This window comes from Bifidobacterium asteroides (assembly GCF_009683175.1).
Classification (GTDB): Bacteria; Actinomycetota; Actinomycetes; order Actinomycetales; family Bifidobacteriaceae; genus Bombiscardovia; species Bombiscardovia asteroides_H.
On the sequence record NZ_WKKW01000002.1, the window covers coordinates 115,344 to 230,686 of the forward strand.

Annotated in this window: 95 protein-coding genes and 4 tRNA genes (2 of these 99 cut by a window edge); 32 read left to right on the top strand and 67 right to left on the bottom strand. The window is 59.7% G+C overall.

Annotated features, from left to right (window positions below):
* The 3 genes from rplS to GKC41_RS04520 all read right to left on the bottom strand — a co-directional run.
* Positions 1-362, bottom strand: partial view of a 50S ribosomal protein L19 gene (gene rplS, locus GKC41_RS04510; RefSeq protein WP_024627419.1) — the 5' portion only. The gene continues 10 nt to the left of window position 1, outside the view; only the first 362 of its 372 coding nucleotides appear in the window; it begins with the start codon at positions 360-362; its stop codon lies off the left edge, out of view.
* A 222-nt stretch (positions 363-584) separates the two neighbouring features.
* A complete protein-coding gene (gene pgi, locus GKC41_RS04515) occupies positions 585-2,282 on the bottom strand; it encodes a glucose-6-phosphate isomerase (RefSeq protein ID WP_029677744.1) in 1,698 nt (565 codons plus the stop codon).
* Positions 2,283-2,411: 129 nt separating this feature from the next.
* Complete coding sequence (locus GKC41_RS04520; RefSeq protein WP_154313160.1) at positions 2,412-3,536, bottom strand: mannose-1-phosphate guanylyltransferase; 1,125 nt, start codon at positions 3,534-3,536, stop codon at positions 2,412-2,414.
* Between the two features lie 122 nt (positions 3,537-3,658).
* Between GKC41_RS04520 and GKC41_RS04525 the strand changes: the two genes are divergently transcribed.
* Both GKC41_RS04525 and GKC41_RS04530 read left to right on the top strand, forming a co-directional pair.
* Positions 3,659-3,731: transfer RNA gene (locus GKC41_RS04525), tRNA-Thr, on the top strand.
* Between the two features lie 40 nt (positions 3,732-3,771).
* Positions 3,772-3,852: transfer RNA gene (locus GKC41_RS04530), tRNA-Leu, on the top strand.
* Between the two features lie 53 nt (positions 3,853-3,905).
* Here the strand turns inward: GKC41_RS04530 and GKC41_RS08805 are convergent.
* The 9 genes from GKC41_RS08805 to GKC41_RS04570 form a co-directional block, all read right to left on the bottom strand.
* Complete coding sequence (locus tag GKC41_RS08805; RefSeq protein ID WP_229281625.1) at positions 3,906-5,744, bottom strand: hypothetical protein; 1,839 nt, start codon at positions 5,742-5,744, stop codon at positions 3,906-3,908.
* 1,091 nt (positions 5,745-6,835) lie between these two features.
* Entirely contained in the window at positions 6,836-6,964 is a 129-nt protein-coding gene (locus GKC41_RS08955; RefSeq protein ID WP_267872848.1) for a hypothetical protein, read from the bottom strand.
* A gap of 395 nt (positions 6,965-7,359) precedes the next feature.
* Positions 7,360-9,909, bottom strand: coding sequence for a hypothetical protein (locus GKC41_RS04540; RefSeq protein ID WP_229281626.1), 2,550 nt, complete (start codon positions 9,907-9,909; stop codon positions 7,360-7,362).
* A 561-nt stretch (positions 9,910-10,470) separates the two neighbouring features.
* Positions 10,471-13,332: a hypothetical protein gene (locus GKC41_RS04545; RefSeq protein WP_324612042.1), complete on the bottom strand. Its 2,862-nt coding sequence runs from the start codon at positions 13,330-13,332 to the stop codon at positions 10,471-10,473.
* 421 nt (positions 13,333-13,753) lie between these two features.
* Positions 13,754-16,615, bottom strand: coding sequence for a hypothetical protein (locus GKC41_RS04550; RefSeq protein WP_324612043.1), 2,862 nt, complete (start codon positions 16,613-16,615; stop codon positions 13,754-13,756).
* 432 nt (positions 16,616-17,047) lie between these two features.
* On the bottom strand, positions 17,048-20,008 hold the full coding sequence (locus GKC41_RS04555) for a hypothetical protein (protein ID WP_154313164.1): 2,961 nt from the start codon (positions 20,006-20,008) through the stop codon (positions 17,048-17,050).
* A gap of 173 nt (positions 20,009-20,181) precedes the next feature.
* Positions 20,182-20,868 (bottom strand): RdgB/HAM1 family non-canonical purine NTP pyrophosphatase, encoded by a 687-nt coding sequence (gene rdgB, locus GKC41_RS04560; RefSeq protein ID WP_154313165.1) that lies wholly within the window; start codon positions 20,866-20,868, stop codon positions 20,182-20,184.
* A gap of 35 nt (positions 20,869-20,903) precedes the next feature.
* Positions 20,904-21,668: a ribonuclease PH gene (gene rph / locus GKC41_RS04565; RefSeq protein WP_045935052.1), complete on the bottom strand. Its 765-nt coding sequence runs from the start codon at positions 21,666-21,668 to the stop codon at positions 20,904-20,906.
* Between the two features lie 66 nt (positions 21,669-21,734).
* The gene (locus GKC41_RS04570) at positions 21,735-22,373 is read right to left on the bottom strand and encodes a Pr6Pr family membrane protein (protein WP_195760166.1); all 639 of its coding nucleotides are present in this window, start codon (positions 22,371-22,373) and stop codon (positions 21,735-21,737) included.
* A 106-nt stretch (positions 22,374-22,479) separates the two neighbouring features.
* Here GKC41_RS04570 and GKC41_RS04575 point away from each other — a divergent pair, with 106 nt between their 5' ends.
* The gene (locus GKC41_RS04575; protein WP_154313167.1) at positions 22,480-23,826 is read left to right on the top strand and encodes a nicotinate phosphoribosyltransferase; all 1,347 of its coding nucleotides are present in this window, start codon (positions 22,480-22,482) and stop codon (positions 23,824-23,826) included.
* Positions 23,826-24,845, top strand: coding sequence for an aldo/keto reductase (locus GKC41_RS04580; RefSeq protein WP_154313168.1), 1,020 nt, complete (start codon positions 23,826-23,828; stop codon positions 24,843-24,845). The genes GKC41_RS04575 and GKC41_RS04580 overlap by 1 nt, the downstream gene beginning before the upstream one ends.
* 25 nt (positions 24,846-24,870) lie before the next feature.
* Here GKC41_RS04580 and GKC41_RS04585 read toward each other — a convergent pair whose 3' ends face one another.
* Positions 24,871-25,182 carry a DUF3039 domain-containing protein gene (locus tag GKC41_RS04585; RefSeq protein WP_229281627.1) on the bottom strand — a complete coding sequence of 104 codons (312 nt, stop codon included), beginning with the start codon at positions 25,180-25,182 and terminating at the stop codon, positions 24,871-24,873.
* A 62-nt stretch (positions 25,183-25,244) separates the two neighbouring features.
* Here GKC41_RS04585 and coaD point away from each other — a divergent pair, with 62 nt between their 5' ends.
* The 8 genes from coaD (at position 25,245) to GKC41_RS04625 (ending at position 32,940) form a co-directional block, all read left to right on the top strand.
* Entirely contained in the window at positions 25,245-25,757 is a 513-nt protein-coding gene (gene coaD, locus GKC41_RS04590) for a pantetheine-phosphate adenylyltransferase (protein ID WP_154313169.1), read from the top strand.
* Entirely contained in the window at positions 25,754-26,443 is a 690-nt protein-coding gene (locus GKC41_RS04595; protein WP_154313170.1) for a cell division protein, read from the top strand. The genes coaD and GKC41_RS04595 overlap by 4 nt, the downstream gene beginning before the upstream one ends.
* Complete coding sequence (locus GKC41_RS04600; RefSeq protein ID WP_154313171.1) at positions 26,440-27,060, top strand: YceD family protein; 621 nt, start codon at positions 26,440-26,442, stop codon at positions 27,058-27,060. The genes GKC41_RS04595 and GKC41_RS04600 overlap by 4 nt, the downstream gene beginning before the upstream one ends.
* A gap of 64 nt (positions 27,061-27,124) precedes the next feature.
* The gene (gene rpmF / locus GKC41_RS04605) at positions 27,125-27,319 is read left to right on the top strand and encodes a 50S ribosomal protein L32 (RefSeq protein WP_015021378.1); all 195 of its coding nucleotides are present in this window, start codon (positions 27,125-27,127) and stop codon (positions 27,317-27,319) included.
* Between the two features lie 142 nt (positions 27,320-27,461).
* Positions 27,462-28,223, top strand: coding sequence for a ribonuclease III (gene rnc, locus GKC41_RS04610; protein ID WP_154313294.1), 762 nt, complete (start codon positions 27,462-27,464; stop codon positions 28,221-28,223).
* A gap of 217 nt (positions 28,224-28,440) precedes the next feature.
* Entirely contained in the window at positions 28,441-30,381 is a 1,941-nt protein-coding gene (locus GKC41_RS04615; RefSeq protein WP_154313172.1) for an acetolactate synthase large subunit, read from the top strand.
* Between the two features lie 14 nt (positions 30,382-30,395).
* A complete protein-coding gene (gene ilvN, locus GKC41_RS04620; RefSeq protein ID WP_154313173.1) occupies positions 30,396-30,950 on the top strand; it encodes an acetolactate synthase small subunit in 555 nt (184 codons plus the stop codon).
* Positions 30,951-30,993: 43 nt separating this feature from the next.
* A complete protein-coding gene (locus GKC41_RS04625; RefSeq protein WP_154313174.1) occupies positions 30,994-32,940 on the top strand; it encodes an ABC-F family ATP-binding cassette domain-containing protein in 1,947 nt (648 codons plus the stop codon).
* A gap of 2 nt (positions 32,941-32,942) precedes the next feature.
* Here GKC41_RS04625 and GKC41_RS04630 read toward each other — a convergent pair whose 3' ends face one another.
* Positions 32,943-33,668, bottom strand: a complete 726-nt coding sequence (locus tag GKC41_RS04630; RefSeq protein WP_154313175.1) for a type 1 glutamine amidotransferase — start codon at positions 33,666-33,668, stop codon at positions 32,943-32,945.
* A 91-nt stretch (positions 33,669-33,759) separates the two neighbouring features.
* Between GKC41_RS04630 and cysS the strand changes: the two genes are divergently transcribed.
* Together cysS and GKC41_RS04640 are read left to right on the top strand one after the other, a co-directional pair.
* On the top strand, positions 33,760-35,337 hold the full coding sequence (gene cysS / locus GKC41_RS04635) for a cysteine--tRNA ligase (protein WP_154313176.1): 1,578 nt from the start codon (positions 33,760-33,762) through the stop codon (positions 35,335-35,337).
* Positions 35,338-35,341: 4 nt separating this feature from the next.
* Positions 35,342-36,352 carry a LacI family DNA-binding transcriptional regulator gene (locus GKC41_RS04640; protein ID WP_154313177.1) on the top strand — a complete coding sequence of 337 codons (1,011 nt, stop codon included), beginning with the start codon at positions 35,342-35,344 and terminating at the stop codon, positions 36,350-36,352.
* 2 nt (positions 36,353-36,354) lie between these two features.
* On the opposite strand, the gene GKC41_RS04645 is transcribed toward GKC41_RS04640, so the two are convergent.
* The 8 genes from GKC41_RS04645 to GKC41_RS04680 all read right to left on the bottom strand — a co-directional run bounded on the left by GKC41_RS04645 (position 36,355) and on the right by GKC41_RS04680 (position 44,649).
* A complete protein-coding gene (locus GKC41_RS04645) occupies positions 36,355-37,479 on the bottom strand; it encodes a glycoside hydrolase family 172 protein (RefSeq protein ID WP_229281628.1) in 1,125 nt (374 codons plus the stop codon).
* A gap of 99 nt (positions 37,480-37,578) precedes the next feature.
* Positions 37,579-38,460: a carbohydrate ABC transporter permease gene (locus GKC41_RS04650; protein WP_154313179.1), complete on the bottom strand. Its 882-nt coding sequence runs from the start codon at positions 38,458-38,460 to the stop codon at positions 37,579-37,581.
* Between the two features lie 20 nt (positions 38,461-38,480).
* Entirely contained in the window at positions 38,481-39,416 is a 936-nt protein-coding gene (locus GKC41_RS04655) for a carbohydrate ABC transporter permease (RefSeq protein ID WP_045935036.1), read from the bottom strand.
* Between the two features lie 31 nt (positions 39,417-39,447).
* On the bottom strand, positions 39,448-40,758 hold the full coding sequence (locus GKC41_RS04660) for an ABC transporter substrate-binding protein (RefSeq protein WP_154313180.1): 1,311 nt from the start codon (positions 40,756-40,758) through the stop codon (positions 39,448-39,450).
* Positions 40,759-41,045: 287 nt separating this feature from the next.
* Positions 41,046-41,501, bottom strand: a complete 456-nt coding sequence (locus GKC41_RS04665) for a hypothetical protein (RefSeq protein WP_154313181.1) — start codon at positions 41,499-41,501, stop codon at positions 41,046-41,048.
* 19 nt (positions 41,502-41,520) lie between these two features.
* Positions 41,521-42,465, bottom strand: coding sequence for a carbohydrate ABC transporter permease (locus tag GKC41_RS04670; RefSeq protein ID WP_229281629.1), 945 nt, complete (start codon positions 42,463-42,465; stop codon positions 41,521-41,523).
* A 1-nt stretch (position 42,466) separates the two neighbouring features.
* Complete coding sequence (locus GKC41_RS04675) at positions 42,467-43,393, bottom strand: carbohydrate ABC transporter permease (RefSeq protein WP_229281630.1); 927 nt, start codon at positions 43,391-43,393, stop codon at positions 42,467-42,469.
* Positions 43,390-44,649 carry an ABC transporter substrate-binding protein gene (locus GKC41_RS04680; RefSeq protein ID WP_154313182.1) on the bottom strand — a complete coding sequence of 420 codons (1,260 nt, stop codon included), beginning with the start codon at positions 44,647-44,649 and terminating at the stop codon, positions 43,390-43,392. Before GKC41_RS04680 ends, GKC41_RS04675 begins: the two co-directional genes overlap by 4 nt.
* Positions 44,650-44,961: 312 nt before the next feature.
* Here GKC41_RS04680 and ffh point away from each other — a divergent pair, with 312 nt between their 5' ends.
* The 5 genes from ffh (at position 44,962) to rimM (ending at position 49,053) form a co-directional block, all read left to right on the top strand.
* Positions 44,962-46,578: a signal recognition particle protein gene (gene ffh / locus GKC41_RS04685; RefSeq protein ID WP_154313183.1), complete on the top strand. Its 1,617-nt coding sequence runs from the start codon at positions 44,962-44,964 to the stop codon at positions 46,576-46,578.
* A gap of 29 nt (positions 46,579-46,607) precedes the next feature.
* Positions 46,608-47,591, top strand: a complete 984-nt coding sequence (locus GKC41_RS04690) for an endonuclease/exonuclease/phosphatase family protein (RefSeq protein WP_154313184.1) — start codon at positions 46,608-46,610, stop codon at positions 47,589-47,591.
* A 131-nt stretch (positions 47,592-47,722) separates the two neighbouring features.
* On the top strand, positions 47,723-48,181 hold the full coding sequence (gene rpsP / locus GKC41_RS04695) for a 30S ribosomal protein S16 (RefSeq protein ID WP_154313185.1): 459 nt from the start codon (positions 47,723-47,725) through the stop codon (positions 48,179-48,181).
* Between the two features lie 36 nt (positions 48,182-48,217).
* Entirely contained in the window at positions 48,218-48,451 is a 234-nt protein-coding gene (locus GKC41_RS04700) for an RNA-binding protein (RefSeq protein WP_015021362.1), read from the top strand.
* On the top strand, positions 48,448-49,053 hold the full coding sequence (rimM, locus tag GKC41_RS04705; RefSeq protein WP_324612044.1) for a ribosome maturation factor RimM: 606 nt from the start codon (positions 48,448-48,450) through the stop codon (positions 49,051-49,053). The genes GKC41_RS04700 and rimM overlap by 4 nt, the downstream gene beginning before the upstream one ends.
* A 106-nt stretch (positions 49,054-49,159) precedes the next feature.
* Here the strand turns inward: rimM and GKC41_RS04710 are convergent, their stop codons facing one another.
* The 3 genes from GKC41_RS04710 to GKC41_RS04720 are packed head-to-tail and all read right to left on the bottom strand — an operon-like array spanning position 49,160 to position 52,181.
* On the bottom strand, positions 49,160-49,864 hold the full coding sequence (locus GKC41_RS04710) for a LutC/YkgG family protein (RefSeq protein ID WP_154313186.1): 705 nt from the start codon (positions 49,862-49,864) through the stop codon (positions 49,160-49,162).
* Complete coding sequence (locus GKC41_RS04715) at positions 49,861-51,366, bottom strand: LutB/LldF family L-lactate oxidation iron-sulfur protein (protein WP_154313187.1); 1,506 nt, start codon at positions 51,364-51,366, stop codon at positions 49,861-49,863. The genes GKC41_RS04710 and GKC41_RS04715 overlap by 4 nt, the downstream gene beginning before the upstream one ends.
* Positions 51,363-52,181: a (Fe-S)-binding protein gene (locus tag GKC41_RS04720; RefSeq protein WP_154313188.1), complete on the bottom strand. Its 819-nt coding sequence runs from the start codon at positions 52,179-52,181 to the stop codon at positions 51,363-51,365. The genes GKC41_RS04715 and GKC41_RS04720 overlap by 4 nt, the downstream gene beginning before the upstream one ends.
* 359 nt (positions 52,182-52,540) lie before the next feature.
* Between GKC41_RS04720 and GKC41_RS04725 the strand changes: the two genes are divergently transcribed.
* Positions 52,541-53,557: a YdcF family protein gene (locus tag GKC41_RS04725; RefSeq protein ID WP_229281631.1), complete on the top strand. Its 1,017-nt coding sequence runs from the start codon at positions 52,541-52,543 to the stop codon at positions 53,555-53,557.
* A 31-nt stretch (positions 53,558-53,588) separates the two neighbouring features.
* Here the strand turns inward: GKC41_RS04725 and GKC41_RS04730 are convergent, their stop codons facing one another.
* From GKC41_RS04730 to GKC41_RS04740, 3 genes are all read right to left on the bottom strand, one after another.
* Positions 53,589-54,992: an MFS transporter gene (locus GKC41_RS04730; protein WP_154313190.1), complete on the bottom strand. Its 1,404-nt coding sequence runs from the start codon at positions 54,990-54,992 to the stop codon at positions 53,589-53,591.
* Positions 54,993-55,514: 522 nt separating this feature from the next.
* Positions 55,515-56,624 (bottom strand): helix-turn-helix domain-containing protein, encoded by a 1,110-nt coding sequence (locus GKC41_RS04735; RefSeq protein WP_154313191.1) that lies wholly within the window; start codon positions 56,622-56,624, stop codon positions 55,515-55,517.
* On the bottom strand, positions 56,621-57,244 hold the full coding sequence (locus GKC41_RS04740) for a hypothetical protein (protein ID WP_029677702.1): 624 nt from the start codon (positions 57,242-57,244) through the stop codon (positions 56,621-56,623). Before GKC41_RS04740 ends, GKC41_RS04735 begins: the two co-directional genes overlap by 4 nt.
* Before the next feature lie 350 nt (positions 57,245-57,594).
* Between GKC41_RS04740 and trmD the strand changes: the two genes are divergently transcribed.
* Positions 57,595-58,545: a tRNA (guanosine(37)-N1)-methyltransferase TrmD gene (gene trmD, locus GKC41_RS04745; protein ID WP_154313192.1), complete on the top strand. Its 951-nt coding sequence runs from the start codon at positions 57,595-57,597 to the stop codon at positions 58,543-58,545.
* 25 nt (positions 58,546-58,570) lie between these two features.
* Here trmD and rsmD read toward each other — a convergent pair whose 3' ends face one another.
* The 4 genes from rsmD to GKC41_RS04765 all read right to left on the bottom strand — a co-directional run bounded on the left by rsmD (position 58,571) and on the right by GKC41_RS04765 (position 63,112).
* Entirely contained in the window at positions 58,571-59,182 is a 612-nt protein-coding gene (rsmD, locus tag GKC41_RS04750; RefSeq protein ID WP_324612053.1) for a 16S rRNA (guanine(966)-N(2))-methyltransferase RsmD, read from the bottom strand.
* A gap of 4 nt (positions 59,183-59,186) precedes the next feature.
* Positions 59,187-61,664 (bottom strand): ATP-dependent DNA helicase RecG, encoded by a 2,478-nt coding sequence (locus GKC41_RS04755; RefSeq protein ID WP_154313194.1) that lies wholly within the window; start codon positions 61,662-61,664, stop codon positions 59,187-59,189.
* A gap of 100 nt (positions 61,665-61,764) precedes the next feature.
* Positions 61,765-61,959 carry a 50S ribosomal protein L28 gene (gene rpmB / locus GKC41_RS04760; protein WP_029677698.1) on the bottom strand — a complete coding sequence of 65 codons (195 nt, stop codon included), beginning with the start codon at positions 61,957-61,959 and terminating at the stop codon, positions 61,765-61,767.
* 124 nt (positions 61,960-62,083) lie between these two features.
* Positions 62,084-63,112, bottom strand: coding sequence for a helix-turn-helix transcriptional regulator (locus GKC41_RS04765; protein ID WP_154313195.1), 1,029 nt, complete (start codon positions 63,110-63,112; stop codon positions 62,084-62,086).
* Positions 63,113-63,519: 407 nt separating this feature from the next.
* On the opposite strand from GKC41_RS04765, the gene GKC41_RS04770 reads away from it, so the two are divergent.
* Positions 63,520-64,320, top strand: a complete 801-nt coding sequence (locus GKC41_RS04770) for an ABC transporter ATP-binding protein (protein WP_229281632.1) — start codon at positions 63,520-63,522, stop codon at positions 64,318-64,320.
* On the opposite strand, the gene GKC41_RS04775 is transcribed toward GKC41_RS04770, so the two are convergent.
* On the bottom strand, positions 64,280-64,951 hold the full coding sequence (locus GKC41_RS04775) for a sugar O-acetyltransferase (RefSeq protein ID WP_418904390.1): 672 nt from the start codon (positions 64,949-64,951) through the stop codon (positions 64,280-64,282). The two genes, GKC41_RS04770 and GKC41_RS04775, sit on opposite strands and share 41 nt — an antisense overlap.
* 201 nt (positions 64,952-65,152) lie before the next feature.
* Here GKC41_RS04775 and GKC41_RS04780 point away from each other — a divergent pair, with 201 nt between their 5' ends.
* Together GKC41_RS04780 and GKC41_RS04785 are read left to right on the top strand one after the other, a co-directional pair.
* On the top strand, positions 65,153-65,605 hold the full coding sequence (locus GKC41_RS04780) for a GNAT family N-acetyltransferase (protein ID WP_154313198.1): 453 nt from the start codon (positions 65,153-65,155) through the stop codon (positions 65,603-65,605).
* Positions 65,602-66,486, top strand: a complete 885-nt coding sequence (locus tag GKC41_RS04785; RefSeq protein WP_229281634.1) for a mechanosensitive ion channel family protein — start codon at positions 65,602-65,604, stop codon at positions 66,484-66,486. Before GKC41_RS04780 ends, GKC41_RS04785 begins: the two co-directional genes overlap by 4 nt.
* Positions 66,487-66,512: 26 nt before the next feature.
* Here GKC41_RS04785 and GKC41_RS04790 read toward each other — a convergent pair whose 3' ends face one another.
* The 10 genes from GKC41_RS04790 to leuC all read right to left on the bottom strand — a co-directional run bounded on the left by GKC41_RS04790 (position 66,513) and on the right by leuC (position 81,178).
* Positions 66,513-69,041 (bottom strand): DUF4268 domain-containing protein, encoded by a 2,529-nt coding sequence (locus GKC41_RS04790; RefSeq protein ID WP_154313199.1) that lies wholly within the window; start codon positions 69,039-69,041, stop codon positions 66,513-66,515.
* Positions 69,042-69,110: 69 nt separating this feature from the next.
* A complete protein-coding gene (locus tag GKC41_RS04795) occupies positions 69,111-70,259 on the bottom strand; it encodes a D-alanine--D-alanine ligase family protein (protein ID WP_195760167.1) in 1,149 nt (382 codons plus the stop codon).
* Between the two features lie 310 nt (positions 70,260-70,569).
* Positions 70,570-71,571: an NAD(P)H-dependent glycerol-3-phosphate dehydrogenase gene (locus tag GKC41_RS04800; protein ID WP_195760168.1), complete on the bottom strand. Its 1,002-nt coding sequence runs from the start codon at positions 71,569-71,571 to the stop codon at positions 70,570-70,572.
* A gap of 113 nt (positions 71,572-71,684) precedes the next feature.
* The gene (locus GKC41_RS04805) at positions 71,685-72,578 is read right to left on the bottom strand and encodes a lysophospholipid acyltransferase family protein (RefSeq protein WP_154313202.1); all 894 of its coding nucleotides are present in this window, start codon (positions 72,576-72,578) and stop codon (positions 71,685-71,687) included.
* A 14-nt stretch (positions 72,579-72,592) separates the two neighbouring features.
* Positions 72,593-73,924: a UDP-N-acetylglucosamine 1-carboxyvinyltransferase gene (gene murA, locus GKC41_RS04810; RefSeq protein ID WP_154313203.1), complete on the bottom strand. Its 1,332-nt coding sequence runs from the start codon at positions 73,922-73,924 to the stop codon at positions 72,593-72,595.
* A gap of 140 nt (positions 73,925-74,064) precedes the next feature.
* Positions 74,065-75,210 carry a CPBP family intramembrane glutamic endopeptidase gene (locus GKC41_RS04815; protein WP_154313204.1) on the bottom strand — a complete coding sequence of 382 codons (1,146 nt, stop codon included), beginning with the start codon at positions 75,208-75,210 and terminating at the stop codon, positions 74,065-74,067.
* 10 nt (positions 75,211-75,220) lie between these two features.
* On the bottom strand, positions 75,221-77,794 hold the full coding sequence (locus GKC41_RS04820) for a type II CAAX prenyl endopeptidase Rce1 family protein (RefSeq protein ID WP_195760169.1): 2,574 nt from the start codon (positions 77,792-77,794) through the stop codon (positions 75,221-75,223).
* Between the two features lie 167 nt (positions 77,795-77,961).
* A complete protein-coding gene (locus tag GKC41_RS04825; RefSeq protein ID WP_154313206.1) occupies positions 77,962-78,921 on the bottom strand; it encodes a CPBP family intramembrane glutamic endopeptidase in 960 nt (319 codons plus the stop codon).
* 114 nt (positions 78,922-79,035) lie between these two features.
* On the bottom strand, positions 79,036-79,722 hold the full coding sequence (leuD, locus tag GKC41_RS04830; RefSeq protein WP_154313207.1) for a 3-isopropylmalate dehydratase small subunit: 687 nt from the start codon (positions 79,720-79,722) through the stop codon (positions 79,036-79,038).
* A 52-nt stretch (positions 79,723-79,774) separates the two neighbouring features.
* The gene (leuC, locus tag GKC41_RS04835) at positions 79,775-81,178 is read right to left on the bottom strand and encodes a 3-isopropylmalate dehydratase large subunit (RefSeq protein ID WP_154313208.1); all 1,404 of its coding nucleotides are present in this window, start codon (positions 81,176-81,178) and stop codon (positions 79,775-79,777) included.
* Between the two features lie 151 nt (positions 81,179-81,329).
* Between leuC and GKC41_RS04840 the strand changes: the two genes are divergently transcribed.
* On the top strand, positions 81,330-82,118 hold the full coding sequence (locus GKC41_RS04840; RefSeq protein WP_324612054.1) for an IclR family transcriptional regulator: 789 nt from the start codon (positions 81,330-81,332) through the stop codon (positions 82,116-82,118).
* A gap of 10 nt (positions 82,119-82,128) precedes the next feature.
* Here the strand turns inward: GKC41_RS04840 and GKC41_RS04845 are convergent, their stop codons facing one another.
* Entirely contained in the window at positions 82,129-83,598 is a 1,470-nt protein-coding gene (locus GKC41_RS04845) for a serine/threonine protein phosphatase (protein ID WP_154313210.1), read from the bottom strand.
* Positions 83,599-83,804: 206 nt separating this feature from the next.
* On the opposite strand from GKC41_RS04845, the gene GKC41_RS04850 reads away from it, so the two are divergent.
* The gene (locus GKC41_RS04850; RefSeq protein WP_154313211.1) at positions 83,805-84,764 is read left to right on the top strand and encodes a polyprenyl synthetase family protein; all 960 of its coding nucleotides are present in this window, start codon (positions 83,805-83,807) and stop codon (positions 84,762-84,764) included.
* A gap of 249 nt (positions 84,765-85,013) precedes the next feature.
* Here the strand turns inward: GKC41_RS04850 and GKC41_RS04855 are convergent, their stop codons facing one another.
* From GKC41_RS04855 to GKC41_RS04905, 11 genes are all read right to left on the bottom strand, one after another.
* Positions 85,014-86,507: a cytochrome ubiquinol oxidase subunit I gene (locus GKC41_RS04855; RefSeq protein ID WP_154313212.1), complete on the bottom strand. Its 1,494-nt coding sequence runs from the start codon at positions 86,505-86,507 to the stop codon at positions 85,014-85,016.
* 261 nt (positions 86,508-86,768) lie between these two features.
* Positions 86,769-88,628 (bottom strand): thiol reductant ABC exporter subunit CydC, encoded by a 1,860-nt coding sequence (gene cydC, locus GKC41_RS04860; RefSeq protein ID WP_154313213.1) that lies wholly within the window; start codon positions 88,626-88,628, stop codon positions 86,769-86,771.
* A 19-nt stretch (positions 88,629-88,647) separates the two neighbouring features.
* Positions 88,648-90,591, bottom strand: a complete 1,944-nt coding sequence (locus GKC41_RS04865) for an ABC transporter ATP-binding protein/permease (RefSeq protein ID WP_229281636.1) — start codon at positions 90,589-90,591, stop codon at positions 88,648-88,650.
* Positions 90,592-90,652: 61 nt separating this feature from the next.
* Positions 90,653-91,705 (bottom strand): cytochrome d ubiquinol oxidase subunit II, encoded by a 1,053-nt coding sequence (cydB, locus tag GKC41_RS04870; protein WP_154313214.1) that lies wholly within the window; start codon positions 91,703-91,705, stop codon positions 90,653-90,655.
* A gap of 322 nt (positions 91,706-92,027) precedes the next feature.
* Positions 92,028-93,203 carry an NAD(P)/FAD-dependent oxidoreductase gene (locus GKC41_RS04875; RefSeq protein ID WP_154313215.1) on the bottom strand — a complete coding sequence of 392 codons (1,176 nt, stop codon included), beginning with the start codon at positions 93,201-93,203 and terminating at the stop codon, positions 92,028-92,030.
* Positions 93,204-93,518: 315 nt separating this feature from the next.
* Positions 93,519-93,590, bottom strand: a tRNA-Gln gene (locus tag GKC41_RS04880).
* Between the two features lie 41 nt (positions 93,591-93,631).
* Positions 93,632-93,704 (bottom strand) — tRNA-Glu (locus GKC41_RS04885).
* Positions 93,705-93,772: 68 nt separating this feature from the next.
* Positions 93,773-95,299, bottom strand: a complete 1,527-nt coding sequence (gltX, locus tag GKC41_RS04890; RefSeq protein ID WP_154313216.1) for a glutamate--tRNA ligase — start codon at positions 95,297-95,299, stop codon at positions 93,773-93,775.
* A 56-nt stretch (positions 95,300-95,355) separates the two neighbouring features.
* Entirely contained in the window at positions 95,356-96,078 is a 723-nt protein-coding gene (gene nrdG, locus GKC41_RS04895) for an anaerobic ribonucleoside-triphosphate reductase activating protein (protein ID WP_154313217.1), read from the bottom strand.
* 69 nt (positions 96,079-96,147) lie between these two features.
* Positions 96,148-98,544 carry an anaerobic ribonucleoside-triphosphate reductase gene (gene nrdD, locus GKC41_RS04900; RefSeq protein ID WP_154313218.1) on the bottom strand — a complete coding sequence of 799 codons (2,397 nt, stop codon included), beginning with the start codon at positions 98,542-98,544 and terminating at the stop codon, positions 96,148-96,150.
* Positions 98,545-98,893: 349 nt separating this feature from the next.
* Positions 98,894-99,898: a LacI family DNA-binding transcriptional regulator gene (locus GKC41_RS04905; protein ID WP_195760171.1), complete on the bottom strand. Its 1,005-nt coding sequence runs from the start codon at positions 99,896-99,898 to the stop codon at positions 98,894-98,896.
* Between the two features lie 320 nt (positions 99,899-100,218).
* Here GKC41_RS04905 and GKC41_RS04910 point away from each other — a divergent pair, with 320 nt between their 5' ends.
* The 3 genes from GKC41_RS04910 to GKC41_RS04920 all read left to right on the top strand — a co-directional run bounded on the left by GKC41_RS04910 (position 100,219) and on the right by GKC41_RS04920 (position 103,333).
* Positions 100,219-101,316, top strand: coding sequence for an ABC transporter substrate-binding protein (locus GKC41_RS04910; protein ID WP_195760172.1), 1,098 nt, complete (start codon positions 100,219-100,221; stop codon positions 101,314-101,316).
* Positions 101,313-102,101, top strand: coding sequence for an ABC transporter permease (locus GKC41_RS04915; RefSeq protein WP_154313221.1), 789 nt, complete (start codon positions 101,313-101,315; stop codon positions 102,099-102,101). Before GKC41_RS04910 ends, GKC41_RS04915 begins: the two co-directional genes overlap by 4 nt.
* Positions 102,102-102,280: 179 nt before the next feature.
* Positions 102,281-103,333, top strand: a complete 1,053-nt coding sequence (locus GKC41_RS04920) for a DUF805 domain-containing protein (RefSeq protein WP_195760173.1) — start codon at positions 102,281-102,283, stop codon at positions 103,331-103,333.
* Positions 103,334-103,384: 51 nt separating this feature from the next.
* On the opposite strand, the gene GKC41_RS04925 is transcribed toward GKC41_RS04920, so the two are convergent.
* Both GKC41_RS04925 and GKC41_RS04930 read right to left on the bottom strand, forming a co-directional pair.
* On the bottom strand, positions 103,385-104,245 hold the full coding sequence (locus GKC41_RS04925; protein ID WP_229281637.1) for a hypothetical protein: 861 nt from the start codon (positions 104,243-104,245) through the stop codon (positions 103,385-103,387).
* Positions 104,246-104,326: 81 nt separating this feature from the next.
* Entirely contained in the window at positions 104,327-104,983 is a 657-nt protein-coding gene (locus GKC41_RS04930; protein WP_198220077.1) for a histidine phosphatase family protein, read from the bottom strand.
* A gap of 214 nt (positions 104,984-105,197) precedes the next feature.
* Here GKC41_RS04930 and GKC41_RS04935 point away from each other — a divergent pair, with 214 nt between their 5' ends.
* From GKC41_RS04935 to GKC41_RS04945, 3 genes are all read left to right on the top strand, one after another.
* Positions 105,198-106,535 (top strand): MFS transporter, encoded by a 1,338-nt coding sequence (locus tag GKC41_RS04935; protein ID WP_154313224.1) that lies wholly within the window; start codon positions 105,198-105,200, stop codon positions 106,533-106,535.
* 78 nt (positions 106,536-106,613) lie between these two features.
* Positions 106,614-107,120: a GtrA family protein gene (locus GKC41_RS04940; protein ID WP_198206235.1), complete on the top strand. Its 507-nt coding sequence runs from the start codon at positions 106,614-106,616 to the stop codon at positions 107,118-107,120.
* Between the two features lie 109 nt (positions 107,121-107,229).
* A complete protein-coding gene (locus GKC41_RS04945) occupies positions 107,230-107,577 on the top strand; it encodes a phenylpyruvate tautomerase MIF-related protein (protein ID WP_154313226.1) in 348 nt (115 codons plus the stop codon).
* A 136-nt stretch (positions 107,578-107,713) separates the two neighbouring features.
* On the opposite strand, the gene rplI is transcribed toward GKC41_RS04945, so the two are convergent.
* From rplI to GKC41_RS04995, 10 genes are all read right to left on the bottom strand, one after another.
* Positions 107,714-108,163: a 50S ribosomal protein L9 gene (gene rplI, locus GKC41_RS04950; protein ID WP_154313227.1), complete on the bottom strand. Its 450-nt coding sequence runs from the start codon at positions 108,161-108,163 to the stop codon at positions 107,714-107,716.
* Positions 108,164-108,177: 14 nt separating this feature from the next.
* A complete protein-coding gene (gene rpsR, locus GKC41_RS04955; protein ID WP_015021310.1) occupies positions 108,178-108,426 on the bottom strand; it encodes a 30S ribosomal protein S18 in 249 nt (82 codons plus the stop codon).
* 36 nt (positions 108,427-108,462) lie between these two features.
* Entirely contained in the window at positions 108,463-109,080 is a 618-nt protein-coding gene (locus GKC41_RS04960; RefSeq protein ID WP_029677658.1) for a single-stranded DNA-binding protein, read from the bottom strand.
* 88 nt (positions 109,081-109,168) lie between these two features.
* Entirely contained in the window at positions 109,169-109,465 is a 297-nt protein-coding gene (gene rpsF / locus GKC41_RS04965) for a 30S ribosomal protein S6 (protein WP_015021308.1), read from the bottom strand.
* Positions 109,466-109,604: 139 nt separating this feature from the next.
* Positions 109,605-110,678, bottom strand: coding sequence for a dTDP-glucose 4,6-dehydratase (gene rfbB / locus GKC41_RS04970; protein WP_154313228.1), 1,074 nt, complete (start codon positions 110,676-110,678; stop codon positions 109,605-109,607).
* Positions 110,662-111,810 (bottom strand): LicD family protein, encoded by a 1,149-nt coding sequence (locus GKC41_RS04975; protein WP_195760174.1) that lies wholly within the window; start codon positions 111,808-111,810, stop codon positions 110,662-110,664. Before GKC41_RS04975 ends, rfbB begins: the two co-directional genes overlap by 17 nt.
* A complete protein-coding gene (locus tag GKC41_RS04980) occupies positions 111,803-112,933 on the bottom strand; it encodes an NAD-dependent epimerase/dehydratase family protein (protein WP_229281638.1) in 1,131 nt (376 codons plus the stop codon). Before GKC41_RS04980 ends, GKC41_RS04975 begins: the two co-directional genes overlap by 8 nt.
* Entirely contained in the window at positions 112,933-113,691 is a 759-nt protein-coding gene (locus GKC41_RS04985; protein WP_154313231.1) for an IspD/TarI family cytidylyltransferase, read from the bottom strand. Before GKC41_RS04985 ends, GKC41_RS04980 begins: the two co-directional genes overlap by 1 nt.
* Before the next feature lie 38 nt (positions 113,692-113,729).
* Positions 113,730-115,007, bottom strand: a complete 1,278-nt coding sequence (locus GKC41_RS04990; RefSeq protein ID WP_154313232.1) for an ABC transporter ATP-binding protein — start codon at positions 115,005-115,007, stop codon at positions 113,730-113,732.
* On the bottom strand, positions 115,007-115,343 hold the final stretch of the coding sequence (locus tag GKC41_RS04995; RefSeq protein WP_045934991.1) for an ABC transporter permease. 503 nt of this gene lie beyond the right edge of the window; 337 of the gene's 840 nt are visible here — the last part of the coding sequence; the start codon falls outside the window, past its right edge; the stop codon is at positions 115,007-115,009. The genes GKC41_RS04990 and GKC41_RS04995 overlap by 1 nt, the downstream gene beginning before the upstream one ends.

A 115,343-nucleotide genomic window follows, 5' to 3' on the forward strand; every position in this document is an offset into this window, starting at 1 on the left:
GACTCGGCCTTGTTGTCGCGACGCTCGACGATGCGGGCGGCCTTGCCGTGCAGACCACGCAGGTAGTAGAGCTTAGCGCGGCGGACACGACCGTGGCGCAGCACCTTGATGGAGTCAATCTGCGGGGAGTGCAGAGGGAAGCGGCGCTCGACACCCACGCCGAAGCTGACCTTGCGCACCAGGATGGTCTCGCGCACGCCGGAGCCCTGACGGGCGATCACCACGCCCGTGAAAGCCTGGATACGGGAGTTGTTGCCCTCGGTGATGTTGACGTTGACCTCGACGGTATCGCCGGGGCGGAAGTCGGGGATCTGCTCCGCAGGCTTCATGTGGCTGGCGTCGAATTCCTGAATCGCGTTCATGCTGTTCCTCCATGGCCGCCGCACATCGACCCATGACATGGACCGCAACCATCAAAGGATGCAATCCTGGACGGAACCCGACGGTCTACCGTCGGGGGTGCCGATCCGCCGGAGCATCCGGCTGGACCTGAAAGGAAGGGAGCCCATGCGGCAACTACCCTTCCGGCAAACAACTGTCCAATAATATACCACGAGCCGGACCTGCAAGGGCCCGGCCGGACATCAGCGGCGGTGGGCCCTGTAGAAGGCGATCAGGGATTTGGTGGACTGGTCCTGCTCGGCCAGCGCCTGGTCATCCCGGGAGATGGCCGGGGTGATTTCGCGGGCCAGCTTCTTACCCAGCTCAACACCCCACTGGTCAAAGGAATCAATGCCCCAGACCGTGCCCTCGGTCAGCGTGATGTGCTCATAGAGGGCGATCAGCTCGCCCAGGGCGGCCGGGGTCAGCGCATCACCGAAGATGGAAGTGGTGGGCCGGTTGCCGGTGAAGACCCGGGCAGGGACGATGGCCTCCGGAGTGCCCTCGGCTCGGACCTCATCGGCGGTCTTACCGAAGGCCAATGCCTTGGTCTGCGCCAGGAAGTTGGCCAGGAAGAGCTCGTGCACGTCCTGGTCGCCGTCCTTGGCCGGGTTGGGAGTGTTGGCGAAGGCGATGAAGTCGGCAGGGATCAGACGGGTGCCCTGGTGGATCAGCTGGTAGAAGGCGTGCTGGCCATTGGTGCCGGGCTCCCCCCAGAAGATTTCGCCGGTCAGACTGGTCACCGGGGTGCCATCCCAGCGCACGGACTTGCCGTTGGACTCCATGGTCAGCTGCTGCAGGTAGGCCGGGAAGCGGTGCAAATACTGGTCATAGGGCAGCACAGCGTGCGAGTGGGCGCCGAAGAAGTTGACATACCAGACGTTGAGCAGACCCATCAGGGCCACCACGTTCCGATCCAGAGGGGTGGCGCGGAAGTAGCGGTCGACGGTGTTGAAGCCCTTGAGGAACTCCTCGAAGCGGTCCGGGCCGATGGTGATGGCCAGGGAGGTGCCCACGGCGGAATCCACCGAGTACCGGCCACCGACCCAGTTCCAGAAGCCGAAGACGTTGTCCGGATCGATGCCGAAGTCGCGCACCTTGTCCAGGGCGGTCGAGACGGCGATGAAATGCCGGCGGATGGCCTCGGCCGAAAGGTCCTCGCCGTCCTTGGACAGCAGGCCACGCTCCCCCAGGCTCTTCAGGAGCCAGGCGCGGGCCTGACGGGCGTTGGTCAGGGTCTCCAGGGTGGTGAAGGTCTTGGAGACGATGATGAAGAGTGTGGTCTCCGGATCCAGATCACGCGTCTTCTCGGCCAGGTCGTTGGGGTCGATGTTGGAGATGTAGCGGGCGCTGATGCCGGCATCCGCATAAGGCTTCAGGGCCTCATAGGCCATGACCGGGCCAAGGTCGGAGCCGCCGATGCCGATGTTGACCACAGTGGTGATCCGCTTGCCGGTCAGACCGGTCCAGCTGCCCGAACGGACCTGGTCGGCAAAGGCGTAGATGCGCTTGAGTGTGTCGCGGACGTCACCCACCACATCCTGGCCGTCCACCATCAGCCGGCCGCGGTCCTCCTCCGGGCGGCGCAGCGCTGTGTGCAGGACGGCCCTGTCTTCGGTGTTGTTGATGTGCTCGCCGTTGAACATGGCCTCGATCCGCTCCTCAAGGCCGACCTCGCGGCCCAGCTGGGCCAGCAGGGACAGGGTCTCGGGCTGAATCAGGTTCTTGGACAGGTCAATATAGAGATCACCCAGCTCGAAGCTGAGCTTTTCGGTGCGCTGGGGGTCCTTGGCGAACCATGCGCGCAGATCGATCCCCTGGCGCTGCATGTCGTCGAAGTGCTGGTGCAAGGCCGCCCAGGCCTTGGTGCTGGTAGCGTCCACTGGAGGATTGATGGCCATGGTTGTTCGGGTCCTTTCATGAGGTGATGCCCGGTCTGACGAGCACCCGGTTCTGTAACCCAAACTACTCACAAAAGCAGACAGAAGACAACAAAATCGGTCAATCTTCTTAACCGATCCGGATTGCTCTCAGAGTATGTCGTCACAGCCGTACTGGGCCAGCTTGGCCACCATGTCCTTGACTTCCTGACTGCGGGCCCGGGGGGCCACCAGGAGCGCGTCGGGAGTGTCGACGACAATCATGTCATCCACACCGAGAAGGGCGACCGTGCGTTCGGAGCCTGGCACGACCATGTCTCCAGCGGAATCCAGATACATGACCCGGTCGGCATCCCCAAGAATCTTGATGTTGCGCCTGTTGGAGGACGGCAGCAGACCCGCCACTGAATTGAAGTCGCCGATGTCATCCCAATCGAAACCCCCGGGAACAACCGCCACGCCGCCGGCCGCCGATAGGGGCTCGGCCACGGCATAGTCAAAGGCAATCTTCTCGATGCCCGGCCAATGCTCCTCCATAGCCTGGCTACGGGCCTGCCCACCCTGATCCCAGACATGGGCGATGGCCATGACGGCGGCGTGGAGCTCCGGCTTGTAACGACGAAGGCAGTCCAGGAGCACCTGCGCCTGCATGACGAACATGCCGGCATTCCAGCGATACTCTCCTGTGGACAGGTAGGCCTGTGCCGTGGAGGCATCCGGTTTCTCGACGAATTCGCTGACCAGGCGGGCATCAGGAGCACCGGGAATGCGATCGGCCAGGGAGGGGCCTTGGTGGATGTAGCCGAAAGCTGTTGAAGGACGGGATGCTGCGATACCGATGGTGGTCACATACCCGGCTCGGGCCGCTGCCACCGCCTGCCCCACTGAGGCCGCAAACGCCTTGTCGTCTCGGATGACGTGGTCGGCGGCGAAGGAGCCCACGATGATTTCCCCGCCGTGCCGCTGTGCCAGCACAGCAGTAGCCAGGGCAATGGCCGCCGTGGAATCGCGAGGAACAGGCTCGGCGAAGAGCGCGTCCTCAGCCAGATCAGGAAGCTGCTGACGCACCTGATCCACATGCCGCTGGCCAGTGGAGACGACCACATGATCGGTCCCGCAGATGCCAGCCAGCCGGTCAAAGGTGCCCTGGATCATTGTTCTGCCTGATCCCAACAGATCGTAGAGGAACTTGGGCCGGTCCTGGCGGCTCAATGGCCAGAGCCGGGTACCCACGCCACCGGCCGGAATGACGGCATAGAAATCATTGAGATCCATGCCCTCCATTGTGTCAAGAAGCTTGTACACCCTTGGCCCGAAGCTCAAGGCGTTTTTATCGCGCGCATCCAGTATGATGTAGCATGTTGTCTTCTTCCGGCGGGTCCGGACGGGAGGCGAAGGCCACTTTAGCTCAGTTGGCAGAGCGTCTCACTCGTAATGAGAAGGTCGACAGTTCGATTCTGTCAAGTGGCTCTTTCTCCAGCTGCCTTTTCAACAGCAGGGCATGTCGTACGCGCGAGTGGCGTAATGGTAGCCGCGCAGGATTTAGGTTCCTGTGTCTTCGGACGTGTGGGTTCGAGTCCCATCTCGCGCACGGGAATTAAGAACAGGGCCTGCAAGAACAGGCCCTGTCTGATGCTGCCGTGGTCAGTGCCGGCTTTCCTGCTTGTTTCTCAGACAGGCCACAAAGCCGACCAGGCCCAACGCCATAAGCGACAGGATCCTGAGCACCGAAAGCGGCCATCCACCGGTCAAAGGCAAAGCCGAGTTGGAAGGACGGAACTCCAGCTCATGCGACACCGGGGCCGACTGGTTTCCGCCCTGGAACCTGCCTTGGGCATCAGGGCCCTCGGCATCGTCGGAAAGCACCTGAGCAGTAAACTCACCCTGGTTGACACCCTCGGGCGGAGTCGCCTGCCATGAACCCTGGTCCCCCACAATGACATCAGTGCTGTTGTTGCCACTTCCAGGCCAGGTTATCCGGACAGCGGTCCCCTTGGTCTCGGGAACCTTCCTGTCCCCGTCCACGTACTTGTAGGCTTTGCCAGCCACCTGGAAGACGTCGTACCGCTCCAAGACCAGTGTGGTGGACGTCATGTCGACCTTGCGCTCGATGGATGCCGGATTCGATCGGAGGTTCATCGGGTTGATCATCTCAACCTGGAAGGTATAGGTCTGCGTCTCGTCGCTGCCGTTGTAGCCAGCGAACTTGTCAGCAGGAATATCCAGCGACCAGGACCAGGTGGAATCCGCCGTCTTGGTCAAGCCCAGCATAAGACCTGTCGCGGAATCCGCGACGGAAGACACAGTGCTGACCGCCGCATCCCTCTGGAAGGTGTTGGCCGAGGTGGTCACCAGGGGCGTCCAGTCCGAGTCAGCATTCTGCTTCATGGAAACAGCCATCCTTGAATCCGTCATCCCCAGCCCTCCCGAGGACCAGGCCGTATACACGGGCGACACCTCACCCTTGAATGTGACCACCGAATCCGCCGGGAGACTCCCGTTTACCGTGTGGGGCACGGTGACCGAGAACTTGCTCGCATCCGGGACGTTCTCGCCTGAGACGAAATAAGCCGTGCCGATATTCGAGAAGAAGGAGGTCAGGCCGAACCCGGAGATAGACTCAGTTACCCAGGCATGATAACGTCTGTAGCCGCTGTACTTGTTGCCCGGATCCGGGGACGGATACAGCTTGTTCGTGTCGTGTATCCGCCAGGAACCCCCCTGCTTGCTACCGGTGTCGACCTCGCATGCGGTTTCGCCCAACCTGAATCCCCATGTGTCCGAGCTTTTCACCAGATCATCGCCATTCGTGCCCTGCCCCTCCGCAATAGGATTATTGGGATCCTCGCCGTAGAGAACGACCTTGTTGGGACGCGCAGGATCCTTGGAGGGCGTACACTCACCGCTGATTACCGGATCAAGCTTGGTCGTATACACGCTCCCCGAAGCATCCAAAGCGCTGTCGGCGTCATTTTCGATCTTGGTGATTGTCGGATCATCGGGGCGAGGCACATCATACTTATAGAAGGCACTGTTGATTGTCCAGCCCGCAGAAATATTCGTATCCTTCTCCACGGCGGACATACCATCGTTTATCCCTACAAGACCAGCGCTCTTGGGGTCGTACACTTCAGGACTTACGGTGCAAGCGCTGCCGTCCCGATTGGTGGTAACAGGCCAGGTGACCATCTTGAAATAGCCATCAAGATCCTGCTTCTCCTTGGCCACCTTGAAATCAATCCCGCCGTCAGCCTTCTGGGCAGGCATGGGATTGCCATCCTTGTCAGTGGCAAACAGCACGTTGGGGTTGTCGAGATATTGAGGATCCTTTGGACTCACGTTGAAAGCGGAATACTTGCTGACTTGGGCCGCCTTGCTGGTCGTGGTAGTCGCCGTATTGGGGGACGGCTGCTGGCCTGTCACCAGGACCGGCTCGGGGGTCAGCTCATCGACAGGCACCCACTCGCTATCCTTCAGAGCCACCCACTGGTAATAATACGAATTGGTCTCAGAACATATGCCATCAGGATTGTCATTTGTACTGCCACGCGGATTCAGCCAGTATACGAAGAAAGACCGTGCCGGTGCTGTGCCCGGAGCAGTACCGGCGATTGGCCCAGTAACATTGCTCTTATAATCAGGAAAACCGTAATCCGTCACCATGCCCCAATTAGCCTGATTGTTTTGGTAGAGATTTGGATTGTAGTCCCAACCGACCCAGGAATACGGGCCACTGCACTTCATATCCTCTTTGCTGTCCAAGCAGTAACCCATATAAACTTTCATCTGTTTATCCTGGGACATGCTCGCTGTGATATTTGAATATCTATCCTGAGCCTGTAAATCACTCATGGAAGCCGGATCAAAATTTTTACAGTTATCGGTAGTCCAGGACCAGGAAGAATTGCCGCAAGACAGGGCGGTATTCTGGTCACCAACGATGGCAAAGACATTCAAGGGCTCAGGGTGACCGCCAACCGCAAATTTTGCGGGATCTGGAGACTTATCCTTAATGTTCATATCACCCTCAATGGATATGGTCAGGTAGTCATACAAACCAGAATTGATGATCTTGTGAACGGTGAAGAACTCATCCTGATTCCTGGCCCAGGCTAGGGCGCCATCATAAGCGTTGGCATTTTTATTGCTGTCTACGTAATCATCCGGGGTAATAGTGTTCATATACCGTACGCGTCTGTAATAGTCAGGATTTTCAGAACCAACAAACTGATATATGAAAGACAAATTGCATTGTGACGGATTTTTGGTATCAGTCCCACCAACACCGACGCAATCCGGCTTAAATTCATTGTGCTTCACGCGCAGGATGAAGTCCATGCGCAGCTCATCCTGGTAGGCATCGATCCTGTCGTTGAAGGCCATCATCCTATAGAGCAGGGGTTTTCTGCTGGCCGTTTCGTCCTGTTTATCGACGGCATTGGCCCGATTGGCCGAAAGGGCGCTCAGCCCCAACGGAACAACCATGGCCACAGTCGCCAGAAGGGTTACCAGAACGGCGATGATCGGACGGCTCGCATGCTGCGGACCCTTGGCGATCCGTTCCTGTAATCGCTTCAATACAATACCCCCAAAATCAAGATACAATCATGCTTTAAAATGGCTAGATTTTGCTCTTTTAATCTGTCCCCAATTGCTTCGACTCTATCATAGAGATAAAAAAATAGCATCTTCGCTTTTTCCATACATGCTCCACGAGCACTGGAATTTCAACCATTAGCCGGGATTCCGATAGGGTGTGTCACGACCGGTATTGCGCAGCAGTTTATGGTCTTCATCTGGCTGGTCTGGGTTGGAGGTGGAGGCCACTTTGTCACGGAAAGGTCGACAGTTCGTTTCTGTCAAGCGACTCTTCCACCAGTGGGCTTCAGACGTATGGGCACGAGTCCAATCTCATTCACAGGAAACACAAGCAGGGCCTGCCCTCACCCCCAAATTCCTTGGAGATGAGCACAGGCCCTGCCTTATGCCCGACGGAGAATCAGTATCGGCTCTCCTGCCTGTTCCTCAGGCAGGCCACAAAGCCGGCCAGGCCCAGTATCAGCATCAACAGGATCTTGAGCACGGAAAGCGGCCATCCTCAAGCGAAGGGTAGGGCAGAATTAGACGGCCGGAATTCCAGTGCATGCGACACCGCTGTTGACTCGTTTCCTCCCTTGAAGTTGCCACTTTGAGGATCAGTGCTTTCGGCATCATCGGAGGCAACCTGAGCGGTGAATCGCCCCTGATTGATGCCCTCAGGCGGAGTCGCCTGCCATGAACCCTGGTCTCCCACGGCGACATCGGTGCTGCTATTGCCGGGCCAGGTTATATGGACCATGGTGCCTTTGGTCTCAGGAACCCTAGTGTTGCCGTTGACATACTTATAGGCCTTGCCCGCCACTTGGAAGACATCGTACCGCTGCAAGGCCAGAGTAGTTGGCGTCATGTCGACCGTCCGGTTGATGGAAGCCGGATCCGAAGGGACATTCAGAGGGTTGATCATCTTGACCTGGAAGGTATACTTCTCTGTCTCGTCATCACCGTTGTAGCCGGTGAACTTGTCAGCGGGTATGTTCAAGGTCCAGGACCAGGTGGAAGCCGTCGTCTTGACAATATTAAGCACAGAGCCCGATGTGGGGTTCGTGGCGGAAGACTTGGTGCCGACTGCTGCATCCCTCTGGAAGGTATTGGCCGGAGTGGTCAGCAAGGGCGTCCAATCCGAAGCAGTGTTCTGCTTCATGGAAACGGCCATCTTGGAATCAGTCATCCCCAGCCCTCCCGAGGACCAGGCTGTATATATAGGTGAAACAGTCCCCTTGACAGTGACGACCGAGTTCGCCGGCAGAATCCCGTTTTTCGTATGGGGGACTGTGACAGAGAGCTTGCCGTCCGGAGCATTTTCGTTGGAGACGAAATAGGCTGTGCCTATATTCGAGAAGAAGGAGGTCAAGCCGAACCCGGAGGCGGACTCAGTCACCCAGGCATGATAGCGCCTGTAACCGTTGTACTTGTTGCCGGGATCCGGCGACGGATACTGTTTATTGGTGTCCTGTATCTGCCAGGAACCCCCCTGCTTGCTCTTGGGATCGACCTTGCATACGGTCTCTCCCAGCTTGAACCCCCAGGAGTCCGAGCTTTTCACCAGATCGTCACTGCTCTTGCTCTGCCCCTCTTTGAAGGGATTGCCGGGATCCTCTCCGAACAAGGTAACCGTGTTGGGATGTGTGTCATCTTTGGAGGGAGTGCACTCACCGCTGACCACCGGATCAAGCTTGCCGGTATAGACGCTTCCTGAGGCATTCAAGGAGCCATCGGTGTCATTCTGAATGTTGGTGATGGTCGGATCATCGGGACGAGGCACATCATACTTATAGAAGGCAGTATCGATAGCCCATCCTGCATCCAGATTCGTGTTTTTCTGGGCTGTAGACATATCGTCTGTTATCCCAACAAGGCTATCCTGTTGAGGGTCATATATCTTAGTGGTGACTTCAGGAGTGCTTGCCGTCGGCTTGCACTGGGTGCCATCGGCATTAGTAGTGACAGGCCAAGTAACTAGTTTGAAATAACCGTCAAGATCCTGCTTCTCCTTGGCCTCTTTGAAATCAATCCCGCCATCAGCCTTCTGGGCAGGCATAGGCTGGCCATCCTTATCAGTCGCAAAAAGCACGTTGGTGGTATTCGCATACTTTGGGTCAGTCGGATCGACGTTGTAAGCCGTATTGTCATTGACCTGATATTGAAGACCCCAGGAATTGGTCAAGCCGTTTACTGCTGGCTTCTGACCAGTTACGAGCACCGGTTTAGGCGTCAGCGCATCGACAGGCACCCATTGGCTATTCTTCTGCGCCACCCATTGGTAGTAATAGGAGTTGGTCGTGGAACATATTCCACCAGCGCTGTTATTTCCACGCAAATTGAACCAGTATACAAAGAAGGACTTGGGGGGCGCTACTCCTGGAACCGGATTGGCTCCTATAGGAAATCCATAATCCGTTACCATGCCCCAATTGGCCTGGTGACCACCATAAAGAGGGGGATTACCATTCCAGCCAACCCAAGAAGCAGGTCCGCTGCACTGAGGGTGGGGACTGTTACCTAGGCAGTTGCCCATGTAAAGCTTGATGCCCTTACCCTGGTCTGCAGTGATATTGGCGACCCTGTCTTGGACGTTGCTGCCGATAGAGCTCGGATCGAAGGATGTGCAGTCATTCGTGGTGTAGTCCCATGGAGAACCTCCACACGAGAGCGTATTGTTTTGTTGACCAACAATTGCGAAGACGTTCAAAGGCTCCGGATAACCGCCAGTCACATAATATTTCGGATCCAAGGAGGTATCCATGTAGGACAAATCACCCTCTATGGATACAGCCAGGAAATCATATAAACCAGAGTTGATCACTTTATGAACCGTAAAGAACTGCTCCTCATTTTCCGCCCATTGCTCAGCACCGCCAGTGGGGTCGTTGGGATTTGTTGAAATAGTATTCAGGTACCGAATCCGGGTATAGTGGGACGGACTTTGCGCTCCTTCATATTGATATGCGAAAGACAGATTGCACTTTACTGAATCATAGGGAGAAGTATCACGCATCGGAACGCATTGCGGATTGAAATCGTTGTGCTTCACGCGCAGGATGAAGTCCATCCGCAGCTCATCCTGGTATGAATCAATCTTGTCGTTATAGGCCAGCATCTTATAGAGCAGAGGCTTCCTGCTGGCCGTCCCGCCCTGCCCATCGATGGCATTGGCCTGATTGGCCGAAAGCGCGCTCAGCCCTAGCGGAACAACCATGGCCAGCGTCGCCAAAAGGGTTATCAAAACAGCCACTATAGGGCGATCCACATGCCGTGGACCCTCATTGACCCCTTCTTGCAATCGGTTCAACACGCTACCCCCCACACCTCAATGCAACCATCTCCAGAATCAGATGGACTGCACGCTTGATTGGTCCCCGGTGCAGGCCACGAAACCCTGGAGCACAAGTACCGTATCCTCACTTATGGCATCTTCTTGTCCCCTTTACATGCTTTAAGAGTACCGAGACTGAAAGCGTGATCTGGGATTCAGAAAGGGTGTTTCGCGACCGTCCTTAGTCTTGACTAAGAACAGTCTGAGTTAGGGGTGCGGGTGACTGGCAACGGCAGGGCCCCACTCATCCTCTCAACTTCATGGGGCGGGGGCGGATCCTGTCTGATGCTGCCGGGGTCAGTGCCGGCTTTCCTGCCTGTTCCTCAGGCAGGCCACGAAGCCGGCCAGGCCGAGGGCTATCAGCAGCAGGATTTTGAGCACGGAAAGCGGCCATCCGCCAGTAAGAGGCAAAGCCGAGTTGGAAGGACGGAACTCCAACTCATGCGACACCGAGGCCGACTGGTTCCCGCCCTGGAACCGGCCCTGGGCGTCAGGGCTCTCGGCATCGTCGGAAAGCACCTGAGCAGAGAACTGCCCCTGGTTGATGCCCTCAGGAGGAACCGCCTGCCACGAACCCTGGTCCCCCACAACGACATCCGTACCACTGCCGCCGGGCCAGGTCACATGCACCAGGGTGCCTTTGGTCTCGGGAACCTTCCTGTCCCCGTCCACATACTTATAGGCTTTCCCCGCCACCTGGAAGACGTCGTACCGCTCCAAGACCAGTGTGGTGGACGTCATGTCGACCTTCCGCTCGATGGATGCCGGGTCCGAACGGATGTTCATCGGGTTGACCATTTCAATGCGGAAATCATACAGTTGTGTCTCGTCGCTGCCGTCGTAGCCGCTGAACCTGTCAGCAGGGATGTTCAGCGTCCAAGACCACGTGGAAGCCGCCGTCTTGGTCAAGCCCAGCGTAAGGCCCGTTGCGGAATCCGCGACGGAAGACGTGGTGCCGGCTGCTGCATCCCGCTGGAAGGTGTTGGCCGGAGTGGTCAGCAGACTGGTCCAATCAGAGGCAGTGTTCTGCTTCATGGAAACGACCATCCTCGAATCCGTCATCCCCAGCCCTCCCGAAGACCAGGCCGTATATATAGGCGACACCTCACCCTTGAACACGACGACCGAATCCGCCGGCAGGCTCCCGTTGACCGTATGAGGCACCGTGACCGAGAACTTGCTGGCATCCGGGACGTTCTCACTCGAAACGAAATAGGCCGTCCCGATGTTCGAGAAGTAGGAGGTCAAACCGAATCCGGAGATGGACTCGATCACCCAGGCATGATAACGCCTGTAGCCGCTGTACTTGTTGCCAGAATCCGGCGACGGATACAGCTTGTTCGTGTCCTGTATCCGCCAGGAACCCCCCTGCTTGCTCTTGGGATCGACCTGGCACTCAGCCTCGCCCAGCCTGAACCCCCACGTGTCCGTCCCTTTCACCAGGTCATCGCCATTCGTGCCCTGCCCCTCCACAATCGGATTGGCTGGGTCCTCGCCGTAGAGAACAACCTTGTTGGGACGCGCGGCATCCTTGGAAGGCGTACACTCACCACTGACCACCGGATCAAGCTTCGACGTATACACACTGCCCGAAGCATCCAAACCGGCATCAGCATCGTTTTCGATCTTCGTAATCGTCGGATCATCAGGACGAGGCACATCGTACTTATAGAAGGCACTATTGATCGTCCAGCCCGCTGAAATATTCCGTTCTATATCCGAGCTGTTCATGCCGTCACGTATACCGACGAGGCCCTTCTGATCAGGGTTGTACACTTCAGGGCTGACGGTACAAGCGCTGCCGTCCCGGTTCGTGGTGACAGGCCAGGTGACCATCTTGAAATAGCCGTCAAGATCCTGCTTCTCCTTGGCCTCCTTGAAATCAATCCCGCCATCAGCCTTCTGGGCAGGCATGGGCTGGCCGTTCTTGTCAGTGGCAAACATCTCATTGGGATTATCCGGCTGTTTGGGCAAGTTGAAAGCCGAATACCTACTAGCTTGGACTTCCGCGCCTACCGTGGTAGTCAACGTATTGGGGGACGGCTGCTGGCCTGTCACCAGGACCGGCTCAGGGGTCAGCTCATCAACTGGCACCCACTCGCTATCCTTCAGAGCCACCCACTGGTAATAGTAGGAATTGGTCTCAGAACATATGCCATCAGGGTTAGCTTTGGTACTGCCGCGCACATTGAGCCAGTACACGAAGAACGACCGTGCCGGAGCTGTGCCCGGATCAGTGCCGGCGATTGGCCCAGTAGCATTGCTCTTGTAGTCAGGAAAACCGTAATCCGTCACCATGCCCCAGTTAGCCTGATTGCCTCCATAAAGATTCGGGTTGCTGTTCCAACCAACCCAAGAATACGGGCCGCTGCACTGAAGATCAGCACCCGTGCCCAAGCATTCTTGCATATACAGGGTGAAGTTCTTGCCGTTGGCCGTTAAGGCTGACGTAATGTTGGATACCCTATCCGGCGCATTAATCATGGTGTCAGGTACAAAATTGCGACAATTATCGATTCCGGTGCTCCAGCTCCATGGACTACCGGGACGAAGGCAGGATAGGGCGTCGTCCTGTTTACCAACAACCGCGTAGATATTCACCGGCTCGCTGGCCCCACCAGGCTGGTAATATGACGCATCGGCAGAATTCTTAAGAGCCAGATCACCCTCAATGGAAACAGTCAGATAATCATACAAACCGGAATTGATTATCGTGTGCACAGTGAAGTACTCATCTTGGTTTTGCGCCCACTTGTAGGCTCCGGACCAGGGCTGATCCGAGGATGATGCTGAGGCTATGGTGTTCAGATACTTCATTCTGCGATAAAAGGAAGTGTCATCTGACCCCTTGTACTGATAGACAAAGGCCAGATTGCAATTGCCCTTGGTATCGGCACCAGAAGTGGCGTCGGCACAAGAAGGGTCAAACTCGTTGTGTTTTACCCGCAGGATGAAGTCCATGCGCAGCTCATCCTGATAGGAATCAAGCTTGTTGTTGTAGCCCAACATCCTATAGAGTTTGGGCTTTCTGCTGGCCGTTTCGTCCTGCCCATCAATGGCGTTGGCCTGATTGGCTGAAAGTGCGCTCAGCCCCAACGGAACAACCATGGCCAGCGTCGCCAGAAGGGTTACCAGAACGGCAATTATCGGACGGTTCACACCTTGTGAACCCTTAGCGCCCCGTTCTTGCAAACGCTTCAATACAATACCCCCCAAACCACAATGAAATCATGCTCCAGAACAAATCAAGTCTGCTTTTGACCTACCCCCAATTAAGGCAACTGCACATAGAGCACAACAATGCATATAAATTGTTCTTTGCCTTTTCAAGGCTACAGAAATGAAGGGCAAAATCTGGGATTCAAATCGGGTGTTTTGCGGCGGTTCAAGTTCTCGACCATGCAGGACCAGCACCCAGCTGGTAAGAAGCAATATGTTGTCTTCTTTCAGGCCGGTCCGGATTGGGGCGGATGCTGCTTTGGCAACGGCAACAGCGCGGGGATTTTTTAAAAAGCAGGGCCTGCCCTCATCTGCCAAATTGCTTGCAGGTGGGGACAGGCCCTGCCTTATGCTGCCGGGGTCAGTGGCGGCTTTCCTGCCTGTTCCTCAGGCAGGCCACGAAGCCGACCAGGCCCAACGCCATAAGCGACAGGATTTTGAGCACCGAAAGCGGCCATCCGCCGGTCAGCGGCAAAGCCGAGTTGGAAGGACGGAACTCCAACGCATGCGACACCGAAGCCGACTGATTGCCGCCTTGGAACCCGCCCTTGGGGTCAGCGCTCTCGGCATCATCGGAAAGCACCTGAGCAGTGAACTCCCCCTGATTGACGCCCTCAGGAGGAACCGCCTGCCACAAGCCCTGATCCCCAACAGTCACATCCGTGCCAGTATTGTCAGGCCAAGTCACATGCACCACGGTCCCCTTGGTCTCGGGGACCTTCGTGTCCCCGTCCACATACTTGTAGGCCTTGCCCGCCACCTGGAAGACGTCGTACCGCTCCAAGGTCAGCGTGGTTGGTGTGATGTCGACCTTCCGCTCGATGGACGCAGGGCCCGAACGAATGTTCATCGGGTTGATCATCTCAACCTGAAAGTCATACATCTGAGTCTCATCGCCGCCGTTGTAACCGCTGAATTTGTCGGCAGGGATGTTCAGCGACCACGACCAATTGGAATCCGCCGTCTTGGTCAAGCTAAGCGTCAGGCCCGTCGTGGAATCCGTGACAGCTGACGAAGTATTGACCGCCGCGTCCCTCTGGAAGGTGTTGGCCGGAGTAGTCAGCAGGCTGGTCCAGTCCGAGGCGGTGTTCTGCTTCATGGAAATGGCCATCTTCGAATCGGTCATCCCCAGCTTCCCCGACGACCAGGCCGTATACACAGGAGATGCCACACCCTTGAACGTGACCGCCGAACTCGCCGGCAGACTCCCGTTGACCGTATGAGGCACCGTCACCGAGAACTTGCTCGCATCCGGCACGTTCTCCCCCGAGACGAAATAGGCCGTCCCGACATTCGAGAAGAAGGAGGTCAGACCGAACCCAGAGGTTGTTTCAATCTCCCAGGCATGATAACGCCTGTAGCCGTCATACTTGTTGCCTGGATCCGGCGAAGGATACTGCTTGTTGGTGTCCTGTATCTGCCAGGACCCTCCCTGCTTGCTTTTGGGATCGACCTTGCACTCAACTTCACCAAGCTTGAACCCCCACGTGTCCGCGGTCTTCACCAGGTCCCCGCCGTTCTGGCTCTGCCCGTCACTGATGGGATTGGCGGGATCCTCCCCATAGAGAACAACCTTGTTGGGATGCGCGGCATCTTTGGAGGGCGTGCACTCACCACTGATCACCGGATCAAGCTTCGAGGTATACACGCTCCCCGAAGCATCCAAGCTGCCATCTGCATCATTCTCGATGTTGGTGATCGTCGGATCCTTAGGGCGAGGCACATCATACTTGTAAAAAGCACTATTAATCGTCCAACCAGCAGACAGGTTTCGTTCTATATCCGAACTGTTCATACCGTCACGTATGCCGACCAGACCTTTCCGCTCAGGGTTGTACACTTCAGGACTGACCGTACAAGCGCTGCCATCCCGGTTCGTGGTGACAGGCCAGGTGACCATCTTGAAATAGCCGTCAAGACCCTGCTTTGCCTTGGCCTCCTTGAAATTGATGGAGCCATCAGCCTTCTGGGCAGGCATGGGATTGCCATCCTTGTCAGTGGCAAACATCTCATTGGGATTATCCGGCTGTTTGGGCAAGTTGAAAGCCGAGTACCTACTAGCTTGGACTTCCGCGCCTACCGTGGTAGTCAACGAATTGGGAGACGGCTGCTGGCCTGTCACCAGTACCGGCTTGGGGGTCAGCTCATCAACTGGCACCCACTCGCTATCCTTCAGAGCCACCCACTGGTAATAATACGAATTGGTCTCAGAACAGATGCCATCAGGGTTATAGATAGTGCTGCCACGCACATTCAGCCAGTACGCGAAGAAAGAGCGGGGCGGAGCTACGCCCGGATCAGAACCCGGCATTTTCCCAAGAGTAAGGCTATTGTAATCAGGAAAACCGTAGTCGGTCACCATGCCCCAGTTGGACTGACTGCCTCCATAAAGTAAGGGATTGCCATCCCAGCCAACCCAGGAATACGGGCCGCTGCACTGAAGATCAGCACCCGTGCCCTGGCATGTCTGCATATACAGGGTGAAGTTCTTGCCATCTGCCGTTAAAGTTGAGGTAATGTTGGATACCCTGTCCGGCGCATTAATCATGGTGTCAGGGTTAAAAGTGGCACAGTCATTGATTCCTGCGACCCAATTCCATGAACTACCAGGAACAAGGCAGGATAGCGTCCCTTTCTGCTGTCCAACAACCGCATAGATATTCACCGGCTCGTTGGCACCACCAGGCTGATAATATGACGCATCGGCAGAATTCTTAAGAGCCAGATCACCCTCAATGGAAATGGTCAGATAATCATATAAACCGGAATTGATTATCGTGTGCACGGTGAAGTACTCATCACGGTTTTGTGCCCACTTGTAGGCTCCGGACCAGGGCTGATCCGAGGATGACGCTGAAGCTATGGTGTTCAGATACTTTATCCTGCGATAATATGCTGGATATTCTGAGCCCTTGTACTGATAGGCAAAGGCAAGATTACAACTGCCCCTGGTATCGGCACCACCGGTACTATTGGCGCAGGAAGGGTCGAACTCGTTGTGTTTTACCCGCAGGATGAAATCCATACGCAGCTCATCCTGATAGGAATCAAGCTTGTTGTTGTAGCCCAACATCCTATAGAGCAGCGGCTTCCTGCTGGCCGTCTCGTCCTGCCCATCGATGGCATTGGCCTGACCAGCCGAAAGCGCGCTCAGCCCCAACGGAACAACCATGGCCAGCGTCGCCAGAAGGGTTACCAGAACGGCAATTATCGGACGGCTCACGTGCTGTGAACCCTTGTTATTCTGTTCTTGCAAACGCCTCAATACAATACCCCCCAAACCACAATGAAATCATGCTCCAGACCAGGTAGAACAGATCAACTCCGCTTTTGACTTATCCCCAATTAAGACAACTGCACATAGAGCACAACAATGCATCTTCATTTTTCCATTACGACTTCAAAGCGTACAGAGGTAGAAGGCGTGATCCGGGATTAGGATAGGGTGTTTTGTGGCCGTCCACGGTCTTGGACCCGGCAGGCCCAGCAACCTAGCTGACGAGAAGCTCTACATTGTCTTTTGCCAGGCCAGTCTGAGTTATGGGCGGATGCTGCTTTGGCAGCGACGCAGGAATTTTTTTAAAAAAAACAGGGCCTGTCCTCATCTCCATGGAATTGGAAGGATGAGGGCAGGCCCTATCTAATGTTGCCGGGGTCAGTGCCTACTTTCCTGCCTGTTCCTCAGGCAGGCCACGAAGCCGACCAGGCCCAACGCTATAAGCGACAGGATTTTGAGCACCGAAAGCGGCCATCCACCGGTCAAAGGCAAAGCCGAGTTGGAAGGACGGAACTCCAGCTCATGCGACACCGGGGCCGACTGGTTTCCACCCTGGAACCTGCCTTGCGCGTCAGGGCCTTCAGCGTCATCTGAGAGCACCTGAGCAGAGAACTCACCCTGATTGATGCCCTCAGGAGGAACCGCCTGCCATGAACCATTGTCTCCAACAACGACATCCGCACTGCTATTGCCGGGCCAGGTTATATGGACCACGGTCCCCTTGGTCTCGGGAACCTTCGTATCCCCATTCACATACTTGTAGGCTTTGCCCGCTATCTGGAAGACGTCGTACCGCTCCAAAGTCAACGCCGTGGGCGTCATGTCGACCTTCCGATCTATGGACGCCGGGTCTGAATGAATGTTCATTGGATTGATCATCTCAACCCGGAAGGTATAAGTCTGCGTTTCGTCGTCGCCGTTGTAGCCGGTGAACCTGCCGGCAGGAATATCCAGCGACCAGGACCAGGTGGAAGCCGCCGTCTTGGTCAGGCTCAGCGCGAGACCTGTCGTGGAATCCGTGACGGAAGGCGTGGTGCCGACTGCCGCATCCCTCTGGAAGGTGTTGGCCGGAGTGGTCACCAGGGGCGTCCAACCCGAGGCAGCATTCTGCTTCATCGAAACGACCATCCTCGAATCAGTCATCCCCAACTTCCCCGAGGACCAGGCCGTATACACAGGCGACACCTCACCCTTGAACGTGACCACCGAACCTGCCGGCAGGCTCCCGTTGACCGTATGGGGCACCGCCACCGAGAACTTGGCCGCATCCGGCACGTTCTCGCCCGAGACGAAATAAGCCGTGCCAACATTCGAGAAGTAGGAGGTCAGGCCGAACCCTGACGTGGACTCAACCACCCAGGCGTGATAGCGCCTGTAGCTGTTGTACTTATTGCCGGGATCCGGCGACGGATACTGCTTATTGGTGTCCTGTATCCACCAGGACCCTCCCTGCTTGCTGCCAGTGTCGGTCTCGCAAACAGCTTCCCCCAGCCTGAACCCCCACGTGTCCGAGCTTTTCACCAGGTCATCGCCATTGGTGCCCTGCCCATCCGCAATCGGATTGGTGGGATCCTCTCCATACAGAACAACCGTATTAGGATGCTTGTCATCCTTGGAAGGCGTGCACTCACCACTGATTACCGGGTCAAGCTTGGTCGTATACACGCTCCCAGAAGCATCCAAGCCGGCATCCGCATCATTCTCGATCTTCGTGATCGTCGGATCATCAGGACGCGGCACATTATACTTATAAAAAGCAGTATCAATCGTCCAACCCGCAGAGAGATTCGTATCCTTTTGCGCGGCGGACATGTTATCGTCAATCCCCACAAGACCAGCGCTCTTGGGGCTATACACCTCAGGGCTGACGGCTGTACATTCCGTGCCATCAGAATTCCTGGTGTCAGGCCAGGTCACCAGCTTGAAATAGCCGTCAAGATCCTGCTTCTCCTTGGCCTCCTTGAAATCAATCCCGCCATCAGCCTTCTGAGCAGGCATAGGATTGCCATCCTTATCAGTCGCAAAAAGCACGTTGGTGGTATTCGCATACTTTGGGTCGGTCGGATTGACGTTATAAGCGCCATTGGTATTGACCATGCCCTGCAGTCCGTAGGTGGTAGTCAAAGTGTTGGGACTCGGCTGCTGGCCTGTCACCAGGACCGGCTCAGGAGTCAGTTCCTTAACAGGCACCCACTGGCTGTCCTTAAGAGCCACCCACTGATAGTAATAGGAACTGGTCTCAGAACATATGCCATTGGTTTTGTTGCCTGGACCACGCAAGTTCATCCAATACACGAAGAAAGACCGTGCCGGAGCCGTGCCCGGGGCTGTGGCATTTATTTTTCCAACCGTACCATCGCTATAAGCCGGAAAACCATAATCGGTCACCATACCCCAATTAGCCTGATGGTTTCGATAGAGATATGGGTTGCTGTCCCACCCAACCCAGGAATATGGGCCGCTGCATTTCAGGTCGTCTCCTCCGCTACCCAAGCAGTCACCCATATACACTTTCATCTGTTTATCCTTCGATAAACTCGCGGTGATATTTGAATATCTATCCTGAGCCTGTAAATCACTCATGGAGGCTGGATCGAAAGTTGAGCAGGTTTCGGTACCCCATGCCCACGAAGAACTACCGCAAGACAGGGCGGTATTCTGATCACCAACGATAGCAAAGACATTCAAGGGCTCAGGGTGACCACCAGCCACGAACTTTGCGGGATCTTTAGACTTATCCGCAATGTTCATGTCGCCTTCGATGGATATGGTCAAGTAGTCGTATAAACCCGAATTGATTACCTTATGAACAGTAAAGCGCTGCAGATGATTATCAGCCCACGCTGTAGCTCCATCATATGCATACCCAGTTTTGTTATTTTCAAGATAATCATCTGGAGTTATAGTGTTTATATACTTTACACGATGATAATCTGCAGGGTTATCAGAACCAACATACTGATATACAAAAGATAAATTGCAATTTGACTTACCACCGGTGTCTGCCTTACCAAGGTCGACACAATCCGGCTTGAACTCGTTGTGTTTTACCCGCAGGATGAAGTCCATGCGCAGCTCATCCTGATAGGTATCGATCCTGTCGTTGAAGGCCATCATCCTATAGAGCAGGGGCTTCCTGCTCGCCGTTTCATCCTGTTCATCGATGGCATTGGCCTGAGTGGCCGAAAGAGCGCTCAACCCAAGCGGAACAACCATGGCCAGCGTCGCCAGAAGGGTTATCAGAATGGCGATGATCGAACGGTTCATATGCAGTGATCCCTTATTGTTCCGTTCTTGCAATCGCTTCAATACGAAACCCCCAAATCCCGATGGAATCATCTGATAGAACAGATCGGCTCTGTTTTTAAGTTGTCCCCAATACCGCAGACTGTATCATAGAGATAAAAAAATCGCACCTTCGCGTTTCCTTGCATGCTCAAGTGCGACCGGCACTCAGAACATGATCGTTGATGTTTCGCGACCGTTCACCGTACGGAATCTATATGGATTTATCAGCCTTTAAGGTGGCCGCCGCCCAGCACCCAGTTGACGAGAATCGGCATGATGGCCGCCAGGGCCTTGCCCCTGTGCGAAATGGCGTTCTTTTCATCCGCGGTCATTTCCGCCGAAGTCAGCGGCTGCTGGCCGCTGGCGCGCCGAGGCTGATCAAGGGGCACGAAGATCGGGTCGTAGCCGAACCCGTTTTCCCCTCGTACCTGGCGGATGATGCTTCCGGGCATCTCGCCGACCCTGGTCACCTGAGACCCCCGGACGGCATACCCCGGCACATCCGGAACGACCAGGGCGGCAGCACAGACAAACCGCCCTCCTCTGTGATCGTCGGGAATGTCGTTCAGCTGGTTCAGCAAGAGCTCCAAGTTGGCCTGGTCATCACCGTGGCGGCCGCTCCACCGTGCCGAAAGGATTCCCGGGGCAGCGCCCATCACATCAACGACCAGCCCCGAGTCGTCCGCCAGCGCGGGCAGACCTGACTCCCGAGCGGCCTGCCCAGCCTTGAGAAGTGCATTCTCCTGAAAAGTGGTGCCCGTCTCTACCGGATCGGGCAGGCCCAACTGGCCGGCCGAAACCAGCTCGATCCTCTGACCCTCATCGGCCAGGAAACCGCCGAGGATGCGACGAAGCTCACTGAGTTTGCCCTCGTTGTGCGTGGCCACAACCACTTTTCTGGCCTGCCCCATACCGATCCTCCTCGCTGAAATTCCCGCTCCGGGCGTCAGTCAGATGCCAGAGCCTTGCGCTGAGCGGCCTGAAGCTCCTTGTTCCCCTTGGATGCCAGGTCCAGCAAGAGGCCGAGCTCCTGACGGCTGAAGGGGCGATGCTCCGCCGTCCCCTGTATCTCGATGAAATCGCCGGCTCCGGTCATCGACACGTTCATATCGGTCATGGCCCTGCTGTCCTCCAGATAAGGAAGGTCGAGCATGGGCTTGCCATCGATGATGCCCACCGAGACGGCCGAGACGCAATCCTTGGTCACCTTGTCGGCACTGCGGATGTGATGGTGGTCCTGGGCCCATCGGAGGGCATCGACCATGGCCACATAGGCGCCGGTGACCGAGGCCGTACGGGTGCCGCCGTCGGCCTGAAGCACATCGCAGTCAAGCTGGATCTGATTCTCGCCCAGGGCCTTCATATCCACCACACCGCGCAAGCAACGGCCTATCAGCCGGCTGATCTCCTGGGTGCGGCCACCGACCTTTCCCCGGACCGATTCTCGCGCAGTCCGGTCGCTGGTGGCCCTGGGAAGCATGGCGTACTCGGCAGTGACCCAGCCCAGGCCGGAGTCCTTGCGCCAACGAGGCAGCGTCGGCGTGAAGGAGGCCGTGCACATGACCCGGGTCTTGCCGCACTCGATCAGCACCGATCCCTCGGGGGCCTCCGTCCAATGCCTGGTGATGACGACCGGTCGCAACTCATCAGCCGCCCTGCCGTCAGGCCGCAGTACGGCACCCTCCTGGAGCATGTCCTTGATAGCAACCATCAGTGATGATCCTTTCCCGTTCCGCCCAGGCTCCCCTGGTCTGGTCCTTATTATTCCGTCAGCCGTCTACTGATCAATGGTCAGCGGTGTCTTGGCCGGCAGAATGCGATCGATCAGGAAGATGACCAGTGACAGGGCGAAGAAGACGACCAGGTACTCAGCCAGATTGACCACAAGCTGGGCCCAGCCCAGATGTCCGAGGTCCAAGAAGGCATAGGGATAAGGGTTGCCGTCCGGCTGCGGTCCCGAATGAGGCCAGATGGCGGCCCTGATCAGCACAAAGGCTACATAGAAGGGGAAATAGATCAGCCAAGTCAGCACATTGTGCCAGCGGAAGCGACGATGAGGGTCGAACAAGAGGAAGTCCACCGTTGCCATGATTGGGCTGATGACGTGAATCATCCATGTGGTCCTGATGCCCAGGACCAGTTTGTAGTCCGTGCTGTTCAGCCCCAGGACCAGGATGGCCACCAGCCCGGTGATGACGATGTAGAGCGTCAGGCAGCCCTTGAGCCAGGAGGGGGGCTGGATGCCCTTGAGCAGGGTGGCCGCTCCAGCCCATAGCATGACCAGACCCAGGGCGATATTGGTCTGGAAGGTAAAATAGACCCACTTATTGCCGATCCCAAGCAGCCAGGCTTCGAAGGTGCCGCCCAGGCAGAAAAAGGCGATCAGCAATCGGTAGATGCCCACGACGAATCTCATGCGGACCAGCTTAGCCCGACCTTGCGAGGACAGGGCGAGCCAGTAGGTCGGCAGAGGATTAGACTGGGGGCCAACCAAGGGCTTTTCCACCCACAAAGGGGAAGATATGAACGCCGAAAACAGTAGTAGGGTCACCGGAACCTCTACGGCTCTGATGACCGACATGTATGAATACACCATGCTGGATGCCGCCCTGCAGGACGGGACGGCCGGGCGACGATCCGTCTTCGAGGTCTACACCCGACACCTGCCGGCGGGGCGCCGCTACGGAGTGGTGGCCGGCACCGGACGGATTCTGGATGCGCTGGCGGATTTCCACCCCAGCGAGGATGAACTTCGCTTCCTGTCCGACCGCCACATCGTCAGCCCGACCACCATCGACTGGCTGGAGCACTTCCGCTTCACAGGAACCATCCGCGGCTACAGGGAGGGCGAGATATTCTTCCCCGACTCCCCCATCCTGCAGGTCGAAGGCGGCTTCGGCGAGTGCACCCTGCTGGAAACCCTGATCCTGTCCATACTCAACTACGACTCCGCCGTGGCCTCGGCCGCCTCCCGTATGGTCACCGCGGCCAAGGGCAGGCCCTGCATGGACATGGGTGCGCGCCGGGCCAACGAATATGCGGCCGTGGCGGCGGCCAGAGCGGCCATAGTCGGCGGATTCCAAGGGACCTCAAACCTACTGGCGGCCAAGCGATACGGCTTCAAGGCCATTGGAACCGCAGCCCACTCCTTCACCCTCCTGCATGACAACGAGCGCGAGGCCTTCCAGGGGCAGATCCAGGCCTTGGGCAAGGGGACCACCCTGCTGACCGACACCTACTCCATCGAGGAGGCCGTCAGGACGGCCGTCGAGGTGGCCGGACCTAAGCTGGGCGGGGTCCGCATCGACTCCGGAGACCTGGGCTCGCTGGCCCAGCAGGTCCGCGCCCAGCTGGACTCCCTGGGAGCCACCAAGGCCACCATCACCGTCACCAACGATCTGGATGAATACGCCATCGCCTCCCTGCAGGACGCCCCGGTGGACTCCTACGGGGTGGGCACCATGCTGGTCACCGGTTCGGGGGCCCCCACCTGCGCCATGGTCTACAAACTGACCGAGCGCGAGAACTCTTCCGGAGTCATGCAGGCCGTAGCCAAAAAGTCGGTGGGAAAGGCCTCGGTGCCGGGACGCAAGCTGGCCTACCGCTCCTACCACAACGGGGTGGCCGACGCCGAGCACGTCATCTCGGGTGCTGAGGATGCGCTGGCAGCCTTTACGCCTGAACAGGACTGGCGGGATCTGCTGGTCACCTATGTGGACCATGGCCAGAGCATGCCGGAGTTCCAGGGCGGGCAGGCGGTCCTGGATGCCCGGGAGCATCGGGCCAAGGCCCTTGAGGAGTTGCCCATCAACGCCCTGAGTCTGATGAAGGGTGAGCCGGTCCTGCCCACCCTGGTGAGGAGCATCTGATGAACACGCAGTCCGAAACCTACCAGCCCGACCCGAGCCGGTACGATGCCACAACCTACCGGCCCTGCGGCGACAGCGGCCTGAAACTGCCGCCCATCTGCCTGGGCTGCTGGCACAACTTCGGCGACACCACACCACTGGACCGTATGCAGGAGCTGTGCACGACGGCCTTCGACCACGGCATCACCCACTTTGACCTGGCCGACAACTACGGCCCTGAACCGGGCGCCGCCGAGCGCAACATGGGGATCATCCTGCGGCGATGCTTCAGCCACCATCGCCAGGAGCTGGTCATCTCCACCAAGGCCGGTTATGAAATGTGGCCCGGCCCTTACGGAAACCTCGGCTCACGCAAGCATCTGCTGTCCGGACTGGACCAGAGCCTGAAACGGCTGGGTCTTGACTATGTGGACATCTTCTATCACCACCGCCCCGACCCGGATACGCCTCTCGAAGAAACCATGGGCGCCCTGGCCCAGGCGGTCACCAGCGGCAAGGCCCTCTACCTGGGACTGTCCAACTACGACGGGCCGACCATGGCACGGGCTGCGGCCATCCTGACCGAGATGCACGTCCCCTTCGTCATCAACCAGAACCGCTATTCCATCTTCGACAGAACCATCGAGGACAACGGTCTCAAAGAGGCGGTGATGAAAGAGAAGAAAGGGCTGATCACCTTCAGCCCGCTGGCCCAGGGGCTGCTGACCGACCGCTACCTGCACGGGATTCCCGAGGACAGCCGGATTCGGGCCGACGGCCGCTTCCTCAAGGAGTCCGCGCTGACCCCCCAGCGGCTGAAGCAGATTCAGGATCTGAACGAGCTGGCCCGCCAACGCGGCCAGAGTCTGGCAGAAATGGCTCTGGCCTGGCTGCTCAGGGACCCTGCTGTCACCTCAGTGCTCATCGGCGCCTCCAAACCGGAGCAGATCCTGGACAATCTCAAGGCCGTCCAGTCGGCCGATTTCAGCCAGGAAGAGCTGGAGATGATCGACCGTATCGCCTTGGGCAAGCGGTCCTGAAGCAGCCTGGACCACTCAGTGGCGCTCAGTGGCCGCCGCCGGTCATCTGCTCGTAGATGCGCTTGCAGTCCGGGCAGACCGGGTATTGGGAGGGGTCATGCTTGGGCACCCAGACCTTGCCGCAGAGGGCCACAACAGGCCGGCCGGTCAGCTTGGACTCGGCGATGCGCTCACGGGAGACGTAGTGGGCGAACCGGTCGGCATCACCCTGGTCGTTCAGCCGGGTCTTCTCAGCGGTCTCGGTGTCCGGACGGTCCAGAACGGACGTGCCAGTGCCCTGGTCGGGGTTCTGCTCCCGCTCCGGATCCTCCATGCGAATGCTCTTGCTTGCAGTCATGACATCCATGGTACGGCGGTGAGCTACACGTTCGCTCCCTATGACGCGCTACGCTGAGAATCATGACTATCGCTGTATGCCCTGGCTCATACGATCCGGTCACCTCCGGCCACATGGATGTGATCGAACGCTGCGCCTGCTTCTTCGAGACGGTCCACGTGGTTGTGGCCGTCAACGCCGCCAAGACCCCCATGTTCAGCGAGCAGGAGCGGGTGGCCATGATCCGCCAGGCCCTGGACGAGGACGGGTACCCGAACATCACCGTAGCCTCCACCGATGGCCTGATCACCGACTACTGCCGTAAGGTAGGCGCATCGGTCATCGTCAAGGGACTGAGGCAGAACGGGGACTATGAGGCCGAGCTGGGCATGGCCCTGGTCAATCGCAAGCTGTCCGGGGTGGAGACGCTCTTCCTGCCAGCCGATCCGGTGAGGGAGCACATCTCCAGCACCATCGTCAAGGACGTGGCCAGACATGGCGGGGACATCACCGGCATGGTCCCCGACAGCGTCGTGGACGCACTGATAGGCACATTGCACAGGGACACACCGCACACGGAAAAGAGTCAAAGATGAACGAGCAGACCCAGGAAAGGGACGATGGCGAGCCTATCGACGACTCGACCAGAGCCAGCGCTCCCAAGCCCGCAGTCGACATGAAGGACCTGCCCGACCTGCAGGAGGATCGAAGCGAGAGCGGGAACCCCCGATCGGAATTCACCACCGTCTATGACATCATCGACCGGATCCAGGCCATGCTGGATGAGGCCAAGGCCCCGCTTTTCAGCCCGGGACTGGTCAAGGTGGACAGAGACGAGCTGGCCGACGACCTCAACGAGCTCAAGAAAATGCTGCCGGTGCAACTGGAGCGGGCCTCGGCGCTCATGAGGGAGGCGGAGCGTCGGCTGAACACGGCGCAGACCCAGGCCAACGCCACCGTATCCGACGCCCAGAGCCGGGCTGCAGACATCGTCAAGGAGGCCGGCGAGCAGGCCCGCTTCCTGGCCGGCCAGGAGAATGTAGTGGCCATAGCCCGACAGAAGGCCCAGACCATCATCGACACGGCCCAGGCCCAGGCAGACCGTCTGGTCCAGGGGGCCGATGGGTATGCCGCCCAGGTCATGGGCGAGCTTGACACCCAGCTGGGCAAGATGAGCCAGGATGTACGTGCCGGCCTGGAGGTTCTCCACCAGCGTGAGCAGGAGGCAGCGCGTAGCATGAACGCGTCAGTCTCGGACCAGGGAAAGGAGACGCAGGGATGAGCAGACCGGAGGATTCCCCCTGGGCGGTGTCAGTGGCCCAGGTGTCGACGCGGGCAGGACAGAGCACCCGGGTGGACCGCGATTTTCCAGCCCCGGAAGGCATTGGCGACCAGGTGGTAGGCATCCCGGCAGGAACACCCGTGCATGTGAAGGGCGACATCGACTCGCTGGTGGACGGACTTTTATTGCAGGCCCACATCAGCGTGCCCCTGAAGACCGAATGCACCCGCTGCCTCAGGCCTGTGGATACCAGCATCCAGGACGATCCGGTGGTCTTCTTCCCCTACAAGGAGCCCGAGCCGGAGCCGACCCATGGCAAGGAGGAGATCCTGGCCGAACAGGAAGAGGCCAGCGGCCAGACCTATCCTCTGGCCAGCGGGGGCGCCTTCATGGATCTGGAGGCCCTGTTGCGCGACACACTGGTGGAAGCCCTCCCCCTGCAGCCCCTGTGCCGACCCGACTGCCGGGGCCTGTGCCCCCAGTGTGGCATGGACCTGAATGACCATCCCGATCACCACCACGAGATAATGGACGACCGCTGGGCTGCCCTTGAGGGACTCAAGCAGCGTCTGGAGCAGGAGGAGAACCCCGGCAGCGACGGCCGAACTGGCGAATGACCGGAGGTTGCGGTAGACTGCTCTACGCTTAAGCTCGAAGTATTCGATCGAAACAGAGGACAATATGGCACTGCCAAAGTACAAGACCTCGCGCGCCAACACCCATTCGCGGCGCGCCAACTGGAAGACCCAGGCCGCCGCTACGGTGACCTGCCCCAACTGCGGAGCTCCTGCGTTGCCGCACATGGCATGCCCCAGCTGCGGCATGTACCGTGGGCGCGTCTACCGCGACGCCATTCGTTCGCAGTTCAGCAAGTGAGCCGATAAGCGTTCGACACGCAATGAGAGAACCCCGGCCATCGACGGGTGGCAGGGGTTTTTCCATATCATCGGACGGCAAAGCCGAGAAAGCGAGGTGGGCCATGCAGACAGGGCACTCCAGGAAGGATCAGGAAGACCATATGCGGCAGGAGGAACAGGGGCAGGCGGATCCCGGCAACCAGGCGGCTGAGGAGCTCTTCCAGGCCTTGGGCGGCAGAATCAGCCCGGAGCTGCTGGTACACGCCCTGACCCATCGCTCCTTCGCCCATGAGCACCCGGGCATGCCCAACAACGAACGGCTGGAGTTCCTGGGTGATGCGGTTCTGGAACTGGTAGCCACCGAGACCCTATACAAGGTTCATCCGGACATGACCGAGGGCCAGCTGGCCAAGATGCGTGCCAAGGCGGTCTCCGAGGAGGCCCTGTCGGCCATCGGCCGGCAAAAGCTGCACCTGGGGCAGTATATTCTTCTGGGGCGGGGAGAGAGCGAGAACGGCGGGGCCGACAAGGACTCCATACTCTGCGACACCGTCGAATCGCTGATCGGGTCGGTCTTCGTGGAGCACGGCATCGAGGGGGCCAGGACCACAGTCCATACCCTTCTTGACGATACCCTGGCCGAGGTGGCCACCGAGGGGCCGGCACTGGATTGGAAGACCTCGATCACCGTCAAGGCCCACAAGCTGGGCTTGGGCGAACCCCGGTACGCCATGGCGGTCTCCGGGCCGGAATACGCCCAGGTCTTCACCGCCGAGCTGCGCCTGGAGGACGGCGGGACCGTGATCGGCAAGGGCCGGGCCAGCAGCAAGCGGAAGGCCCAGCTGGCTGCTGCCGCCCAGGGGTGGAAGCGGCTGGACGACCAGGATCTGCTTGCGACCCTGCGCGCCGAGCAATCAGCCTGAAGTTCCTGTCGGAATTCCGGTATGCGGTACTGCGCCAACGCCCCGACCAGACCCCTGTTTAGACTATGGGCATAACCCGGAGACACGCCGTCACGAACGGCACAGGTGCCTCCTCCTGATCGGGATTCGTCCGCCCACCCCGCCGACGCTCCGACAGGTTCGTATTTCGACATGCACGGCCGCAGGTCGGCGCGCAGTCTGGAGGTCGAGAGGAAACATGAGTCTGCCGACACCTCTGCAAGCATTCAGCTCGGTACCCAAGAACTGGGACCACGACGACAAGGCTGTCCCCGCCCAAGGCGAGCCCATGACGGGAGCCCAGGCGCTGATTCGGTCCCTGGAGGATCTGGGGGTCACCCAGGTCTTCGGTGTTCCAGGAGGGGCCATTCTGCCCGCCTACGACGCCATCGACGAGCAGGTGCGCTTCAACTTCACACTGACCCGCCACGAGCAGGCCGCCGGCCATGCGGCCGAGGGCTACGCCGTCTCCACGGGCAAGGTCGGAGTCTGCCTGGTGACCTCCGGCCCCGGGGCCACCAACATGGTCACCCCCATAGCCGATGCCATGATGGACTCGGTTCCCCTGGTGGTGGTGACCGGTCAGGTGGGTGTGGACTCCATCGGCACCGACGCCTTCCAGGAGGCCGACATCGTGGGCATCACCTACCCGGTGGCCAAACACTCCTATCTGGTGACCAAGGCCCAGGACATCCCCCGGGTCATGACCGAGGCCTACCACATCGCCCGTTCGGGAAGGCCCGGCCCGGTGGTGGTGGACCTGAGCAAGACGGCCCAGAACGGCAAAATGCTTTACTCCTGGCCCCAGGAGATGATCCTGCCCGGCTACAACCCGGTGACGCGGGCCCACGGGCACGTCCTGGACGATGCCGCCCGGCTCCTGGTCCAGTCACACAGGCCCGTTCTCTATGTGGGCGGCGGCGCAGTCCGGTCCGACGCGCGTCGGCAGGTCCAGGAACTCGTGCGAGCCACAGGTGCCCCCATGGTCACCACCCTGCCTGCGCGGGGCATCGTACCCGACTCCGATCCAGCAGTTCTGGGAATGCCCGGCATGCACGGCACGGTGGCCGCCAACGGGGCCATCCAGCACTCCGACCTGCTGGTGGCCGTGGGCACACGCTTCGACGACAGGGTGACCGGCAGCCTGGAGGACTTCGCACCGGTGGCCCGGGTCATCCACATCGACATCGACCCGGCTGAGATCGGCAAGAACCGGCAGGCGGACGTACCCATAGTCGGGGACGTGGGCCAGGTGTTGGACGATCTGATCCCGGCCCTCAAAGCGGCCCAGCGCACCTGGGGCAAGCCCGACCTCAAGCCCTGGTGGCGGCTGATCGACGGCTGGCGGCACGACTACCCAACCACCTTTGAGCCCAGCCCGGACGGCACCCTGGCCCCCCAGTGGGTGGTACAGACCCTGAGCAACAAGGCCGATCCGGATACCATCTGGGTATCCGGCGTGGGTCAGCACCAGATGTGGGCCAGCCAGTTCATCGACTTCGAGCGCACCCGTTCCTGGGTCTCCTCCTGCGGGCTGGGAACCATGGGCTACGGTCTGCCCGCCGCCATCGGCACCGCAATCGGCACCAGGGAAGAGGAAGATCCGCGGCCCGTCTGGCTGATCGACGGGGACGGATCCTTCCAGATGACCTCCGAGGAGCTGGCCACGGCCGGGCAGGCGGGACTGCCCATCCGCATCGCCATACTCAACAACTCGGTCTACGGCATGGTCCGTCAGTGGCAGACCCTCTTCTATGGCAGCCACTACTCCCAGACCAACCTGGAGGACGGCGGCGCCAGGCCCACAGACGGCAACGGCATCCCCGACTTCGTCAAGCTGGCCGAGGCCTATGGCTGCCTGGGACTGCGGGCCTATACCCAGGAGCAGGCCCTGGAGGCCATCGATAAGGCCAACGCGGTGACCGACCGGCCGGTCCTGATCGACTTCCGCGTCTGGAAGGATGCCATGGTATGGCCCATGGTCCCGGCAGGCGCTTCCAACGACACCATCATCTACAAGCCGGGAGTGCAGCCCCTGGCCGGTATCCGTCCGGAGCAGGAACAGCCCGAGCCGCGCGAGCAGACCGGAGCCGACCGTGCAGCCATGGCCAGCGATGCCGCCGGTCGGATGAACAAGTAGGAAAGGGGCACCACATGGCCAATTATCCAGCATCCAAGCCCGGTTCCGAACGGCACACCCTTTCCGTCCTGGTCGAGAACCGCCCCGGCGTCCTGGCCAGGGTGGCCGGCCTGTTCGCCCGGCGCGCCTTCAACATCAACTCCCTGTCCGTCTCGTCCACTGAGCGGGACGACATCTCCCGGATCACAGTCACTGCAGACGTGGAGGCCGTCCCCCTGGAGCAGATCATCAAGCAGCTCAACAAGCTCCTGCACGTGCTCAAGATCGTCGAGCTCAAGGGCGACGAGGCCGTGGAACGCGAGCTGGTCATGATCAAGGTCAAAGCCAACGAACGCAACCGCTCCGACGTGCTGGAGATCGTCCAACTCTTCCGCGTGCGCGTGGTCGATGTCCACCCCGAGTCCCTGACCATCGAAGCCACCGGAGCCGAGGGCAAACTGGAGGCCCTGCTGCGGCTGCTGCGGCCCTTCGGCATCATCGAGCTGGTCCGGTCGGGCGCCGTAGCCGTCACCCGGGGACCCCGGGCCCTGAGTGAGAAGGTGCTGGGTTCCCAGATCACCGATCGCTGATTCCCGGGACTTCCATCCAAGGCTGGCGGTAGATTGGGGAATCATGCCCATCTATGATCTCGGTCTGGAACACGTCGCTCTGTCATTCGCCACCAAAACCATCTTTACGGATGTGACTCAGGGGATTTTCGAGGGCGATCGGATCGGCATCGTGGGCCGAAACGGCGACGGCAAGTCCACCCTGCTGCATTTGCTGAGGGGCACCCAGGAACCGGATCGGGGCCGGGTGACCATGCGCAATGGACTCACCTTCGGCATGCTGGACCAGCGTGACCCCCTGAAAGACGAGGACACGGTCCGCAAGGCGGCCTTGGAGAATCGACAAGACTATGAATGGGCTGCCGACCCCAGATCCCGCGAGATCGTCGAGTCCCTCCTGGGCGGTATGGAGCTGGAAGCCAAGGTGGGCACCCTGTCCGGCGGTCAGCGCCGCAGGGTGGACTTGGCACGGCTGCTCCTCCGGGATTGGGACATCCTGGCCCTGGATGAGCCGACCAATCATCTGGACCTGCTCACCATCCACTGGCTGGCGGAGCACCTGAAGAACCGCTGGGCCAGGAATTCCGGAGCCCTCCTGCTGGTCACCCACGACCGCTGGTTCCTGGACGAGGTCTGCACCTCCATGTGGGAGGTGCATGACGGAACCATCGACCCCTTCGAGGGCGGCTACAGCGCCTACATGCTCCAGCGGGTCGAGCGCGAGCGCCAGGCGGATCTGGCCGAGACCAAGCGCCGCAACCTGGCCCGCAAGGAACTGGCTTGGCTGACCCGGGGCGCCCGGGCCCGCTCGACCAAGCAGAAGTTCCACGTCAAGGCCGCGCAGGAGCTGATCGCCGATGTACCCCCCATGCGCAACAGCCTGGAGCTCAAGCGGATGGCCACCTCCCGTCTGGGCAAGCAGGTGGTGGATCTGGTCGACGTGACCAAAATCTATCCGGAGGCCGATTCCGATGACGATGGAAACGGGAACCACCGGGTCCCCTCCCCTCATGCCGAGCGCCCTCTGATGGGCTCGGTGACCGTGGCTGTTGATCCCGGCAAGGACCGCCCGGGCACTGCAGCGGCCGACACCCTGACCATCAGCGGACGCAAGGTCCTGGACGACGTGACCTGGCTGATCGGCCCTGGCGACCGGTTCGGCATCGTAGGCGCCAACGGGGCCGGCAAGTCCACCCTGCTGGGTCTGATCGACGGCAGTGTGTCCCCCACGGCAGGGCACGTCAAGGTGGGCAAGACGGTCCGCTTTGCAGTGCTGACCCAGCGTCTGGATGAATTGGAGAAACTGGGCCGCTATCGCATCAAGGAGGTCCTCAGCCGCTATAAGCCCACCTATTTGGTTGAGGGCAAGGAGGTGTCCCCGAGCCAGCTGATGGAGCGCCTGGGCTTTGAAAGCTCCCAGTTGATGACCAGGATCGGCGACCTGTCTGGCGGACAGAAGCGCCGCATGCAGCTCCTGCTCATCCTGCTGGACGAGCCCAACGTACTGATCATGGACGAGCCAGGCAACGATCTGGATACCGACATGCTGGCCGTCATGGAGGACATGCTGGACTCATGGCCGGGCACCCTGATCGTAGTCTCCCACGATCGCTACCTGCTGGAGCGGGTGACCGACCAGCAGTTCGCGCTGATCGACGGCAAGGTGGTTCATCTGCCCGGCGGGGTCCAGGACTACCTGGATATGGTCGATTCGGCCGATCGGGAGGCTGCGGATGCACCGGACCGGGCATCAGCCAAGGAGGCCGGGAATCCCAATCAGGCCAAGGCCGAACGTGTCGCCAGGCGAAATCTGAGCAAGCAGGCCTCTGCCATCGAACGCAAGCTGGCCAAGCTGGCCGATCAGCGCAAGGATCTTGAACGACAGATGGCCGAGCACGACCCCGGCGACTACCAGGGTCTTAACGAGCTCAACAGCAAGCTCAAGGATCTGACCGGGCAGTCGGACCAGCTGGAGGAGGAGTGGCTGACCATCGGGGAGGAGCTGGAGTAGCCTCAGGCGGCAGCCAGCTGAGCGGCCTGGGTCGAGCACCGGGCCGCAAAGGCAGAGAAGATTGCGTCGGCCAGGGGTTGCATCTGCGGCAACCCTTTGATGAATTCCTCGCGCATTTTAGCGATCTTGGACTTCTTCATCGTGCCGACCATGCCCGGCACCTGCATCCACTCCTCGAAGATGGGCGCCGTCACCTCCAAGTGGAACTGCAGACCCAGGGCTGACCCAAGCCGAAAAGCCTGAACCTTGGTTGCCTGGGAGCGGGCCAGGAGCTTGGCCCCAGGCGGCAGGGTGACCTGGTCGGCATGCCAGTGCAGCACATCCGTGTTCTTGCTCCACATGGCCACGTCATCGTCCTGCCCCACCCAGCGGATGGGCCCCATGCCGTATTCGGGCTCCTGGTCCCGCATCAGGGTGCCTCCCAGGGCCCGCGCCAGAATCTGATGACCCAGGCAAATCCCCAGAATGGGCTTGTTGGCAGCCATTGCCGCCTTGGCCAGCTTGGTCTCCGCCTTGAGTCCGGGGTGATGCTCATAATCGTCAGCCGACATGGGCCCGCCCATGATGACCAGTCCCGCCAACTCACGCGAGCGCGGCAGCCTGGGCTTCTTCTCGTCCACGATATTGGTGATCTCGGTATCCAGCCCGCACTCCTGGAGGTTGTCGAGAATGCGACCCGGCTTCTCCCAATCAACATGCTGGAGCACCAGAACCCTAGGTTTCGCCATGATTCCATTCTTGCACATGTGCCGTCGGGCCGGGTCCACAGGCTCGGCATTTCCTCTTGGACGGTCAGCAAGCCTTGATAGGCTCAAGGATATGGATACGAGTTCGCAACCGCATGATTCCAAGGCTTCAGTCAGTCTGGCCGCAGCTGGTCTGCGTCTGTATGACACGGCTGATCACCAGGTGACCCCCTTCCGACCCATCGAACCGGGCAAGGTTGGCATCTACGTGTGCGGGGCCACGGTGCAGAGCTCCCCCCACATTGGCCATATCAGGACCACACTGGCCTTCGACGTGATCCGGCGCTGGCTACTCAGGCTGGGATACCGGGTGACCCTGATCAGGAACGTGACTGACATCGACGACAAGATCCTGACCAAGGCCGCGGCCAACGGCCAGCGCTGGTGGGAGCGGGCCTACATCTACGAGCGCGAATTCACCCATGCCTATGAGACCATGGGGGTTCTGCCACCCACTTACGAACCCAGGGCCACCGGACACATCCCCGAGATGATCGACCTCATACAGCGCATTATCGACCATGGCCACGCCTATGTGGTGCCGGACGAGCAGGGCCGTCCATCAGGCAACGTCTACTTCGATGTGGCCTCCTGGCCTGAGTATGGTGCCCTGACCCACCAGCAGACCGGCACACAGCCGACCGACGAACAAGCCGCCGCCAACGACCGGCTGGGACCCAGCATCGACACCGATGAGCAGACTGCCGACACCGATGAGGAGCCCGGCAAGCACGACCCCCGCGACTTTGCACTTTGGAAGGCGCCCAAGCCCACCGATCCGCCCACGGCTCGCTGGCAAACACCCTTTGGCACAGGTCGGCCGGGCTGGCATCTGGAATGCTCGGCCATGAGCCACCGCTATCTGGGTGCGGAGTTCGACATCCACGGAGGTGGCCTGGACCTGCGATTCCCCCACCACGAGAACGAGATGGCCCAGTCGCACGCGGCCGGCTGGGGATTCGCCCATCGCTGGATGCACACGGCCTGGGTGACCCAGAAGGGCGAGAAGATGAGCAAGTCCCTGGGCAACGGGCTGTCCGTGGACCAGGTCCTGTCGCAGCATCCGGCCTGGGTGGTGCGCTACGCCCTGGTCTCTGTGCAGTACCGATCCATGCTGGAATGGTCCGACCAGTCCCTGCAGGAGGCCCAGGGCGCCTACGAACGCATCAGCAACTTCGTGGACCGGGCCGGACGAATCCTGGGAGCACAGCCCGAGCGTGACCTAGTGGCTGGACTGGGCGCGGACGATCTGCCAGAAGACTTTGTGCAGGCCATGAATGACGACATCAACGTCTCCGGCGGTCTGGCTGCCCTCTATGCGCTGATCCGTCAAGCCAACGCGGCAATGGATGCCGATTCTGAAACGCCGGACCGGAAGTGGCTGGCCAATACCCTGCTCCAGGTCAGAGCAATGCTGGATGTCTTCGGACTTGATCCACTCGACCCCCACTGGGCCAGGGCCGCAGCCGACCGTGACGATCGGGCCATGGACACCCTGGATGCCTTGGTAGGCCAACAGTTGCAGGAACGCGAACAGGCGCGAAAGGATCATGACTTCGCCCGTGCCGATGCCATCCGGGACCAGCTGACGGCGGCCGGCGTGGCCGTTGCGGACACACCCGCTGGCAGTACCTGGGATCTGAGCCGCTGAACCCATGTCCGACATACGCGACGTCGCCAGAAGGGCCGGGGTCTCGGTCAGCACAGTATCTTATGCCTTCTCCGGCAAGCGCCCCGTTTCTCCGGAAACCTACCAGCGGATCATGCGGGCCGCCGACGAACTGGACTACGCCCCGGATGCCGGCGCCCGGATGCTGCGGGCCAAGCGCAACCAGATCGTCGCCCTGAGCGCCCCCCTGCGCCCCGGACAGAACCGGGCCTCCTACGCGGATTACTTCATCGAAATGGCCAGCTGCGAGCATGCTCGCGGTTACGACTCCCTGCTGTTGACCGCTGAGAATGGTGTTGAAGATATTCGGCGGGTCACCCGTAGCAATCTGGCTGACGGGGTGGTCCTGATGGATCTGGTGGACGATGACATCCGTGCCGCCCAGGCCGCCTCATACGGACGCCCCTGCGTGGCCCTGGGAGTGCCTCGGCAGCACGCGGCCTGCGCCTGTGTGGATTTGGACTTTGATCTGATGGGCCGCATGGCGGTGGAAGCCATGGCCCGAGCGGGACGCAAACGCCTGCTCTTTCTGGAGGATCTGGAAGGCGAATACCGGCGCGGGTCCGGCTTCCGTCTTATCCTGCTACGCAGTCTCAAGACCTGGGCCCACCGCCTGGGCATGGATCTGCAGCTTCAACCGGGGCCTACCGGCAGCGATCTGGCCTACACCCAGCAGGTGCTGGACGTCATCCATCACGGCCGCATCGATGGCCTGATTGGTCAGATTCGCCCCTCCCTGCTGGACACCGTGGTGGTCCGCATGCGCTCGGACGGCGTGAGCATTCCCGATGACGTGGCCGTTCTGTCCTGCGCCGCAGGCAAGGTCAGCCCTACCCTTGAGCTTCAAGGCATATCCGAGATGCCCCTTACACCACGCTCACTGTGCGCCAAGGCCGCGGATCTGCTGACCCAGGCTGTGGAGGAGGGGGTTTCCCTGGCCGGTCGGGTCCAACTGGAGCGTCCCAGGCTGATCGACCGCTCCTCCATCAGCCGATAGACTCAACGGGGCCGACGATCCCGCTCCCCTGTCTCCAGCACATCTTCCGGGAAGGTCTGGTGGGGCTCCTGCTGGTACCAGTAGGCCACGCTGGCCAGGTCGTCCTGACGCTCGAAGTAGCCCTGCTCGTCTACGCCGATCTGTTGCAGGGTCACCTTGATGTCGCTGCTGAAAATAATGGGGTCGGGGATGTGCCAACGGTAGAACCCCCTGGTCACCGGAGTATCGGCATCCCAGTACTGGGATGCGCGGTTGTCCAACTGCCTGGAATGGAAGGGAAATCCCATATAGGCCCCGCTGTAGGTGACCTCGTGCATGCGGCCATCGGGGTCCTGCCCGGCAAAGCTCCAGGCACCACCGAAGTAGTCCTCGCTGCCCGTGGAGCACCAGGTGGGATAGTCCTTGTCCCCGTCCAGATAGACCTTGACCTCACCCTCGCCCCACCAGCGGCTCTCCAGAGCTGTCAGAGCCAGATAGGTGCCCACGTAGGAGCCCCGGCCATGCACCCCATCCAGAATCACGTAGTCCTGACCCAGTTCGGTGACCCGCTGACGGCGCCACTGGGCATGGAAGGTCATGACCTCTTCGGGCAACTCGTCCTTCTCCACGTAGTCGATCTGGTAGAAGAAGGCCTCAATGGGCTCGTTGTGCCGGTTGCGCAGGACGATCCGTGCCCCGTCATGGAAGGGCATGGGCCAGTAGCAGTTGAAGCCCCGGCGCGGGTAGACGGCCACAGGCACGGATTCCACCCGGCAGGCCTGGGCGTGGCCACAGCAGAAGAAGTCACCCAGGGGCACACAGACTGAGGGTGTCTGTTCGCCATCCCAGTAGCATTCCAGGATCAGGTTGCGCAGGACGTTGGGCCCGGTGGGCGAGGTGGCATCGGTCACGGTCATCCAGATATGACGGATCTCGCCCGCGCCGGACAGGTCTGCCAGGACCATGTCCTGACCGGGAGGAATGTTCCTGAGACAGGGGGTCCCCTTTCTGGATGGACCGAGATTGCTTGCCGTCATGGCTGCACTGCCCTTGCCTCCACGAGGGTTCTCGGCGTTGATGCAGCGGGTGCGGTCTGCGGATGGGCGGGTCAGCGCCTCAAGACCGTTGGTGATGTTCGGCATGGTCATACCCATGGTTGTGATTGCCTTTCATATCCGGGCCGCCCGCTCCCCTCCTCCGCCTTCTCGTAGCGGGCGACCATGTTCAGTGTACTTATGCGGCGGCGATTACTTGACAGCGCCCGCCACTATCCCCTGCGAGAGCTTCCTCTGGAAGAAGATAAAGAAGATGATGGTGGGGATGATGCTGAGCAGGGAGGCGGAGGCCAGGTCGGTGGCAGCCATGGTGTGCTGCCCCTGCATGGTCGCCAGGGCCAGCGGGATGGTCTGCGTCTTCTCACTCATCAGGAAGGCCATGGGGATCATGTACTCGTTCCAGGTCCAGATGAAGAAGAAGACGAAGAGGACGCTGATGGTCGACCAGGACACCGGCAGCACGATCTTGCGCAGAATCTGCCAGCGCGAGGCCCCGTCGACAGTGGCCGCCTCCAGGATGGCTTGGGGGAAGGTCCCGTAGACCGAGGAGAGCAGGTAGGTGCCGTAGGCGCTCTGGATGATGGTGAAGATGATGATGATGGACCACTGGGAGTTATAGAAGCCCATCCACTTGAACATGACGTAGAGCGGGTAGAGCAGGGCCTCTTGTGGAACCATGTTGGCCAGCATGATGAACAGGAGGATGACCGTGTTGCCCTTGACCCTGCCGATGCCCAGGGCGAAGGAGTTGAGGACCGAGAGCAGGACCCCGACCACCGCAACCACCAGGGAAATCAGCAGGGAGTTGCCCAGCTTGAGCGGGAAATTGCTCTTGTTCCAGAAGGAGATGATACCGTCCATGCTGAAGTGGGCGGGCACGGACAAGGGGCCCGTGGCGTTGTAGTCTGCCGTGGTCTTGAATGCGTTCAGGACCAGGATCAGCAGGGGGAAGAGCATGATTACGGCTCCTGCAATCAGCAGGACCAGACCGACCCAGTTCCCCCAGGTGCGGATTCTATGGGCGTGCCGGGAGGACACCCGGGCGTCGGCTTGCAGTGTGGCTTGATTATTCATGATGTGCTTCCTAGCCTTCCTCAGGCGATGCTCTTTTGCACGCGCTTCTGCACGATGGTGAAGACGATGGAGAAGATGACGATGACCACGGTCAGGGATGTCGAGATGGCGGCGCCGTAGCCCACCTGCTGCACCTGGAAGAACTGGTTGTAGGAGTAGTAGGAGGGAACCATGGTGGAGGTGCCGGGCCCGCCCTTGGTCAGCAGATAGACCGGGGCGAAGGTCTTCAGGGCGCCGATGGTGGAGGTGAGGATGACCACCAGCAGCTCGGGGATGATGGAGGGCAGGGTGATGACGCGGAACTTCTGCCACCAGTTGGCCCCGTCCAGGCTGGCCGCCTCGTAGAGCTCGGGGTCCACCCGCTGCAGTCCGGACATGAAGATGACGATGGGATAGCCCAGCTGGATCCAGATCAGGATGACCATGAGGATGGGAAGGGCCGTGGTGGTCGAACCCAGCCAGTTGTGGGCCAGGCCACCCAGGCCGATCTTGGCCAGCAGGTCGTTGACCGCACCGTCTTCAGGCCGGAAGATCCAGCCCATGATGATGGTGGCCACGGCCACAGGCAGAACCTGGGGCAGGTAGTAGAGGGCCCGTAGGGTCGAGGAGGTGTGCGGGCCGAACTTCTTCTGGATCACGTCGGTCAGGGCCGATGAGATCAGCAGGCCCAGAACCGTGGGAATGATGACGATGGCCACGATGATCCAGAGGGTGTGCCCGAAGGAGACCCAGAAGGTCGAGTCGCCCATGAGCCGTCGCCAGTTGCGCAGACCCACCCATTTGGTCGGCCCCACCCCCCTCCAGCGGGTGAAGCTCAGGTAGATGTTCCAGAAGATGGGCACGATGACGATGGCCACGATGCCTATCAGACCGGGAATCAGATAAGGGACGAACCGAGAGGGCGCACTGCCCGGGATGCGGGACTGCGCCTTCTTCCTGCTATGTGTGTCAGACATGCTTGTACTCTCCTTGGCGGATTGACGCAGATCAGTTGTCATCCAGATCGAGCTGGGCGACGCCGTCGTCGTAGTTCTTATGCAGGGTGTCCAAAACCTGGTCGGGGCTCTTGGTGCCGTTGACCAGCTCTTGGAAGGCGGCCGGCATGGCGTCGGTCAGGTTGGGCGCAGGGTAGTCGGGATAGTAGCTCATCCGGCTGGCGTCCGAGGCTTTGGTGTATTCATTGACCAGATCACGGCTCTTGGGGTTGGTGATGGCGTCCGTATCGGCCGCCACCGGCACGCCGCCCTTGTTGCCGATGTAGTTCTGAACCTCCTTGGACAGGACCACATTGATATAGCGGGCTGCGGCATCCTTGCGCCGTGACTTCTGCGGGATGACCAGCAGGTTGCCCGCGCAGCCCTCGACCATCCTGGCCCCTGGGAAGATGGATGCCGTCCAGTCGAAGGTCTTCACCTGTTCCATGAAGCGGGTCTGGTTCCAGGTGCCGGTCTGGTAGATGGGATAGGTCCCCTTGATGAATGCCGTGGTCGTATCCTCGGCCTTCATGCCGGTGGCGTTCTTGGAGATGTATCCCTTGTCGATCCAGTCACGGATGGTGTTGGTGGCGAAGGTCAGCGGCTTGCTTCGCCAGTTGACCGGATGCTTGTAGAGCTGCCAGTCGTCGACGAATTTGGCATCGGCCTTGGTCATGGCCAGCTGCCACCAGAGCCAAAGCACCCCGTATTCCTGGGCATCGGCCGCTATGGGCGTGACCCCGTGGCTCTTGAAGGCCTTGAGGGCTGCCACGAATTGGTCAAAGGTTTGCGGGATGGGGATCTTGTACTTGGCAAAGAGGTCCTTGTTGTAGTAGACGCGCTGCATCTCCGCATAGGAGGAAACCCCATACCAGGTATCGCCGTCCATGACGCCGCGCTTGTCGTACTTGCCCACCGCCGCCGCCTGGCCGCGCACTTTCTTGTCCCAGCCGTACTTCTGCACATAGGGCTTCAGGTCGGTCAACAGCTGCAGGGTGGACAGGACCCCGGCCGAGCCGTTGCCGCGATTGGACTCCATGACGTCCGGGGCGTCGTCCGAGTTGAGGAACTGGCTTCCATTCTGGGCAATCTGTGTGAAAGACTTGACCTCGAAATCCACCTTGATGCCAGTCTGTCGGGTAAAGATGTCGGCAGCCTTCAGCCAACCCCTGGCCTGACCGCTACTGGGCTCCTCGTAGTACCAGATCTTGATGCTGGACGGATGGGCCTCCTGGGGAGCATCGCCCCCAGATCCGCAGGCCGCCAGTGGCAGGATCGACATGGCCAAGGCCAGGGCCGCTCCGATCCCTCTTCTGATCTTCATGATGGCTCCTAACTTCCTTGCATCCTTGCATCCATCTACTGCGATTCAACGTGTCGAAAGGTTTCGACTTCGGGCGCATTGCTTGGCGCTGACTATCTTCGTCGACATGCCCGAGATGTCGAATCGTTTCGACTCAGTATAGAGGCTCAAATCGGTTCATGTCAACCGGGCACACTGAAGAGGACTGCCGAAAATACGAAAACCCTCCCCCTTGCCCGATGGTTTCGGACAAGGGAAAGGGGATTGGAAGCGCAGCGATCAGGGGCGCCGCATGCCCCCGGGGCTGGTCACCTTCGACTCGACGAGATCCGGCGGATGGTCTTGTTCCTGGCCACATAGGTGACAAAGGCCAGGCCGTAGGCAATCAGCGACAGCCAGTCTGCCGTGGCCAAGGAAAAGACCATGCAGAAGATCATCCAGTACTGCACCCCCCGAATAATCGTTGAGGGCCGCATGGCTCGCAGAGCCACAATGAAGGAGACCGCCCCGAGAATGAGCAACAGAAAACCGTAGGACTGGGCCACAGTGGCCGCGCCGTTGACTGTGGCCATGTCGTCGGCCAGACGTCCGGCCCGGCCGAGGATGGCATAGCCCTCGTCCTTGAACCAGGGCGAGTAGATGAACATGGTGACCGAGGCCATGATCACGTTGATGGCTGCCGCCACCAGGAGGATGATCCTCTCGGTCCTTCTGCTCGTTACGTCCTTGCCCGCCGGATAGTCGCTACGGTTTTCCTTTGCCATTGTTGCCGCCTTTCCTGATTCAGCCCTTGAGGCCCGAGGTGATGTTCAGCGACTGGAGGAAGTAGCGCTGGGCGAACACGAAGAGCAGCAGGGTGGGGATGATGGCCAGGCAGGTGGCCGCGCAAAGCGTGCCCATCTGGTTGTACTGCATCATTTGGTTGCCCAGCAGCTGCAGGCCGGCCGTGACCGGGGTCTTCTTGATGTCGTTGAAGACCAGGGTGGGCCAGAGGAAGTCGTTCCAGGCGCCAGTGAAGGCGAACAGGAAGATCACGATCAGGATTGGGCGGATGGAAGGCAGCATGATGCTGCGGAAGATGCGGAAGTCGCCGGCGCCGTCAATCTCGGCGGCCTCGTCGATCTCCTTGGGGATCCCCTTCATGAAGTTGCGCACCAGGAAGATGTTGGCCACGTTCCCCAAGCCGGGGATGATGCAGGACCAGTAGGAGTTGATCCAGCCGAAGGTGGCCACGATGCGGTAGGAGGGAATCATGTTGACCACACCCGGGAACATCGAGATGAGCAGGAGGACGAAGAAGAGCGTATCCCTGCCCTTGAAATTGATGCGGGAGTAGCCGTACCCTGCCAGGGCCACCACGCAGACCGCCAGGATGCCATGGGACAGCGAGATGATCAGCGAGTTGCCCAGCCAGTTGAAGACCGGGTAGGAGGCCGAGGCCTGCAGCAGGGTCAGGTAGTTGACGGTGACCCAGTGCGCGGGCAGGAAATTGTAGGCGTTCTTCAGGAACTCCTGGGGTGACTTGAACGATGTTGTGATGGTGTAGACCACAGGAATGATCCAGACCACAGCCAGGACGATCAGCACCACATAGATGGCCACCAGCGATGGCTTGAGCACCTTGTGGTGGTTTTCAGGCACGTTCTCGCCGCCGGGAACCGTTGCGCTGGGGCCTGGAGCCTTGAGCCCCTTGCCCAGGGATGACATATCAAGGGTTGCCGAACTCATGTCAGTCCTCCTTGTTCATGAAGAATATCTGTACCAGGGAGATCAGCATGAGGATGATCCCCAGCAACAAGGCCATTGCCGAGGCCATGCCAGCGGCCGAAGGCCCCTGCGGGAAGGCCAGGTTCCTGATGTCCATCAGCAGCACCTGCGAGGTGTAGGCAGGACCGCCGCCGGTCAGCATCTGGGGCTGACCCCAGACGTTGAAGGCACCGCCCGTGGTCATGATGGTCGTGTAGAAGAGCGGCAGCTTGATGGCTGGCAGGGTGATGCTGAAGAACTGCCGGATGGGTCCGGCGCCGTCCACCGAGGCCGCCTCGTACAGATCCTGGCTTACCCCGGACAGGGCCGACCGATAGATGATCAGGTTGCCACCGATACCTCCCCAGAGGCTGAGGACAAAGATGGCGATCCAGGCCCAAGGCTGTTTGCCCAGCCAGTTGATGTCCCACCGGAAAGTGGTGTTGAGCAGGCCGAACTGGGAGTTGAAGACCAGCCGCCAGACCAGGGCTCCTGCGGCCACGGAGATCAGCCCGGGCACGTAGAAGATGGCCTGGAAAAGCCCCACGCCTTTCAGGTGCTTGGTCTGCAGAGCCCAGGCCAGCAGCAGGGGGACGATGATGGTCAGGGGCACGCTGATCAGCACGAAGATGATCGTGTGCCACATGTCCCTCCAGAAGATGGAGTAGAAATAGGTGGACTTGTCGAAGATCAGCTTGAAGTTGTCCAGCCCGACCCAAGTGGGGGAACCGACCAGGTTCCACCTGGTGAAGGCCAGGTAGATGCCGAAGAAGATCGGGATGACTCCGAAGATGGCGAAGACCACCATGTGCGGGGCGATGTAGGGGAAGGCGTGCCAGAAGGACTTCTGTCCCAGCGGACGACGCTTGCCCCGTCCATCCATGACTGCGGTTGTGCCGTGTGCGCTCATGATTGCTCCTGAATCTGGATCTGGCCCTGGGTCATCAGATCAAGCGTCTTCAGACCTTCCTCCAGGGAGATGTTCCGATAGACGATGTCCATGAAGGACCCCCACCCGGCTGTCGCATAGCCGCCATAGATGTAGTTGGATGTCTTGATCCATTGCCGTTCACGCTTGTCGTTGGTGAAGGATGCCTGGATGAGCTTCTGATATTTCGGATTGTTCAGGTCACGATAGGCCGGCGATATGGATCCCACGTCCGACCACATCATCCAATGCTTGTAGACGAAGTCCACGAAGTCTGCGGCAGCTTTGACCTTGGCCTCGGGCCGGTTCTTGTCCTTGAGCTGGAGCCAGTTCTGCTGGTATAGGAAGTTGGAGGGGTGCTCGGTACCGTACTGGAGGGTGTTGATCTCGCCAACCTTGTCCTTGCCCAGGGTGGAGGACATGTTGCCCTGCGCCCAGGTGCCCAGCATGCCGAAGACCGCATGCCCAGAGGCGAAGACCTGCTCGCCGTCGCTGTCGATGGGCGAGAGCATGCCCTGGTCGTTGAGGTCGCGCAGTGCCTTGAGCGGCTTGCGCCAGCCTGGACCGGTCATGTCCTTGACACCATCCTCGATGTTGGTGCCGGTGCTGTATAGCAGGGACATCATGGCCCAGGGCAGGTTGCCCAGGCAGAGCCCATAGACATCCTTGGGCAGCTTGCCCTTCATGGAGGCGATCTCATCAGTGGTGACCAGCCGGTCGTCCAGGATGTAGTCCAGGCCGTACTTGTGGATCAGATCCTTGTTGTAATAGATGGCCATCTGGAACATGTACAGGGGAATGCCGTAGGACTTGCCCTCGACCACGGTGTTCTGCCAGGCCTGCGGCAGGAAGTTCGACTTCTTGAGCTCCGGATGGTACTTGGTCCACACCGACGATGGGTTGAGCAACCCTTGGCTCTGCAGAACCGAAGTGGAGAACGAGTCGTTGATGACCAGATCGGGGATGTTCTTCCCGGTCTGCATGACGCTGTAGATCTTGGTGGTCAGATCCCCGCCGTTCATGGGCTGGAAGACCACCTTGTACTCGGGGCTCTGTGCATTGAAGGCCTTGATGATTTTCTGCATGGCCGGGCCGTCATCGCCGGTCAAACCATTCCAGAAGTAGATCTCCTTGGCGGATTGATCCGCGCCGCCACAGCCTGCGGTCGAGACCACCATGCCACATATGGCCGCCAGACTCAGCAATAGCCTGAGCCACCGTCGCGCAAATAGGGGCATGTGGGTTCCACCTCCCCCGTGTCTTTCTTCCTTGAAGACACTCACAATCCCTCTAGCTCCTCTCGATGGGACCGGCACACCCGTATGCCGGCAACCCTGCATCGTTTCTTCCGAACCCGTCGGCCCCCGGGCATCAAACATCGACGCCCTGCGAGCCGGGCCGACCGGTTCATAGTGATTTGCAACGTTGCAAATTCAGGGTAGCATGCATTCTGCAACCGAACAAAATCGTTGTTCCATATCAGAACCATCCAGGTAGGCCTTAAGGAATCAACAGCCAATCTCCCGGCTGACAGGTAGACTTGGGGCACTATGGCAGCATTTTCATCTTTGACCGACCGGCTCTCCCAGGCCTTCACCCACCTGCGCTCCAAGGGGAAGCTGACCGAGGCCGACATCGACGGCACAATCCGCGAGATCCGCCGCGCCCTCCTTGATGCTGATGTCTCCTTGGACGTGGTGCGCTCCTTTACCGGACGCATCCGGGAACGCGCCCTGGGCGAGGAGGTCTCCAAGGCTCTGAACCCGGCCCAGCAGGTGGTCTCCATCGTCTATGACGAACTGACCGACATCCTGGGCGCAGGAGTGGATCGACCGCTCAATTTCGCCAAGAACCCGCCCACAGTCATCATGCTGGCCGGCCTGCAGGGTGCAGGCAAGACCACGCTGGCCGGAAAGCTGGGTTACTGGCTCAAGGATGCCGGGCACACCCCCCTGTTGGTGGCGGCCGACCTGCAGCGGCCCAACGCGGTCACCCAGCTCCAGGTGGTGGGCGAGCGCGCCGAAGTGCCGGTATACGCACCCGAGCCAGGCGTGCAGACCAGCGGATCCGAACTGGCGGCCCCCGGTCAGGTCACGGGCGATCCCGTCAAGGTGGCGGCTGACTCGATCAGGGTGGCCAAGGACAAGCTCTACGACGTGGTCATCATTGATACGGCCGGACGGCTGGGTGTGGATCAGGAGCTGATGGAGCAGGCCCGCAATATCCGCGACGCCGTCAACCCCGACGAGATCCTCTTCGTCATCGATGCCATGATCGGCCAGGACGCGGTCGCCACAGCCAAGGCCTTCGACCAGGGTGTGGACTTCACCGGCGTGGTCCTGTCCAAACTGGACGGCGATGCCCGCGGCGGCGCTGCCCTGTCGGTGGCCTCGGTGACCGGCAAGCCCATCCTCTTCGACTCCAACGGCGAGGGTCTCAAGGACTTCGAAGTCTTCCACCCCGATCGTATGGCCTCCCGCATTCTGGACATGGGCGACATCCTGACCCTGATCGAGCAGGCCCAGCGCCAGTTCGACGAGGAGGAGGCCCGCAAGGCCGCCGGGAAGATGTCCGAGGGCAGCTTCGGCCTGGACGACTTTCTGGAGCAGCTCCAGCAGGTCCGCAAGCTGGGTTCCTTCAAGAGCATCCTGGGCATGATCCCAGGAATGGCCCAGCACCGCAAGGAGCTTGAACAGTTCGACGAAAAGGAGGTGGATCGGACCCAGGCCATCATCCAGTCGATGACTCCCCAGGAACGACGCGACCCCAGCATCATCGACGGCTCACGGCGGGCCCGGATCGCCTATGGTGCCGGCACCACGGTCTCGGCTGTCAACGGCCTGCTGCAGCGGTTCGAGCAGGCTGCCAAGATGATGAAGCGGATGACCAATGGCAGCCGCTCGATCCCGGGCATGGGCGGCATGGGCGCTGCCGGCGGCAAGAAGGGCAAAAAAGGCAAGAAAGGCCGTAAGGGTTCCCGCTCAGGCAATCCCATGAAGCGGGAGGCCGAAGAGAAGGCTTTACGCGAGCGCCTTTCCGGCAAGGGCAAATCCTCGGGCGGCTCGGCCTTCGCCAAGCGCCCCGAAACTGCGCAGATGCCTGAAGGCCTGCCGGACCTGCCACCCAACCTGGGCGGGGGGCTGGGCGGTCTCTTCGGCGGCCGCTGACCCCTCCCTCCTGCAGGAGACAATGGCACGTGAACACCCTTCTCTGGATTCTCGTGGGGCTCATCGCCCTATGGATGACCCTGCGCTTCCTGCCTGCCGGAGCTGACCGGCACCGCCCCCTGGTGGAGCTGATCGCCCTGATCGACCTGCTGACCGTTCCCCTTCTGGCCATACTGATATGGACGGTCGTCGCAGGCGCCTGGCCCCAATGTCTGCTGGCGCTGATTGAACTCACCCTGGTCAGCTGCCAGCGCCTGCGTTACCGGCTACCTCCGGCAGACCGGACCTGTCAATCATCTTCTGAGCATGGACTGAGCGTCATGACTCTGAACTGCCGCTTTGGCAGGGCCGATCCCGAAGAAGTCGTGCGTTGCGTGCAGGCCTATGGAATTGAAGTGCTGGCCTTGCAGGAGGTGAAAGGAAAGCTGCTGGAGTCGCTTCAGGCTGCGGGCCTGAATCAGCTCCTGCCCTACCTGACAGAGGGGACTGCGAGCCCTAACGACAACGGCGGCTACAACGCCATCTTCTCGGCCTACCAACCCGTCAAGGCCTCCCCGTCGGCCTTGGACCTTCCGGCGGCTGCAGTACCCCTGGTCGAGCTCAAGACCGGCTCCGGACCGATCCGAGTAGCCAGCGTCCATCCCAAATCACCCCAGCGAGGCGCCAGGCAGTGGGGCAGGGGCATCGCTGCCCTGGCCAGGCTGAGCCATCCGCCCGTACCCACCATCGTCATGGGCGATTGCAACGCCACCCTGCAGCACCCGACCTTCCGGGCCATGCTGGCCAAATCCGGGCTGCATGACGCTTCTTTGCACCTGAAAGCCGGCAGCCATCCGACTTTCCCATCGGCAAGCGCGTTGCCCTCGTTGATCGAAATCGACCATATTCTGACGGACGGCGACCTGGTCCCGCAATCCATGCACGCCCTTCGGATTCCAGGCAGCGACCACCGAGCTCTGGTAGCCCGTCTCACTCACCGTACAGGCCCACCATCCGCCATATCCCACGGTTGAGGTATACTTTTGCTGTTATTCATGTCCGGAGGAGCCCTCTCATTCCGACGGCCGTGAGGAACACGCCAGGAGCGCCACCATGCCCCACATGGAGACGCCGCCGGGCATACCAAGTACCAAGGAGAGCCGTTTTGGCAACCAGAATTCGTCTGAAGAGAATGGGCAAGAAGTTCTACCCCTTCTACCGCGTGGTCGTGGTCGATTCCCGCAAGAAGCGCGATGGCAAGGTCATCGAGGAGATCGGCACCTACGATCCCAACACCCAGCCCTCTTCAATCAAGATCGACTCCGAGCGCGCCCAGTACTGGCTGGGTGTGGGCGCTCAGCCCAGCGACCCTGTCTTCAATCTTCTGAAGATCACCGGCGACTGGCAGAAGTTCAAGGATCTGCCCGGCAAGGAAGGCACCCTTAAGGTGCCGCAGGCCGAGGTCGACGCCCAGGCCCGCATCGAGCAGGCACAGAACGAAGCCCAGAAGCTCAAGGCCGCCAAGTCCGAGGCTGACGCCAAGGCCAAGGCCCAGGCGGAGAAGGAAGCCCCCAAGGCCGATGAGTCGGCAGATGCCGCCAAGGCCGAGCAGACAGCTGAGTAAGGCACATTCACTTAAGGATTGGAAGGACCGGCTATCATGCTTGCACAGGCTGTTGAGCACCTGATCAGGAACATCGTGGACTTTCCCGATGACGTGTCGGTCAAGTCCCACGAGAACTCTCGCGGAGAGCTGTTGCGGGTGCGGGTCAACCCCGAGGACATCGGCCGCGTGATCGGCAGGGGCGGCAGGACCGCCAACGCCATCCGTACCGTGATCCAGGCGCTGGCCGACCACAAGGTGCGCGTCGACATCATGGATGTGCGCCGGTGAGCCCCAGCCGGTCCACCAATCACGACCCGCAGGGTCCGGACCCTCAGCAGCGAAGGTTGCTGAGGGTCTGCCGTATCGGACGCGCCCAGGGACTCAAGGGCGAGGTCAACGTATATGCCTACACCGACGAGCCCGGGCGGCGCTTCGCCCCCGGCACCCGGTTGCAGACCAAGGACGGGCAGGTCTTCACGGTGATCTCATCCCGCCGCTTCAAACAGCGTTGGATCGTCCTCTTCAAAGGAGTGGAAGACAGGAACGCATCCGAAGCTCTGAACGGCATCGAACTGTATGTCCAGGCTGACCCAGCCCAGGAGCTGGCGCAGGAGGATGCCTGGTATCCCGAGGATCTGATCGGACTCGAGGTCCGCATGGCCCCGGGCAACTCTCTGGGTGAACCGTCCGGACGAGTGGTCGGCCAAGTCAGCGACGTACTGGACGGTGTAGCCCAGCAGCAGCTGCAGATCCGCATGGCCACCACAGAAAACGACGAAGAGGCGGAAGGGCTGATACCCTTCGTCGAAGCCCTGGTGCCCCAAGTTGACATTGAAAACGGGTACGTGGCCATTGATCCACCTGGAGGACTTCTGCCCGGGCTGGGCTGAACCTGTCTTTCAGCAGAAACGTAAGTGGGGAGTCGGCGTCTTTCTTCGAGCCGCTGACTCCCCACTTACGGGAAATGCGCCTGCCTGAGCAGGAAATCTAATTGAGTTACATGTCTTCAACAACCAAATATGTCATATCCAGGGGACCATGCACGCCCACCACGATCACCATCTCGATATCGCCCGTGTTGGAGGGGCCGGTGATGAAGTTGATGTTGGAGGTCTTGAGCTCACCCGAGACCAAGGCTGGATCATAATAGTCCATGGCCTGCCGGGTTCGGGGCAGGATCTTGGACTTGCGGATGATGCTCAGATAGTGCACCGGCAGGAAGTGGAAGGCTCGACCCTGACCCGGGGTGGTGGCCACGGTGATGGTGCCTGACTCCGCCAGCAGGAAGTCCGCAAACGCGATGGCCGTTCCGGACTCGTCGGCGGTCTTGATATTCTCCTCGCGGCTGGCTCCCGGCTTCCAGAAAGTGGCTGGAGGGTTCAGACCGTCCCTCCACTCCTCCAGACCGAAGTCTGCGAACAGGTCGGAGGTGGGCAGCATCACATGGTCACTGTCGTCCTTGCGCGAATCGATGAACTCGTCCAATGCGGTGGGCAGCCCGGCCTTGGTGCAGGTGTGGAAGTCCACATGGACCGCCTCGCTGCTCTTCCGGGCGATCTCCAGCAGCTCGTCCTGGGTGTGGCCTGACAGGGTGGTCTCCGGCAGATCGTTGACCGGCACCAGAGGATGTTCCTTGAGCTGGTGGCGGGGCCGTCCGCTCTTCTTGGCCAGGTAATCCAGGAATACCTCACGATCGGTCATGCCTGCTGCTCCTTCTTGTGATGAGCGAACCAACTGCGGAAGTTCTGCCCGTGCTTGGGCGGATCCGGCAGATCACGCACCTTGGTCCATCCGCCGAAGACGAAGGGCATCCATTCCACATGCCGGTCACTGGTGAAGAGGTTCTTGGCCGTCTCCGGCTGCTTCTTGGATATGGGCGTCAGCATGGTGTGATCCACCCCTAGGGCGGTGCGGAAGAGTGAGGAGTGGCCGGTTCCCAGGCCCACGACCCTCATGACCGCGTCGTCGATCAGATTGGCCTGGGACTGGTCATCCATCATGATCCGCCTGTGCTCGATCATGAGCTGATGCAGAGGAATCTTGACCGGACAGGTTGCCGTGCATGCCGCGCACAGGCTGCAGGCGTAGGGCAGGTCTCCGAAGTCGTCGTAGCCTCCGTCCAGCACCGGCGAGAGCACCGAGCCCACGGGACCGGGATAGATGGATCCGTAGCCGTGACCGCCGATGTGCCGGTAGATGGGGCAGACGTTCAAGCAGGAGGCGCAGCGGATGCACTGGAGGATGGGCTCGAAGACCGTTCCCAGAGCGTTGGAGCGGCCATTGTCCAGAATGACCACATAGAAATCGTCCGGTCCGTCAGACTCCTGGCCGGTGCGTGGCGCAGTGTAGGTCAGGTAGGAGGTCAGCTTCTGGCCGACAGCGGACCGGGCCAGCATGTTGTCCATGGTCTCGGCCTCCTTCATGGTCGGCACCAGACGCTCCATACCCATGACCACCACCTGGGTCTTGGGGATGCACATGGCCAGGTCGGCGTTGCCCTCGTTGGTCACCAGGTTGATCATGCCCGTGTCGGCCACGGCGAAGTTGCAGCCGGTGATGCCCATGTCCGCCTCAAGGAAGTGCTTGCGCAGAACCTTGCGCGAGAACCGAGCCATGTGCTGGGGGTCGTTGTCACCCTTGTAGCCCAGCTTCTTTTCGAAAACCTGCCGAACCTGCTCGCGGTTCTTGTGCAGGGCGGGGAAGACCAGATGCGTGGGCTGGTCCCAGTCGTCCTCCTCCAGGATGAACTCGGCCAGGTCGGTCTCCAGCACCTCCAGGCCGGGCACAGTCATCAGCGTGGGGTCCAGGTTGATCTCGCTGGTCACCATGGACTTGCTCTTGACGACGTGTTTGGCCTTCTTTTCGATGGCGATCTGCTTGATGTATTGGGCAGCCTCATCGTCGGTCTGGGCGAAGAAGACATGACCGCCGCTCTTCTCCACGTTGTCGGAGAACTCCTCCAGGTAGTCAGGCAGGTAGCGGATGACGTGCTGGCGAATCTGCTCGCCCAGGTCGCGCCACTGTTCCCAGTTGCCCAGTTCCTGACGGGCGGCCTCCCGCTTGACCCACTGGGCATCCTGGGCCTTGGCCACCGCCTGCTGGGCGAATTTGTCCTGCTCGGACTCCTTGACCCTGGTCAGGAAGGGAGCCTTGCTGGTCCGCAGATATTGCGCGGCCTTCTTGCCATTGACCATACTGCTCATACCAGAGCCCCCTCTTCCTTGGCAGCCCTGACCGAGCCCACGGCCCCATCGCCGGCAGAGCGGCCTTCCACATACTTGACGCGGCTCATGTCCACCTTGTGATTGAGCACCTCAGCCAGGTGCATGATGGTGATCTTCTCGCCGCGCCGGTTGAAGCGGCCGCCGATGTTCATCAGGCAGCCCGGATCGCAGGAGATGAGGACGCTGGCCTTGGTGCTGAGCACGTCGTTTACCTTCTCATCGACCATCTGCTTGGAGATCTCAGGCTCCTTCATGGAGAACATGCCGCCGAACCCGCAGCAGTTCTCGATGTGGGGCAGGGGGACCATGGTCAGTCCCTTGACATGGTCCAGCAGGACGAAGGGGCTGGTCCGCTCCCCCAGCAACCGGGTCATATGGCAGGAGCGGTGGTAGGTGGCCACGGCATCGAGCTCGGCACCCGCGTCCAGCACACCCAGCACCCTATAGAGGAACTGCGAGAACTCATAGGTCTTGTCAGCCATGGTCTGGGCCTTGGCCGCATAGACCGGGTCGTTCTTCAGATGGAAGGGCAGCTCCTTGAGCATGTTCACGCAGGAGCCCGCCGGACCCACGATGTAGTCGGCATCCACGCTCAGCAGGGCATCGACCTCGTTGCGCATGACCTGCATGCTCTCCTTGACATACCCGCTGTTGAAGGTGGGCTGGGCGCAGCAGATCTGTTGCTTGGGAAGGTAGGTGTCGCAGCCGAACCGCTCCAGCACCTCCACCATGGCCTTCCCCACGTTCGGAAACATGAGGTCCACCACACAGGTGGAGAATATCACTACTTTCATTACCGCACCTCTCTACAACCTTGCACGCCAGGTCCGAACCATCCCCGGATCGCGGAGAAACCCAACATCACTTGAACCCCTAATCCTTCCAACGCATCGCTGCCTTGCGACCGACCACGTCCATGCGGACACCGATGCGCAATCCTTGAAAGGACCCATCATTATCATGGTCTCGACCTGGAATTCGCACCGTCGGGAATCGCCCACACTCAGCTTCCGAACGTGTGAGATTTACCACATATATGTTACCACGGCGGTCTGTGAATCCCGGGCATGTCAAGGATGGGAGGTGACTGGCCGATTCGCTACAGTGGAGTAAGACCCTACGCGGCCATTCTCGTGAAAGGGGCAATCGGCGCATGTCCAACTACCTGCAACTCCTCCTGCTCTATGCACCCGCCATCATCTTCGGCCTGCTCTTCCTCTGGGACCTGCACAAGGAGCCACGGCAGTTCCGCAATGCCATCTGGCTCCTGCTCCTGCTGCTGACCCTGGGCGGAGCACTTCTTCTGCAGTTCGGGATGCGCTGGCTGATTCTGCCCCTGGTTATCCTGCTCATCCTCGCCCCACTGCTGGTGATCTGCTTCCTGTTGGCCAATACGGTCATCGTCATCCGGCACGAGGGGGTCTCCCTGACCACTTTGCTGCCCGGACTGCTGGCGCTGGCCGTGGTGGCCTACATGATTCTTTCGCCCCTCCTGGCCGGGTTTGGCGCCCCCTCATGGCTGCAGAAGCTGGCCGGGCTGATCGACCTGGAAGCCACCTGGTTCTTCTTCTCCTTCCTGGCCCTGCTACTCTATTCCAACTTCTACAGGATGCTGCCTCGCAAACGTCGCTACGACTACATCATCATCCACGGAGCCGGCCTGCGCGGCGAAGAACCCACGCCTCTGCTCCGGGGACGGCTGAACAAGGCTGTGGACCTCTGGAAACGACAGGGACGAAACGGGCGCTTTGTAGTCTCAGGCGGTCAGGGTCCCGACGAGGCTATCAGCGAGGCCAGGGCCATGGCTCAGTATCTGCGCAACTCCTGTGGGGTGCCGGCCGAGGCCATCATTATGGAGGACAGGTCGACCACGACCCTGGAGAACCTGCGCTACTCCAAGCAGATCCTTGATGACCGCTACGAGATGGGCACCGGGCCTGAACATTACCGGGTGGCCCTGGTCACCAGCGACTACCACGTCTTCCGAGCCAGCGAATACGCCAGCAAGGTCGGGCTGAATGCCGACGGAATCGGCTCGCACACCAAGGGCTACTACTGGCCGACCGCCTTCATCAGGGAGTTCGTGGCCATCACCCGCATGCACTGGTGGCCCTACCTGGTCCTTGCAATAGGCTGGGCCGTCTGGGCCGGCATCTCATTGCTGAATTAAGACCAAACGGCTTTCCAAAAGGAATCAGGCATCACACAACCTGAACGCCGCCTCCATCCCGACCGGCCAGGCTGCGTTCCAGGAACCAGGCCACCAAGAGGATGCCCAGGACGATCAGAAAGACGAAGACGAAGGCCCAGAGTGCTCCGAACTGGAAGGCCTGGGCGCCGGCATGGATCCCCCGGGCCTTGGGCATGCCCGTGATGATGGCAGCCAGGACCCCGGTCGAGGCGGCACCGGAATACTGCTGAAGCGTGTTGAAGAGGGCATTGCCGTCAGGCACCAGTTTGGGCGGGATATGTTGCAGCCCAACCGTAAGCAGGTTGTTGAAGACGCAGGCCTGACCGACCATGTAGCAGGCGTAGAGAAGGATCATCAGCGGAACGGACAAGTGCCGGCTGAGGACCAGGAAGCCTAAGGCCGAGAGGAAGAAGGCAACGCTTCCCACCGCCAGCAGTCCACGCAGACCATGGCCATCCAGGTAGCCGCCTGTAATGGGCTGGCAGAGGGCGGAGAGCAGGCTCCCCGGCAGCAGAAGCAAGCCAGCCACGGTGGAGGTCTCCCCCAGGACGGACTGGGCCATGTTGGGCAGGATAAATGTCAGGCCGATCTGGACGAACTGGACCAGGAAGTAGAGAATCAGGGCCAGAGTGAAGGTACGGCTCCGGAAGACTGAGATGTTGATCAGCCTGGTGCGCTGATGCGCAAGGGTCCAGACTCCTGCAGCAAGGGCCAGAACACCGATGAACAGGGACAGCCAGGTAATGGGCCCATGAACATCCAAGGTGCTCAGCCCCAGGGTCAGCCCGGTCAGAAAGACACCCAGAAGAAGGAACTGAAGCCAGGCGAAGGGGCCGACATGGGCGCTCTCCTTGTCAGCTGCGATGAGTGCGATGATTCCGAAGACCAGCTCGATGGGCAACACGATCAGGAAGATGTCTCGCCAGGACAGGGCCTGGATGACGGCTCCACCAAAGGTCGGACCCAGGGAGGGTGCCAGGGCCACCGCCATGCCGGCGCTGCCCACGTAACGACCCTGGATGTGGAGAGGAACCTTTTTCATGATCAACGAAAACACCAAGGGGAGGGCGATACCAGTGCTGATGCCCTGCAGGAGGCGCCCCGCCATAAGAACGGGAAAGCATGGAGCGAGGATGCACATCAGATCGCTCCCCAGGAATATTCCCACGCTGGCCAGAATCAATGCGCGGGTCGTGAATGAATGCTCCAGCCAGGCGGCTGCCAGAACCGTCAAAGCCACCACCAACAGATAGCCGGTGGTCAGCCATTGGACAGTGCCCAGCCCGGTTTTGAAGTACCTGGTCATCTCCGGAAAGGTGACGTTGAGCGAGGTCTCCAAAAGGACCCCGCAGAAGGCGAGCCCGGCTGTGCCGGTAATCAGCAGTTTTGTTTTCTTATCAACATGGTCGACCATGGACCGTCCGCTCCTCACACATCAGACCGTTCGCATAGCCATCACCACGGATCCGTACGGCATGGCATCATCCGATGCCGCTCTCATTGCTGTTTACGCAACGGTTATAGCTCTCTGGCTGCGTTGATGACATCTTCCAAGCAGGATTCATACGCGACTTGAAGACCCAGACAGTGTAACACCAGCAGGCGTACCTCTCCTGGCGCGCACACCTTACCCGAACAGGTTTGGGAAAGTTGATAGCATTGAGATTTGCTGTTTGCACTGACGCGGTTTCGAACAACTTACATTCATTATCGACCAGACTAAGCTACCCGTCCGTTGATTTTCCAAACTTCGCCGCGCCTGCAATAATTCTGGACGAATCTAGCCCTCGCGGTTCCAGTCATACTTTGTCTGTTCCGTCGACAAAGGACCCGTTGAGATTCTTTTCGACTTGACACTACCCGTATGAAAGTTCTTTCCGAATATCTCGCTGACAAATGTGGTCTTCATGGAGATGTTCCTAGTAGCTGCTTTAGCCTATCTCATGATCGTCCAGCTCGCCGCCTTTTCCGTCAGCCTGTTGTCACACCAATCGTTCGCAAGTTCAAAAGGAATGCCAAGGAATCCCTCAATCCCATCCCTGGGCACCGTAGAACGACCGGTATCGTCCAGTCCGCCAAACGCACGGCCGAGCATTTGAGCAAGACGCACCGGATGCTCCGTCTTGACCTCTACGGGCTCATGCTTTATCCAGTGACGCTGCGCCATGCGAACGTATAGGGATTTGTATTTGTCCCCATCGATCAGGCCCAAATCGAAAGCTCTGCGCACAGCCGCACCAACGGAAATTCCCCACCCGGACTTTACGTACAGGTAGTCCTCGAGCATCATGCTCGGGCTGATGACCGCTCGTGCGTCAGACTCAGGAAGAAGGAATTCACCAGCGAACTCGTTAGCCTCCCTCTCCATCAAGGACACATCCTTGGGACGGCGGTACCGGTGCAGCACCAGATGACCCAGCTCATGAGCAATAGTAAATCTGAGCCGGTCGCCAGGCTTGTTTTCCGGAAAATAGCCTATAAGAGCCTTGCCTGGGTAAGTAACTCCATCACTGACTGAATCGGCCACCTTCGTCGTCAGCGGCGCAATGATCACTCCTTTACGTTCCACGATTCGAATCATGTTGCGCACCGCTCCCGTGGAAGGCAGACCCAGTATCGCACGCGTGTTTGCCGCGATGTCGCGGACTCCCTGTGCCTGCGGGTCCAAGGTAGGCGCAATCTCATCAAGCCAGGAGGCCGTCTCATCCGGCACATTTGACATCGAACTCACCCTGGAGACCATGTCCGTCAACATTTCGAACTCCGCGCAGATGCGGTTACTGAGATTCAGTGTGATTCTTTTCTTGCGGCGAAAGGCTAGACGATTCCAGTCAAGACCTGGCTCGCGCAGCATAAAGAAAGACAATGGAAGGCTTGTCGCATAGGCTATCTTTTCAATGCTTGATTCCGTAAGATTCGCAGTCGGATTGCCAACCAGAATGCCAATGTAGGTCGGGGTCATGCCAGAATGCTCGGCAAGCTCTTTTTTGGTCCAACCCCGATACTTCCGAGCAAGCTCAATGCGCGTGGGGTTGAACTCATTCATCCGTTCGTCTCTTCCTTTTCTTCCTGGACAATTGTATTTGAGCGTGGGACCAACAGCTCGTTTTCTTCGTCATCACCGTTAAATGCCATACCGTTGAAACCTTCACCCATCTGAAGAACCATGAGAGCGATGCAGGGAGCGCCCTTAGGAAACCGGCCGGTTCCAGTAGGTTGGTAGGCGGAACAATGAAAAATGCCGTTTGCTTCAGTCCAAACCAAGACAATTTCTGAGTTGCTCAGCGGCTTCTTGCCGGAAAGCTCCTGGTCGAACATTGCTGGTTGCACCCATGCCTCCCTACGCCGTAAGTTCGTTCCGGCTGGAGGAACACTTCCCTCGAATTTAAACTTCTTGAGGAATCGAAGCTTGAGGCCTGAACTGATATTGCGCAGATGAAGACAAGAGGTGGACTTCGTAAGTTTCCAGCCGTCGATTGGCTCATCTGCGATTTCTGCGCGGAGCGTTGCATTGAAGTTGTCTGCATAGAGCTTCGGATACTCGATTCGAGGAGTGCCAAGCGTGTTCATGGCCGACAGTGAGCGAAGCCTAGCCTGCGGTAACAATGTCGGAAGGGCATCATTGATTGGAATGAGGTTCTGACGGATGAGCTCAAGTTTTTCCAAGGAGTCTCCTTAAAACGCGCGTTTGTGTTTGATATTCGGAGCATTATTTTATTTTACTATCTGAGTTTGAGATTACTGCCATAAAATTAATCTATCAAGTCGGAATACATGCAGATTTGCTTTGTCTTTTCACCGTCACGCTGTCACGAATCCTCATGACGACAAATACAAGGCGACGATATAGAGCCCCACTGAGCCGACCATATTCGAACGGTTGCTGCACAGCAGCCATCAATCTGACAGACTCGTTGGAAATGAAGCTCGCCACATAATCAACCTTTAGGCGAACTTAAAGAAGCGCCAATCCGCGCCCGATCCCGACCCGAACAGGCTTGGGTAGAGTTGGTGACATGCAAATCGATATCGTCTCTGTCTTCCCCGAGTATTTTGACGTAACTGGACTCAGCCTGCTAGGCAAGGCCCAGGAGAAAGGCCTGGTGACCATACGCGCCCACAACCTGCGCGATTGGACCCATGACGTGCATCACTCGGTGGATGACACTCCGGTAGGCGGCGGAGCCGGCATGGTCATGAAACCCGAAGTCTGGGGCCAATGCCTGGACGATCTGCTGGGTTTGCCAGACAGATCGAATCTGCAGCAACCCACCCCAGACCAGACAGCCGACACTACCGATACTGAAGAAGAAAAAGAGGCAGCGAAGAGTTCCGGCAACAAAAGCTACAGCATAGCATCCGAGGCAGGTTCATCTGCAGACAGCCACGAGGCCGGCGCGGCCGGACCAGTTCTGATCTTCCCCAACCCATCCGCTCCCCTGTTCACCCAGGCCGATGCAACAGAGCTGTCACGGGCGAAGAGGCTGGTATTCGGCTGCGGCCGCTATGAGGGCTACGACGCACGCATTCCCGACTACTACCGGAATCAGGGGATCGATGTCCGGGAATACTCAATTGGCGACTACGTGCTCAATGGGGGCGAGGTAGCAGTCTCAGTCATGCTGGAGGCCATAACCCGGCTCCTGCCCGGCTTCATGGGTAATCCTGAATCCATCGTGCAAGAGTCCTACACCGGGGATGAGCCGCTGCTGGAGTATCGCCAGTACACACGCCCCACCGCCTGGCGTGGCATGGCCGTACCCGAAATACTGACCAGCGGTGACCACGGAAAGGTGGACAGGTTCCGGCGCGATGAGGCCATCAGGCGAACCAGTCGGATCCGCCCCGACCTGATTGCCCGATTGGACTGCTCAACCCTGGATAAGCATGACCGCCGTCTCTTGGAAGACCTGGGCTGGGACACAGGGGAAACCCATCCGAGACCTCTGGACCAGCCTTCAAATTGATCAGCCACCAAATTTGCAGGGACAATCAGCGGGCTGTCAGATAGTAGATTGCTGTTTCCCCGTAAGCGCGAGCCTGATCAATGGCCCATCCTTCAGGAGCCGTGGGCGACGGGGTGCGTGTCGATCGCTCCAGAATGATCATGCCTCCATCGTCCACCATTCCGCGGCCAGTCAGACCGGTCATAATGCTCTGGCAATCCGCAGTCGACAGATCATAGGGCGGGTCCATGAAGACCAGGTCGAAGCAAGCCTCGGACAGAGCGGCATCCTCATGACCGGAGGAGAGGGGACGGACAAAGCGCTCGGCACGATTTCTGCAGACACGAATATCCATGGTTTGATCCCAAGCTGGATGATGGCGCAACCCTGCAGCCGAACGAGACAGCAGTCCAGCGACGCGGCCGGAAGACTCCACAGCCACCAGGCTCTGGGCCCCGCGGGATAGGGCTTCGAATCCCAAAGCCCCGGTACCGGCGAATAAATCAAGAACTCGTGCACCGGGCAGCAGGCCTTCGGACTCCAGGTGGGAGAAGATGGCTTCCTTGGTCCGATCGGTGGTGGGCCGGGTGCCCTTGAGGGCTGCAGGAATGGGGAATCCCTTGAAGCGGCCGGCGATGATGTGCATATGGTCCGTTATCCTTTCAGCTGGAGACCAGGAAACCTTCGTTGCCCCTCATGAAGTCCAGAACGGCGCCAGCCAGCTCGGGCTGACCGGCCAGGGTAGGGTCGGACTCCAAGAGTTGGCCGGCCTGGGTTCGAGCACGGGCAATCATGGGCGCATCGGTAACCACCCGCAAAAGCTTCAGGGAGGAATGCCCGCCGGACTGGGCATCACCCAGCACGTCGCCAGCTCCCCTGATGCGAATGTCCTCCTCAGCGATTTTGGCCCCGTCAGTGGTGTCGCGAATGACATCAAGCCGCTCGGCAGCCGGGGAATCCGCAGGGGCACGCGAGATCAGGAAGGCCCAGGAGTCTGTGCCTCCGCGTCCCACCCTGCCACGCAGCTGATGAAGCTGGGAGAGTCCGAACCGATCGGCATCGAAGATGACAATGCAGGAGGCTTGGGGCACGTCCACCCCCACCTCCACCACAGTGGTGGCTACAAGTAGGGGCGTGCGGCCCGAGGCAAAATCCGCCATGACAGCATTCTTGGTGGTGTCGTCATCCCGACCAGTCAGCGTGGCCATGGCAATGCCCTGGAACTGCGGCAGGGCCGCCAGGCGCTGGCTCATTTCAGCTACCGAGTGCAGAGGCGGACGCTGGCTACTCCCCTGGTCCTCATCGACCAACAGCTGAGGCTGGGAATCGACTTCGCCAGATTGGTCAGGATGGTCGGACGCGGCCGAGGGATCGTCCTCATCGTCGATGCGGGCGCAGATGACATAGGCCCGCTCCCCAGCCTCAATCCGTCGACGCAGGTGCAAGAACATGGCACCCATGGTCGCTCCTTCAGACTCGGCGATGACGTGCGTGCGGACCGGCTTGCGGTTGCTGGGCAGCTCGGTCAGGGCGGAGATGTCTAGATCGCCGAACCAGGTCATGGCGGCTGTACGCGGGATGGGCGTAGCGGTCATGATCAGCAGGTGGGGAACCCGCTCGGATTTGCGACGTAGCTCCTCGCGCTGCTCAACCCCGAAACGATGCTGCTCGTCTATGACGGTAAGAGCCAGATTGGGAGCCTGGAAAGTCTTGGAGAAGGCCGCATGGGTGGCGATGACAATGCAGGGACGTCCGGAGGCCGAGACAGCCAGGGCAGAGCGGCGCTGGGTCAGTCTCATACCTCCGGTCAGCAGCACCAGAGGCAGGACCAGCTGATCCGTCATACGGATCATGGTGACGTTGTCCACAGGCTTATGGTGGCCTTCTACGGCAGTGGTGGTTACATCGGTGCCCATGGCCTTGAGCATGCCGCCGATAGAGGCATAGTGCTGCTCGGCCAACACTTGGGTAGGAGCCACCAAGACAGCCTGATGACCAGCCTGGACCGCTTGAAGCATGGCCGCCAGTGCCACCACGGTTTTGCCGGAGCCGACCTCGCCCTGCAGAAGCCGTTGCATGGGCTGATCCTTGGCCATGTCGGCGCCTATATCGTTGATGACCTGACGCTGGCCATCGGTCAGTTGGAATGGCAGGGAGTCGATGAAACGGGCGGGCAGGGTGCCTGGACGATCAGCGCCCGAATCCGAACATGGATAAGTGGGCTGCTCTTGAGTCTGGCGACGGGTCTGCAGAAGGGCCGTCTGCGAGACGAAGGCCTCCTCGTAGCGCAGGGTCTTACGGGCCGCAGCGAAGTCGTCAGGGCTCTCAGGGGCATGCATGCCCAAGAGGGCACGGGCACGATGCATCAGCCCTTGGTCGACACGGACCTGCTCGGGCAACACATCAGGTATGGCCCGGCCCAGCGCTTCCGGATTGATGCGAACCTCGGCACTGGCCTGCTCCTCATCGGCGGCGCCGGCTGGGGATATGGGTCCAGATGCATCATCGGCCTGTGCCAGCAGACGCAGAAAACCCAGAATGATGTCGTGAATATGGTCCGAGGAGATGCGGGAGCTGGCGTGATAGACCGGCCGCGGCCGACGGACACGCTCCAGTGCCTCGTCAAGGCTGGCCGCATCGGGCCGGGAAGCGTCCACAGCAATTTCCTGATTGGCATCGGCAACAACCAGGGTCTCAGGATGGGTGAACTGGAGCTGGTCCATGTAGACACCGGGCTCACCGGCTACGACCAGATCCGCCCCTACTTGCAGCCGACGGATCATCCAGTCCATATAGGGCTTCTTGTGAGAGAAGAAGACCAGCCTGACCGACAGCGGAGTGCCACCCCGACCGGTGACGAAGGCCGCATCGTCCACCATCACATCCAGCCGAAAACCCCGGTGCCCGCTCAGTGGCACCAGACGTACCTGGTCCACCCGGGCGGCGAAGGCGCAGGGCTCGCCAAGCCGGATGCCGGCAATAGTGGTGACCTGCATTGGGTCGGTGATGCGGAAAGGATAGTAGGTCAGCGCATCCCCGACCGTGACCACGCCCAGAGCCTTGAGAGCGCTCACCCGACGTCTATTGGCCACCAGCGAGGCCACGGTGCTGTGCAGACCAACACGAGCCACTGCCGACATACCCGATCACCTCCCGCAAGCGCCGACCATCATCCCTCAGGATGACAAGAACCCCCGGAGCTTTGCCCCCGGGGGTCCCAATACGACCGACGAACCGCACTCAGGCGGCGACGCGCTGCACCTTACCTGCCTTGAGGCACTTGACGCAGACGCGCAGACGCACGTTCTGACCGTCAACAGTGGTGTGCACCGACTGCAGGTTGGGGCGGAAGATGCGCTTGTTCCGGATATGCGAATGAGAAACACTGTAACCGGTCTGCGGGCCCTTGCCGCACACCGCGCAACGAGCTGCCATGATGACTTCCTTTACGTTGTTTTCCAAGTCGTCTCAGGTGTTCTTGCCCGCAACGCAAGGCTACGGATGAACACACAACTTTGTTAGATTACTACATTCCGCTAAGTAAGGCAAATTAACGGTCTCAGGCACGGGGAGGCTTGCGGAAGATGCCGATCAGAGACTGAAGTACTCCGCAGAATACCCCGCCGATGATCCAGATGGCCCAGAATGGAATGCGCCAACCGAAGAGATTGTCATAATTGCCGGAGAAGAGCATGGTCAGGGCCACCAGCGTGCAAAGGCCCATGATGGTTCCGCTGATGGCATTGCTTATCCGGTGCTCGTAACGATAGGTATCCCAGCGACCATCATCGGCGGAATCAACCTGCCTGTTGTAGGCACGGAGGTTCATCATCCTATGGCTGGTTCCCGCGTGGACCAGCAGAAAGACCCCGAGAGCCAGAAGAAGGAAGAAGACAAACCCTCTGACTTGATCGGACCAGTCCCAGATCAGGTATCCGGCAGAGTTGATCCCCACATCCAGAAGCACGACAGCCAGACCGCAGACCAGCTCCCAGGTAGTCTGCCGATAAACTCGCGAGCGCTCCTCATCGGTATAGAAATCCGCCACATAGGGATGCCTGCGGCGAAAGTCCTTCCTTGCGGAAACCGCCGGTATGAGACAGGCCAGACCCAGGACGATGCCGATCATCAGAGCAAGGAAGGCCAGACCATTCTGCGTGTCGGTCGGCTGGTTGGCTCCGGCGAAGAGACCACCGAAAGCCAGTCCCAGCATGATGAGGGCGATGCCGAAAGCCATGCGCAGACTGTAGACATTGCTGAAGGAGGCGTAGCCGGTCACGTCTTCCATACCAGATTGGACAGGCTGCATAGTCGCATGTGTTGTCGAAGTCGCCTGGGTGGTTTCCTGATGGTCCGGCCTGGACGCACGTTGCCCGGAACCTGGATGCCGCACATCGCCCAGGACCAAATCATCAAGGGTGCAGCCGAAGAGGTCACAGATGCCCAGGAGCTTGTCCATCTCAGGATATGCCTTGTCCGACTCCCACTTGGACACCGCCTGACGGGACACCCCCACCAGCATGGCCAGCTGCTCCTGAGTCATGTTCCGCTGCGAACGCAGATACTGCACGTTGGTTCTAAAACTCATAATGTTCTTTCTCCCGATCGACAGAATGCCGATTCAACCAGCAATGAGACCATGATGAAGCGTGCAGGGCTCCGACCGCCACCAGCTTTGGGTTGCACCCGGCAAAGACACCGATATTTTCCGTCAACCAACGGTTGCATCCTTGCAATTCCAAGGAAATAAGCAATCACTGAATCCCTGTCATCCTGATGACGACCCGCCCATCAATCCCCCTTCCGGCAAGAGATACGACCCCTCTACGTTCACGATACATATCTTTCAGAAGCAAAGGCGAATTGTGTGGTTTCCACCCTGAACCGTCCCCGATTCAACCCTGAAAACACCCTGAGCGGAGCTCTCGCCATGGTCTTATAGAGGTAGAGGCCAGGCGGGAAACGAACGAAAGGAAGGCAACGATGCAGCATCGGATGGCTAAGGATCCATACGCACAGACCCCACTCATTCTGGACAAGATCTCCTACGACTACGGAACGCGGCAGAAGCAGGGCGCCCGAGTGCTGGACGAAATCAGCCTGGAATGTCAGGCGGGGACCTGGACGGCAATCATGGGTCCTTCAGGCGCCGGCAAATCGACCCTTCTCTATTGCGCCGCTGGACTGCTCCAAGTCAGGCAGGGCAGTGTGGCCATCGCCGGTGAGGACCTGACGCGAATGAAAGAAAGGGAGCTGACCAGACTCCGGCGCGACCATATCGGCTTCGTCTTCCAGGACTACAACCTGGTCAACGCCTTCACCTGCCTGCAAAACACCATGCTGTCCAGCCTCTTCGGCGGCAGGAAAATCTCCGCCCAAGCGGCCCTGTCCGCCCTGTCGAACGTCGGCTTGGAGGGGTATACCAATGCCTATCCGGCCGACATGAGTGGTGGCCAGCAGCAGCGCGTGGCCATCGCCAGGTCCCTGGCTGCCAGCCCGGAGATCATCATGGCCGACGAGCCCACAGGCGCCTTGGATACCCATAGCTCTCGGGATGTCATGGACCTCTTCGACCTGGCCGTCCGAAGCGGGCAGACCATCCTCATGGTGACCCACGACCCCAATGTCGCCGCCCGGGCCCACCGCGTCATCTTCCTCCAGGACGGGCGCATTCAGGCAGCATGCCCGGGCGGAGACCCGCAGACCATAGCCCAGCAGCTGGCCAGCATGGATGCTGTTCCAGACCAGGAGGCCTTCAGCCCTCCCCTGGCAGTTCCATCCGATCAGCCTCGGTGATGGTCCGAATTGCCCGGCAGGGCACGCCCACGGCCAGGGAGTCAGGCGCGATGTCATGGGTGACCACGGATCCAGCCCCGATGACCGCTCCATCGCCGATCGTCACTCCCCCGGCCACAGTCACGTTTGACGCCAGCCAGCAATTGGAGCCGATGGTGATCGGAGCGCCCAACTCGTAGTCGTAGAGGGAACCATCCTCATGGCGCCTTAGATTCCGCTCCTGCCACCGCAAGGGATGCAGGGGGGTGGCCAGGGTGACGTTGGGGCCGATCATTACATCGTCGCCGATCCGTACAGGGCAGGTATCCAGGACAGTGAAGTTGAAATTGGCGAAGATGCGCGAGCCAAGCTTGGTGAAGCATCCATAGTCGAAATAGATAGGCCCCATAAAGTCCACATCCTGACCATGTTCGGGCACCAGCTCGTCCAGGAGCCGGCTACGCAGGTCCCGCTCCTGCTCGGAAGATGCGTTGAACAGACGGCAAAGTTCGTGGGCCTTGACCCTCAGCTGGCCCAGTTCGGAATCCGAGGCATCATAGAGCTCGCCAGCAAGCATCCGCTCCCTCTGTGAGCCCCAAGCCCCTTTACTGGCTCCGCCAGCCGCACCTGTCAGTTTTGAGTCCTTGTCCATGGCCATCCAATCATTCCCGCGTCACTTCAATGTCACTGCAGCAAGTCTGCACTGCTTGCAGATTCCCCACCCATGTAATCGTCTGGGTCAGACAGCGGACAGCCGCACATACCAGTCGTCATTCTGTTGCGGACATACGTTCACGCCCAGGGTCAAGCTTGGTAAATTGGAGGCAGCTGAGGACCATGGCGAGGAGGAAACATGCGGTATGAGGTGAGCGAGACCATCCCCGATGATGCCAGGGCCATTCGTACGGCCGTATTCGTAGAGGAGCAGGGCTTCCACAACGAATTCGACCAAACCGACGATGCCAGCCTCCATATCGTGGCCTATGACGGGGATGAACCCGCCGGTGTGTGCCGAATCTTTCCCGACCGTGACAAGACATGGACCCTTGGCCGGTTGGCGGTTCTGAAGCCCTACCGCGGTCAGCATCTGGGCGCCAATTTGGTAGGCAAGGCTGAGGAAACCGCTCGAAACCAGGGGGCTGACCGGCTCACACTCCACGCCCAGGAACGGGTGGCAGGCTTCTATAGATCCTTAGGATATAGGGACATTGGCATTCACGACCAGGACGAGGGATGCCCGCACATGTGGATGGACAAGCCGCTAACGGACAGCGATGGAAACGAGCCGGAGGACAAGGCCTCATGAATCTGACCGTCGATTTTGCCAGCACAAGCATCGCTACGAATAAGGATCCCATGGGAAGGTCCGAACAGGCCATCTCCAGCTTCAGCGATGCCGTCATCTTCTGGTTCCGTCAGAATTTCGGAAAAATCATCCTACTAATTGTCGTGGCTGTCTGCGCTGCCTTGATCTCCAAGATTGTAGCGGCGGCCATGCGACGTGCCTTGGAACGGACAAACCTGCCCAGTGCCTCCATCTTCGTCAACATCGTTCGCGCCCTGATCTGGATCTTCGCTGCTGCCACAGTCCTGCAACCCGTCTTCGGAATCAACCCATCCACTGTGGTCGCTGCCCTGGGCGTCAGCGGCTTGGCGCTCTCATTCGGATTGAAGGACACAATCGCCAATATCGTCGGCGGCTTCGGACTGATGGTCAGCAAGGTGGTCCAGCCCGGTGACATCATCACCATCCAGGGCACCACCGGAACCGTCCGCGATGTGACCTGGCGCCATACCATTGTCATCGACAGGACCGGCAACCAGCTGCTGATCCCCAACTCCATCCTCAATACCACGGCGCTCGAGAAAATCACCGAGGCCGGCGAGGCCGCCACCACGGTTCCCTTCACTCTGCGAGGGGATGCCGATATAGCCAGGTCCTCCCATTCCATTGCACAGGTGGTGGCCCAGGCAACCAAGGGCATGGCCATGCCATCCAACCCGCCCATTGTCCAGCTCCAGGGCTTCACCCCTTATGGCATCAAGGGCCAGGTGGTCATGTTCGCCAAGCAGGGTGTCATCGCCGCCGATATGCAGGATGCCGCCACCCGCGCTCTGGCCGGCCAGGAATACCTGGTTCAGGAGGCCGAGCTCCCATCGGTGAAAGGCGTAGACCAAGCCAACTGATTGCTGTAGGTTTTCGTCTTGAATGACTAGCGGACGTACTGGCTGACGCTTTTCATCTTGAGCAAAGCGTCAGCCAGCCAACGATAGATATCATCCCATTGGTCTTGCTTGTAATCAGTATGCCTCGTCAGAGTCAGGTGGCGTGACTTCTTGTCTGCATCCTTATCATCCCATTCCAAATCACCCTCCTGGCTTGACAGGTCGCTCTCGACCTGAGACTTTTGCTCAAGGAAGTCCGCATATTGCGCAGGATCATGAAAGAGGAATTCAACGGTGGCGTACCCGTCCCTGATGCCGATGAGGCCTGCCAGATTGCATCCGGACACGGGCGAGCCAAAACTCAGCAGGTACCTCGTATGGTCCGCTCTGGTAAAGGCCGAGCCGAAAGCGGCCATGAAGTCATTCCTGGCCTTACAGAAGTCAACGAACCCATCCCAGAACATGGCCCTCACCTTCGAGCGGTCCAAAGACTCCATATCACCTTGTGAAACCTGGTAACGAGAACGAAAATCGTCAAGGCTGACGCCCCCATGTCCCCAAAACGTCCAGCCATTGATTGAGCTGCTGCTCGCCCCAGCCAATTTGAGAACATGCGAAGCCGCTGACGAGGGACTCTCAAATTCACGTCCATCCGAGACCCTAATCATCATCTCTCCAGTAATGAGGGCACTGGCCTCATACTTGCGGGAAAGACTCTCCAGTCGATCGCCAGGCTTCAGCAGGCCACTGGCACCCAACATGTGCAAAGAAACCGTCTTTGTCGGAATCTTCGCCTGCTTATCAGCTTTGTACTTGTCAATAGTCGCACGATCGATCTTCGGCATAGACCAGACTTCCAAAGCCTTGTCAGCCAGTCGACACGTCCTGGCCTCGATGGACTCAGCGTTCCATGTCTCCGCACCACGCAACTCACGTGAAATAGACAGATATTCATCCTGATACCCACCGACAATTCGATCCCTCTTCTGCTTAAACAGCCCATCCGAAAGTTCCGAGTTATAAGCGGTCAGAGTTAAATTACCCAGCTTGTTGACATGCTCCGCAAAAACCCGTTCGCAATCAGCACCCAACATTTGCCGCCACTGCTCATGAGCGAGCGCATTCTGGGGCAGAATATGCTCAATGGTGTAATTCCTGGAGGAGAAGTCAATAGGGTTCTTAGGATGGTACGCATTCTCCAGTGTCGTCAACATGTAATTACAACGCGGAAAGGGATAGAAGTCGCGCGAAAGAAGGGTCTGACGAAATTCATTGTCATCAGGCATCCGATGGCTTGTTCCAGCCCCGCCCAGCAAGGCTGCCTCAAAAGCCTGCCGATAGCCGGGTGACCCATCTTCCTTTATCTGTCTGAGACGTGCTATGACCGAAAGCGAGAACCGGTTCAGCCCGTTGTTGGACATCTGGCAGGCAATGCGGCGGAAGAGATAACTCTCCAACAGCTTCAGCATGGATACAAAATCACTCCGACTGAAGAGGTCATCCCCCTCCTGGTAATCATCCAAAAGGGTCATGAGCAAGGGGTTGATGACAGACATATTCAGAGCACGAATGCGATCAAACAATCGATCTATTTCAGGATCATCCCCCGAGCTCGAAGTGATGCGCGAATAATACCCGGCAAACTTGCTCATCTGATCAAGAAGCCCGACTATTTGACCATGGTTATCGTAGCCATTGTTGGTCACGTAGTCTTTAAAGAACCGGTATACGTCTCGTGTAGGCACTGGTCTGGGGGCGTTGATGATGGCAAGCCAATCATAAAGAAAATCATCAAAAACGTCATTATAGACATCCACGCCAAGCTTTATTTCAATTGTTCTCCAATGATCTTCATACAACTTTCCCTGCATCTCCAGGGGCTGCCGCATAAGCACATAATTACGAACCAGATCTGCAGTCGAAAGGTCCTTACCGGTTGAGTTCATGGACTCAAAGATGGCCTGTGGATCATCCTGACCCTGCGTCAGGGAGATCGACACTACCTCCAAGCGCCTGAGCCCAGCCCACACGCTGTTCGGATCCTTCATCTCCTTCAATTGATGGCTGAACCATTGGAAGTTATCGATGATTCTATGGGACTCACTTGTAATCGGGGCCCTAGGATCCTCCAAATGGTGAATGACAGACTCGTATTGGTCATGATCACCCTCCGAGAGGCATAAACGATAATGCCCTTCGCCTTCTCGACAGGAATCAATCAGATATTCATCTGTGAGTTCATTGCAGGAAAACTGCAACTGATCGGCCTGGTTTGGGTGGCTATCTGCATAGTCAGCAAGTGCTGCTAAGAGAAGATTTACGGTTGTGATTCTCTGCTGACCGTCGATAATGAGAGCCGGTGTCACCCCATCGGCGCCCATGGTGCCCTCTTGAACCCATACCACTGAACCCATGAAATGGGCGCCTTCTTGTAAATGCCCGATGTGAAGCACATCGTTCCAAAGCTGCTCGCATTGTTCCTCATCCCAAGAATAAGGGCGCTGATACACAGGAACGATAAAACGCTTGCCCTTATCGGCAATCAGACTCAGCAGCTTAACGGGACCAGCATCCATAGGGAACCTTGCCTTACCAGCGAGTACAAGAGCGAACGCTTCTATTATAGGAAGCACTCACTGCCACAGTCAGGCCGATACACCCTCAATCAGATCGGTGATCAGATCGGTATATGTGATCCCTGTGGCTTCCCAGGCCTTGGCATACATGGAGATAGGCGTAAAGCCAGGCATGGTGTTGATCTCGTTGACGATGACCCTGCCCTCGGGCGTCACAAAGCAGTCGACACGGCTCAGACCGGCACCGTCCACGGTTCTGAAGGCCTTGGCGGCCAGGTCGCGAACCTTCTGAAGAGTCTCCGCCGGCAGGTCCGCGGGAACCTCCACATGGGAGGCGGAGGAGTCCACGTATTTGCTGTCGAAATCGTAGAAGGCCTCGTCCTGATCATCCTTGTCCAGCACCACCTCGCCAGGCCAGGCAGTACGGGGTTTTCTGCCCTTGCTTGAGGCGAGCACGGCGCACTCAATCTCCCGCCCTTCAATGCCCTTCTCTATCAGGACCCGCCAGTCATGCTTTGCAGCCTCGACGACCGCAGCAGCCAGGGCTTCGGCGTGAGGCTCTTCCACCTTGACCACACCAAAGCTGGATCCTGCGCGGGAGGGCTTGATGAAGAGCGGGTAATGCAGCTCCGCCTTCTCCACAGCGGCCAACAGGTCTGCTCCGGATCGCTGTTCACGGGAGTCAATGGTGATGCCGGGAGCCACAGGTATACCGGCCTGACTGAGCAGAATCTTGGTGTAGTGCTTGTCCATGCATGCGGCAGAGGCGAAGACCCCGCATCCTACATAGGGCAGACCCATCATTTCAAGCAGGCCCTGCAGGGTACCGTCCTCACCGTAAGGGCCGTGGAGCACCGGGAAAACCGCGTCCACATGCCCCAAAGGCTCCAAGGACCCGACGGACCTGGAAGGCTCGGATCCAGAGACCAGGTCGGCATGGTCACCGATCAGAAACCCTTCCCTGCCACGAGCCATGTCGAGGATGATCGGACGGCTGCCTTCGGTTATCTGCACGGTTGGCAGACTGGCATCGCCCAGACCCCACTGCCTGGGATCCTGGCCGCCGATGGTCCATCGGCCATCCTTGGTGATGCCAATGGGGATGGGCTCATATCGGTCGGTATCGATGGCATTGAGCACACCGGCCGCCGACACGCAGGATATGGAATGTTCGTCGGCACGCCCGCCATAGAGCACCACAACACGTTTCCTGACCATCATTCCTCGGCTTTCCTCATCCTGGACATGATTTTCAACCTCATGCACCTGCCCGGGCAGATACATCATTCAAGACAGCAGAATATCCCCTTGCCAGGCGGCAAGGCCCGGACACAGTCGCTCATCCACAAGCTTGGCACGAACAGGCATAACAGGGCCGATACAGCAGTCAGACAAGCCAGGCGCACATCCTGATCCGGAAAACATTCATCGCCGATCAAAAGGTTGATAGCGCACGCTTCACAGCCTTCGTACACCCTCTATAACCCTCAGGATTTTCTGATGGACACCATTCTGATGGTCGTCAGACTCATTCTGTAGTGATCTGCCCGCCGAACAGCTCATCGATCATGCCCCGGCAGCTCAGTCCCTGATCCAAGACATGGCTCATGGCCGTAGCCAGCGGGGTCGCCACCTGGTAGCGCCTGCCCAGGGCGACGACAGCATCGGTGGTGGGTACGCCCTCGGCGACACCCTTGCTGACACGAGTGGCTTCCTCGATGCTTTTGCCCTGGCCCAGATTGAATCCAAAAGTATAGTTCCTGCTCAGGGACGACCCACAGGTGGCGACCAGATCGCCAACCCCGGCAAGGCCGGCGAAAGTCTTGGACTTGGCCCCGCAGGCCTCCCCCAAGGCAGTGAGCTCAGCCAGCCCCCTGGCCTGGATCATGGCGGCCGTGTTCTCCCCGAATCCAGCCCCCCGTGACATCCCGACAGCCAGTGCAGTAACGTTCTTCAGCGACCCGCACATTTCCAGGCCGACCACATCGTCCGAGACGAAGGCCTTGAAATAGTCGGTCGTACAAGCACGGGCTACTCTCATGGCGGTATCGGCATCCGCGCTGGCGACCACAGTGGCGCTCGGTTCGCGGGCAGCCACCTCCTTGCTCAGATTGGGGCCGGAAACGGCCGCAAATCTGACAGGGTCCAGATCAAGCGTCTGGCAGACCACCTGATCCATCCGCCTGTCGGTGCCCCGTTCAATCCCCTTCATCAGGGAAACTGCGATGGCATCATGACCCAGCAGACCCTTGAATTGCGTCAAGGCCTCACAGGCGTGCTGAGCGGCTATGGCAACGACCACGATCTCTGCCCCCGAGACGGCCTTGTCCCGGTCACCCTCGGCGATGATAGCGTCGGGCAGCCTCTCCACGGTCGGCAGGCGGTGAGTATTCGAATGTTGACTGTTGATTTCCTCTACGACATTCGGATCGATGTCCCACATGACCACCTGATTGCCTGCGTCAGCCAGTACCTGGGCAAAAGCGGTTCCCCATGCGCCTGCTCCCAATACCGCGATCTTCGTCATCATTCTCCTTTGCATAATGCCGTGCGCACGGGAACGCCGACCAGCAGCCTCATTCTTGTCTCTACCATCCTATGACACCGCCGCCGGACAGTGGGAATTGGAGGTGGGTTCCAGCCTTATTGCTCGCTTCTGGGCCGACGGGTCATGGTCACGTAATCGAAGTATCCAGCCGCCGGAGGTTCCTCGCCACGGATCTCGGCCATGACCTCCTCCATCCTGTTGCGCAGGCGGACGCAGAGGAGATGCACGGACTGTTTGGGAGGTTCAGCACCCCACTGACCCACGTCTTCCAGAAGGTCGGAATAGTCAAGGAGCCGGTCATAGCACATAACCACGTTCTTCCGAGGCCAGGGCCACTTGTGATTGATCGAAGCCGCCCCCCAGGTGATGCTGGGATAAAGAGGGACCATGCGACCCAACTGCCGCGAAGCCTCCAAGGCGATGAATCCGACCCCGGGCTTGAGCGACATGGGCCACTTCAGGGGGTCACGGGTCACGGTCCCCTCGGGCCAGATGGTCAGCGGCCTGCCCGAGGTGATGATGCTGATCGACTCCTCCTCGATCGACCTGGCCTTGCCGGACTTGCGCTCCACCGGCTGCATGCCCACCATGCGAAACCAGCTGCCGATAAGGGGCCAATGGGCCATCTCGGCCTTGGCCATATAGCGGGGACGACGACCCAGGTGGAAGAGGGTCATCATGGGAATGAAAACGTCGAACTGGGTCACATGGGTGGCTGCGGTGATAAAGGGCCCGGTCTCCGGAACCCGCTCCAACCCCCAGGCATAGACCCGGCAGGAGTCACGCACCACCTGGGAGACCCCGCGCAATAGGCGGGTGGTCCCCACGGGGTGCTGGCCGTCTATCTCGTCCAGTGCCGGTGTGCGATGTCCAGTGGGATAGTAGCGGGTTGGATCCACCAACCTGTGCCGTTGGGCCAGCAGGGCCACCTGCTGGTCGGACAGGGCAGGCACCGCAGACCGGGGGGAGGGTTTGCCTTTGGAAGCCATCTATGTCTGCCGGATCAGTCGATCTGCGCGTCCAGGGCCAGCAGCTTGTCGCGGAAGTCCTCGTAACCGCGGTCGATCAGGGAGATGCCGTGGACGGTGGAGGGGCCGGAGGCCGTCAGTGCGGCGATCAGGTGGCTGAAGCCGCCACGCAGGTCGGGCACATCGATGTCCTGGCCGGTCAGCGGGGTGGGCCCGAAGATGACCGCCGAGTGGTTGAAGTTGCGCTGCTGGAAGCGGCAAGGAAGGGACCCCAGGCACTCCTTATAGAGCTGAATGGTAGCGCCCATCTGAATCAGCGGCTTGGTGAAGCCGAAGCGATTCTCGTAGACGGTCTCGTGAACGATGGAAAGACCCTTGGCCTGGGTGAGGGCCACCACCAGGGGCTGCTGCCAGTCGGTCATGAACCCGGGGTGCACGTCGGTCTCGATGGCCACGGGCCGCAGGTCGCCACCCGGATGCCAGAAGCGGATGCCGTCGTCGCGCACATCGAACTGGCCGCCGATCTTGCGGAAGACATTCAGGTAGGTCATCATGTCGGGCTGGTGGGCGCCCTTGACCATGATGTCGCCATGGGTGGCCAGGGCAGCGGAGGCCCAGGAGGCGGCTTCGATTCGGTCGGGCAGGGAGGTATGGGTGAAGCCCTTCAGGGAGGGCACCCCCTCAATGCGGATTGTCCTGTCCACGTCCACGGAAATCTGTGCGCCCATCTTCTGCAGAACCGCCACCAGGTCCATAATCTCGGGCTCGGTAGCCGCTCCTGACAGCTCGGTACGCCCCTCGGCCAGGACTGCCGCCAACAGAGTCTGTTCCGTCGCGCCCACCGAGGGGTAGGGCAGGTGGATCTTGGCTCCATGCAGGCCGTCTGGCGCTGTGATATGGATGCCGGCCTCATGCTCCTTGTCGACATTGGCCCCCAGCTTGCGCAGGGTCTCCAGATGGAAGTCAATGGGCCTGCTGCCGATGCGGCAGCCACCCAGAACGGGGATGAACGCCTCTCCCATCCGATGCAGGAGCGGTCCGGAGAAGAGGATGGGTATGCGGGAAGAACCCGACAGTGTATCCACATCGGCTACATCAGCCAGCTCCACATGGCTGGCATCGATGGTGACCACGCCCTCCTGCGGACGGACGTCCACCTTGACACCGTGAAGCCTCAGCAAATCTGAGACCACCTGGACATCGCGGATTACAGGCACATTCTTGAGTACTGAGACACCCGGAGCCAAAAGGGCGGCGACCATGGCCTTGCTGACGAAGTTCTTGGCACCGCGGACCTGTATGGTGCCATGCAGGGGCCTGCCGCCCACCACATGCAGCACATCATTCTGTGTATTCACCTTGGGCATTTATCGGCTTCTTTCTCGTATCCGCTCAGAGCCGGGCTTTGGCGCATCATCGGCCCTTATTTGCAAGTCTGCCACAGGGGGTGTGGGGACACCGTGAATTGTCGCCTCAGGCATAGAGCGTCCACCCTGTCAGATACCGGTCAGGCGCCGGCTGAAACAAAGGGGGTCAGCATCGTGAAGCCCATGATCAACAGCAGCATGATGAAAAATGGGCAGGCCCAGGCGCCATAGACGTTCGTGTAGGTGCGGTTTTCATGCAGAAAAGCGGCAATCCGATGACGGCCCAGGTAAAGCACCAGAACGGCCGCCATCATGCCTGCCAGCATCATGAGCACATTTATGTAGGAGGACATGTTGTCGCTCATGAACCCGAGAAGGACTTCCAACCCGTCGCTGACGACCAGGTTGTTGAACACGTGCAGGGCTATTGACCAGAAGATGGAGTATTCGCAGGCCAGATAGCCCAGGAGCAGACCCATGATGAAAGCGAAGAACCCCTGGCCAAGGTCGCCATGGAAGAAGCCGAACATGACCGCAGAGGTGACGATGGCGAAGACGTGGCCGTAGGGCTTCAGCGCGTGCAGGATGGCACCTCTGAAGACCAGCTCCTCGATGACCGGGGCCAGCAGGCTGACGTATATAAACATGGGAATGGTACCCGAGGCCTGCTGAATCTGCTCGGTCGTGGTCCAGGACTGCTGCACTCCCAACCGCGCTGCGGTCCAGTCCATGCCCGACTGATACCAGTCGGCCAGGGTCTGCCCGGTCAGCGTCAGTGCAAAGCATCCCAGCAGAACCTGCCATGTCATGGGATGCAGATCAGTGTGGAAAATGCCCGAGGGACCGGAGTCGCAGATCTGCCGGCGTCGTGTGAAAACCAGGAAGCAGAGGCCTGTGCAGGCGGCAATCAGATTGATGATGCCCCCATACTCCTTGTCGGCATGGCTCATCACATATATAAATCCCGAGTGGGCAGGCACCGGATCGAACACGGCATTCCACTCCATCTGAGCCAGGACACCGAACAGAAGGCCGACGCTGTTGATGATAAGCAGGTAGACCAGCAGCAGGGCGGCCTGACGGTTGAGCATGCCCCTGGCCGCACTCATCCATGCGCGATCCGCCGTGCCTCGTCTGGGCTTCTGAGTCTGCCCAGTCCCTGACGCGTCGGCCGCCGTCGCTGTCTGCCCCATCTCACCATGCCCTTTCACGATCCTCTGCAGGTTTAGCCATCCGGCATTGACCTCCAGCTGGTCCAAGTCTACGCCACCACCGGCAGCACCCATACGTCATGCTCTAGAGCAGGCCGGGCACGAACTTGAAGATTGCCAGCAGCAGGCAGAGCAGCAGATAGAGCAGGAACCAGGGCTGCCTCCAGGACACATAGGTTCCCTTAGGCGCTCGATAGCGCCGCCGGTAATCCAAGAGGCTGGCGCGGTGCAGGAAGAACATGAGCAACCCAGCCAGAACCAAGACCAGAGCCACTGCCAAAACCGACAGACGGGCGGTTCGCGGAGCGTTCATCAGATAGCGGTTGGGCAAGCCGGTGAAGAGCAGATCGCCGACCACACGGGCTCCGATGGCCCAGATCAGACCATACTCCAGGGAGCAGTATCCCAATGCCAGCCCCAGCAGGAAGATCCAAAGCCCAGAGACCGGATCACACTGGAGCAGGGCGCAGAGCAGGGATGCGGTCAGGATGGCAAAAACTCGGCCAAACCGACGCAGTCCGTTGAGGATGATGCCACGGAACACCAGCTCCTCAGCCAGGGGAACCGCCAGGAGGGCGTACAGGGCCATCATCGGCGAGGAAGCACCTGTGACCAGCAGGCTGCGCGAGGCCAGGGAGGGGATGTGCAGAAGCAGGCAGAAGTGGTTGAGGAACTTGTTCAGTTCATGGACCATCCCCTGGCCCAGCAGGAGCACCGCCACAAGGGCCAGCAGAGCCGCCACCGTCATTCTTCTGTCTGTGCGCCAATGAACGGCGTCCTGTCCTCGCTGATCCTCGCCTCGAATAACGCTCCACTCTGAAATGCAGGCATAAGTCAGCGCCAGCAGGACCGACAGGAGGGTAATACCATCGGATAGGAAGGCGATGGATCTGGGGTCCTTGACCTGCTCCATGATGACAGGCAGGATCATCCCCGAACCGACCATGAGCACCAGAACGGATATGGCCAGGTAGACGAAGGCGAAGGCGGCCTGGCCGTTGACGGCGTGAAGAACCCCCGAACTGGCTGTGTAGGTGGCGGACTTTTTGGCAGCGGGTTTGCCCGCAACTGCAGCAGCTGGCGTGGCAGCGTTGAGTTCACTCGGAACAACGATCGGCTGCGAATCGGCCGACGCCGGTCGGCCTGCTCCTACGACGGGTTCTGCCGAAGCATTGGAAACGACCCTGGGGGCTGCCGACCCGATTGAAGGACGGGTGCGCTTACGGGCAGACCGCCACTTGGACGATCGACGGGCTCCCCCACTCCTTTCATGGCCTCTGGTGGAAAGACCGAGATGAAGACCATGCGAAGAGCCGGACGGCTTGGCTGCGTCCGTCCTTGCCGCCTCGGCCTCGGCGGACCCGGCCTTGGCAGCCACAGCAGCTGCAGCAGCCTCGGCAGCCTTGGCGGCGAGAGCCACAGAAGCGCCCGGAGAGGACACGGATGTCGGCGAAGACACAAACTGGACGACCGACTGCTTCCCCGGAGCTGCGTTCACAGCCTCGGAAGATTCAGAGGCGGCAGGCTGACCGGCATGATTCTTCTGCGCGAGCGCCGGCCCCTGTCCCCCGATAGCCTTTGAGGAAACGACCCGACCACCGGTGCCGTCACTGGCGACTGCAGCGGGCTGGGCAACTACCCGTGGAGTCGAACAGACACGACGCCCCTGATGTTCGGCCTCGCTGGCCACGGATTGTGCAGCGGCATCGCTCTGTCCTGGAGCCGAGGAACCGGTGACCAGGGAATTCCAGTCCGCATCCGAACGACGGACAACGACTGGCCGGTCGGCGAATACCACAGGGGTCGCAGGCGCAGAGACCTCGGGACTCGGTTTCGCAGACATCGAAGCCTGAGAGCCGGAGGCCGAGGGCGCCTCGGCTGTAGTCACCGACTTGGGTTCGGCTGTTTTGACTGCGGAAGGAACGGGAGCGGAAGCTTTTGATGACTCCTGCTCAACCTTGGAAGGTGCCCGGACAGCGGAATCGACAGCATTGGCAGACGATGCGGAAGCTGCAGGTTTGCCTGCACGGATGCTTGTGGACGGCTTACGACGCTTGGGCATATTCCAAGAGAAGACCGGGCCTTTGTTCGTCTCGGGCTTGGTCCAGGACCAAACGACCTTGACTGCAGGCTGCTCCTGCTGTGCCGAGGTCCCTGAGACCGTCCCGGTGGCCTTGGAAGCCTCCAGCTCTCGGCGTACCACCACACGCCGCGGGGATGGCTCTTGGCCGGAATCCTTTCCGCTCTGCCCGTCAACCGGCAGGTCTTCCGGGGGAAATGTGGGAACCTCCGGTTGACTGGCCATGGTGACCGAGTTCAAAAAATCATAGGACCCGGGAAGCACCGAGGGTCGTTCACCGACTGGCATGGCACCCTTGTGCCCTTTGCCACCAGCTCCGTCATCACCCAGAAGAGCAGTCTTCCTATGGGCTATCCGCCCCGGGTAGGCCAAGCCATCATCCACGGCCTCCCCCGGCAGGCTCAAGGGTGGCAGGCTGATGGACCCTTCCTCATAGTCCCAGTGGCGTGCGTAGTCCTTGCTGGCACTGTGGCTTGCAGTCATGAGGGCAATAGAGGAGCGAGACACCTTCAAGCGCCCCTGATCGCTTTGGGCATCGGCAGACTCACTGCCGCTGTCGCGATCCTCATCATCCCTCATCCGTCGATGATCCTTCCCCTTCATGCACTACCGTACGACCGCCAAGGGCGTCCAGCGACACGAACCTTTCCCCACGTTCATATCAACACTACATGTCCGAGTCTAGCCCGACCCCGCCCTTCCCTCGACAGAATCCCGACAATGGGCCAGTGCCATCGACCGTCTGCTCAGGACAGCCCCGGTACGAATTCGCTCAGGGCCATCAGCAGGCATGCCAGGCAGAAGAGCAGGAACCAAGGCGCCCTCCAGGAAGCGTATATCCCCTTGGGAGCGCGATTGCTTCGGCAGTAATCACGAAGAGTCCTTAGCTTGAACAGCAGTCCGACGACTCCGGTCAGCAGCACCAGGATCATGAGCAGACCCAGGCCGATGCGAACCACCTCGGGTGCCAGGGGCATGTACTTGGCCAGCAGACCCGAAGAGAAGGCATTGTTGAGCATGTGCACCAGCAGGGACCAGACCAGCCCGTACTCCATGGCCAGATAGCCCAGAACCAGGCCGGAAATGAAACCGAACAGACCCTGGACCAAGGAGCCATGCATGAAGCCGAAAAGCAAAGAAGAGGTAATGATGGCGAAGACTCGGCCAAAGCGGCGCAAGCCATTCATGATGACCCCTCGGAAGACGAGCTCCTCGGCAAAGGGCCCCAAAAGAATGGCATAGAAGAGCATGATCGGCGTTTCCATGCCGCCGTCGTCGGATGCGGTCGGCGGATGCAGACCAGTACCGGACAGAATGGCGCTCAGTCCAGAGTTGGCAGCACCGGCCACCAGCTGACTGAGGAAGAAGCAGGCCAGGGCGATGATCAACGCCAGCAGGCTGAATCGGCGCGCAGTGACCCAACGCACCTGGTCCTGGCCATGCCGTTCATGGCCGACGATGACCGGCCATTGACTGATCAAGGCAAACATCAGGGCCAGCACCACGGAGACAACCACTGTCCAGTCACCTAAAGGACCGTTGTATTGCTCCTTGGAAGCATGCGGGAAAAGAGCAGGCAGAACCACCTTGCTTCCCAAAAGACCCGCCAGGGTCTCGATGGCCACATAGATGAAAGCAAAAGCACTGAGGGCATTCACTGCCTGTCTAACGCCCCAGTTGTGCACATCGCCGCTGCTGTGCCTCATGATAATCGCCCCTCTTAGCTTGCCAACCGGTCACAGTCGACCAATGACTGTCACATTCCATGGTAGGCGAAGAAGGGGCGAATGACTTTCATATCAGGGCGCACGGCCCGTCGGTCAGATGATGCCGCGGTCAGCCAGGGGCCCAGGCCAGTCGATTTGACCCTCCCTGGCTGAAGTGACCGGCTCTTCCGGCATATGCCGGGCCGGCAGGGTACGCGGCTTGAAGGGGAAGCGCTCGGCCCTTATGCGCTCATAGGCACGGATGTCATCCTCGTGCTGCAGGGTCAGATCGATGTCGTCGTACCCGTTCATGAGCCGCCATCGCACATAGTCGTCCACCTGGAAGGGCAGGGTCACATCCGCGCAGGTGACCGTGCGAGCGCCCAGGTCCACGGTCATCTCGGTGCCGGGGTCCTCCTCCAGGATCTTCCAGAGCAACTCCACTGATTCCTGGGGCATGATGGCGGCCAGAACCCCGTTCTTGGCGGTATTCCCATAGAAGATGTCGGCAAATCGGGGGGCGATGACCACGCGGAAGCCATAGTCCCGCAGAGCCCAGACCGCATGCTCCCGCGAGGAGCCGATGCCGAAGTCCGGCCCGGCCACCAGGATGCGGGCACCCGAATATTCGGGCCGGTTGAGTACGAAATTCGGATCCCTTCGCCAGGCGTAGAAGAGCGCATCCTCGAAGCCTGTCTTCTTCACCCGCTTCAGGAATACGGCGGGGATGATTTGGTCAGTGTCGACGTTGGAGCGGCGCAAGGGCACCCCGACCCCGGTTACAACGGAAAGTGGCTCCATGATGACCTCCTGCCTGCTGGATGGCGATGATGATGACGAATAATTGATGGGCTTACAGATCGGCCGGGGAGCAAATGGTTCCCTTGATGGCCGTCGCAGCAGCCACCTCGGGCGAGGCCAGATGCGTCCTGCCGCCCTTGCCTTGACGACCCTGGAAGTTGCGGTTGGATGTGGAGATGGAACGCTCTCCCGGCACCAGCTGGTCAGGATTCATTCCCAGGCACATGGAGCAGCCGGCGTTGCGCCATTCGGCTCCGAAGTCCTCGAAGATGCGGTCCAGCCCCTCCTTTTCGGCCTGAATGCGAACGCGCGAAGAAGCCGGAACCACCAGGACGCGATGCAGGTTCTTGGCCTTGTGATGCCCCTTCATGATGGCCGCTGCCGCGCGCAGATCCTCGATGCGCCCATTGGTGCAGGAGCCGATGAACACGGTGTCCACGGCGATGTCGCGGATGGGCATCCCCGGCTTCAGGCCCATATAGTCGATGGCCTCCTGGGCTGCCTGGCGCTTGGCCGGATCGGCGATCTTTTCGGGCACAGGCACATCAGCAGCTATGGGCAGGCCCTGTCCGGGATTGGTGCCCCAGGTCACGTAGGGGGTCAGCTGGTCGGCATCCAGAATGACCTCCTTGTCGAAGACCGCATCCGGATCGGTGGGCAAAGTTCGCCAGTAGTCCAGGGCCTGATCCCACATGGCCCCCTTGGGGGCGTGCGGCCGGCCCTCCAGGTAGGCGAAGGTGGTCTCGTCGGGCGCAATCATCCCGGCCCTGGCCCCTGCCTCGATGGACATGTTGCAGATGGTCATGCGTGCGTCCATGGACATCCGCCGAATGGCCTCGCCCCGGTACTCCAGAACGTGCCCTTGGCCGCCGCCCGTGCCGATTTTGGCGATGACAGCCAGGATGACGTCCTTGGCGCCTACGCCCGGCTTGAGCTGCCCGCGGACGGTGATGGCCATGGTCTTGAAAGGCTTCAGGCTCAGAGTCTGAGTGGCCAGGACATGCTCCACCTCGGAGGTGCCGATGCCGAAAGCCAGGGCCCCGAAGGCCCCGTGGGTCGAGGTATGCGAATCGCCGCAGACGATGGTCATGCCGGGCTGGGTCAGCCCCAGGACGGGTGCAAACGCATGCACGATGCCCTGGTCGGCATTCCCCAATGGAAGCAGACGGACGCCGAACTCACGGCAGTTGCGCTCCAGGGTGGAGATCTGCAGGGCCGAAACCTTGTCGGCGATGGGCCGATCGATGTCGATGGTGGGGGTGTTGTGATCCTCGGTGGCGATGACCTGGTCCACGTGACGGATCTTCCGGCCTGCCAGGCGCAGACCCTCGAAAGCCTGTGGACTGGTCACCTCGTGCATGAGCTGCAGATCGATGTAGATCAGATCGGGCTCGCCGCCTTGGCCCTTTCTGACCAAATGATCGGTCCAGACCTTTTCCGCCATTGTGCGTCCCATATCGCCTCCTGAAAGCCTACGACCGGCCAGGGCACCAATCTCATCGGCACCCCGCCGGCCTCTTACCACCGAGTATGGAACTGCCCAACCGTTATGAACTTTTGCATTTCATATACTGAGATGGCATAATTCAACCATGGACACACCTTCTATGAACGACGACGACAGATACCCCTCTGTAAACGATCGGAACATGCATCAGGAGGAGATTCATTCGGGCGTCGGCGTTCTGGACAAGACGGTGCGAATTCTGGACACCCTGGAGACCGGACCCATGACCCTGGGCCAGCTGGTCAACGCCACCGGATTGGCTCGACCCACAGCCCACCGGTTGGCCATCGCCTTGGAGCGCCACCGCTTCGTGCTGCGGGACGCGCATGGCCGCTTCGTCCTGGGCTCCCGCTTCGCCGAGCTGGCTGCCGCCGCCGGCGAGGATCGACTGCTGACCGCCTCGGGGCCCATCCTGCACACACTGCTCAACCGTTCGGGCGAGTCGGCCCAGATTTTCCGCCGTCAGGGCGAAGTCCGTGTCTGCATCGCCGCAGTGGAACGCGCATCGGGCCTGCGCGACTCCATCCCCGTAGGCGCCCTGCTGTCCATGGAGGCCGGGTCGGCAGCACAGATTCTACTGGCCTGGGAGGAACCTGAGCGCCTCCATCAAGGTCTGCGACACGCCAAGTTCAACGCAGCGACCCTGGCCACGGTCCGCAAGCGCGGCTGGGCCGAATCCATCAACGAGCGGGAAGAAGGCGTCTGCTCCATCTCGGCCCCCATCCGCAACGGATCCGGACAGGTCATGGCCGCCATATCCATCTCCGGGCCGGTCAACCGCATGTCGACCACGCCGGGAAGGCGCTACGCCCCCCTGGTCATGGCCGCCGGCAAATATCTGACCGAAGCCCTGCTGCGAGCCTCATCTCCCGCCCGTCGTAGGGCCTGAGCGGGAATTCCTAACCCCTTGGCCCTGATCGCCGCCGGGAGGAACCCCAGGAGGCGATCAACCCGGCCAGGGCCGTCAGGCCGCCTGCCAAGACCCCGGGCCGACGCAAGAGGTTGACCGCATCTCCGGTGGAGGTGGGTACATGGCTCATGGCGAAGGTGTAGACCTTGTGGGATCCTGGCCGCCCCACCAATTGCCCGAACTCCAGGAGCTGGGTGCGAGGATGATGGGGATGGCGGATGTCGAACTCGAAGAGCCGGGCCGCCCGCTTGCTGGGCACCGGACCGTAGGAACCGAATCCACATGTGGGCGTGGCCCCCAGCGTCAGATCCCCGCTGCGTCCGACGAAGCCATTGCGATGGTCATGCCCGGCGAAGAGGGCGAAGTAGCCCCGGTTCCGGATCAGCAGGTCATACTCGCCGCTGTCCTCGTCAGGACAGGAGACGCCTTCGCCCAGGTAGGAGCCCGGGCAGGTGCGCGACTCGTCCAGGATATAGCAACGGGAGTCGAAGCTTCGGTAGCCCTGGACCGCATAGGCTGTGGTGGCCGGCACCGGCTTGAGCAGATCATAGAACTGGGGGATGGGCATGTGCTGAAAGACTATGGACCGGTTGCCCAGAAGGTCAGGAGCGGCCGCCAGGAAATCCAGAGCCTGGGCCGAAGGTGAGCCATAGCCGCCTGCTCGGGCATAGTCGCCAGAGTCCAGCAGGACCAGTCCCATGACCACCCCGTTTCCGTCGCAATCCGCCACAGGCAGGGCGAAGGTACCCGGGGCGCAGACGAAGGCCGTCTGGGAGGGCAGGGCCGACCCGATCAGCGCATGGACCCTATCAGGATGGGCGACCGTAGCCTCCGGATTCAGACAGCCAGGCACCTCCCGATAGATGGCGTCCATCTGATCGGTGTCCAGGCCGCACTGGAAGTCGTGGTTGCCATATGTGACGACGAAGGGAATCCCACGTTCAACCAGCGGGCCGGTGATCAGGCCGACGGTTCTGCGGACCAGATCCTCGGTGTGCTTGATGTTCTGCTGACGTACACGCTCGGCATCCCTGCGGTCCGGTTCCCGACGGTCCGCGTCTGCTTGATCCTCCCGGGGCTTGGAGGATCGTTTCAGGGAGGCTCCCCCAAGTCCCAGTGCGCCGCCCATGCTCAGACCAGCCGAATAGATGCCGTCCAGAGGGGTGCTCCAACGTCTCTTACGGAAGGTGCGCTCGTATGCCGTGTCGTAACCGGCCACCTGGTTGCCCGAGAAGACCACCAGATCGGGCTTTGCCGCATCGCAAGCCGCGCCTATCAGCCTGATTGTGTCCGGAGAGACCTTGGGGCCCTCCTGGACGTCGGCCAGCTGCAGAAGTCTGAACTTGCCCGAGTAATGGAACTGAAGTCGCCCCAGCCGGGCCGAAACGGACAGCGGTCGATCATGCTCTCCCTCGCCGCCTTGTGAGGAAACCTGATCCGCGTGGTAATGCTGACTCATACATCTAGCCTACTTCACCCGTCTTCGCCTCCAGGCCAATCTATGCAGCCCCCTTACGAATGGAATCCAGGCCGACACCCGATGTTAGCTTGACCACAGTGGGTACGACGACAGCCAGGACCGGGCCGACAATCTTCAGGGCTGGCCCCGGTCTTGGTATATTGGATACGTTGCGGTTCTTAACGAGATAGAGGGAGCGTACCTCCATGGCAGAAGGACAAGAGCTCCTGTTGCGCAAGGATCTTGAGCGGGTCGTTGACCGCCTGCACCAGGAACGTACCCATGTGGCCCCCTATCAGGAGGATTACCGTCGACTGCTGGACAACCACGGCAAGATGATTCGCGCCGCCATGGTGGTCCTCTTTGCCCGGGCCGGAGCACGGACCGGAGGGCAGCTGAACGACACCGTCATCACCGGCGCCGCCGCCATCGAGATGCTTCATCTGGCTACCTTGGTCCACGACGACGTTCTGGACAACGCCCCCATCCGCCGCAACAAGCCCACGGTCCACACCATCCGGGGCAACAAGGCAGCCATCTATCTGGGTGATCTGATCCTTTCGCGCTACATGGAGATCATGGCCTCCATCGCCCCTGACACAGGCTTTATCCGCGAGCAGGCCGGCACGGTCTGCGAGATTGTGGGCGGCGAACTCTACCAGGAGTCCGAACGCCACCATACCCACATCACCATTGACGATTACGACCGAGCCATCTCCGGCAAGACCGCAGCCCTCTTCCGACTGGCCTGCCTGACCGGGATCCGCCTCGATGACCAGCCAACTGACCCGGCCTTGGAGCGGACCGCCAGAGACTTCGGCGGCAATCTGGGCATGGCTTTCCAGATCATCGACGACATCAACGATTTTGATCTGGACCGTGACACCGGCAAGCCCAAACTGGAGGACATTCGCGACGGAATATACACTCTGCCGGTTCTGCTGGGATTCCAGGAGGATGAGAACTTCAGAGCCCTGGTCCAGCAGGATGATCCCAACCTGGTGGTCGACTACCTCAGAGCACATCCCCAGTTGATGGAAAGCAGCCGTCAAACCGCCAAAGACTATCTGCGGCGGGCTTCAGACAGCCTGGAGGATTCCCCCATGTCTGAGGGCATACGCAGCTTACTGCAGCGTATTGTGAGCAAACTGACTGCTCAGGTCTGACCGAATCGGCGCGACGGAACCAAAGCAACATAATCAGAGCGAGCGAGACCAGCCTCGTATTGGCCGCGGGCCGAACATCCGTCATATCTGTCGCTTCATTCTCTGCATGGCTCTCTTTTCTGAATCTCACCCCCGCCGGCTGCCGCTGACAGCAAACATCCCATGACAGCAAATCCCCCGCTCCGAACCATGCGGTCCGAAGCGGGGGATTTACCGAAGGGGAAGGAAGGGTTTGAAATCAGTCGACCATCAGGCCAGGGCCACCCGAGCCGGTGCACCATGCACCTTGGCAGGCTGCGGCCCATTACCGTCATCCGGCTTGTAGAAGGGTCCTTGGTGCAGGGTCCTCCTGGTGTAGAAGACCATGACTCCGCCCAGAACCAGGAAGAGCAGGAAGTAGACAATGCAGGTGAAGAGCAGGTTCGGCACCGTGCTGGTGGGCGAAACCCCATCGGCGATGGTCTGGTAACCATAGACCAGCCACGGATAGCGTCCTAGCTCGGTCACCAGCCAGCCGCTGGTCGTCGCAGCAAATGGAGCAAAGGTGAAGATACCCATGATCCAGAGCTTCCAACGCGTGGTAAAGAGCGTGTTCTTCTTCTTACGTGTGAACCAGAGCACCAATGCGGATATCAGGGCAAAGGCAAACCCGATCCCGACCATCAGGCGGAAGACCCAGAACAGGGTGGTGACTGGCACGTAGTAGTTCATATCCTTGCCGTACTTGGCATCGTACTTCTCGTGCAGCTCCTTGTTCACGGTGTTCATGCCCTTGACGGCGCCTGTTTTCTTGCCGTAAGCCAGCTGCGACATAGCTCCGGGAATCTCGACGGACCCCTCAATCTTATGGTCCTTCTCATTGATCAGAGCCACGGCATTCCAAGGGGCGGGATCACCGGTATCCTCGTAGATGGCCTCGGTGGCAGCCAGTTTCATAGGCTGATCGGTCACAATGAACTTGCCTTGCAAATCACCGTAGGTGATCACGCAGATGGAACCGATGAGCCCGAGCAGGGCGGCCAGACGGATGGACTTGGTGAACAGGTTGACCTTGGCCTGCTTCTCGGAGTCGGCCTCGACAGCAGCCACGGCCTGATCCTTGTTCCCCATGTGCATTCTCAGCAGGCTGAAGGCGCTGCAGCCCATGACCACGAAGGCCCCTGTGCAGACGGCGGCGAAGAAGACGTGGGGGAACTCGATCCACAGCTGAGGATTTGCCATAACGTCGCCAAAGCTGCGCAGTCGCACATGACCAGTGGCCTGGTTGATCTCGAAGCCAACCGGGTGCTGCATGAAGCTGTTGGCAGCCAGAATCCAGATGGCCGACATGGAGGAACCCAGGAAGGTCAGCCAGATGAAGATCACATGCACGGCCGGCTTGAACCTATTCCAGGTGAACATCCACACGCCGATGAAAGTGGACTCCAGGAAGAATGCCAGCAGGGCTTCGATGGCCAGGGGGGCGCCGAAGATGTCACCCATGAATCTGGAGTAGTTGGACCAGTTCATGCCGAACTGGAACTCCTGGATGATGCCCGTGACCACGCCTACCGCAAAGGAGAGCAGGAAGATCTTGGACCAGAACATGGTCATCTTCTTGTAGACATCCTTCTTGGTCACCACATAGGTGGTCTCCATGATGGCGACCGCCAGGGCCAGACCGATGGTCATAGGGACATAGAAGAAGTGGAATATCGTCGTCATGGCGAACTGGAATCTAGACAATCCCAATACAGTGAACATCGTTCCTCCCAATCTCTGCAGGGTTCGTCGGGCGCGGGTACACGGGTCGAATCCGGACGGATTCAGATATGACCAGGCTTATGCCTACGAGAACCTCTCAGCTCTCCCCGACTTCGCGACCTGGTCGCTTCCGCGGGCTCCGGTTTCCATGTCGTCCTGTCCATGAACCGACGGCGCACGGTGACCCGCCGGGAAGCCATCCGCAAAGATCGGCAACCCGGCAACCGTGCAAAATTCATTGCTCGGGAAACAGCCTGATGGTCATTCAACAGGGTTCCGTCCATCTGAATCTGACTGCTTCTTTAAGTATATCCCTTGACCGGTACCATTGTCCACGTCCGAGACGTCCATGCGATAAAGCTCACGGAAACGGGCGTTCTCATGGTACAAATCAGCAGGCCGACCCTGCATGGCTATATGACCATCCTGCATGAATATAACCTGATCGGCCTCCTCCAGCCCCTGAAGGTGGTGGGTCACCCAAAGAAGGGTGCGATCCTGGCTGACCTTGAAGATCATGGCCATGAGCCGCCGCTCGGTTATAGGATCCAGACCGATGGTGGGCTCGTCCAGAAGGATGATCGGGGTGTGCTTGAGCACGATCCTGGCCAAGGCCAGACGCTGGCGCTGACCGCCTGAAAGTCGGCCGCCGGCCTCATCCACCGGCGTGTCGATTCCCTGGGGCATGTCATCCACGACCTGATCCAGCTGTACAGCCTTCAAGGCCTGGCGAACCTGATCATCATCGGCCTGTGGAGCGCCCAGACGCACGTTGGAGGCGATGGTGGTGTTGAAGAGGAAGGCCTGCTGGTTCAGGTAGCCAAAGAGCTCAGGACGCTGATCCTGCAAGGCATCGACCGGTATTCCGTTGATCAGGATGCGGCCGCTGGTTGGGCGCAGGTCTCCCAGGAGCAGCTGAAGGACCGTCGTCTTGCCCTCGCCGCTGGGACCGAGCAGAGCCACCCGTTGCCCACCCTCGATTCTCAGGCTGAAGTCGTCCAGCAGCAGGGGGTCATCAGGACCATAGGAGAAGCTGACATGGTCGAAGACGATTGACTTGATCGGCCCCTCCAGCCTGGTCTGGGCACTCGGCTCAACCCGCCGGGACTCGACGCGCTCGGTCAGATCATTCAGGTGGTCCAGGGAGTCTGTGTATAGGGGAACCTCAGCCACAGCCTGGGAGACCACAATGAAGCAGTCGACCAGCGGGAACACCGCCAGGACCACGGCTGCCGCAAAGTCCGCAATGGAGGTGGAGCTGGTCATGCGCAGATCCGCTCCAACGATCAGAGCCACCACCATGAGGGCGAAAATCATCTGGATGCCACAGTTGCGCCAGCGTTCAAACCGCTTCTGCTCTCTGCGGCCGGTGGCGATGTCGTTGAAGTCGCCGGACGCCGTATCCACGAAGCGCCGCCGACGGCGGGTAATCACCCAATCCCCCAGGCCCATGTAGCTCTCGGTCACTGCAGTGTACTGGTCCTGCCGCCGTGCCTTCTCCCTGTCGTAACGTCCGTCTGAATAAGCCAGCGACACCAGCGGGACCAAAATCAGAATCAAAGCGAAAAGCAGGAAGAGCAGGAGCGAGGTCAGCCAGGAGAAGACGCCTACGGCGATGGTGACCACCACCCACATCATGTAGGCCACGACCGTAGGGAAAATGGTGCGCAGGTAGAAGTTCTCCAGATGGTCCAGGTCGTCCGAGAGCATGCCCAGGACCGTGCCTGTGCGCTCATGCTCGTTCAGGAAAGCCGCGTCCTGCGAGAGGGTGCGGTAGAGCTGAACCCGCAGCTTGGAAACCACTCGGAGCACCCAGTCATGGCTCTTGATGCGCTCCATGTACTTGAATGTGGGTCGTCCGATGCCGAAGGCCCTGGTCAGGACCACCGGCACGTATACGGCGAAGATGTTGAAGGGATGACGGGCCGACCTGCTGATCAGGAATCCCGATGTGAACATCAGTCCGGCCGCGCACACGAAGGTAACGGTTCCCAGGAAGAAGATCAGGGCAAGCAGCCCCTTGTTCTCACGCAGGTAGGGCCAGAACCAATGGTCCCGGTGCCAGATATGCATGTAGCCTGACAGCCCACGGCCGCGGCGGGAGGTCTTCGACGATCCCATGCCACCTCTTCCGGCGGTTTCAGTCCTGCTGGTAGTCGGCAATCTGGTTCCCTCCCATCTCATCGATCAATGCATCCAGGGGTCCGCCCTGACCAATCAGCTCTTGCGGATTGCCCTGGGCCACAATTCGTCCATGCTCCAGCATGATCACCCAGTCCATGTTGGCCAGCCAGTGCAGCCGGTGGGTGGCCAGGACGACCAGATGCCCGTCCATGATGGGCAGCAGGGTCTGTTTCAGGTCGTATTCGGTCTCGATGTCCAGGTGGGCTGTGGGCTCGTCAAAGAACAGAATCTCGCGCGAGGGATCCAGGATGCCCCTGGCCAGGGCGATTCGCTGTGCCTGGCCACCGCTGATGCCACGGTTGCCCTCCCCGATTTGGGTGTTCAAACCGTCGGGCAATGTGTTCAGCCAGTCGGTCAGTCCAGCCCGATCGGCTGCACGGGCCACTTGAGCATCGTCTGCTTCCAGGTTGTAAAAGCGGATGTTGTCGGCCACTGTGCCGTGGAAGATGAAGGGGTTCTGCGGAATGTAGCTGATGTGCCGCTGCCAGGCAGCCACATTGCAGTGCTCCAGCTGATGACCATCCAGGTCGATGGTGCCTGCCTTGGGCTGGTCAAAGCCAGCCAGCAGATCCATCAGCGTGGACTTGCCGGCTCCGGAACGACCCACAATGGCCACCTTGGAAAAACCGTGCAGGTTGAAGTCCAGACCGTTCAGGGCCAGAGGCTGCTCCTGAGAATCCACGGCTGCCTCGGCTCCGGTTCCCTGCGATGCCGCGGAACCGACCTCAGCCGAGACCGCTCCCCCATTACCGTGATGAACCTTGGTTGCCTTGCGTTTGCTGCCCTTCTTGCCGGACTTTTGGCTCTCGGACTTGGCCATGGCATCCATCTGCGCCCCGGCTGAAGCAGTGCTCTCCACCGGTTTGGGGCCAGGATAGGCGAAGTCGATTCCTTCCAGGCGCAGGTGGCTGTCTTCCTTCCACCCGGACCAGTCCAGTTCCTCCAAACGTTTGGGCTCTGGTTGCGCCAGCATGTCCGCGATGTCGTCCAAGGCGTTCTTGCCGTTCAGCGTGGCGTGGAAGTCGTCCCCGAACTGCCGGATGGGCATGAAGTACTCAGGGGCCAGAATCAGGGCCAGCAGGGCTGGGAAGAGCTCCACCTTGGCGTTGATCAGATTGTTGCCCAGGAAGACGGCCATGATGGCGATGGCCAAGGTGGCGAAGAAGTCCAGAGCGAAGGTGGAGGTCATGGCCACCCTGATAACGCTCATGGTCCTCTTGCGGAAGCGGTCCGAGACCGAATAGATCTCGTCCTCGTATTCCTTGTCAATGCCCAGCATCTTCAATGTCGGCAAGCCCAGGACCGTATCCATGAATCGGGTGTTGAGCTTTCGGAACTGAGCGTACTGCCGACTGGAGCGATCCCTGGCCGCCAGACCCAGAATGACCATGAAGAAGATGAGCAGGGGCAACATGAGCAGGAGAATGAGCCCGGAACCTGCATCCTGGGTCCAGACCACGACCAAGACAATCAGCGGGATGAAGATGAGATCCATCATCTTGGGCAGAACCGTCAGCACGTAGGTACGCACCTGGTCAAGCCCATCCACCAGCATGGTGACGGCCGAGCCCGTGCCACGCCGAGCCAGAGCCGACGGCCCCAGCGAGAAGACCTTGTCCTGAATACGGGGCCGCAGCTCGGCTACGATGGCATCGGCACGGTCGGTTGCGATACGATCCTTGGCCACATCACAGAGCTGTCGACAGGTGTAGGCGGCCAGAAAAATCAGTACCGGCACCACCAGCACCTTCAAATTCTTAAGGCGCCAGATACGCACCAGGGCCAGGGTCAATCCATAGGCCTGAACCACCACGCCTATTCCCTGGACCAGGGACAGTGCGGCCAGCAGGCCCAAGGTGAACCGGACTCCGTCGAAACGGAAGAGATTTTTGTCAATCAATGCATTATCCTCCGGATGCGCTCCGGTCCTGTCAGCACTGCCCCCCTGCCTCCTTCAATTTTCAGACGGTCTCAGCCACGGTGGCCGAAGGGCCCACAGGCGAAGCCAGGTGGGCACCATCGGTGTCCAGCCGCTTGCGCTGGATGAAGTAGCTCCAGATGAAGTAGGCCAGCATGATGGGCAGGAAGATGCAAAGCACCACGGTCATGATCTTCATGGTCAGCGGCGATGCCGAGGCATCCTGGATCAGCAGGTTGTGAGCCGGATCGTCAGCGATCATCACCCGCGGGAAGAGCCCGTTGAAGATAAAGGCGATAATGGCCATGAGGGTGATGCCCGAGCAGGTAAAGGCGTAGCCGCCGCGCTTCTTGAAGACGGCAACGTGACCTCCGATAACCGACGCCAGGATGATGACGGTGATCAGCCAGGTGGACAGGGGGCGTGCCTTGTAGAAGTCGGTGTTGAAGATGGCCAGGAGCACGAAGACAATCAGGGCCGGATAGGCGATCCAGTAAGCCTTCTCGCTGACGTTGAGCATCCGGCGGGAATCCATGGCGCCCAGCTTCAGGCTCAGGAAGTGCAGGCCATGAACGAAGCTGAAGAAGACGACAGCGATGCCGCCGACCACGGACAACCAGTTGAACACGTCGAAGAACCCGGGCCAGGCATCGCCGTTCTTATCCATGGGAATGCCCTGAATCAGGCTGGTCAGCATCATGCCCAGGAAGAGTGGCGCGAAGAGCGAGCCGATGAAGTTGGCCCACTGCCAGACGCCACGCTCACGGCTGGTCAGCGCGTGGGAGGCGAACTCGAAAGAGACACCACGCAGAATCAGGGAGACGAGCACCAGGAAGAGCAGAAGATAATACCCAGAGAAGAGAGAGGCGTACCAGAGCGGGAAAGCAGCAAACATAGCGCCACCGGCGGTAATCAGCCAGACCTCGTTGCCATCCCAGTGGGGGCCGATGGCCCTCATGAAGGTGGCGCGCTCATCACCGTCACGGGCCACGAACCTGGTAGCCATGCCAACGCCGAAGTCGAACCCTTCAAGCAGAAGGAATCCTGCAAAAAGCAGGCCGATGACAAAGAACCACAAACCTTGTAGAAAACTCATGCTAATGCCACTCTCCTCTCGCTCCTGCCAATCCGCGCACAGGCCCGGGAATCTTCGCCCAGGCTGTGAGCACTCCAGATATCCGCCCCACTGGAGCGGCAGACCGTGTCTTCCACCGGGAGGAGGAAGAGCAGGAGGTAGTCGATAATCTTAATGAACACAGGGTCGACGGCCATCGTCGGCAAGGACGAACCGGGGCGAGGCGAGGGCAGGACGAACAGGCCCCCCATCGAAGAACAATGTCGCGACATCCTCATGGCATTGACCATGTCCGTCCTCCTCTCTCATCGCCTCTAGCCCCTGGCGTCTTTAAGACGCTGGTTCAGTTGCTCTCCAACATGGTACGCACGTTGGCCAACTCCAGGACCGACCGCTCGTTGACGATCCACTTAACGACCGAGACTATCTTGCCCTTGAGCTTCAGCGTCCCCATTCGGTCGATTTCGGCAACCCCGGCGTGGGGGCCAAGGGAGCACACGGTCCCTAGGCTTCGGAAGGTGAACCGCTGGGGCTCCTGCCCCCGCATTCTGGCGAGGACATTCGCGGCCGCGGTATCAGCCTGGGCCATCGAAATCTGCGCAGTGGTCGGGTAGAGCCGACCCGATTGGGGGTCGGGAACGGCACTGACATCACCCACCAGGAACTCCTCTGGATGCTGCTCGACCGACAGGTCATCCCTGACCACTACACGGTTACGCTTCTGATTATACCCGGAATCGGCAATAACGTGGCTACCACGCACACCCGTTGTCCAAATGATCGTATGGGCCTTGAACTCCTGATCATTGGAGACCACGGCATCCTGCCTGACCTCGGTAATGGGGGTGGAGGTGTGGAAGTTGACTCCCCGCTTGCGCAGGTAATCCACAGCCCAGTCGACCAGGTCCTTGCTGAACATGGGCAGGATCTTGGGCGAGGCCTCAATGCAATCCACCTTGACCTGATCCATGGGGAAGCCCAGGCGCTTCGAGAGTTGAGGCAGACGGTAGACCAATTCGCCCAGGTACTCGATGCTGGTGAAGCCAGCGCCGCAGACAACGATGCTCAGATCCAGCGGATCATGGCTGGTCTGGTAGCGGGCCAGCGTCTCTTCCAGCTTCTTGCGGGCCGCCAAGGCGGTGTCCACGTCGACGAGCGGCCATCCATACTCATCGGCACCCTTGATGCCGAAGGTTTCGGACTCGAAGCCAAGGGCGTTGATCAGGTAATCATAGGACAGAGGATCGTGATGCTCCAGGCTGACCCGGCGGTTGTCCTGATCGATGCCGACCACCTTGTCGACAATCAGCTCCACTGAATCGGGCAGGGACTTGCGCAGGTCGAAGACCACGTCCGCCGGCTCCTTGGTTCCCGCAGCCACCTGGTGCAGCTGAGTGGACTCGTAGTGGTACTCGTTCTTATTGACCAGGACTATATGGGCATCAGTCTTTGCATGAGCCAGCTTCTTGACCACGCGAAGACCCGCGTAACCAGCTCCCAACACCATGATTGTCGTCATAATCACACACCTTTACCGAAAAAATCGTACAATGATTCATATACCGGGTGATGTTGCCCGATCAGCCGATGATTGGGTTCATCACTCAAGCTTCTATGCTCAACGTATCAGATTCCATCATCGGAAACTCTGACATAACAGTCTGCCGGGCCTCCTCTTTTTGTTTGCTTGCTCACACCGTGAACAACTCTCGTGGACGCCTCCGTCCGCCGCTTTGCAGGACAGAAGCATTCCTGCAATCCATGGTAATGCGTAAACAAGAAGAGCGGAACACCGTGTCGGCATTCCGCTCCTTGAGACCTTATGTCCCTACCGCTGGGGTACCTGGACTCGAACCAAGAATGGATGAACCAGAATCACCTGTGTTGCCAATTACACCATACCCCAATTGGCTGTGCGACAACCGCTTGGACGGTTGCCACATGTCGTACCCCCGACCGGATTTGGACCGGTGTTGGCGCCGTGAGAGGGCGTAGTCCTAGACCGCTAGACGACGGGGGCTTCACTTTTCGCCGCGTACGAACCCGGTTCAGCAGGTCAGTAGCACAACAAAAAAGAAATATACCCGCTTAGAGGTTTTGGCGCAAGTTGGCCATCCTTCGGAGTGTTGTACCTTTGCCCAGAATCTCCAGGGACTCGAACAGGGGCGGCGAGACGCGCCTTCCCGAGACCGCCACCCTGACCGGACCGAAGGCCAGTCGGGGCTTATAGCCTCCCTCATCCACCAGCGCCTGAGTGAGCAGGTCGTGCAGGTGATCGGTCTTCCAGTCCTGGTCTGACACATCCTGCAGGGCGGCAATAGCCAGGTCCAGGACCTGCCCGGCCGAGTCCTTGAGCTGTTTGCGGGCGTCCGGCTCGGGTTCCAGGTAATCATCCTGGCTGAGCAGACTCCCCACCATGCCGGAGACCTCGCCCAACAGACGCACACGAGGCTGGACCAGCGGGGCGGCAGCGCTCAGAATCCGCTGCTCCCTATCGCTCAGGTCCTGCCAGCACTCGGCACTCACCAGCCCGTCACGCTTGAGGTAGGGCAGGGAGCGATTCAGGAAGTCCTGCGGCTCCAGCATGCGGATGTGCTCGGCGTTGATGGCCACGGCCTTGTCGATATCGAAGTGGGCGGGATTGGCCTTGACATCGCGGATGTCGAAGTGCTCAACCATCTCATCCATGGAGAAGACATCCCGGTCCGGGCCGATGGACCAGCCCAGCAGGGCCAGATAGTTGAGCAGGCCCTCGGGAATAAAGCCGTGCTCCCGGTGCAGGAAGAGGTTGGACTCCGGGTCACGTTTGGACAGCTTCTTCTTGCCCTGGCCCATGACGTAGGGCAGGTGCCCGAACAGGGGCATGGCCCGGGCTATGCCCAGCTTCATCAGGTACCGGTAGAGGACTATCTGTCGGGGGGTGGAGCTGAGCAGATCCTCACCGCGCAGGACCACGTTGATGCGCATCAGGGCATCATCCACCGGGTTGGTCAGAGTGTAAAGGGGATCGCCGTTGGGGCGCACGATCACATAGTCGGGCACGGACCCGGCCTTGAACTCGATATGCCCGCGAATCAGGTCGTCAAAGGCGATGTCCTCGTCGGGCATGCGGATGCGCAGGGCAGGACGGCGGCCCTGATCACGGAAGGCCTGACGCTGTTCGTCACTCAGGTCGCGGTCGTAGCCGTCATAGCCGAAAGCGGCAGGACGGCCGGCGGCCAGGTTGCGCTCCTTGATCTCCTCAGCGGTGGAGTAGGACTCATAGGCGTAGCCGGCATCCAGAAGCTGCCGGGCCACATCGCGGTAGATATCGCCGCGCTCGGACTGCCGGTAGGGGCCGTCAGGGCCGCCGACCTCCACACCCTCATCCCAGTCCAACCCCAGCCACTTGAGGGCCTCCAGAATCTGCTGGTAGCTCTCCTCGCTGTCGCGCTGGGCATCGGTGTCCTCGATGCGGAAGACGAAGGTACCATGCGAGTGCCGGGCCTGGGCCCAGTTGAAGAGTGCGGTTCGGACCATGCCCACATGCGGGGTGCCGGTCGGCGAAGGGCAGAAGCGGACCCTCAGGTTCTTGGGCAGGTCGGGTTTGGCGTCGTGATCATGCTCATCAGTCATGACTCCCATTGTGCCCCGGTAAGGCGACGTAGACCAATTCAGAGGTGGAGCCGGTATCAGCCCCGCTGCTGCTCCTGCTGCCGATCCTTGCTGTAGGTCTCCGGAATAAACCTGGTCTGGTCGTGCAGTTTGGGCCAGATGACCACCCGGCCCTGCTCCAGGGAACGCGGCACGTCGATGATCCGCTGGTTGTCCGAGCCCCGGAACTGGAGCAGGCTGTTCTTACGATTCTCCAAGTAGCGTCCGTCCACCAGCACGTCAAGGTAGGAGATCAGCTGGGCCTTGTCCGGGGTCTCCCCCGGCCGGTTCAGCTCCTCCCAGGTGTAGCCGGTCCAGCACCAGATATCCTTCTCGTGGCCGAACTCGCGCCGGATTCGCTCTGAAAGGCCGAGCAGCATGGGGGTGTTGAGCAGAGGCTCCCCGCCCAGATAGGTGATGCCCTGCACGTAGGACAGCGACAGGTCCTTGATGATCTGGTCCTCAAGCTCCCGGGTATAGGGATGCCCGGCGCCGAAGTCCCAGATGGAAGCGTTGTAGCACCCCTGGCAGCGGAAGGGGCAGCCACTGACGTAGAGGGAGCAGCGGATCCCCTCGCCGTCGGTCATGACCAGACGCTTGTAGTCCGCCACGATTCCCCGACTGAGTCGGCGACCGTCCCACTGGCCGGCCTTGGGATTGTTGGTCAGCGCAGAGGGAACCCCCGGACCACGCCCCTGCTCATCAGCAGCGAAGTCACGGTGGCCACCCGTCTTTCTCATGCTTCCCTGTTTGTCCGTCATCTGGTCCTCCTCATGACAATGGCGGGCCGCAAACTACCCGGCCCGCCATTAACTGCGTCTTGTCAGAGCCTATTCGGCCTTGTCGTCGAACCACTCCTTGGTGGATCCGTCCTTGAGGACCACGTGGCCGGTCTCGCCCTCCATATGCTTGACACGGTGGGCGATCTCCTCGTGCCTGCCGTGGACCATAGGCCGCTGGACGGGGTTGCCCAGGTAACCGCAGGTGCGCTTGGTCACGTTGCACTTATCAGGATCGTCGTTGCCGCACTCGGGGCACTTGAAGCCCTCCTCGGTGGGCTCGAAGTCACCCTCGTAGCCGCAGACGAAGCAGTGATCGATGGGGGTGTTGGTACCCAGGTAACCGATGCCGATGTCGTAGGCGTAGTCCCATACAGCCTCCAGGGCCTTGGGGTTCTGCTGCATGGAGGGGAACTCGCAGTAGTTGATGAATCCGCCCGAGGCCAGATAGGGGAAGTCCCGCTCGTAGCTGAGCTTCTCCATGGGCGTGGGCCGCAGCCAGACCGGGTAGTGGAAGCTGTTGGTGTAGAAGTCGTGGTCGGTCACGCCGTCGACTACGCCGAACTTCTCCTTGTCCATCCGGGCGAAGCGGTCAGTCAAGGACTCGGCCGGGGTGGAGTAGACCGAGTAGTGGTATCCCTCAGCCTTCTCCCACTGCTTGCAGAGCTGATTCATCCGACGCACGATGCTCAGGGCGAATTCCTTGCCCTCCGGATCCCAGGAGTGGTCCTTCATCCAGTCCTTGCCGTAGAAGACGCTGGTGGCCTCATAGAGGCCGATGTAACCCAGCGAAACGGTGGCGCGGCTGTTGCGGAAGAGGGTATCTACACTGTCGGTCGGCTTCAGCCTGCCGAAGGCGCCGTACTGGTAGAGGGTGGGAGCGTTGATGGGCGTGGCCTGCTTGCAGCGCATGATGCGGAACTGCAGGGCGTGGTGGGCCACCTCCATGCGCTGGTCGAATATCTTCCAGAAGCGATCCTTGTCGCCGCGGGACTCAAGAGCGATGCGGGGGATGTTGACGGTGACGACACCCAGGTTCATGCGGCCGTCCTCCTCGTCCTCGCCCGTCTCGGGGTTGGTCCAGGCCTGCAGGAAGGAACGGCAGCCCATGGGGGCCTTGAAGGAGCCGGTGATCTTGATCAGGTTCTCGTAGAAGACCACGTCAGGGTACATACGCTTGGTCGAGCACTCCAGGGCCAGCTGCTTCATGTCGTAGTTGGGATCGCCCTCGTCCGCATTGAGACCATGCTTGATGGTGAAGACCAGCTTGGGGAAGATGGCGGTGTGGCGGTCCTTGCCCAGCCCGCGGATACGGATCAGGAAGATGGCCCGCTGAATCTCCCTGGCGAACCAGGAGGTGCCCAGGCCGAAGCCCACAGTGACGAAGGGCGTCTGGCCATTGGAGACACGGTTGGAGTTGATCTGGTACTCCATGGTCTGCATGGCATCGTAGATGTTCTTGCGGGTCAGGATCTTGGCATAGACCTGGCGCAACCGAACAATCTGCGGAGCGTCCAGGTCGAAGGGGGCGTCCTCGCCGATAGGGGCACGATCATCCAGGTGGAGCCAGTCAGCCTCCCGAGCCTTGAGGCCGCGGACGACATCCTTGGCCACATCGATGGGCTCCTCGTCCGGCAGGACGGCCTCAGCCATGGAATAGTTCTTCTTGTAGTCCAGACGCGCATACCTGTCCAGCATCTCGTCGCAACGGTTGACCGTCTGGCCGCCGTACTGGGAGCCGGCGATGTCCTTGATGATCTGGGTGATCTGCGTGGCGGCCGTGCCGATGGACTTGGGCGAGTCCATCATGGCGTTGCCCAGTTCGAAACCGTGGGCCAGCATGTCGCCGAAGTCAGGCAGGGAGCAGTTGGTCTCGGCCGTAAAAGGCGAGTAGTCCGCGTCGTGGAAGTGAATGTCACCCTTCATATGGGCATTGGAGACATCCTTGGGCAGCATGGCGAAGGCCGAAGCCTTGGAGACCGCGCCGGCCAGCAGGTCGCGCTGAGTTGCGTAGACGTTGGCATCCTTGTTGGCGTTCTCGCGCACCAGGGTCTCGTCCTTGCTGGTCAGACGGTGAACAGCCTCGTTGACATCCGTGGCCTTGGCCCGCTGAATGTCACGGTCGAGACGGTAGGAGGTATAGGAGCGAGCGATCTCGTAGAGGTGGGCATTGACCAGCGCGTGCTCGACCAGGGTCTGGATGTCCTCGATCTTGACCGGGTTGGTGTAGCGATCGGTGATCTCGGACTGAACGGTCAGGGCCATACCCCGGATCTGCTGACGATCCTCAGGACTGACCTCGTGCTTGACGTCCTTGAAGGCAGCCTCGATGGCGTTCATGATGTTGACGGGATCAAAATCGACGATCCGGCCGTCGCGCTTCTCGACCAGAATGCCGTCGACAGCATCGCGATCCGAAATGCCACGCTCCTTCACGCTATCGGTCATGACCTCAGTATCCATCGTCACTCCTCATACGGTCGTCATACGTTTGCTCATGTGCAGTTGCTTTGGCGTTCCCGAATTCCATGCCGGGAACGGCGAATCACATGGATGTCATTCTTGATGACAAGATTCACTCTATCACGTTGTGACCACCATATGTAGTGCCTGAGGATGATTCGTTTCCTACATCTAGTAATTCCCGTGTTTTGTGAGCTGAGTCACAAATAGTGGGGTATGGACAAGGGCCGCAAATGGCCGAAAGGCCGTTGGAGGTCATTTACAGGGACGATACAGCCGTCCGACACGCACATGATTTGTCGAGCCCCAACCCCTGCATCAAGCAGGAACAGACCTAAGCCAGCAAGCCCCTTGGCACGAAGAGGGTTTGGGTGCGCAGACGGCGATCCACGCCCATGCCCTCCGGAGCCTGCCGCCCCGGCTCGATCATGGACAGGAGCATGTCAACGCCCTGGCGGCCCATGCGATCCACCTGTTGGGAGATGACCGACACCTGAGGACTGATCAGCTGAAAGACCTCCAGGTCGTCGAAGGAGACCAGGGGCACACGTGAGCGCAGGTCGCCCTCCCACTCCATGGCGACGGCCTTGATGGCATCGGCCGAGTAGCCGAAGATGACGGCATCCACCCCCTGACCGAGCAGGTGGCGCATGGTCGAGGCCGCGCGGGGACGGTCCTCGAACCCCTGGCGGACCACCAACCCCATCAACCCCTGACGGGCATCCACGCCGTCCAGGAAAGCCTGTTCGCGCTCGCGGAAGGTGTAGGAGCGGCTCTCTGGGCCCGGAACGAAGGCCACTCTTCTGCTCCCCCTGGCTGCCAGAGCGTCCAGGGCCGCCTCCATGCCAGGCACAGGGTCGGAATCCACCAGAGGGACACCGGGCAGGGTCCGGTCCGGACGATCCACGAAGACCACGGGGAATTCCCTTGCCAGCATGGTGCGCAGCATGGGCGAGGTCGGACCGTCAGGGACAACCAAAACGCCGTCCATATGCCGAGAAAGAAGGATGCGGTAATAGTCCTCCTGCCTGCTGGCCTGGCAAGAGGACACGCCGATCAGGGGCGCATAGCCTGCCGAGTAGAGCTGGTCCTGAACCGCGTAGACCAGCTCGGAGAAGTAGGGGTTGCGGATGTCGGGGACCAGCAGGCCTACGGCATGCGAGCGCGAGGATCGCATGGAACGGGCCCGGCTGTCTGGGATGTAGCCCAGCTCCATGGCCGCCCTGCGGACCCTGTCCTTGGTGGGCGGGGAGATGCGCCCCTTGTCGTTGAGCGCCTGGGAGACCGTGGATACGGACATGCCCGCCTGCTTGGCCACATCACTGATGGTCACCGACATGGGAACCCTCCGTCGTACCCTACCGAAATCGGATGTCTTGCTCCGGACGAGACCGACAGCGGTCGGCCCGCACAGACCTCTCGTGAGTTTCCAGTATAAGGGCAAATGATGCAACCTTTCATCACGGCGAGGCAGGACCGTCTGAGTTGGACTAGAGTGGTCTTGTTCGCGCGGCTGGTGGCAGCAGCCGTGGCACACATCGCAGAATTCCATCGGTCAAGACCGTACCGGATCGTCGCGCGGGCTCCTCACCTTCCCGTAACGGCCCCGATGCGGATGGGCACCAGGGGTGCCGGAGAGGCAAGGTGACAGTGATGAGCATGTCGGAGAAAAGCGGCTTCAGGAGGATTCCCGGCCACAGACTGATCGTACGGGCGCTCGCTCTGACAGCGGCGCTCTGTATGGCAGCCACGAGCGCAGCCTGCGGGGCCAAGGGGGCAGGGAACAAGGCCGATGACGGCTCCAAGCTCTCCTTCATGCTGGACTGGACGCCCAACACCAATCATGTGGGCATCTACGTGGCCCGTCACCTGGGCTACTTCGACAAGGCCGGCCTGAAGCTGACCATCCTGCCCACGGCCCAGGCGGGAGCCGAGACCTCCGTTCAGAACGGGGTCGCCGACGTAGGCTTCTCCAAGTTGAGCAACCTTGCCACCTTCAACTCCCAGGGATCCGACCTGCGGCAGGTCTTCAACATAGGCCAGCATTCCGTGGCACGCTGGTGCTCGCTGGCCTCGCGCACCGACATCCAGACCCCCAAGGACTTCGACGACAAGACCTTCGTCAGCTTCGGCTCGGCCGAGCAGACGGCCGTGGTCAAGCAGATGATTCGCCATGCAGGCGGCAAGGGCGACTTCAAACGGGTGACCAGCGGCACCAACACCTTCGCCACCCTGACCAGCGGCAAGGGTGACTTCGCCGGCTTCTACGCCAACTGGGAGGGCGTAGAGAGCGAGCTCAAGGGTCCGGCACTGCACTGCTTCACCCAGGCCGACTGGGGAGTGCCCGGCAACCCCGACCAGCTGGGCTTCGTGGTCAAGAATTCCTGGCTGCAGCAGGCCGGTCACCGCCGCGCCCTGACGGCATTCGTCAAGGCCTGCCTGAAGGGATACGACTACGCCCTGAATCATCCCGACCAGGCGGCGGACATCCTGGTCAAGGAGACCAAGGGATCGGCCATCGACCCGACCCTGGCCAAGCGCTCCATGCAGAGCATCGTCAAGGAGGGGTACTGGGTTGACAGTCCAGAGCAAAAGAGCATCACCGGACTGATCAACGTCAAGGATGCCCAGGACTATCTGGACTTCCAGTTCAAGGCGGGCACCTACCGGGACGCCAAGAAGGGAGACCCCAACAAGGCCCCTCAGGCCAAGGACCTGTGGACCGATCGCTACGTTCGGGAAGCAGCCGGTCGATGAGGGTGCGGAAGCAGAGCGGAACCCGGGCGCTGCCTCCGACCATCACCCTGCTGGCGCTCCTGATCATCTGGGAGCTGGCTGCCCGCCTGGGCGGAGTCAGCGAACAGGTTCTGCCGGCGCCCAGCCGAATCCTGGCTGCAACAGTGCAATCCCGGGAGGACCTGCTGCCTGCCACCGCCATCACCGCCCTTGAGGGCCTTCTGGGCTTCCTCCTGGCCTCGGTCCTGGGAATAGTGATCGGTCTGGCCCTCTACAGCTGGCGCACCCTGCACGACGCCCTCTACCCCCTGATTGCAGGTGCACAGATGATACCGCTGATCACCATCGCCCCTCTGTTTGTGATCTGGTTCGGATTCGAGCCCCTGGGCAAGGTGGTCATCGTAGCCGTCTTCGCCCTCTTCCCTATAGTGGTCCAGACTTACCGGGGGCTCAAATCCGTGCCCCGCTTCTACCAGGATGTAGCGCTGAACTGCGGGGCAACCCGAACCTGGACACTCTGGCACGTCAAGCTGCGAGTGGCCGCCGGGCAGATCTTCGGCGGTCTGCGCATCAGCGCGGCCTATGTCTTCGCCACCGCGGCCACCTCGGAGTATCTGGGCGCCAGGAACGGCCTGGGCATATGGCTGCAGTCGGCCTTCAACTCCTTTAGAACCCCGCTGATCTTCTCGGCCACCCTGGTCATCATCCTGCTGACCGCACTCCTGTTGGGCCTGATCACCCTGACCGAGCGGCTGCTGCTGGGCGATGCCGGCGATGATCATATGGTCAATCCGGACGACGAGTGAAGAGTCCTGCAACAGCAATCACCTACCGAATTTAACAGAATGGCTCAAGTAAGTGTGACGGGTCCCCCATACCCTGCACAAGCCGTGACTAGCAAGCAGAAGAATTGGCCTGCCATAATAGGGATATACGGCAAAGTCAGATTCAGGATTATCAACAGAAGATGAGAGGGACGATATCCATGAGCCATCCAGATGATATGAACAACGGGAACCAGACCCCCAATGACCAAGGTTCGGCCGATCAGGGTTCGGCCGATCAGGGTCCGGCCAACGACTGGTCCCCGAAGGACCCCGGTGACGGAACCGGCTCAGGAACCACAGCCTACCTGAATCAGCCTCAACCAGGACAGTCCGGCTATGCACAGACGGTTTCGGACCAGAGCGACATTTACCATCCGATCAGCGAAGCCCAAGGACCTGCCGACGATTACCACCGGGAACAGCCATACCAAGGGCAGCCATACGGTCAACAGCCAGGCTACAGCCAGCAACAGCCCTATGGTCAACAGCCCGATGAACAGCAGTACTACGGACAGCAGCAGGCGCCCTACGGTCAAGGTCCGAATCCCGGCCAGGCAAATGGCCAGCCCAATGGCACAACCCCGCCGTCTGGCTATGCATCGGACAACTCTTACCAGGCACCCGAGGGCTGGTCGCAGGCAGGCTACCAGCCTGGGTATCAAGCAGGCTACCAGCCCGGACCGCAGGTTCCACAGTATCCGGCCTATCCCTATGCGGATGCCGGATTCAACGGCGAGCCGCCACTGAACGCACCCTGGTACGGCATTGACTTCGTAAATGCCTGCAAGCGTTTCTTCGTCAAATACACCGTCTTCTCCGGGAGGGCCTCCCGTGGGGAATTCTGGTGGGCTTTTCTGATGATCTTCCTCATCAACTGTGCGATCTCGATCATCACCTCAGGATCCACTTTTGTGGGACGGATCCTGTCCCTCCTGGTCACCATAGGACTTTTCATACCCAATCTGGCCGTGAGCATACGGCGACTTCATGACACCAATATGTCCGGCTTCTGGATACTCCTGCCCTCCGTAAGCGAACTGGTGGGCAGCATCCCTGTGATTTTCGCCATCGTGGCTATTGCAGACGGACATCCAGGATCCTCGCTCTCCCTGCTCGGCTTGGGCGCGTTGATCATGCTCGCCGGAACCGTCGCCGGAATCATTCTGCTGGCCAGGCCCAGCGATCCACGAGGAGCACGCTTCGACCGCTGAGCCCAATCTGCCTTTCGCCTTGACCGATGCCAAGGCGAAAGGCAGAAGGTCTTAAAGCTCCACAGGAGGCTTGTCGGGGTCCTCGGGCACATGGGCGAACTTGGCCTGCAGGGCTTCGCGGCTCTTGCGTTCGTCATCCTCCTTGGCCTTGCGCTTGGCTTCCTCGGGATCCCAGAGCACCTCCTGACGATGGTGGTCCCACTCAGCGCCCACCAGAGGAGCCAACAGGTCGGCGAAAGCCTCAGGATCATCCAGTAATCCCAAGGCATGAACGACATCCGCGTCAGACAGGAAGGCCTGGGGAATGCCCAGCCGTTCGTTGAGCTCATTGACATAGACCAGAATTGGCGCGGCGGCCGCAACATGGTCAGAGTCGGCGCCTGCGCGTTGAAGCAGATCCCGGCAAATCTCCAGAATCGTAGCCAGGGCCTGGGCCACTCCCTCTTTGCTCAGTGGAGATTCGGGGGATTTGTTCTGCTCACCCAGGGACTGCTCGACCTCGGCCGCACCGGCAACCACATCCTGCTGCCGGGCCTGGTCCCAGCCGCTGCCCAAGGTTTCGGCCAAATCCGCAGGCGTCCTGGACTGGTCGCCCTGCGCCTGTGCAGCCGCCTCGATGGCATCGTTGGCCGCCATGAGTGCGTCCACCAAATCCTGGGGACGGCCAGGGATGTCCTCAGCACCCTCATAGACGTATTCAGCGTCGGGGATGGTCACATCCTCGCCCGTCATCAGTTGCGCCAGCACCATGCTGATGCGCACCTGCAGGTCCTCCGCATATTTGGCATCGTTGGCCATATGCTCGGCATTCGTCAAGGGCCAAAGGTCTACCAGCCTGGCCCCTTGTTCAGCTGCCTCGGCCACGGCGGGCCGTCCGGCTATCGCCTTCGCGCTTGTCTGTACATCCACCATGATCATCACGCTCCTTCATCGGGTTCTCGGACAGTCATCCACGACAGCATCCTCAGTCATCCTAAGCCGTGCAAGCGGTCTTTACACGCCTGCCGCCGGGTCCGCGTAGGTGATTCCCAGCACTTTGCCGGTTTCACAATCCAAGGTAATGGAGGTCACCGAGGCCAGGGCGGTGGCCCGGAGGAGCATATTGTGCTCGGGATGGCCGGTCTCCAAGAGATGACGATACGACCAGATGGGCGACTCATGCGAGACGGCCAGGACCTGCGCATCAGGATGGCTGCGAACCACCTGCCGGACGAAATCCCCCACTCGCCGGGCGATCTGCCGATAGGACTCCCCCCAGCTGGGACGGCGCAGGTCCAGGATCAGCCGCAGGTTGGAGGGTCGCCAGAGGGCCCCCTGCCCGTGACCGATGCGCTTGCCGCGGAATTCGTTGCCGGCCTCGATCAGACGACGATCGTAGATAGGCTCCAGCGGTTTCAAACCGTGATGGACACGAGCGGGGTTGATCTGCTCAAGCAGGATGGCCGTGGTCTCCCGGGTTCTGTCCAATGGAGAGGAGTAGACGGCTTCCAGATCGCGCATGCCGGGAGCCTCGGCCATAAAGCGGGCCGTGGCCTCGACCATGGCCCTGCCTCTGTCGGACAGATGGAATCCAGGCAATCGCTCATAGAGAATATGATCGGGATTATCAACCTGGCCATGACGGACGAAATGAATGGTCGTCGCAGGCACGACCCACCTCCCAAACTCCCCGACGGGCCCCTTAAGTGACCATGGCGGAGGGTAGAATTATCAGTATCCGAATGGCACCCATCGGGCGCCGATATGGTTACCACTGTAGCAGTTCCCCCAGCAGCCCCACATCCCTTCATGCCCCTGGAAGGTCCGGCGGAAAAACATGCTTCGGGACTGTGAAAACATCCACGGAAAGCGAGACGAACAGCCCATGCCACGGCAATTGAAGGCGGCTCTGGTCGAAGCCGGTCACAGGGTCTTCGGAGGATACTCGGCGCTCCTGCGGCTGCCACACACGGCACGGTTCGCCGTGGGGTCGGTCATCGCCTCCATGCCCTTCCCCATGGTGGGCATGACCATCACCATCTCGGTGCAGCACTACTACGGCAGCTATTCCCTGGCCGGAGCCCTGACCGCCATCCAGGCCGTGGCCCTGGCCCTGGTCAGCCCCATGCTGGGCAAGTTGGTCGACAAGTTCGGCCAGAGGCAGGTCTCCATCCCCACGGTTCTGGTCTGGATTGTGGCCGCCACGGTCCTGATTACGGCTATCACCGCCCACGCTCCCACCTGGGTGCTCTACCTGGTCACCCCCTTCATGGCGGCCATTCCCCCCTGGGGAGCCATGAGCCGGAGCCGGTGGACGCACCTGCTGCGCGGTGACCACCGAGCCACCAACCAGGCCCTGTCCCTGTCAGGGGTCTTCGACGAGGCCATGTGGGTGATCGGCAACCCACTGGCTTCCATACTGGCGGTCATTTCAGGCGTGTTGGCCTTCTCCTTCACCGGGATTTGCGTGCTGGTCGGGGCCTTCATGTTCCTCTCCTGCCGAGAGACCGAGCCGCCCTCGCAGACGGACATGGCCCGCGCCCAGGGCATCACCCGCAAGGAATACAGAGAACGTCAGGCTCAGCAGGTGGCTCGTCTGCGGGCACAGGAGGGCGGGAACGGCCGCAGCGGCGCCTTCTGGAGTGCCGGCATGATTGCCGTCTGCGCCACCTGGTTCGGCCTGGGAGCCTTCCAAAGCGCAGCGTCCATCTCCATCATCGCCTTCGCCACAGAGCAAGGAATGAAGCAGATGACCGGGTTCGTCTTCGCCTGCTTCTCCTTCAGCTCCCTGGTCGGCGCCCTGCTCTACGGGGCCAAGAACTGGACCATTCCACTCTGGAAGCGTTTCTACTTCTGCTTGCTGGTGGTCAACCTGGGTATCGGAACCTTCATGTTCGCCAGGAATCTGTGGACCATCATGGTCATCTACCTGATCATCGGCGTCTGCCAGGCACCCACCTGGATCAACGGCAACCAGCTCATGCTCCACCTGGTGCCGCCCATCCGCTTCACCGAAGGTATGGCCTGGCTGAGCGCCATGAATTCGATCGGGTCCTCGGCCGGTTCTGCTGTAGCAGGGCAGTTCATCGACCGTTACGGATCCCAGGGCGGGTTCGGGGTGGTCACTACTCTGGCTCTGGCCTCGCTGGCCATCGCCTTTGTGGGCTTCCGTCAGATCCGCAACAGCACCGAGGAGCCCATTCTGACCGAGCTGCCCGCCTGAGGGCGTAACGTAAGGCTTTTGCGCACAAGCGGCTTCCGGTACCCCGCCAGCACATGAGGGATGATTGAATGGGCTACCGTGCGTAGATTAATCGGGCAACTGCTCAAGTTCGGTATCGTGGGTGTCATCGCCTTCCTTATCGACATCGGCATCATGAACCTGCTGATCATGGGTCCGCACCTGAACAATGTCCTGGCAGGGGCCATCTCCTTCCTGATCTCACTGGTCTTCAACTATCTGGCCAGCATGCGTTACGTCTTTAAGCATCGGGAGGACATGGCCCGGTGGATGGAGATGGCGGTCTTCCTGGTCTCCTCGGTCATCGGTCTGGGAATCAACGAGGTGATCCTGTGGATGGGCACCGCCATGCTGCCCCCGGACGCCATCACCACCATGCACGCCCGATACCTGCTCTACGCCAACATCGCCAAGATCACAGCCACCGTGGTGGTGGCCATCTGGAACTTCCTGATCCGCAAGTGGCTGCTGGACGCGCCAGCGCCAGGAAAGCCGGTCAATCCGCGGTCGGTGGCCCATCGTCTGGGGGCCTGGTCCCTGAGTCATCGTCCCTTCGGCTGGCGCTGAGCTCGTTTCACCAGGTCGAGGCTACTATGGGACGGGAATAGTCAGCCATCCGCCAGGCGGATCGAATCATTCTGATCGGTCATGCCGGACGGACCGGAAAGGAAGCACCATGCCCGTTATTCATACTCATGTAAGCACGCCCGTTACCGCCGAACAGCGCGAGCGGATCAAGACCGCCTACGGCAAGGCCATCACCGCTGTCCCCGGCAAGTCCGAGGGCTGGCTCATGTGCCCCTTCGAGTCGGACATGCCCATCTACTTCGGTGGTGATGACAGCAAGCCTGCCGCCTATGTCGAAGTCAACGTCTTCGGCAGCGATGTGCCCAAGTCCGCTTGGGAAAGCCTGACCAAGACCATCATGGATACGTTGGAATCGGAGCTGTCCATCCCCAAGGACCGCACCTACATCCGCTACACGGCCACCACCGACTGGGGTTGGAACGGCGGCAATTTCTAAATCGGATAATGCCCTGTAACGCATAAGGAGGCCTTCCCGCGCACAGTCTGCTGCGGGAAGGCCTCCTGCTTAAGCCCAGATCCCTATTTCAAGGGATCCTTATGGGAAGGGATACTTATGGGATAGGTCGCATTTGCTACTCAGCGACGACCTTGACCGTGAAAGCGGCCGAGATCTCGGGGTGCAGAGCTACGGTTGCCGGGAACTCGCCAGTGGTCTTGATGGTCTCCACGGAGATGGTGCGGGGATCCACGTCGGCCAGGGGGCGAAGGGCCTGGGCGATGGCATCGTTGGAGATGCCGCCGAAAAGCTTGCCCGAATCGGACACCTTGGCTGCGATCTCGACGGTCTGCCCATCGATAGCGGTCTTGGCAGCCACGGCATCCTCACGGGTGGCCATGGACTTGGCGCGACGGGCCCGCTGCAGGGACTCGATCTGCGCGGCGGCGCCCTTGGACCAGGCGAAAGCCAGTCCCTGGGGAATCAGGAAGTTGCGCGCATAACCGGGCTTGACTGCGACGACGTCGCCCTTGTGACCCAGATCGGTCACGGTATCGGTCAGAATAACCTTGGTTTCCTTTGCCATAATCCTGACCTCCCTCAGCGACCGTTGGTGGCGTAGGGCAGCAGGGCCATCTCGCGGGCGTTCTTGATCGCCTTGGAGATCTCGCGCTGCTCCTGGACGGTGACGCCGGTGATGCGGCGGGAACGGATCTTGCCGCGGTCAGAGATGAACTTGCGCAGCAGAGCCACGTCCTTGTAATCGATGGTATGAATCTTAGCGGCCCTCAGAGGATTCGGCTTCTTCTTGAAGGGCTTGACCGGCGGTTGCGGCCTTTTACGTGACATTGGTACTCCTTAAATGAATGATGACGCTTTGAAACTTCAGAATTCGGGTTCGTCCCCGGAACCACCGAACTCGCCGGTGGACCCGAAGGATCCGAAGGAATCGCCGGACCCGGTCGATGACCAGGGATCCTGAGCAGGGGCCTGCTGGCTCTGCGCTGGCTGTTGACGACCCATGGGGGCCGATGCCGCGCCGGCGCCGCCCTGGTAGGAAGCCCCACCCTGGTATCCGCCGTTGTTGGAGCCTGCGAAGCCGCCACGGGATCCTCCGCCACCAGTGTTGGCATTCCTGGTGACCTGTGCGGTATTCCGTGTCAGTGCGGGTCCAATCTCGTCCAGACGCAGCTCCACGACCGTGCGGTTGTTGCCCTCACGATCCTGATAGGAGCGCTGCACCAGACGACCCTGAGCGATCACCCTCATGCCCTTGGTCAGGCTGGCCTGGATGTTGGAGGCCATGGGACTGTAGGTGGAATCCCAGGCCGAGCAACGCATGAAGAGCGAGTCGCCGTCCTCCCACTGCCCGGAGTTCCTGTTGAACTGCCTGGGCGTGGACGCGATGGTCAGGTTGGCCACCGTCCCTCCGTTGGAGGTCGTACGCACCTCCGGATCCGCAGTGAGATTACCCACCACGGTGATGTATGTATCTCCCGCCATGTCACGACCTTTCCTCGGAATGAGGACTTGGGAATGGGCCTGCTGGGGCGAATGTCAGCCGACGCTCCGACGTCCTTTTGCTGTTTGCTTACTTGTCATCCTTGCGAAGAATCTTGGTGCGGATGACGGACTCGTTCAGGTTGAGCACACGATCGAGCTCAGCGCTGGCGGAGGGCTCGCAGGTGTACTCGACCACCACGTAGTTGCCTTCCTTGTGCTTGTCGATCTCGTAGGCCAGCTTGCGACGGCCCCAGACATCGATGTTGTCGACGGAGCCGCCTTCCTTGGTGACCACCTCGAGATACTGGTCGGTTAGCTTCTTCAGCGAGCGCTCATCCATGGCCGGATCGGCAATGAACATCAATTCATACTTATGCGCAGACATCACCCACCTCCTTTGGACTTACAGGTCACGGACCTTCCGTGACAGGAGGGTGTATTGCACGCCATTCGCGGCAGAACAGTTCTCTGGCCACGATGGGAACCTGACTAGTTTACATCCAAGGGTGGTACAGCCACAAATATCAGTGTCCCTGCGCCCGATAACGAGCTTCGACTGCCTGCTTGTCACCTGCCCACCACTTGCGGTGACGACGATACCAATCGATCGTCTCTGCCAGACCCTGCTCGAAGTCTCGGTGCAGAGGCCGCCAACCGAGGTCCCGTCGTATCTTTCCGGCATCGATGGCATATCTACGATCTCCTCCAGGCCGATCTGCCACCAAGTCGAATTCATCGGGTCCGCGCCCCATGAGGCGCAGGATCATACGGAGCACCTCCATGTTGCTCAACTCGCCATCCGCGCCGATCAGGTAGGTCGATCCCGGCGCCCCATGCACCAGGATGCTCCAGATGGCCCGACAATCATCCTCCACATGAATCCAATCTCGGACAGCACGTCCTTGGCCATAGATTCGTGGACGGATTCCGGACAGGATGTTGGTGATCTGCCGAGGAATGAATTTTTCAATGTGCTGGTAGGGGCCGTAATTATTGGAGCAGTTGGAGATGGTCACGCGGGTCCCATAGGTGCGACACCAGGCTCGTGCTAGATGGTCCGCCCCTGCCTTGGTGGCCGAATATGGACTCGATGGCCGGTAGGGGCTGGCCTCGGTGAAGCGGTGTGGGTCATCGAAGTCGAGATCGCCGAAAACCTCGTCAGTGGATACCTGATGGAAGCGGAGGTCGTGGCGACGGGCCGCCTCCAGCAGAACGTAGGTGCCATAGAGATTGGTCCTGATGAAGGGGGCTGGGTCCTGGATGGAGTTGTCGTTGTGCGACTCAGCCGCAAAATGGACGATGGCTTCGACATGATACTGGCGGATGGCCCGTTCCACGGATTCGGAGTCGCAGATATCGGCATGGACCATGTCGATTCGATCGGGAATAAGGCCATGGAGGTTATCCATCTTGGCTGCATAGGTGAGCAGATCGTAAACCACGATGTGCGTGTCGGGATGGTGGGCCAGCACATAGCGCACAAAGTTCGTACCGATGAACCCGGCACCCCCCGTCACCATCAGGCATGAGGGGTCGGCAGACCCACAGTCCTCAACACTGCCTGAACGAAGCTCGTACACCTCACTTTCGTTCTTCATCGCCAAGGGCCTGTCCCCCACCATCCGAAAGCATCCGACGCATGGCTTGTACCGATTCCTGCGAGGCAATGTACTCATCTGCGACATGCTCATGGGAATGCATGTCGCGCGGCAGAGCCATGTAATCGCCATAGGCCTTACTCAGGTACTCACGATAGTTGCTGGGCACTGGAACGGAGATTCCGCGGAAGGGCAGAGTCGTCGAACCGGTCCAGTCACCGGTCAAGTAGGGACCGGATTGGCGCACCTCGTCAATGTTCTCAATGCCTCTGATCAATCCTGTAGCACCATCAGCCGTGGGCAGGATGGATACGCGAGTCGCCAGATCTTCCAGGTGTGCGTTCAGGTCAGATTCCAAGGCGGGTATCAGAGGATCCGCGCCGGAAATATAAATATCCCGGCTCCAGGAGGAACTCGCGTATTGTTCGCGGATTCCCTGGACAAACTGTAAACGTTCCTGCGTGCAGACCTGCCATGCATCTTCCGGATCGCCAGATACCCAATCCAGGGGAAAAAGATCAACAAAACAGGGGTTGGCCTCATCTATGGACCGGAATCTGATCTGCTTGCAAGACACGTACCAATCCCAGACGACCGTGACACGGAAGCGCCCATCCTCGCGCACGGCTTTTTCCAAGCGGCTCAACTGTTCACGAGTGATGTAGACATCAATATCGTCATCCCAGGGGATGAAATCCTGTTGGCGGAAGGCGCCCAGCACTGTGCCGCCGGCACCCCAGTAGGAGATCTCATGATCCCGGCAAAACTGATCAAAGAGTTCGAACAGCCTGGCCTCCGCATCCTGGAAGAGCGCATGGATGCCTTCGGCCTTGGGCAACCCTCTAAAGAATCTGAGTTGTGCCTGCTCAGTCGTCTCGTTATCTCCCCGGAACAGCTGCCAGTACATGACGCTATTCGAATCATGGACGTATTCCAAGGTCTCATTAAGCGCACGGCATTGCTTCTCCAAGCGATCGAGACTCTCCTGAGCCTTATCCAACTCCTTCCGCTGATCATCAATCACCTGAAGGAGTTGGGCGTATCTGGCATCATCCTGCGCCCGGAAGCCTCGCAAAGACCGTGAGGAGATGGGCAGGCGCCCCTTGATGCCGGCGATCAGACGGCTATTCATTGTCCATGCCTTTCCTTGCGACATTGCCGGTCTGCAATGTTGACGGCCGCATGCCAAAATACCGACCGGTGCGTTCCAGTCCTTGTACCAGTCCGACCTCCGCCTCAAACCCCAGAGCCCGTATTTTGGAAGTATCAAGAATATTGTCCTCCGGAGGGGAGAAGCGCGCAAGCTCTTCCTGATCAGGCTGTTCATACCGCACCAGCCCGCCCGGGCGTCCAAAAAGCTGGGTCAATTGCTGGGCCACCCCGGCAATGGGGACTTCTTCCCCGCCATTGGCGATGTTGTATGTCGAATCCTGGCCACGCAAAAGAAGCAACATGATGCCATAAACGGCATCTTTGATATAGCAGTAGCTGCGTCGCTGCAGACCAGGACTGTGCATTTCGATGTCCCTGCCCTCTTGAAGCATCCGCAGAAAAAGCGTAATAATCTTGGGATCGTCCAGCCGGTCACCCGGGCCATACAGGTAGGCCATACGTGCCACAGTCACAGGAAGGCCCAGCTGCAGACGTGCCCCTGCGCAAAGGTTTTCAGCGGCTAGCTTGCTGATTGGGTAGCAGTTGCGGACCACTGCCGGGTCAAAGCTTCCCCTATCCCCCTCCTTGAGGATCTCCTCCTGGCTATGACCTCCATAGGCTTCAACGCTGGACAGATAAACCACTCTGAAGGGCTTGGTGTCCAGATCCGCCAGATATTGCAGAATCTGCTCAGTCCCAACCACGTTGGTCATCATGGTCCCCATGGGATCGGATTGGTAGGCCACCGGGTCGGCATTGCTGGCGGCGTGGATGCAATACTCTATCGGTCCTTCGTTCTTCAGGGAGAGGGGGGCCCGAAGATCCAGTTCCGCGACTTGCAGCCATGAGCCCTCCCAATCGCTGCCCAAAACATCTTGCAGACGTTTCCGACTCCGGACCAATGCGAGAACATCGATACTCAAGCCGTGGCGATGTCGCAAAGCAGCTATCAGATGCAGAACGAAGGAGCCCACGAACCCTGTCCCACCGGTAATCAGTATTCTGCAGCCGTCCAACTCCCGCCACAGGTCCGAATGGGCGTCGGCCAAATCATTCACATCCCGCTTCAGAATGTCTGCATCGACTCGTCTTACCCCAGTCATCAAGCCATTCCCTTGGCATCGAGATAGGCCTCGAAGAGCGCCACATCCTCGGGACTGGTGAGCTTGAAGTTGGAATTGTCACCGGCTACCGCATGAACCACATGACCAGTCTCAATCAGCAGCGTGCAGGTAGCTACCGAATCATGAATACCCATCTCATCTGCCTGGCGATGGATTAGTGAAAGATCGCGCAGACGCAGGCTCTGTGGGGTCTGGGTTCGCATGACGTGAGAACGTTCAACCACTCTGCTGCTGGACTGGCCGTCATCGGTATGGAGCAAAGCCTCAGTTGCCGGCACTACAGTGACGGCATTGCCGTATTTCTCCACACCTGCGATGTTGGCGTTGATCACTTCTTCAGTCAACAAGGGGCGAACCCCGTCATGGATCAGAATGATGTCCTCAGGCGAATACTGTTTCTCAAGATAACGCAAACCACAACGTATGGATTCGAAACCGCTGGCACCTCCAGGTAAAACAGATCGGACCTTGGTCAGTCCACAATCTTTGACATATTGCTCAACGATTCCCGTCCACTCGGGCAGGGATACGACAATGATGTCCTCGACGGCCACTGCTCGTTGAAAAGCCTCCAGGGTATAGACCAGTACCGGCTTGTTCCGAACTACCAGAAACTGTTTGGGCACTGGTCCGCGCATACGGGCGCCAACCCCACCGGCCAGCACCAAGGCTACGACCCTGACGGTGGGCTCATCTGGGGAATCCATGCTCCTCTTTCCCCAACTCTCGTCACTCATGTTCCGATTCTATCGAAAGTGCCACAAGAGCGGAAAGGTTAGAGTGATTCCTCGCCCAAAAGACTGATCTGCAGCCCACGGTCGCTCAACAAGGCGTACTCCCTGTTTCGCTTGTCTCTGATGGCAAAGACACAGGAGTTCTCGTCATTGGTGAAGGCAATCATTTTTGTGGGGGCATTTTTGTCCGCTTGCGCGGCATCCCGCACGCGCAGGGATACGACGAGACGAAATTCGCCATTGTTGAAAATGTTCAAGGGCACCGAACAATGCACCACCTGATGCCCACAGGCTTTTAGACGGATGACATCGGAACCTGTGTCATAGGCTATGCCGCCGCGTCGAGTGTCGTGCATGGCGATGGCCATATAGAGATTGTCATACTCAGCGCAGTCGTATTCCACGTCAAAACGGAAGGTATCCGAGCTCTTGCAGACCGAGGATGATACCGGATAGGCGCGCAGAAGGGGCACCTGAGCGCTCAGACCAGTCGGATATTCGTCCCCTTGCTTCTTGCCATCGGATTGCTTGTCGGGGGCCTTGAGATTCTCCAAGGTGTACCGGTTGGCGACATCATCCTTGTCGCCATTAATCACCACATGGCCGTCCTTGATCAGAATCGCCCGGTCGCAGTACTTCTTCACGGCACCCATGTCATGGGTGACGAGGATGACCGTCTTGTTGGGATCCTTCTTGACCTCGGTGAAGTAATCATCGCACTTGCGTTGGAAGGCCTCATCGCCGACGGCAAGAACCTCGTCCAGGATCAGTATGTCGCCCTGGGCCTTGATGGCCACCGAAAAGGCCAGGCGCACCTGCATGCCGCTGGAGTAGTTCTTCAGCTTCTGATCCATGAACTCGCCCAGTTCAGCGAAGTCCACGATGTCATCGTACATGGCATCGACCTCGCTGCGGGTGAATCCCAGCAGGGCTCCATTCAAGTAGACGTTCTCACGGCCTGTCAGCTCCGGGTTGAAGCCGACGCCCAATTCGATAAAAGGCACCAGCTTGCCCGTATAAGAGATATGACCGCGCTCAGGATAGTAGATGCCCGAAATCAGCTTGAGCAGGGTTGATTTGCCGCTGCCGTTACGCCCGACGATGCCGAAAAAGTCGCCCCGATGCACCTGGAAGGACACATCCTGCAGCACCTGCTGCTCCTTGTATCCCTTGATTCCGCGGGTCCAGTTGATAAAGGCCTGCTTGAGCCCTGTGGCCTGTTCGGTAGGCAGCCGAAAGACCTTATCCACATGCTCCACAGACAGGACCACGGGCCGATCGTCTTTTTTCTGAGGGATTGGTTCCCCAGCCTTGCTCATCACATCACCTCGGCGAATTTGTGATTGTACTTGCGGAATACGCATACACCCAGCACCACCATGATCACAGTGAGCAGGATGGGGATCATGGTCACGAAGGGATTGCTGATCTGGTTCCATACAGTGGGTGTGGTTTCCGGAGCAATGAATGAATGCCGGATATCCTGGATGGATTGCGCTATAGGGTTGAGCAGGAGCAGCTTGGCTACGACGGGACCCCACCAATGGTGGATTCCCGAAACAGCCGTCAGAGGATAGATGACAGGGATGGAATAGAAAATCACCTGTTGCAACACGTCCCAGATATGCGAGACGTCACGGAAGTAGACATACATG

Coding starts and splice junctions, on each gene's coding strand:
- GKC41_RS04735 (WP_154313191.1), bottom strand. CDS start 56,624: ATGAATGAGTTCAACCCCACGCGCATTGAGCTTGCTCGGAAGTATCGG.
- rpmB (WP_029677698.1), bottom strand. CDS start 61,959: ATGGCAGCTCGTTGCGCGGTGTGCGGCAAGGGCCCGCAGACCGGTTAC.
- gltX (WP_154313216.1), bottom strand. CDS start 95,299: ATGACTGATGAGCATGATCACGACGCCAAACCCGACCTGCCCAAGAAC.
- GKC41_RS04985 (WP_154313231.1), bottom strand. CDS start 113,691: ATGAGTGACGAGAGTTGGGGAAAGAGGAGCATGGATTCCCCAGATGAG.
- GKC41_RS04910 (WP_195760172.1), top strand. CDS start 100,219: ATGTCGGAGAAAAGCGGCTTCAGGAGGATTCCCGGCCACAGACTGATC.
- GKC41_RS04580 (WP_154313168.1), top strand. CDS start 23,826: ATGAACACGCAGTCCGAAACCTACCAGCCCGACCCGAGCCGGTACGAT.
- GKC41_RS04645 (WP_229281628.1), bottom strand. CDS start 37,479: ATGACCATGCCGAACATCACCAACGGTCTTGAGGCGCTGACCCGCCCA.
- GKC41_RS04725 (WP_229281631.1), top strand. CDS start 52,541: ATGTCCAACTACCTGCAACTCCTCCTGCTCTATGCACCCGCCATCATC.
- GKC41_RS04825 (WP_154313206.1), bottom strand. CDS start 78,921: ATGAGGCACAGCAGCGGCGATGTGCACAACTGGGGCGTTAGACAGGCA.
- GKC41_RS04710 (WP_154313186.1), bottom strand. CDS start 49,864: ATGACCGATCGTGAGGTATTCCTGGATTACCTGGCCAAGAAGAGCGGA.
- pgi (WP_029677744.1), bottom strand. CDS start 2,282: ATGGCCATCAATCCTCCAGTGGACGCTACCAGCACCAAGGCCTGGGCG.
- GKC41_RS04660 (WP_154313180.1), bottom strand. CDS start 40,758: ATGAAGATCAGAAGAGGGATCGGAGCGGCCCTGGCCTTGGCCATGTCG.
- GKC41_RS04720 (WP_154313188.1), bottom strand. CDS start 52,181: ATGAAAGTAGTGATATTCTCCACCTGTGTGGTGGACCTCATGTTTCCG.
- GKC41_RS04925 (WP_229281637.1), bottom strand. CDS start 104,245: ATGGTGGATGTACAGACAAGCGCGAAGGCGATAGCCGGACGGCCCGCC.
- GKC41_RS04845 (WP_154313210.1), bottom strand. CDS start 83,598: ATGAGTCAGCATTACCACGCGGATCAGGTTTCCTCACAAGGCGGCGAG.
- GKC41_RS04650 (WP_154313179.1), bottom strand. CDS start 38,460: ATGAATAATCAAGCCACACTGCAAGCCGACGCCCGGGTGTCCTCCCGG.
- GKC41_RS04765 (WP_154313195.1), bottom strand. CDS start 63,112: ATGAGTTTTAGAACCAACGTGCAGTATCTGCGTTCGCAGCGGAACATG.
- GKC41_RS04920 (WP_195760173.1), top strand. CDS start 102,281: ATGAGCCATCCAGATGATATGAACAACGGGAACCAGACCCCCAATGAC.
- GKC41_RS04795 (WP_195760167.1), bottom strand. CDS start 70,259: ATGGTCAGGAAACGTGTTGTGGTGCTCTATGGCGGGCGTGCCGACGAA.
- trmD (WP_154313192.1), top strand. CDS start 57,595: ATGCAAATCGATATCGTCTCTGTCTTCCCCGAGTATTTTGACGTAACT.
- GKC41_RS04665 (WP_154313181.1), bottom strand. CDS start 41,501: ATGGCAAAGGAAAACCGTAGCGACTATCCGGCGGGCAAGGACGTAACG.
- GKC41_RS04540 (WP_229281626.1), bottom strand. CDS start 9,909: ATGGACTTCATCCTGCGCGTGAAGCACAACGATTTCAATCCGCAATGC.
- GKC41_RS04815 (WP_154313204.1), bottom strand. CDS start 75,210: ATGGGTGCTGCCGGTGGTGGCGTAGACTTGGACCAGCTGGAGGTCAAT.
- GKC41_RS04850 (WP_154313211.1), top strand. CDS start 83,805: ATGGCAGAAGGACAAGAGCTCCTGTTGCGCAAGGATCTTGAGCGGGTC.
- GKC41_RS04520 (WP_154313160.1), bottom strand. CDS start 3,536: ATGGATCTCAATGATTTCTATGCCGTCATTCCGGCCGGTGGCGTGGGT.
- cydB (WP_154313214.1), bottom strand. CDS start 91,705: ATGAGTTTTCTACAAGGTTTGTGGTTCTTTGTCATCGGCCTGCTTTTT.
- GKC41_RS04905 (WP_195760171.1), bottom strand. CDS start 99,898: ATGTCGGTGACCATCAGTGATGTGGCCAAGCAGGCGGGCATGTCCGTA.
- GKC41_RS04715 (WP_154313187.1), bottom strand. CDS start 51,366: ATGAGCAGTATGGTCAATGGCAAGAAGGCCGCGCAATATCTGCGGACC.
- GKC41_RS04875 (WP_154313215.1), bottom strand. CDS start 93,203: ATGACGACAATCATGGTGTTGGGAGCTGGTTACGCGGGTCTTCGCGTG.
- GKC41_RS04600 (WP_154313171.1), top strand. CDS start 26,440: ATGAGCAGACCGGAGGATTCCCCCTGGGCGGTGTCAGTGGCCCAGGTG.
- rph (WP_045935052.1), bottom strand. CDS start 21,668: ATGGTTGCTATCAAGGACATGCTCCAGGAGGGTGCCGTACTGCGGCCT.
- rpsR (WP_015021310.1), bottom strand. CDS start 108,426: ATGTCACGTAAAAGGCCGCAACCGCCGGTCAAGCCCTTCAAGAAGAAG.
- GKC41_RS04945 (WP_154313226.1), top strand. CDS start 107,230: ATGCCCGTTATTCATACTCATGTAAGCACGCCCGTTACCGCCGAACAG.
- GKC41_RS04915 (WP_154313221.1), top strand. CDS start 101,313: ATGAGGGTGCGGAAGCAGAGCGGAACCCGGGCGCTGCCTCCGACCATC.
- GKC41_RS04555 (WP_154313164.1), bottom strand. CDS start 20,008: ATGATTCCATCGGGATTTGGGGGTTTCGTATTGAAGCGATTGCAAGAA.
- rnc (WP_154313294.1), top strand. CDS start 27,462: ATGCGGCAGGAGGAACAGGGGCAGGCGGATCCCGGCAACCAGGCGGCT.
- GKC41_RS04770 (WP_229281632.1), top strand. CDS start 63,520: ATGGCTAAGGATCCATACGCACAGACCCCACTCATTCTGGACAAGATC.
- GKC41_RS04625 (WP_154313174.1), top strand. CDS start 30,994: ATGCCCATCTATGATCTCGGTCTGGAACACGTCGCTCTGTCATTCGCC.
- GKC41_RS04570 (WP_195760166.1), bottom strand. CDS start 22,373: ATGAGATTCGTCGTGGGCATCTACCGATTGCTGATCGCCTTTTTCTGC.
- GKC41_RS04975 (WP_195760174.1), bottom strand. CDS start 111,810: ATGAATAGCCGTCTGATCGCCGGCATCAAGGGGCGCCTGCCCATCTCC.
- GKC41_RS04585 (WP_229281627.1), bottom strand. CDS start 25,182: ATGACTGCAAGCAAGAGCATTCGCATGGAGGATCCGGAGCGGGAGCAG.
- rdgB (WP_154313165.1), bottom strand. CDS start 20,868: ATGGGGCAGGCCAGAAAAGTGGTTGTGGCCACGCACAACGAGGGCAAA.
- GKC41_RS08955 (WP_267872848.1), bottom strand. CDS start 6,964: ATGGAAAAAGCGAAGATGCTATTTTTTTATCTCTATGATAGAGTCGAA.
- GKC41_RS04855 (WP_154313212.1), bottom strand. CDS start 86,507: ATGTTCACTGTATTGGGATTGTCTAGATTCCAGTTCGCCATGACGACG.
- GKC41_RS04980 (WP_229281638.1), bottom strand. CDS start 112,933: ATGACTGGGGTAAGACGAGTCGATGCAGACATTCTGAAGCGGGATGTG.
- GKC41_RS04655 (WP_045935036.1), bottom strand. CDS start 39,416: ATGTCTGACACACATAGCAGGAAGAAGGCGCAGTCCCGCATCCCGGGC.
- GKC41_RS04820 (WP_195760169.1), bottom strand. CDS start 77,794: ATGAGGGATGATGAGGATCGCGACAGCGGCAGTGAGTCTGCCGATGCC.
- nrdG (WP_154313217.1), bottom strand. CDS start 96,078: ATGACGGACAAACAGGGAAGCATGAGAAAGACGGGTGGCCACCGTGAC.
- rfbB (WP_154313228.1), bottom strand. CDS start 110,678: ATGAAGAACGAAAGTGAGGTGTACGAGCTTCGTTCAGGCAGTGTTGAG.
- GKC41_RS04785 (WP_229281634.1), top strand. CDS start 65,602: ATGAATCTGACCGTCGATTTTGCCAGCACAAGCATCGCTACGAATAAG.
- rpmF (WP_015021378.1), top strand. CDS start 27,125: ATGGCACTGCCAAAGTACAAGACCTCGCGCGCCAACACCCATTCGCGG.
- GKC41_RS04595 (WP_154313170.1), top strand. CDS start 25,754: ATGAACGAGCAGACCCAGGAAAGGGACGATGGCGAGCCTATCGACGAC.
- rplI (WP_154313227.1), bottom strand. CDS start 108,163: ATGGCAAAGGAAACCAAGGTTATTCTGACCGATACCGTGACCGATCTG.
- murA (WP_154313203.1), bottom strand. CDS start 73,924: ATGCCCAAGGTGAATACACAGAATGATGTGCTGCATGTGGTGGGCGGC.
- GKC41_RS04790 (WP_154313199.1), bottom strand. CDS start 69,041: ATGGATGCTGGTCCCGTTAAGCTGCTGAGTCTGATTGCCGATAAGGGC.
- leuC (WP_154313208.1), bottom strand. CDS start 81,178: ATGGGACGCACAATGGCGGAAAAGGTCTGGACCGATCATTTGGTCAGA.
- GKC41_RS04990 (WP_154313232.1), bottom strand. CDS start 115,007: ATGAGCAAGGCTGGGGAACCAATCCCTCAGAAAAAAGACGATCGGCCC.
- GKC41_RS04775 (WP_418904390.1), bottom strand. CDS start 64,951: ATGGACAAGGACTCAAAACTGACAGGTGCGGCTGGCGGAGCCAGTAAA.
- cysS (WP_154313176.1), top strand. CDS start 33,760: ATGGATACGAGTTCGCAACCGCATGATTCCAAGGCTTCAGTCAGTCTG.
- GKC41_RS04800 (WP_195760168.1), bottom strand. CDS start 71,571: ATGATGACGAAGATCGCGGTATTGGGAGCAGGCGCATGGGGAACCGCT.
- GKC41_RS04935 (WP_154313224.1), top strand. CDS start 105,198: ATGCCACGGCAATTGAAGGCGGCTCTGGTCGAAGCCGGTCACAGGGTC.
- GKC41_RS04630 (WP_154313175.1), bottom strand. CDS start 33,668: ATGGCGAAACCTAGGGTTCTGGTGCTCCAGCATGTTGATTGGGAGAAG.
- ffh (WP_154313183.1), top strand. CDS start 44,962: ATGGCAGCATTTTCATCTTTGACCGACCGGCTCTCCCAGGCCTTCACC.
- GKC41_RS04675 (WP_229281630.1), bottom strand. CDS start 43,393: ATGAGCGCACACGGCACAACCGCAGTCATGGATGGACGGGGCAAGCGT.
- GKC41_RS04840 (WP_324612054.1), top strand. CDS start 81,330: ATGAACGACGACGACAGATACCCCTCTGTAAACGATCGGAACATGCAT.
- leuD (WP_154313207.1), bottom strand. CDS start 79,722: ATGGAGCCACTTTCCGTTGTAACCGGGGTCGGGGTGCCCTTGCGCCGC.
- coaD (WP_154313169.1), top strand. CDS start 25,245: ATGACTATCGCTGTATGCCCTGGCTCATACGATCCGGTCACCTCCGGC.
- GKC41_RS04670 (WP_229281629.1), bottom strand. CDS start 42,465: ATGAGTTCGGCAACCCTTGATATGTCATCCCTGGGCAAGGGGCTCAAG.
- GKC41_RS04730 (WP_154313190.1), bottom strand. CDS start 54,992: ATGGTCGACCATGTTGATAAGAAAACAAAACTGCTGATTACCGGCACA.
- GKC41_RS04755 (WP_154313194.1), bottom strand. CDS start 61,664: ATGTCGGCAGTGGCTCGTGTTGGTCTGCACAGCACCGTGGCCTCGCTG.
- cydC (WP_154313213.1), bottom strand. CDS start 88,628: ATGGGATCGTCGAAGACCTCCCGCCGCGGCCGTGGGCTGTCAGGCTAC.
- GKC41_RS04615 (WP_154313172.1), top strand. CDS start 28,441: ATGAGTCTGCCGACACCTCTGCAAGCATTCAGCTCGGTACCCAAGAAC.
- GKC41_RS04700 (WP_015021362.1), top strand. CDS start 48,218: ATGCTTGCACAGGCTGTTGAGCACCTGATCAGGAACATCGTGGACTTT.
- GKC41_RS04680 (WP_154313182.1), bottom strand. CDS start 44,649: ATGCCCCTATTTGCGCGACGGTGGCTCAGGCTATTGCTGAGTCTGGCG.
- GKC41_RS04640 (WP_154313177.1), top strand. CDS start 35,342: ATGTCCGACATACGCGACGTCGCCAGAAGGGCCGGGGTCTCGGTCAGC.
- nrdD (WP_154313218.1), bottom strand. CDS start 98,544: ATGACCGATAGCGTGAAGGAGCGTGGCATTTCGGATCGCGATGCTGTC.
- GKC41_RS04575 (WP_154313167.1), top strand. CDS start 22,480: ATGAACGCCGAAAACAGTAGTAGGGTCACCGGAACCTCTACGGCTCTG.
- GKC41_RS04960 (WP_029677658.1), bottom strand. CDS start 109,080: ATGGCGGGAGATACATACATCACCGTGGTGGGTAATCTCACTGCGGAT.
- GKC41_RS04805 (WP_154313202.1), bottom strand. CDS start 72,578: ATGGCTTCCAAAGGCAAACCCTCCCCCCGGTCTGCGGTGCCTGCCCTG.
- GKC41_RS04780 (WP_154313198.1), top strand. CDS start 65,153: ATGCGGTATGAGGTGAGCGAGACCATCCCCGATGATGCCAGGGCCATT.
- ilvN (WP_154313173.1), top strand. CDS start 30,396: ATGGCCAATTATCCAGCATCCAAGCCCGGTTCCGAACGGCACACCCTT.
- rpsF (WP_015021308.1), bottom strand. CDS start 109,465: ATGTCTGCGCATAAGTATGAATTGATGTTCATTGCCGATCCGGCCATG.